The following is a 115,343-nucleotide window of genomic DNA, read 5'->3' on the forward strand; positions in this document are numbered from 1 at the left end:
AGTCCATATCAACTATAGATTCTTGTCTTATGCTAAATGTAATCAAAAAGCAAGTAGATAAAGATAATGACTAAAACATTAACTCTAGATACTTTTTTGATGAATATTACAAATAAACAGGAGGTAATGAAAAATGATTAAAACATTATTAGCAGGAGCACTTTTAAGTACAGGATTGGTAGCGGGAGGTGCAGATGATGCGAAAATGGACAATTTAAAGTCAAATGAAGATAGTTCAAATCAAGTAATTACACAGAGTGTAGATGGAACAACGTCTTTCTCACAAAACTTTGATTTACCTAAAGATGCAGTGCCAGCAACTCCTAAAGGAAACGCAAAAACTGTTGAAAGAACAGAGGGGACAGGTTCTCAAGAAGGAAAAATGGTACCAACAAAAGAAGGTACAGATTCTCAACCAGGATTTGAAATGGGATCCCCTGAGAAACCAGAATATGCAAAAACAGTTGAAAGAACAGAAGGTACAGATTCTCAAGAAGGAAAAATGGTACCAGCAAAAGAAGGAAATTAAATAATATATAGTTATAACGAGGAGCATCCAAAAAGTGGTGCTCTTTTTATATTATAGGGATTAACCAGTTTTACTGAATATAGAACTGTAGGAGGAATTGAGACTAGAACATGGGGGCCTATCTCTTCAAATCATGGTGTTTAGGGCAATAGTTTTGGTGGTAACGTTACAATACAAACATTTTATTAGAGATTTTCTAAATTTACATACACTCTAGATAGACTACATATCAACTTCAGATACCTGTTTTATGATACAAGTAATCAAACAAAAGGAGGGCAATACAAAATGATTAAAACAGTATTAACAGGGCACTCTTTTAAGTACAGGAGATTATTAGCAGGTGGAGCAAATGTTGAAGATGTACAGACAAATCAGCATATTCTATATGAACAAAATGAATTGCAGCAAATTCTAGAAAAGTACGATTCGAAGAAGTTTGAGTTATAAAAAGAAAATAGATAAATGAACAAGAGAAAAGTATTTTCATTTGGATATAGGACTTGAATCAAACTTTTATACTAAAATATATACGGCAAAAAGGAGGGAGTACATTGCACAAAATTATTTATGGAATATTAATTTTAATATATACTTTGTATTCATTTTTTGTAAGTGATGGAAGTGAAGTAAGGTTTATTATGCTGTTAACTATAGTACTTATCTTTTCTGTGGTTTTAGAAAAAGGAAATGCAAACCAAACGACTGATTAAGGGGCGTTTGGTTTGCATTTTTTATTGGCTATTACAGTCTAGATGTTTTAGGGGTAGCACCAAATTTCGTTTTGAGGACACTATTAAATTTTTAGTTGATGAAAATGCGGTGCAACTCCTACTAGAGAAAAAACCGCCTAAAATAGAAAACTTTTAACCTATTATCATTTATTCCGTAGCTTTTAAGGTATTTAACACGACTTTGGTTGCGTCTGCAATAAGTTTATCATCATATTTAGCATCTTCTTTATCATGATTAGAAAGTATAGCAAGAACAATTGGCTTTTTATTTGGTGGCCAAATAATTGCGATATCATTTCTTGTTCCGTAAGATCCCGCACCTGTTTTATCAGCTACTTCCCAACCTTTTGGTACGCCCGCACGAATCAATTTATCTCCAGTTGTATTTCTCTTCATCCAATCTACTAATAGTTCACGTTTTTCTGTTGGAAGTGCAGTCCCTAATGTAAATGATTGAAGCGTCTTAGCTATTGCTTCTGGTGTACTGGTATCATGTGTTTCTCCTGGATGCACTTCATTTAATTCAGGTTCAAATCGTTCTGAAGTAGTAACAGTATCTCCCATTTCTCTCAAGATTTTTTCAAATTCAGAGGGACCTCCTAACTGTTTAAGAATCAAATTATGTGCTGTGCTGTCACTATATCGAACTGAAGCATCTGCAAGTTCTTTTAACGTCATTCCTGTATCAACATGCTTTTCAGTAATTGGATTATAATTAGAAAGATCTTCATGAGTATACGTAATTCTTTGATCAAGAGCTTCTAATGAGTTCTTGCGTAAAAGAGCGCCCACAGCTAATGATTTAGATGTAGATGCAAACGCAAAACGATCATCTGAATGATAAGCAATCGTTTGATTCGTACCTGTGTCCAGTGCATAAATACCAAGCTTAGCATCATATTCTTTTTCAAGTTTAGCAAAAGATTGATTACCTGTATTTTCTTGTTTAATTTGATTAGCTTGATTCGTTTGTTTAGGTGGTTCAGATTGAGCATTACTATTGGAACAGCCTATAAGTGATACACATGAAAGTAATACTACAGGTACAATCTTTTTGTAATGTAAAATGTTATAGAACTTGTTTAAAACGAACATAAATTTTCAACCTCTTTCAAGAATATATGGATTTTGTCTAGGTATTCTAAATACCGATGCAATTAAAGATGGCATTGGGTAACAATACTACTGCAGCTAAAATTTCACAGGTTAAATGACATCCAAAACGTTTATCCCGCTATTTGCCGGGCAGTAAGACCCCCACTGATTAAAGTTTCACTTTATATGATTGATAAGTCACAGTTTGCGTTATTTCTTTTTTGTTTCCACTTGTAATGGTTCACCTGTGAAAGTGTTACAATACATGTTTTTTACTTTTGTGAATAATAAGTCCTTTCATTTTTTTGTAATACATAAAAATAGATGTCAAACGGGATATGTTGTATCCAATCTGGACAACTCATATTAGAAATACACTTATTAGACACTCTAAGTAATAAATTTGTTCCACTTTAAGATGAGGAAGAATTTGGGGTTTGTAAATTAACAATGGAACTACGTGTTTTTTCGTCATACAAAAACCTCTACATATAAGTAGAGGTTTTTAAATTGCATATTAACGAATTATGCTTTTTCAGATAAACGAAGATAATAGAATACATAATTTTAACTAGATTTATTGTTAACTAATTTATCCCCACCAAGCTCTGCCTCAATCTGCGAAGTCTTCGATGACTCATCCATACGCCAATACGTAATAAAGCTGATCGCGATACATCCAGCTACGTAGAAGTAGAATAGTGATTCCATTCCGATACTTTTTAGCCATAATGCGATGAACTCAGCTGTTCCGCCAAATATCGCAACTGTTAGTGCATATGGTAAACCTACGCCAAGTGCGCGAATTTCAGTTGGGAAGAGTTCTGCTTTTACAATTGCGTTAATTGATGTGTAACCAGTAACGATAATGAGACCGACCATCATGAGTAAGAATGCTACGATTGGTTCTGTCGTTTTTTCCATGAAGAAGAAAATTGGTGCTGTTAGTAATGTTCCGAGAATACCGAATGCCATTAATAGTGGGCGGCGTCCGATTTTATCGGATAGTAATCCTGCAATTGGTTGAAGTACGACGAAAATAAGTAGTGCGACAAAGTTAATCCAGCTTACAACTTCTTTCGGAAGGCCGACTGTGTTTACCATAAACTTTTGTAAATATGTTGTGTACGTATAAAATGCAACAGTGCCTCCTAATGTTAGGCCGACTACTGTTAATACTGCTTTCGGGTGTTTCATAAGTGCACGAACGGTTCCTGCGCTTTCGCGTTTTTGTGATTTTATGTTTGAGAACTGCTCCGATTCATCCATCGTGCGGCGAAGCCATAATACAGCTACTGCGCCCATCGCTCCAATAATGAATGGAATACGCCATCCCCAAGCTTTCATATCTGGTTCGCTTAGTAATTGCTGAAGAACAATTTGAACGCCTAACGCAACCATTTGCCCAGCAACGAGCGTTACATATTGGAAACTTGAATAAAAGCCACGGCGACCACTACTAGCCATTTCAGATAAATACGTTGCGGAAGTTCCATACTCTCCGCCGAGTGATAATCCTTGTAGTAAACGGGCAAGAACTAAAATAATTGGTGCCATAATCCCAATGCTTTCGTAACTAGGTGTACAGGCGATAATTAAAGAACCACCGGCCATAACTGTAATGGAAAGCGTTAATGCTGCCCGGCGTCCGTGCCGATCCGCATAGCGTCCCATTAATAAACTTCCGATAGGGCGCATTAAAAATCCAACTGCGAAAATAGCTGCTGTGTTCAGTAACTGACTCGTTGGATCGCCTTTAGGAAAGAACTCTGCTGAAAAATAAACAGCGAAAGCAGAGTAAACGTACCAGTCGTACCATTCAATTAAATTACCGACAGAACCTTTGAAAATATTGCCGGCGACTCGATTAGATTTTACTTGAGCCATACTAATTCCTCCTCTTGCTTATAAATAAAATGATAATTATGAAAGCGTGTTCATTGTAGTTGAATTGTACTGTCCTTTAAATAAAATCTCAATATTATGACAATTTTATTCTTTTTGTACTTTATGTACATGGAGAGTTTTTATAGTTGCTTCATTTTCAGTTTTGTCATAATAATAGAAAAAGGAGATTGATAGTTTTGAATATTTTATCAAAGGATATGAAGCATGAAAAAATCACGCAAAGTGTCATTACAAACGAAAATAGTAAGCTTAATTATCGCGTTAATTTTATTTGTCGTTCTCCTATTAACGGGAATATTTGTTTACATTCAGTCCGTTGATACGAAGCGCCAAGTAGAACAGTTAGCACTGCAAACGGCTAAATCTCTTTCTTTTATGCCAGCGATAAAAGAGGCTTTTCAATATAACGAGCATAAAAGTACCATTCAATCCATTGCGGAACAAGTTCGTGAGCAAGCTGGTGCAGATTACGTCATTGTAGAAGATCGCTATGGGGTTATGTATTCACATTCTAATTCGGAGTTGATTGGTACAAAGAGTAACAACCCGTATAACTATGAGGCACTTACTTTTGGTGGTTATTATACACTCGAAGGAAATGGTACAAGTGGTCCAGCTTTAATGGCGAAGGCACCTATTATTGTTCATAACGGAGACTACGATCAAGTAGTAGGCGTTGTGACAGTAGAGTTTTTAATAAAAGGTATCGAATCTAACATATTGAGCAGAACGAAAGAAATTATGCTCTTTTCATTAGCAGTATTATTAGTCGGCATTGTTGGTGGCATTCTTTTAGCGCGTAGCATCAGGAAAGATACACTCGGTTTAGAGCCGAATGAAATCGCAGCGTTATACCGGGAACGAAGTGCGATACTACTATCTATAAAAGAAGGAATTATAGCTATTGATCAAAACGGTTTTATTACGATGATGAACACGTCGGCAGAAGAAATGCTTCATGTAAATGATGATTATATACAGCAGCACATTTCAAAGGTTTTACCGGAATTTAATATGGAAAGAGTGCTAGAAAACGATCAAGAAATCGCGTTTCAAGATAAAGTGTTTATTTTAAACATGACACCGATACTCGAAAATAATAGTACGGTAGGCGTTGTATGTAGTTTTAGAGATAAAACAGAACTGCAAAACTTAGTGAATACGATATCTGAGGTAAGAAAGTATTCAGAGGACTTACGTGCTCAAACGCATGAATTTACAAATAAGCTTTTCGTTTTATCAGGAGTACTTCAGTTAGGGCACTACAGAGAAGCAATTGAATTTATCCAGCAAGAATCTAATATTCATCAAAGCCAAAATCATATTTTATTCCATCAAATTCACGATGCGAAAGTACAAGCTATTTTATTAGGAAAACTTGCAACAGCGTCTGAAAAGAAAATCGATTTTCATATTGAAGGAGATAGCGCGCTTCATCCGTTACCAGACCATATAAAAGTTTCACACCTTATTACGATCCTTGGAAACATAATCGATAATGCATTTGATGCGGTAAATGAACGAGAGGAAAAGAATGTTTCCTTCTTTGTTACGGATATTGGGCACGATATTGTGTTTGAAGTGATAGATAGCGGGATAGGGATACCGGCAGAAAAAATAACGACCATTTTTCAAAAAGGATTTTCAACAAAAGGAACTGATCGTGGTTACGGACTAGCAAACGTGAAAGAAATGGTAGATCTACTAGAGGGAACAATTGAAATTCAAAACGAGAAAAATGGGGGAGCTATTTTTACAATTTACCTTCCGAAAACATTGAAAGAAAGTACATGACAAACAGGGGGATGGACATATGTTGAAGGTTGCAATTGCAGAAGATGATTTCCGCGTCGCGCAAATTCAGGAAGAGTTTTTATTAAAAATAAAGGATGTAAAAGTAATCGGAAAAGCATTGAACGCGAAAGAAACGATGGAACTACTACAAAAGGAAGAAATCGATTTACTTCTATTAGATAATTACTTACCAGATGGAATTGGAACTGACTTATTACCACAAATTCATGCTGACTTTCCAAATGTTGACGTCATTATGGTAACAGCGGCGAATGAAAACTATATGCTAGAAAAAGCAATTCGCAACGGCGTAAGCAACTACCTTATAAAACCGGTCACGTTAGAAAAATTTGTCCGTACAATTGAAGACTATAAAAGAAAGAAGCAACTATTACATAGTAACAATGAAGTAAATCAAGCACTCATCGATAATTTCTTCGGGACTTCGCAAACACAAGACATAAAAAACTTACCGACAGGTGTTGATCCGTTAACACTGCAAAAAGTGAAAGGCATTATAAAAGGATTCGAAGAGGGCATTACAATAGAAGAAATGGGAGAACAAATGGGGGCCTCCAGAACAACCGCAAGAAGATATTTAGAATACTTAGTAGCGACAAACGAATGCACAGTAGAGTACACATACGGCATTATCGGACGACCAGAACGAAAATATCGAATAGGAAGAGGACTATGAAAAAACGATTATTACTATGTATATGGATCATGACAGGAGTAATAGCTGGTTGTTCCTTGGAAAAATCTCAAACGAATACAGTGAACATAGAAGAAGTAGAAATCGTTGCGCCAAACGTTCCAGGAGCAGGCTGGGACTTAACAGCACGAGCAATGCAAAAAACACTAACGGAAGAAAAAATCTTCACAAAACCAATCACTGTCACAAACAAAGTAGGTGGCAGCGGTGATGTCGGATGGAAATATACGAAACAAAAAGGTGGTCACGTACTGGCGATTAACTCAAGCTTACTCATAACGAACAACCTACTAGGCCACAGTAAACTAACATATAAAGACTTCACCCCGCTCGCGACACTAGCATCGGACTGGGAAGTCGTTGTCGTATCAAAAGACTCAAACATAGAAAACGCAAACGAACTAATGGAACAACTAAAACAAAATAAGAAAAACTTCAAAATCGGCGTTGCCCCCGGCCTAGGAAACGACGATCACCTATCCTTCGTACAAGTAAGTAAAGCATTCGGCATAAACCCAGCCGAACTACAATTCTTCGTCTACGAAAACAAAGAAAAAATCATAAATGCCCTAACGAACAAACAAATAAACGCCGCAACCATGACCCTATCCGAAGCCGAAAAACAATACAAATCCGGCAAAATAAAAATACTAGCCGTATCCGCACCAAAGCGCCTAGACCGACTACCAGAAATCCCAACATGGAAAGAACAAGGGATCGACGTTGTATTCCAGCACTGGAAAGGAATTATGGGACCAAAAGATATGATGGAGGAAGAGGTTGCTTATTGGGATGGTGTGATTAAGAGGATGGTTGAGAGTGATAGTTGGAAGGGGATTTTGAGGGAGCGGGGTTGGGAGAGTTTTTATAAGGGGAGTGGAGAGACGAGGGTGTTTTTGGAGGAGAGTGATTTTAGGTACGAGGAAATGGTGAAAAAAGAGGCTTAAAAGGGAAGTGTTCAATCAGGCTTTATTTTTGTAGTTACTTCTATATAATATAAAAGAGATGAGAGTGTTAGGCTAATTACAGTAAAAGGGCTAGATAGGGACAGATAAAATCTAGCTTACTGATTAAAAATATATTAGTCGTTAAAAGATATAAAAGGCATTTTTCAGTCTATAAAGTGTGGAAACATAAAGTATAGAGTTTCTGTGAGATTTAAGGAGGAAATAATGAAGAGAAATATTTATGTTGTTGGAGCGGTAATTGTCCAAGATGAGAAAATTTTATGTGCACAAAGAGGGCCATCTAAATCGCTACCTCTTATGTGGGAATTTCCAGGTGGGAAAATAGAAGAGGGGGAAACACCTCAAGAGGCGTTAAAGCGTGAAATTGATGAAGAAATGCATTGTAGCGTGCAGATTGGTGAGCAAATTGATTATACAGCCTATGAGTATGATTTTGGTATTGTTCATTTGAAAACTTTTTATTGTAAGCTTGTTGAAGGAAGTCCGGTTCTAACTGAGCACGTAGCAATTAAATGGTTATATCCGAATGAACTAGCAGCTTTAGAGTGGGCACCTGCGGATATCCCGACTATTGAGAAATTATCAAAAGAATCGATTGTAAAGTAATTTGAAAAAAACTATTCGTTTTATACGGATAGTTTTTTATATTTGTAATAAATTTGCACTTTAAATCAGTGAGTAATACAATTAATATAAAAAATTGTCATAAATGGTGATCATATGGAGAATTTTATTCAAAAATTAGAGGGGGCTTTATATAAAGGGTTTATTGATCAAAAACATAATCATCCTGGAATATATAAGCCGAAATTATTAGTAAACAATACGAAAAAAAATGAAAATGTTTTAAGCTCATTATTGGAGGAGCTAGAAAATAGTACATCTTTTATTTTCTCAGTAGCTTTTATTACAGAAAGTGGGCTAGCGACTTTAAAATCACATTTCCTTGATCTTAAACAAAAAGGGGTTAAAGGACGTATATTAACATCTACATTCTTAAACTTTAATACACCAAAAGTGTTTAGAGAGTTAATGAAACTTGAAAATGTAGAAGTAAGATTAACAAATTTATCTGGTTTTCATTCAAAGGGATACATATTTGATAACAAAACACATTGTTCATTAATTGTTGGTAGTTCAAACCTGACTGCACATGCTTTGAAGGTAAACTATGAATGGAACGTCAAGTTAACATCGCATGAAGATGGAGAGATAGTACAGCATTTTAAAAATCAATTTGAAGAAGTTTGGGAGCATTCTCAAGTATTAACCGAAGAGTTGATTGCAAATTACGAAACAATATATGAGCAAGCTGCAGAAAATAAGTTACTAGATCGAGTTATAGAATTACCTGGTCAATATCATAATTCAATTGAAGAAGCTTTGAAAATTAACCCAAATAAAATGCAACAAGCTGCGTTACAAGAAATACAAGCTATTCGAGACGCTGGAAAAGAAAAAGGCTTAGTTATCTCTGCAACAGGAACGGGGAAGACATATCTTTCAGCATTTGATGTCAGAAATTTTGCACCTAAACGGATGCTATTTATTGTTCACCGAGAGCAAATATTAAATAAAGCGAAATCAGATTTTCAAAAAGTTCTTGGTGGAATAGATGAGGACTTTGGAATTTTATCAGGGTCAAATAAACAAATAAATGCTAAATATTTATTTGCGACGATCCAAACTATTTCAAAAGAGGACACTTTACACCAATTTGATCCTGAGCTATTCGATTATATTTTAATAGATGAAGTTCATAAAGCTGGTGCTAGTTCTTATCATAGGGTTATTGATTATTTTAAACCGAATTTTTTAATGGGAATGACTGCTACACCTGAACGTACAGACAACTTTAATATTTATGAGCTATTTGATTACAATATTGCTTATGAAATTCGTTTGCAAGAAGCACTTGAAGAAGATATGCTTTGTCCTTTTCATTATTTTGGAGTTACTGATTTTGAATATAATGGTGAAAAGATAGATGACACTACAGTTTTATCTAAACTTGTTACAGAAAAACGAGTGGATCATATAGTTGAAAAAATAAAATATTACGGTTTTTCCGGTGAAAAAGTAACAGGACTAATGTTTTGCAGCCGAAAAGATGAGGCAGAACAATTATCACATGCTTTAAATGAAAAAGGTTTTCGCACATTTGCATTAACCGGCGATCATTCCCAAGAGGAAAGAGAACTGCGGGTGAATCAATTAGAAAATGGCATACTGGATTATATTTTAACAGTAGATATTTTTAATGAAGGTATTGATATTCCGAGTGTGAACCAAGTTGTTATGTTGAGACAAACTCAATCAAGCATTATCTTTATACAGCAGTTAGGGCGTGGACTTCGAAAACACGATTCGAAAGATTTTGTTACGATTATTGATTTTATTGGAAACTATAAAAATAACTATTTAATTCCGATTGCCCTTTCAGGAGATAGATCACAAAATAAAGATAATATACGTAGATATACAAATGACACGAGTTATATTAAAGGTATTTCAACAGTTAACTTTGAAGAGATAGCGAAAAAGCAGATCTTTAAAGCGATTAACAATAGTAATTTAACAGCAATGAAAGTATTGAAGGAAGCTTTTGCTGAGTTGAAAAATAGAATAGGAAGAACTCCATATCTATATGACTTTATAGTAAACCATTCTATTGATCCAGTTGTACTTGCAGAAGGATATTCGAACTATTATCAGTTCTTATTGAAAATGAAAGAAGATGTCCCTGCATTAACAGAGTACGAAAATAAAGTTTTAACGATGTTTTCATTGGAAGTATTGAATGGAAAACGTAAAAACGAAATCGTTTTGTTAGACTTATTATTAAAGCAAGAAAAAGTTGATAAGGATGAGTATATAAAACAACTTGAAGAATCTAATTGCTTAACAGATGATGAAACGATTACTTCAGTACAACGAATTTTTGAATTAGAGTTTTTCTCACAAAACAGTCAAAAGAAATATGGAGAAAAGCCAATTCTCTCTTTACAGGACGATAAGATGTATATGTTTAATGATTCTATCAGAAAAAGCTTAGAACAAAATCAATACTTTAAGCGTATGGTTATGGACATTATTAAAAGTGCAAGGAAAAAGAGCAAAAACTATGAGTGTGATAGTAACCTTACTGTATATAAAAAATACTCAAGAAAAGATGTGTGTAAACTTTTAAATTGGCATAATGACGAGAGCTCAACTATGTATGGTTATAAGACAAAGTACTATACTTGTCCAATATTTATCACATACCATAAAAATGATGAGGTAGAATCCAGTGTGGACTACGGTGATGAATTCCTTAATCAAGATGTTCTTAAATGGTATACAAGAAGTAATAGAACATTAAAATCAAAGGAAGTTCAAACAATTATTGATGCTAAAGAAAATAATATTGACGTCCATATTTTTGTGAAAAAAGATGATGACGAGGGAAGCGACTTTTACTATTTAGGAAAAGCGACACCTGATAAAGCAAGTGTAGAACAAACTGAAATGAAAGATAAAAATGGAAAAGAACTACCTGTTGTTACGATGAATATGATTATGGAGAAATCAATTGATAATAAGATCTATGATTATATAAAGGACGGTAATGTTTTGTAGGTATATTAAATTTTTAATATCTTTATGTTTCTAAAATTATTAAGCGAATATAGATGGGGCTGTATCAAAATGACATCGGAGTATGCTTTTGATATGGTCTTTTTTATTGGAATTTAATATGTTTTTTATTAGATTTGTGGATTCATTTAATTGGTTTAAGCAGAATGTGGAGATGGGTCTTTCTAATCGAAGTAACCAATAACTAGCCCCTTACAAGCCCCTACCAAGTAATAAATCACTAAGAAAAAACATAACAAAAACAAACACACCAACAAACACCGTAGTAGTAGTAGTAGTAGTCAAAAAAATTTTTAAAATAACACGCCAAAAACCCGCTCAGTCTCCCATATATATTATGAAGGGGCTTTTACTTTTGAACGGAGACGGGAGGAACTTTGATGGCGGTGTATCGTAATGTGCAGGTGAATTTTTGGCAGGATGATTTTGTTTTGGATTTGACGCCGGAGGAGCGGTATTTTTATGTTTACTTATTAACTTGTTCGAAGACGACGCAGTGTGGGATTTTTCCTTTTCCGAAGCGATTAGCTGAGATGGAGACGGGTTATAATCGGGAGACTGTTGATAAGCTTGTGCAGCGCTTTGTTGATTATGGGAAGATTCTGTATGATGTGGATACGCGAGAGTTATTCGTTTTAAATTGGCTTCGTTATAATCCTGTGACGAATATGAATGTGGAGAAGTGTGTACTTCGTGAGCTGAAGGGTGTGAAGAATAAGGAGTTTGTACATATGTTTCTTCAGAAGTGCGTTGAGGAAGAGATGAATGTTCCGATGCTTTTAGCGCATTTCGGTATGCCGAGTGATTTGGCTGTGGATGATGTTGATCCAGTTTGTGAGGAGACAGAGGCGGAAGAAGAGGTTATAGAGGAAGAAACGGGAAGTCGTGTGTTTTCTTTTTATGAGCAACATTTCGGTAGTTTGTCTCCTCATACTGTGGAGGAACTGAGTGCGTGGATGGAAGATTTGTCAGAGGAGCTTGTGCTGAAGGCTCTTCAAATTGCGTTTGAGAATAATAAGCGGACGGTTGCTTATGTGAAGGGGATTTTGAGAGGCTGGTACGGGAAAGGATTTACGAAAGTGTGTGAGGTTGAGGCGGATACAGCTAAGTTTAGGAATAAGGAGTCGTCTGTTAGTACGGGGGAGACGGAGGAGTTTTTGGCGAGGTGTGAGGAGTGGGAGCAGAATGCGCCGTCTGAGGAAGAGTTGCAGCGCTTTTTAGCTGAGCGCGGGTGGCGTCCATGAGTATTCAAAATGTGGAGGCGGAAAAGACGGTGTTAGGTTCTCTATTACTTGATGGAGAGCTTATTAAGGAGTGCCGTTTGACGGAGCAGTATTTTTCTATGCCAGTACATAAGTCTATATTTCAGTTAATGCGAAAAATGGAAGAAGAGGGGCAACCGATTGATCTTGTGACGTTCATTTCTCGGGTAGGTCCGAAGTTTTTAGAGAGGATCGGGGGAATGGAGTATTTTATAGGGTTAATGGATGGTGTGCCTACTACTGCCAACTTCTCTTATTATGAGGGGCTTGTTCGAGGTGCGTGGAAAATGTATCAGGCTGGTGTTCTCGGGCACAAGATGGGAGAGCGTCTTATTGCGGAGAAGAGTGAGAAAGTTATCGGTGAGACGATTACGGCACTTTGTGAGTTAGAGGAAAAAGACTCTGTATGTGAGTTTGATTTGAAGGATGCGTTAGTTGATTTGTATGAGGAGCTTCATCAAGATGTGAAAGAGATTACTGGTATTGAGTCTGGTTATACATCGTTAAATAAAATGACGTGTGGACTTCAGGAAGGTGATTTTGTCGTTCTTGGTGCGCGTCCTTCTATGGGGAAGACTGCGTTTGCACTAAATGTTGGACTGCATGCGGCGAAGTCTGGAGCGGCGGTTGGATTGTTTTCGTTAGAGATGAGTAGTAAGCAATTGTTCAAAAGGATAGCTTCTTGCATAGGTGAAGTGTCAGGAGGTAGGCTAAAAAATCCGAAGCATCGTTTTGCGATGGAAGATTGGGAGAAGGTAAGTAAGGCGTTTGCGGAGATTGGTGAGTTGCCATTTGAGATTTACGACAATGCAGGTGTTACGGTGCAAGATATTTGGATGCAAACCCGTAAGTTAAAGCGGAAACACGGTGATAAAAAGATTTTAATTATTGTAGATTACTTGCAGCTTATTACGGGCGATCCGAAGCATAAGGGCAATCGATTTCAGGAGATTAGTGAAATTTCGCGTAAGCTTAAGTTATTAGCGCGTGAATTAAATGTTTGTGTAGTCGCGTTGTCGCAATTGTCTCGTTCTGTAGAGTCACGACAAGATAAGCGTCCGCTATTATCTGATTTAAGAGAGACGGGACAAATTGAGCAAGATGCGGATGTCATTATGCTTATGTATCGTGAAGATTATTACGATAAGGAAACGAAGCAGAAAGAGATGACGGAGATTCATGTGGCGAAGCATCGGAATGGGCCTGTCGGGAGTTTTAAGCTGAGATTTTTGAAAGAGTTTGGGCGGTTTGTGGAGATTGGATGATAAAATAGAAGAAGGCATATAAAAAGGTAAAGGAGTGGTTACGGATGACAAAAGTAGGTCGTTTATATGAGCAAGAGAAGCAAGAAGAAATTGATAAAGCACTTTCGGCAGCTGGAATGCTCTTTAAAGGAATGAGTGTAGAAGAAATAGCTAAAAAATTAGATGTAACAATTGAAAAGGTGAAAGAGTGGGAGAAGCGTTTATCTCATTAATCGCCGAGGTAATGGCAGCGTCTGTATAAATTTATACAAAAATAGCCGAATATTTACGATATAATAGTCGGCTATTTTTGTACGGAGAAGTTGTTAGGTTTAATACGCAAATCTTTTGGTTTGCTCTTGAATATATTCCTCATTTCCCCATAAAGAAAGATCTTCTCTCTGCAGTAATCCATTGCTGCAAGTCATCTTGGCTACGTCGGACAAGTCGATTTACTAACACATCATGCCATACATAATCCTCTAATAAGTATATATGAACGGGGTCATCTGTATAAAAAGCAATATTACGCTCTTCAAGTGATGGTCCATAAATCATCTCTTTAGAATCTATCGATACAATAAACCAATGATCTGTAGACAAGGTTTCTGTATAAGGTGTTATGCGATGGGCTTCTAGATTTTTAATTGGATTTTCAACATGCAGGGTAATACCTTGTATTGTAACTTTATCAGCTACTTCAGATAGATCTTCTTTTAACGCTTCATACATCTCATCCCACATTGAAATGACAATACGTCGTTCTGCTTTTTTTATTAATGCCTGACAATAGCTAATGATTGTTTGATTGTCTTTTAAAGTAATCACTCGATTATCCGTTTTTTCCTCGGAAGTTTCTAGTGTTTTTAATGAATCACTGATTCCTTCATAAGTAGACTGCCATTCTGATTGCGCCTTCTGTAAAAAGATTTCAACAGGTAGAGGTGAATAGCGAGTGGTGTCATTTATTTCTTCCTTCATGACAATTCCTTTTTCTACAAGGTTACCTAAAATCTCATAAATTCGCGCTCTTGGGACACCCGAATCTTTACTCACTTGGTAGGCTGTGACAGGCCCTTGTTTAACAAGAGATACATAAGATTTAGCTTCATATTCATTGAAACCAATTTTTTTAAGCTGTTGCACTATGTAGTCCACTTTTTTCGTCCTCCGATGTTTGCTTTTATCCCGCTTTAACGGGCAGTAAGACTCCCACCTCAAAATTCAGCGGAAGCAAAGAAGTTAGGTGGGGGGGCGGGCTGCCCGTTAAAGCCCGATTGGTTCAACTAATAATCAGTGGCCCCACTGATTAAAGTTTCACTTTATATTTTAACGTTACAATAACTGTTTACATTTAGCAAATTATTAGTTACTATTCGAATAGTGACTAAAGGGGAGGTTAATAGTATGGATTTTTATTTAGACCCATCTGTATTAATGATTTTGATTGTTTTTGGATTTGTAGCTGCATTTATTGATTCAGTTGTAGGTGGTGGTGGACTCATTGCTTTACCAGCTTTATTATTTACAGGACTGAATCCAGCAAGTGCAGTAGCTACGAATAAACTAGCGTCGACAATGGGAAGTGCAACTAGTAATATTGTGTTTTATCGTTCTGGTAATCTTGATTTGAAATCGGCGTTTAAATTAGTTCCGCTTACTTTCATAGGTTCCATAATAGGGGCATGGACCGTTCATTTAATGAATCCAGAAGTACTGAAGCCATTGATGTTAATTATGCTTGGTGCGGTCGCTATTTATACGATATTCAAAAAGGATTGGGGTAGTATTTCCACTCATAAGAAATTGTCTGGTCGACACGTCATTATTTTTACCTTTTTTATTTTTGCTATTGGTTTTTATGATGGATTTCTAGGTCCTGGAACAGGTTCGTTTTTAATGTTTTCTCTTTTATTTATTGGGTATGATTTTTTAAAAGCAGCAGGTAATGCGAAGCTTCTTAATTTAGGAAGTAATGTTGGTGCATTGTTGATGTTTATGTATGTAGGGCAAGTAAACTATGCATATGGTTTTATAATGGGGATTGCTCAAATTGCTGGAGGGATTGTTGGCTCCAAATTTGCTATAAAAAAAGGAAGCGGGTATGTTCGTGCCCTTTTCATTACAGTAACTTGTTTATTGTTAGCGAAAAATCTGTATGACTATATTCAGTAAGTAATTAAAGAACGTAGAAAAGGTTAAATACGCAGATTACATAAAATATAAGAAGACACTAAGGAGAAAATTCCTTTTAACATTTTTTAGATGCTACCTTGTTTGAAGATAGCATCTAAAAAAAAAATCTAAGTGAAGAGAATGAAAATAATATAAACTCATATTTTTCTGGGGTATGTTTATTGATTATATTGAAATGTTTACTCTATATTCTTCTTATAATTAGGCCTCAACAAACTCTTAAAATCCAACTCAGCAATTAACACACTCAATAATATAAGCGTAGCCCCTAAGTATCCTTTTCCTGTCAGCGTTTCACCTGTGAAAACGAAAGCAAAGCCTGCGGAAAAGACAGGTTCTAATGAAAAAATAAGACCTGTATGGGTAGGTGTAGTGTATTGCTGGGCAATTACTTGCACGATGAATGCGACTGCGGTGCAAAATATGCTTAAAGCTAATATGATTAGCCATGAGTCGATCGTGCTAGGAAGTTTTGGTGTTTCTATAATGAATGAGAAAATAAGACTAAATAGGCCGACGAAACCGAGTTGCACTACTCCAAGTGCAATGGAATTCACATGTTTCGTTACGCTTCCAGTAATGATGACGTGGATCGCATAAAACAGGGCAGACAGTATGCAAAATATATCGCCGTTACCGATTTTGAATTCGCTAGTTAATGTTAATAAGCCGATTCCTATTATCGTTAAAATGATTCCTACTATAACTTTCTTTTCTGGAATGTGTTTTAAAAATATAGCTGATAATATCGGAATGAAAATGACTGTGAGACATAGTAAGAAACCAGCATTAGAAACACTTGTATACTTTGTACCGAAAGTCGCGAAAATGTAAACGATAAATAAGACAGAAGCGAGTATAAATGCATATTTTACAGTTTTAAAATCGATCTTAAATAAATGTTTGTAAAATATTAAACCTGATAAAAGAAAAGCGATAATAAATCGTAATGCGATTAAATTATATTCTTCTATGCCATCAAGTCCAAGCTTTGTAAGTAGGATGGATGCACCCCAAAAAAATGTAACTAATAGTAACATTAAATCCGCTTTTAATTGTAGTTTCATTTCTATTCCCTCGTTATGTATAAATTTTATCCCGCTATTTGTGGGCAGTAAGATTCCCACCTCAAAATTCGGCTGGAGCAAAGAAGTTAGGTGGGAGATCAACTGCCCGTAAATGCCCGATTGGTTCAACTAATAATCAGTGGGGGATGAACAAAACCCCCACTGATTAAAGTTTCATTTTATAATCCCATACCCCTATCCTCATTTTTTATTTTAATATTAATTCTGAATATTTGTAACTTAAATTTATCGACGTTTTATTTTATAAGAAAGAGGCTATTGTATAATCCGGTCTAATCGGTTCATACAATAGCCTCTTTTCATTTAAAAGTTCCTATCCAGCAACAATCCAAGCTGTTCCGCGACAACTTCCGGCGGGTCAGGAAGTCCTTTCATAAAGTATGTCTCCACGACTCCTACAATGGCGTAGCCGAAGAATGTAATAATCATGTCTTCACTAAATCCTTTGTTTATGCCTTCTTTAATATCTATGTCATCTTTTATTTGTTCGATGATGTAGTCGAAGAAGTGTTTGCGGAAAGCAGAAGCTCCTTTTCCAGCTAGCATCGTTGAGAAGAAGAAGTAGTGTTGTTCCATGTTTTCAAACCAAGCGATGCAAGCTTCTCTAAAGCTTAAATCGTGGAGAGGAGCGCACAGTGTTTTTAGCGCTTCGATACGTTCTACAACGAGTTTATCGAGTAAATCATATTTATCGAGGTAATGAAGGTAGAACGTTCTATTTCCGATGTCCGCTGTGGTGCAAATGTCCTTTACTGTAATTTTATCAAATTCTTTTTCGGCCATTAGTTCAATAAAAGCGTTTTTGATGGCTTCTTTTGATTTAATAATCCTTCGATCGACTTTTTCCATTGTGTCACCAAACTTTCTTTATAGTTAATACACAATTTTTATGGATGTGTGTATTAATGCGTGAATTCACTAAAATTGACGTTTGAAAACATCTCTTTTTCATTTTATATTATACACACGGGAGAGATAATGCATCAACGTGCATTAATTCTTCCGAGTATCATTTCTTAATGAAAGAGGGGGATGTAGTCACATTTCGTGCTCTAAGTAACTTTCTTCAAAAGAACAAATAACAAAATAATGACAATTTTATATATGAAAAACAACGAGAAAGAGGTCAATTATGAATCCGAAATATAACAACTTATTTGAAGCATTTACATTTAAATCTGGTGTTACTCTGAAAAATAAAGTCGTGATGGCGCCGATGACAACTTGGGCTGGTAATGATGATTATACGATTTCAGATGAAGAAGTAACGTATTACCAAAAGAGAGTGAACGGAGTCGGGCTTGTGATTACGGGATGTACACATGTACAGGCGAACGGTATCGGTTTTACAAATGAGTTTGCTGGTTATGATGATACGTTTATTCCAAGTTTACGTAAGTTAGCGGATGCGGCTAAGAGCGGCGGAGCACCGGCTATCCTTCAAATTTTCCATGCAGGGAACAAAGCATTACCTAATTTCACACCGGGCGGGGATGTCGTAAGTGCAAGTGCTTTAGAAACAGAAGCTTCTCCGTTTGCACCATCTGTATTACCGAGAGAACTTTCGCACGATGAAATTTTAGAAGTGATTCATGATTTTGGAGAAACGACGCGAAGAGCAATTGAAGCTGGTTTTGAAGGCGTTGAAATTCACGGTGCACACGGATTTTTACTACAAAACTTCTTCTCACCATTCTTTAATAGACGTGAAGATGAGTGGGGCGGTTCTTTAGAAAATCGCTTACGTTTCCCGCTAGCAGTCGTTCGTGAAGTTCAAGCTGTTATTAAAAAGCACGCGAAGAAGCCGTTCGCATTAGGATACAGATTTTCACCTGATGAACCGCAAGAAGGTGCTTTAAGAATGAAGGATACGTATGAGTTAATTAATCATCTTGTCGAAGCAGATGTTGATTATGTTCACGCTTCATTAGCACGTGCCCTTACTGCAAAACCCGTGGATAGTCAGGACGAGAAAACGTACCTTGAATTAATCACCGAGCATGTAAACGGCAGAATTCCGTTAATGGCAGCTGGTTCTATGGTGACGCCAGATGATGCGTCGTTAGCGCTAGAAAAAGGGATCACACTTGCGGCAATCGGCCACGGGTTAATTATGAATCCAGACTGGGTAGAGAGAGTGCAAGGCGGAAAAGAAGGTGACATAAAAACCGCTATTAAGAAATCAACAGTAAGTGAACTAGAGCTTCCAGAAAAGCTTTGGAATGTTATTCAGGCATCAGGACCATGGTTTAACATCGAAGATTAATTATGAAAATGTATTAATAAAAAACGACTATGAAATGGAGAGATTCATATGAAAAAGCAAGTAACGTTTAAAAAATATAATTTGAACATGGCTGGTAATCTGCATGTACCAAACGAAATGGATGATAGCAAGAAATACCCGGTTCTTATCGTTTTACATCCGGCTGGTGGAGTGAAAGAACAAACAGCGGGTCTTTATGCCGAGAAGTTAGCGGCTGAAGGATATGTCGCGTTAGCATTTGATGCGGCTTATCAAGGGGAAAGTGAAGGGTTACCTCGCTATCTTGATGATCCAACATCTAGAGTAGAAGATGTGCGCGCGGCGGTAGATTATGTAACGACACTTTCTTTCGTTGATCCAGAACGAATAGGTGTAGTTGGTATTTGCGCTGGTGGCGGTTATGCGATACGTACAGCACAAACGGAACGTCGTATTAAAGCTGTTGTAGGCATTAGTGCGGCAGATATGGGAAGAACGTTCCGCGAAGGCTGGAATGGAGAGGCTCCAATATCGAATACGATTCAGACGCTTGATGCAGTTGCAAAACAACGTACTGCTGAAGCGAATGGTGCGGAACCGATGTATCTTTCTTACGTGCCGCATGAAATTGATGAAAATACAGATTCGGAAACAGCGGAAGGATATGAATATTACAGAACAGCTAGAGCGCAGCATCCGAATTCAGTAAACAAATTGTTGTTTTCAAGCTTTGATAAAATTTTAGCGTTTACGGCAATCGATGAAAAAATGAGCTCTTTATTAACGCAGCCAATTCTATTAGTTGCAGGAAGTAAAGCAGGGACACTTTGGCAAAGTAAAGAAGCGTATGAATTAGCGAATGAATCGAAAGAATTGGTCATTCTGGAAGGTGGATCTCATTTTGATCTGTACGATATTCCTGAGTATGTCGATCAAGCAGTAGTGAAGGCGACGGAGTTTCTTGGAAAACATTTGTAATTTGATTCTTGCGAGGCAGTAGAAACACTTTCTACTGCCTTATAAAAAAATAGGAAAGGGAGTTTTGACTATGACGAATGTATTAATTCTTGGAGCGAACGGACAAATTGCGCGTCATGCAATTGATATATTTTTAAATGAAACGGATGTAAAGTTAACGTTATATTTACGAAATGCAGATCGAGTACAGCAATATGCTTCTAATCGTGTACGTATTGTGGAAGGTGACGTTTTAAATCGTGTAGCGTTACAAGAGGCGATGGTAAATCAAGATGTAGTGTATGCGAATTTAGCTGGTGATGATTTAGAAGAGCAGGCGAAAATGGTTGTGAATGTGATGGAAGAGACGGAAGTAAAACGTCTTATTTTCATTAGCGCACTCGGTATTTATGATGAAGTGCCAGGAGAGTTCGGGAAATGGAATAACCGTACGATTGGTCAATATTTAGGACCGTATAGAAAAGCTGTTGATGTAATCGAGGCTTCAAATCTTGCATACACAGTATTAAGACCAGCGTGGTTAACGGATTATGATGAAGTGGAGTATGAAATTACAGAAAAAGGTGAGCCATATAAAGGAACGGAAGTATCACGTAAAAGTGTTGCAGCTTTCGTCGTGAAATTAGCGCAGTCACCAGATTTACACGTTGGCGGAAACTTAGGCGTAAACAAACCGAATACAGACGGTGATAAACCAGCCTTTTTATAAGGAGGATGCAAATGAAAGTTATAATCTTTGGAGCGACAGGTATGGTCGGTCAGAGTGTATTACGAGAAAGCTTATTAAATGAGAAAGTAAAAGAAGTCGTAACGATTGGTAGAAAACGTACGAATGCGATGCATGAAAAATTAACTGAAATTGAGCTGACAAATGTGGCTGACTTATCGTCTATTGAAGAGCGAATAACCGGATTTGATGCATGCTTCTTTTGTTTAGGTGTTTCTTCTCAAGGGATGAAGGAGGAGGCGTATACAAAAGTTACGCATGACTTAACATTATCCGCCGCAAACACATTAGCGGAGTTAAATCCAAATATGACGTTCATTTACGTATCTGGTAGCGGCACAGATAGTACAGAATCAGGACGTACGATGTGGGCGAGAGTGAAGGGAAGAACGGAAAATGAGTTATTACGTTTACCTTTCAAAGCTGTGTATATGTTTAGACCAGGGTTAATCATCCCGGCAAATGATGTGAAATCAAAAACGAAATTATATCAATTGATGTACGATGTGATGAAACCTTTTAATCCACTATTGAAGCGATTCGGAAGTGTAATAACTTCAGAGCAATTAGGAAGAGCGATGGTGCGAGTTGGGAAAGATGGATATGCTCATTCGATTATTGAAAGTTCGGATTTGAAGAAGATCGGTAAGTAATAGTATGTGTATAAAAGCCCAGTTTGGAGGGGCTTTTTTTCTATGTAAAATTTCACTTGTTTTGTTTACATAATATCTTTACAATCATTTGATAAAATATATGTAACTGCATATTGTGAGGGTGGGTGGTTATCCCTTCTTTCCATTTGGAAGGAAAGGGGGTGATAATATGGAGTTTTTGTTTGACCTTGTAAAAGAATTTGTAAAAGCGACTGTACGTGAAGTTTCAGCGTATTTTTTGCGGAAGTAACTTCTGAGTAAGGACAACAAAAAAACCACTCCGCGCCGTAGGAAGCAAAAGGGTGGGTTTCGTAAAAAATAATAACGTATAATAACCACCACCCTATACGGTAGCAGTTAAGGAAGAGATGTTAGCGCATCTCTTCTTTTTATTATATGCCATTTTATTTGATGTCATACTTATATAGTATTCTACGGAAAATATATCATATTCCTATTTTGTGGTCAATTTGATCCCGCTTTAACGGGCAGTAAGACCCCCACCTCAAAATTCAGTGGAAGCAAAGAAGTTAGGTGGGGGTCGGGCTGTCCGTAAAAGTCCGATTGGTGAGGGCTGATTAAAGTTTCACTTTATTGCATGATTGAAAAGGTGTAGTCTTAATCCTCTTCAAACTGAAAAATATCCCGATTAATAAGTTGGTGGAGATACCTATCCATTTCAGCAGCAGAAACTTTTCTTTCACTTTTAAACCACCATGCGCTTAATGAGGTGATTGCCCCTGAATAAAATTCAATGATTAAATCATTGGGCATCGTATGATTTTTGTGCAGTTGATTTAATGCTTCTATTTCTTGTTTTCTCGTTTCGTGACTTAAATACTGTGTTCGGTTAATAAATTGTTCATCAGACATTTGCGTTTCTAATATTTTACCGATTTCTTCATGATGTAGAAATTGTTCCATTACTTGAAATGGTTTACTTAATCGATCTGAAACCGGTATTTCAGCAATCATCTTGCTGTATCGTTTAAATCCAAATGCTAATAAAGCATCTTTATCTTCGAAGTGTTTATAAAAGGTTGTTCGGTGTACCATTGCGCGGTCACATATTTGGTTAATCGTGATCGTACTATATTTCTGTTTTGATTGCGTCATTAATTCAAATAAGGAATCCCACAGTAATTTATGTGTACGTCTAATACGTAAATCAAGTTGTTTTTCATTATCATTCATCTACAATTCTCCTTTTTTGTAGATTAAATATACAGTGGCTGAAAATTGATTCTCCCTTTTTAATCTACATATGTATATTATATTACATGTGTTCCGGTATATTTAAAGTTTTTTAAGTAAGAAACAGGAGGAGAATCTGTAAATGAATATGACAACTAAGAGCCCAGCAAGTGGCAAAGTTGATACTTCTAATTTGAAACATACCCCCATTTTAATTGCATTACTTTTAGGTGCAATGGTTGCATTATTAAATGAAACATTACTTGGTAATGCGTTAACGGTATTAATGAAAGAATTTGACGTAACCGCTTCAACGATTCAATGGCTTTCTACGGCTTACATGTTAGTAGTTGGGGTTTTAGTTCCAATTACAGCGTTACTTCAGCAATGGCTCACAACGAGACAAATGTTTTTGATCGCTATGGTAACGTTTTTAGTCGGTACATTAATTGCGGGATTCGCACCGACATTTTCCGTTTTATTAATTGGCCGTATCGTCCAAGCTGTAGCGACGGGGTTAATTACACCGTTATTAATGAATACGATTTTAATCATTTGTCCACCTGAAAAACGTGGTGCGACAATGGGATTAATCGCACTCGTGATGATGGCAGCTCCGGCAATTGGCCCTACATTATCTGGAGTAATTGTGGATTCATTAAATTGGCGCTGGTTATTCTATATTGTTATTCCTATCGTGATCATTTCCATTATGATTGGGATGAAGTACATTCAAAATGTTTCAGAGTTAACAAGGCCAAAAGTAGATTACCCATCTATCCTTTTATCGACATTAGGATTTGGCGGGCTTGTGTATAGCTTTAGTGCATCGGGTGATTTAGGATGGTCCGATGCAAAAGTGTATGGCACTTTAATTGTTGGGCTTATCTCATTATGTATTTTTGCCGTTCGACAATTGAAAATTGAGAATCCAATTTTAGAATTACGAGCATTTAAAGTTCCGATGTTTACATTATCAGTTGGATTAATTGTCATTGTGATGATGTCGTTATTTTCAACGATGACTTTATTACCGATGTTCCTGCAAACCGTTTTACTCGTTACAGCTTTTAAATCAGGAATTATCATGCTTCCGGGAAGTGTTATTAGCGCCATAATGGGGCCAATCGCAGGTAAACTATTTGATAAATTTAGTCCGAAAGTTATTATCGTTCCCGGCATTGTCTTAGTAGGAATTGCAATGTTCTTATTTAAAGGCATTACTCCTGATACATCAATGTTACAAATTATTGTCATGCATAGCGTATTAATGGTTGGACTCATGTTTGTCATGACAGCACAAACATACGGTTTAAATCAATTAACACCAGATTTATATCCGCACGGAACAGCACTATTTAGTACGTTGCAACAAGTAGCTGGTGCAATTGGTACAGCTATCTTTATTTCGAAAATGTCTTCAGGAACAACTAGCTATATGGAGAGCTCCGTAAATCCACTGGATCCAGTAGAGAAGTTAAACGGTTTAACGTCAGGGTTCCAAGGTGCATTTGCACTTGGGTTAATCTTTATTATTGTTGCATTTATCGTATCGTTATTCTTAAAAGAAGAGAAAGAAGGAGTAAAGGCAGCGAGGGTTTTACAGAACGAACATTAAGGTTTATATAAAAAAGACATCTTTCCCTAGAAAAGATGTCTTTTTTATATTTTTTTCGTAACACTTGTTTTGGGTGTCTTCATACATAAGAATTGGTATGTACAATAATTATCCTTTTTGAGAATAACGATGCAAAGCCGTACTAATAACTAATAGTTCACCAGATGATTTAGTGACATCGTATATAGATCCTGTTATGAGAATAGGCATAGTCATGATTGTGAAGTTGTTATATTGGTATTAAATGATTTATACGTTTTTTATAGTAAAAATTAGAGACACTTCAATAAAAAGGAATTAAATATGGTACTCTTTAGTTAAGATATTTAAACGAAGACAGGGGAAATGAAGATGGACAAAAAGCTAACGTATTGGCTAGCATCTATTATAGGTGTAGTAGTACTTGCAACTGGTATGACTTATGGAATGTTACAGTTTGCTGAAGTCCCGCTTGGGAGTGAGGACCATGTTTTTGCAGAGGTTAATAAAGAAGACACACTATCGAATGAAGCAGAAGTGAAAGGCTCAAATGCACAACTTCACATTACAGTAACTTCTACTGAAGAAGAAGTGATTTCAGCTATGCATAGCATGACTCATCAAAAAGTAAAAGCGTGTGAAGGAAAGGGAGCAACCCCTATGTCCAAAAAGAATGCAGAGAAAGTAAGAAACATTCTAAACGGAAACAATTTCAAGAATAAAGAAGAGCTATTAGCAATTACTGAAAGATGGGCAAACAGAGATTTTAGTAAAATTTTAGAAGAACATAACTATTTTATTAAACTTCAAGGTGGCAAGATAGGTGAAGCTACAGTAATGGATAAGATAGACGAGAAAGTATTCTGTTTCAATACTTTCGGTGATGATGTAACGGCCGCATTAGTTAAATCAGGAGATCTTCAGCCACGTTAAAGTGTCTTTCTCAATTATAAGAAAAGCCTCAAGTATTCATATACTTGAGGCTTTTCCAATGGAAAGATAGGAATGATACGAATTCCTTACATTAAGAACAAAGTGGAATTACTCCTAAACCAATTAATAAAGCTGCAGCAACTGCTGGAATTGGTACAGGAATTTGAATACCTTCTACAAACAAGAAATACTGACCACTTACTATTTTAAAACAAACTAATTGCATGGCTATTCCTCCCTTCTTTTAGAATTAATACATTATATTAATTTATCTATTTATTGTTATAGTTAAATTATTCATTTTTAAAAATATAGTTAATATGTAAATAGTTTTCTAAAGGACCTGCTCAATCAATACGAAAAAACATAAGATGAAACGAATCCATTAAAATACATGAGTGAACCTTAGTTTTCCCCTCTTATCTAAAGGAGGAACTATTATGGGCTATGGTGGTAGTTGTGGCGGTTGTGGCTTTTCTGGAGGCTTTGCTTTATTAGTTGTGTTATTCATTTTATTAATCATCGTTGGAGCTTCTTGCTTCTGCTAAAAACTATTGGAAAAGACACTCATATGGAGTGTCTTTTCTTTTGTGCAAAATGATTCCTGATAATATCCAACTGTATATAGTATACGGTATATTTTTTCCTCATTAGACATATAAAAATGTTGGAGGGATGTTATGAAACTAGTAGGGAAGCACATTTATATTCGGCTTTATAAAACTGATGATGCCAACGAGTTAGCTAACTTACATATTAGAAATCGCGAATTTTTTCAACGAGTTTGTCCATTGCTCCCAGAAGTTTTTTATACAGAAGAACATCAAAAAATACGTCTTGAATAAGCTCTAAAAAAGACAGCTGAAGGGCAAGTATACCCTTTCGGAATCTTTTTAAGAGAAAATGATAAACTGATTGGAGACATTTCATTAACTCAAATTGTTAGGGGAGACCTCCAAAGCTGTTATACGGGATTTACTTTAGATAAGGAGCATAATGCAAAGGGCTATACAACAGAGGCTCTTCAACTTGTTGTAGATTTTGCTTTTAGGGAATTAAAGCTACATAGAATTGAAGCAGGAGCGATGCTTGATAATTTAGCATCTATTCGTGTATTAGAAAAAGTGGGATTTAAAAAAGAAGGTATAGCGAAAGAAAATATAAGGATTAATGGCAAATGGACAGATCATCAAATAGTAGCTATCATCAACAGCTTGGATGTGTAAGCTTATTTTGATTCCAATAACGATAATTATGTAAAGGGCTGTCTATATCGACAGCTTATTATATTTTTTGCTTAGCGTGATTTTTTCGGAATGCTGGCGCACCCAATCGCTATCAAGCTAAGGTTTTTAAGTACCCTCTAAACGAAAAGTTTATTTCTCTATAGTTAGTAATTTTGGGGAATCAGTTCATTTTTTATTTTTGAGGTGTTTACTTTTCTTAAGTTGATAGGCATGGGATCATCATATTAATAAAGATAAATGTACGTTAAGACATATTTTTGAAACATGTTAATTAGCTCACAGTTCACTATGCATCTTGTTTTGTTAAATATATTAAACCACCTCTCGATATTCGAGAGGTGGTTTATGTTTATTTATTCACAATTCTATTATATGAATTAATGGTTAAAACGTAGTAAACAAGGTAGATCACACCATACGTTGTCATAGCATAAATAAATGAAATGACATCTTGCTGTATATCCATGCTATATTGTAAGGATACTGACATTGTTAACATGGCTGCATTTAGTATCCCAATAATTAGCGGAAAGAGAAATATAAATAATGTTTGTTTTGCTATGGTAGTCCGTACTTCTTTTTTATTTACACCAATTTTCCGTAAAATCTCATAACGATTTTTATCTGAATGTGCTTCTGTTAGCTGTTTGAAGTATATAACACTTCCTGTTGCAACTAGTAAAACTAATGCTAAAGAGCTAACTACAAAGATTTTCATTCCCGTAAGTGCTTTTATTTTTTTATACTCTTTATAGAACGTACGCATATGAGTATCGTTCCCTGCTAGCGTCATTACTATTTCAGATGTTTCCTTTGTTGTTTTTTCATCCGCTACTTTATAAGCTTTATATGTGATTGGACTGATTTGTTTTGCTACACTGTCAAACTTTGCATTATCAATTACAATGTATAAGAGCTCAGAACCAGAGGTTAGTCGTATCGCTTTTTTTTCTAACTTGTTGAGCTTAAAAGTATAATTTCCCGCAGGTAACTGAATATTGACTTTATGATCAATAAAATCAGTGGCTGGTTGATTAATGTATTGTTGGAATGCAATAGCATGCTCACCAGAAAGATTTGGTATATCTCCTAGTTTTAGAATTTTGTTCATTTTATGAAATCCACTTTCTGAAATCAAATTAACAGATAGATCATTTTTATTTTGGAATGGTGCTGAAGTATTCCCTTTTACTTGAATAACCGGAATATCTAGTTGCGCTGTAATCGGATGATCTTTGTCTTTTGAAATAACCCGTTTGATTTGATTGTCAGATGTTTCATCTTTTGAAAGATGAATATAGCTAAAAGGAGCTGTTTCATGAGCATCTTTCTCAGTGATAGAATATTCCGAGAAACTCGCTTGAAGATATGGCAGTGCTACAGAAATTAGTAATGCGATAATTGTAAGCATAAGGGCATTTCCTTTTATACGATACAACAAGTGAGATGTTCCAATGATGTTAATCCCTTTATAGTAGTTCGGTTTATTTTTTTGTGCACGCTTTAGTAAATACACAGTTAAAGAACGAAATAATAAATATGTTCCAATAGCGACAAGAGGCATAGAAAGCATTGTTGCCCCGTTAAACATAAACCAATAACTACTTACGAGTAAAATAATCGAAACTACGGCAGAGACAATAGATGCTTTTGGTACTTTCTCCCCTTTTTTCTCTGCTTGGAATAATTCAATTAATTTAAAGCGATAAATTAAAAGATACGATTGAAGGGATGTAAAAATTGTAATGGCCGTAAATGTAATAGTGGTATTCATAATTGCTTCCATAGGAATACTAAAATTCACATCGACTGGAGCACCTACGAGTTTAAGGAGTAACATGATAAACAATCTGGATAATATTATCCCTAATACGAGCCCGCATATTAAAGTGATAGCCCCGATAATTACATTTTCAAAAAACAGCATTCTTGCGATGTTTTTTTTTCTAACGCCAAGTAGGGAGTACAGACCTACTTCTTTTTTACGTTTTTTCGTGAAGAATGCATTAGAATATCCAATGAAAACTGCTACGAATCCTATTAAAACGAAAGAGGTTTGTGACATTGTACCTTCCATATTATTAACGGCGTTTTTAATTTCTGGTGTATACAATAATGAGTTGAAAGTATAGCAAATCACGACACTAATCACCATAGAGAAAATGTAGAGAAGGTAGTTGTTTAAATTTCCTTTAATATTTTTTTTCGCTAAACTAAATAACGTCACTTGTACCACCTCCAAGAATGGACAAAACATCTAATATCTTTTTGAAAAAATCTTTGCCGGAAGAATTCCCCTTTACGAGTTCGGTAAAAAGCGTACCATCTTTAATAAATAAAACGCGTTTACAATAGCTAGCTGCAAAAGCATCATGTGTTACCATGAGGATGGTTGCGTTATCTTCTTGGCTTAAATTTTGTAAGCTCTCCAATAAGTCTGCTGCCGATTTTGAATCAAGTGCGCCAGTCGGCTCGTCAGCTAATATTAAGCTGGGTTTAGATACCATTGCACGTGAAGCAGCTGTACGCTGTTTCTGTCCCCCTGAGATTTGATACGGGTATTTGTCTAAAATAGAACGAATACCAAAGCGCTCTGAAATCTCATTAACTCTGTTTTCTATTTCTCTTACATCCATTTTTGCCAGTGCAAGTGGCAACAAAATATTATCTTTCACTGTTAACGTATCTAATAAATTATAATCTTGAAAAATGAAACCGAGTTTATCCCGCCTGAATGCAGATAATTGTTCTTCTTTCATATTTAGTATGCTCGTCCCATCAACCAAAATCTCACCGGACGTTGGTTGATCTATGGTCGCCAAAATATTTAAAAGTGTGGACTTTCCGGCACCTGAAGGCCCCATAATTCCAACAAACTCACCTTCGCGAACAGTTAAATCAATATCATGTAATGCAGTAAATGTATTTCCTTTTGTTCCATACATTTTTTTGATTTGTTTTGCGTCTACTATTGATTTCATATATATAATTCCTCCATTAAAGACGTTATTTTTTCTTACAGGTTTTATTCTATATGATGGAACCCTTCAATAACCTTACAGTTTTTTAGGTTAACCTTACAGTTTTGTCACCTTACAATAAATCTTCCTTTTTTTCTGTATTTTTTCCACTATAATGTGATATAGAAGATTATGCAATTGCAATTTAATGTAGCAGTATGGGAAGAAAATATACAACACAAATTATCTTTAATATAAGATTTTGGAGGAATAACCGTGAAAATTATGATTGTAGAAGACGAAAAAACGATTAGAGATATGTTGGGAGAGACAATAGAAAAATGGGGATTTACTACAGTAAAGGTAGAAGATTTTGACCAAGTATTATCAATATTTTTAAACAATAGTCCTCATCTTGTATTAATGGATATTAATTTACCATCATTTGATGGATTTTACTGGTGTAATAAAATGAGAGAAATCTCAAAAACGCCGATTATTTTTCTTTCATCTCGTAATACACCAATGGATATGGTAATGGCGATGAATATGGGCGGAGATGATTTCATTAATAAACCGTTCCACACAGATGTTTTAATGGCGAAGATTAATGCACTCCTGCGCAGGACATATACGTATATAGAAGACATAGAGTTAAATGTTATTGAGCATGATGGGATTGTGCTCAATCTTAAAACCTACAATTTGTCTTATGTGGATGATGCTATTACGCTAACTAAAAATGAATTTATTATTTTAAAACTTCTCATGCAAAATAAAGGAACAGTTGTAAGCCGAACAAAGATAATGCGTAGTCTTTGGGCTGATGAAAGATTCGTGGACGAAAACACCTTAACCGTTAACATTACGCGGATACGCAAGAAAATTACTGACCTCGGTAAGGAAGGCTTCATTACTACTAAGAAAGGATACGGGTATATCATTTCATGAGTTTTTTTCAATATATAAAAGATAAACGCTTCTTTTTCATACTGTACTTCATATTAATGTTGTTTGTTTCATTAATTATGGTTGTAAATGATAGTCGGAATCTCGTGATTAAAAATCTGCTCTATACTCACGTTATTTGTTTCCTTTCCGTAAGTCTGTATATTACTATTGGATATTATTATCGAAGATCTTTTTACATGGAGCTAAATAATCTAATAGAGAATCAAAAGGAAGATTTTCCTATAGAATTGATTGAACCACAAAATTATGAACAAGCTTTATATGTCAAAATGATAAAAATAGTACGGGACAATCATTCTAAGCAACTTCAAAAGTTGATTCACGAGAAAGTGGATCACCAAGATTTTATTATGTCTTGGGTTCATGAGGTAAAGCTTCCAATTGCCGCTAGTAATTTACTTATTGAGAACAGTACGGGGAAAACAGTAGATTTTCTTGTAGATAAGTTTGAAGATGAGCTGAATAAAATTGATAATTATGTGGAACAGGCTCTTTACTATTCACGAATTGACTCGTTTTCTAAAGACTATTTCATTACAGATGTACAGTTGAATCAAATCATTAAACAAAGTGTAAAAAAATATGCCAAAATCTTTATCACGAAACGAATTCACTTTCATATGGAGGAAGTGCAAAAATCCGTTCAAAGTGATAGTAAATGGCTTGCATTTATCATAGACCAAATTACTGCAAATGCTTTAAAGTATGTAAATGAAGGTGGAGAGATTTTTTTCCGTTTGGAGGAGGATCATGAAGAAAAAAGATTGTTTATTCAAGATACAGGCATTGGGATAAAGCAAGAAGATATACATCGTGTGTTTGAAAGAGGATTCACGGGTTCTAATGGAAGAACACATACAAAATCTACTGGGATGGGACTGTACCTTGTAAAACAAATGGTTTTGAAATTGGGACATGATATTTCTATTCAATCACAAGAAGGAAAATATACAAGGGTTACCATCCATTTCCCAAAAATAAGAAATTACAATCATTTCCTGTGAAGAATAGACCAGGAATGCATTTGAAAATTATTAAAGTATTTCTATGTGTATAAAGAGTTACTCAATATAGAAATACAGCCAAAATTTATCAAAGGTTCTAATTCACCTTTTCAATCTCCTACAGCAAAGCGGGCGGAAATCTCATCGATATGAGAAGAAAACAGTCTTTGATATATTAGGTGTCGTTTACAAGTGTACCATGTCTGATAATCAAGCGGCTTAATTCAAAAAATGAAACCTGTTAAGTTTTATTTCGTACGCGAATCTTTAAATTCTCTACACGTAGCCTTTAGAAAAAATAAAAAGCTTTTACTGTAATTGACGTTGTATGAGCTTAGCTTGCTCCTAAAATGAACTTCATTGCTATAAAAGACTCTAATTTTTCGTTTTGGGGCAAATATTATATAAAATAATAGCTATCTCTAAATCACTAGCTTCAAAAAAGCCTTCACGCAATGATGATTGCATGAAGGCTTTTGATGTTATCTTATTTTTTTGTCTCGTTAACCCATGTAATAATGTCCTGGATGACGTACTCGGGAACATTAGCAGGGATTTCGTATTCACTAGGAAGACTTAATTCTCCGTCACCCTCCGTGAAGAAATGATTCAATTTCGGGTATTTTTTGAACTGAACATTCCCCCGGTTTGAAAGTCCTTTCTGCCATTTTGTATATTCATCTTTTACTGTTACTTGATAATCGCGTGTTCCTTGCAAGATGAGTAAAGGCTCTTTTCGTGATTTTGCTTCTTCAACTGGACGCCACCTAGAAACATCATACATAAAATGAGGTGACCCAAAATTGTAGCCAGCTGGAGGATGATCAGGATTGAAAGTAGGACCCTGAATAAAAGCGACTTGTCTTTTTAGTTCATCGATTTCTTCCTTTGGTTTCCCAAGGTATTGATACTGATCAATGGCAATGTCAGTCAAAGGGCGTGCAGGTGGTGCGAGTAAGATACTTCCTCGGACAAGTGAGGAAGGCGCTTTGCTCAGTATACGTGGCATTGTACCGGCTCCTTGACTATGTCCAAGAATGAAAATATTACTTGGATCAATGCCTTCCTGCTGCGCTACGGATTTTGCTGCATATATGGCATCATCTGTAGTATCACGGTCTAATGTAACAGGTTCTGCACTCATCTTTAATGCATGTTCTAAGGTACGTTTTTCATAGCGCAACACTGCAATTCCGTTGGATGAAAGGCCCACCGCAATGTCTCGTAAGATTTTTGTTCCCAAATAGGTAGCATCGCGATCATGGATGCCAGCACCATGCACAAGAACAACGACGGGTACCTTTTCACCACGCTTATGTTTCGGAACTGTTAATGTCGCTGGTAACGGATAGGTAGAATTTCCAATGACGATTTCACGTTCTTGATAGGAGTCAGGTTGATCATAGCTAGGATGGGGGATGGTAAAAGATTCCTCGGGTGGCCTTTCTCCAATTTCATCTACTTTCCCGCCAGGTGTGAATTTAAGGAGTAGCGGTATGGTAGTTCCTTCGGTAGCTGCTGGAATTTCCACCGTCTGATGGACCAAGTTTCGTTCTTTTATCACGGGGGTTCCCATGCTTTTTATCCCGCTCCAGCCACTTTGTGTCCACCAGTTTTGTAATGTGTTTGCTGTAAACTTAGATTGAAAAGCAGCAGACGTCAACTGTAGTGCCTCGGCATACTTACCTTGCTGGAGATATTCAAAAAATAATGATGTACGCTCCGTTAAAGAGACTAGTTTCTTTTCAGCAGATTGTTCCTCACGTGTATCTGCGTGAATAGTTGTTGTAAGCGGGAAAGATGAAACGCCTAAAGAAAAGAGTAGGGTAAAGGTAAGTACTGATCTTTGTATTTTCTTTTTTTTATTCATGTTTTAACCTCCAATATGTGATGGTAAAAAACAGGTATGGTAATTAGAATTCTGGTACAAAAACCTCGAAATATTTACAATTAATCTCCAAAACTTGGACACATTCATATTATTACTCTAAACAAACGTAGATTTCTCCTTCTTCCACATACATATAAACTTCAGAAATAACCTTTCTTCCTTCGCTTTATATTTTGATTATAGGAAACAAAGCTCTCGTTTTTCTTACTTGATAATTACAAATTCCTTAAGTAGGGGATATTTTAAAAATGGATATGTGGCGGTACTCCTATGTTAAGAGATAGCTTAAGGACCGAGGATTATATTGTTTTTATGAAGAGTTGATGTTATGTTTGTTTTGTAACATATGGTGTTTTATGCATGTAGGAGGATTTATTGAAGAAATTATTAATATTGTTTTTATTAGCTACATTTTGTCTACAGATTACAGGATGTTCTAATAAGATGGGTACACTAAGGGAGAAGTCTAAAACTTCAACACCTGTGAAGTCTAAACGCATCAATAAAGGGTGGTACAAACATATGTAATAGTTTGTATCACCCTTTGTTGATGATAGAAGTCATAAGGAAAAGGTTGATAGTTAGATATTTTTCATAAAGAAAAGACACCCTAAGGTGCCTTTCTTCGACTTGAACCATCTTAATTTTAATAATATATTGGACTCCCATCCAAATATTATTTTACCATGTTAAGTTGTTTTATTCATTGAGAAATATGCTTTAAAACTATATTTTTAAAAATTATATAGATTTGAACAATATGTATACGAGCTACATATCAAAAAAAAGACACTCTCAAGAGTGCCTCTCCTTAGCAGCCGAATCCGCCGCCCCAACAGCTAGCGCCAACGATGATTAATAAGATGAAGAGCACAACAAGTAAGGCAAATCCGCCGCCGAAACCACAGCCTCCACCACAACTACCGCCATAGCCCATATTAACTCCTCCTTCCATAAAGACCATTTAATAATGGATTTAATTTAATTTATGTTTTTAAGGATGAATGGAGCAGGTCCTTAAAAAAATAAAAGAACTTTGGAAGTTTAAAAGAGTTGACGACCTTATTTTTGTCACCGGTATTCCGCCTTCTACATATTGTATTTTATTCTGTGTATTTGGGGGAAGGAGGATCTTTATGGCTAATTCTGAGATGATTTTACGTTTACTTACGGATTTAAAGATTGAACAACAATTGTTGAAAGAACAGTTAGAGAAAATGCAAACAGCTGTGACTATTCTTGAAGAAAAATCAGTGACGCTTAAAGAAAAACCAGCGACTCTTAAAGAAAAAACAACGACTCCTGAAGAAAAACCATCTGTTACAAAGCAAAGAGCTTTTTCTGGACGCCCAACATCTTTTCGTGATTGGAGAGCATCTAGTCAAAAAAATTAGGGAATGTTATGTGAAATGATAAATAAAAAAGTACAGTCTGCTGTAGAAAAGACTGTACTTTTTTATGTCAGTAGAGAATGTTAAGGGAGACGTATTTATTGGCCTATTCCACTTTTAATTGGAGTTCTTTATCTAACTTATCATTATTAATTTTTAAAGTTAATCCTTGCGTGTTTTTCGGTACATCAAATACAATGTTTCCTTCCGAACTTTCATTAGGATTAACAATATTAAATTTGAATGTGGAGATATTTGCAGCTTTAAGTACTGACTGATATTCATTGGAAATGTGATATTCTCTTCCAAATCCATCAATTAATTTAAAGTTGTTAATATCTAGTGTAATGGGTTCTTCTTTACGATTATAAACGGCGATGTCTAATACTTTAAAGACACCTTGTGCTTTAACTTCTCCAGTCCCTAGAACATCTAATGACTCGGCAGATCCCATTGACATGTATACATCAGAGGAATCTACATTGGTAGGAAGTTCTTTTTGCGGATCCTTGCTGCTAAGTTTGTTATTCTCTGTTTTTTTAGAAGTAGCCTGCTCGTTTTTCTCGGGCGCATCATGTGAACTGCAAGCTGATACTCCAAACAAGAATGTGCTACATAATAATGATGCTAATAACTTTTTGTTCATCGTTTGTTTCTTCCTTCCAAAATAGAAGCACTTTTAATGAGTGCTATATATATTTGTCTTTATATGTATTACATTTTATATCTTATTATATTGATTTTGGAAAGAAAAGGGAAAAGTTTGTGCGTTTCTCTGATTCGAATTATTTATCTGTCTAAAAGTTGAAATTAAAATGAGCCCCATAAATGATAAACCATTCCACTAACAAAAAACACTAATCCTAAAAATAAAACAATTAAAGCAAGCATTCCATTTTTATTATGTTCCATAAAAGTAGCTCCTTTTTCATTTACTTACATACAAAAGCCTTTAGTCGTAATTATGGCTAAAGGCTTTAATCTTCATACTTTGTAGTTTATAAAAAAGTTGCACTTCTGTATTAATCTGGAATATGATTGTTTAAAGAGAAGGTGATGAGTACATGCAGGAAACAAAACAATTCCCGCTTATATCTGGAAATCCCTCATTAGATTTAGTAAATACAGAGCTAGTTAGGCGTGGACAACGTTATGATTTATTAATAACAAATGAAGATGTATTAGAATGGCTACATGTAATAAAGGTTAATCTTCCTTTTTGGAATGAAAAAACACTTATAGGAATTCAGAAGCGAATGGATCAAGTTACATCTAGCATATTAGAGGTAAGAGAAGTATTGAGAAAACAGTTTGAGGCAATTGCTGATCAACAAGAAATTTCTAATGATTTTATTACGTATTTAGAAAAACAAATTGAGAAGGCACCATTTACATATAAAATCATTGAACAGCAGCTAGTATCTATCCCAGTTGGAGAAATCGAGGATGTACTCGCATCGTTAATTGCATTTGACGCTTTAACGTTAATAGCAGAAAATAAGCTTATTTCCCTTAAAAGGTGTTCAAATCCTGACTGTGTTTTATTATTTATAGATAAGAGTGGAAAACGAAAATGGTGTTCTATGAAAATATGTGGGAACCGGAAAAAGGTAGCAAAATTTCAGGATCGAAAATTTGAGGAAGTTTAGAGAATCAACTTATAACAGTTGATTCTTTTTTTGTATTTTAAAACTAACCCCTTAAATTAATATTTACAGGTTAGTTATGTCGAGTTATAATTGTTGGTAAATAAAGGAGGAGAACGATGGATAATATAACAGCAACTAAGCAGAAAGATCCTCAACCAGTAAGTGTACGATATTTTACAAAAATGAAAGGGAAAGGAAGAAGTCCATTACAAGTAAATATAAAGGACTCTTTAACAGGACTACTAGGGGGATTTTTAACAATTCTTACCTTAACATATTTAACGAGCATAACCTCTACAGAATTATTAATGGCTCCATTTGGGGCGAGTTGTGTATTAGCGTTTGGAGTTTGGAATGCGCCATTATCTCAACCGCGTAATATTATTGGAGGACATTTGATTTCAACTTTCATTGGTCTATCAATATATCATTTGTTTTGGAATGAATATTGGACAATTGCTTTAGCGGTGGGGATGGCAATAGCCGTTATGATGTTAACGAGAACGACGCACCCTCCGGCAGGCGCCGATCCGATTATCGTTATTTTAGGAGCAAACAGTTGGAGTTATTTAGTAACACCAGTTTTAATTGGCTCCGTTGTTATTGTAGTTATTGCTTTATTCATTAATAATATGAGTAGTAAAAGAAGCTATCCAACTTTTTGGGTGTAGTTTGTGAAGTGAGAAACAATTTAAGTGAGTATTCTATTTTTACTATGTTTTATATAGTAAAAGCCTTAGTCGTAATTGCGGCTAATGGTTTGGGTTCTCATACTTTGTAGTTTATAAAGAAAAGGCACTTTAAAGTGCCTTCTACAGATTTGAATTATTTAATTCATGTAATTAATATTCGTTAGCATAAAACTCTTTTATTAATTTTATTTCATTTGTATCTGGATTAAACTTAAATATTTTAATTTGATTCGATTCATCTTTGTATGCAAATGTATTCTCACCAACTTGGGTCATATTGCTGGTGTTTAAAATAGGATCGCTACCGTGATCAGTAATTTCCACAGTTTTCTCCCGGTCCCAGAATGCAATGACAATAATCAAAATAATAAGACATACCCGTATAAAACGTAATTCTCTTGCAACAGGATGTTCCATCTGTTTGTCTCCTTTACTGTTTGATAGAGTGTGTTTATAAAAGAGATAATTCCTAGGAATATAAATAAAAAAGACACCGTAAAGTGTCTTTTTTATTTTAGTTATGCGCATTACTTAATAAGACGCTAGTTCCTCAGTCTGGCTATGAGTAACTATGTAGGGTGATTTTATTATAACATTTTAACCAGTAATGGGTCTATATGGAATTTAATTGTTTTTATTTTTGATTATTCAGAACGATTAATTGGGTATTTGGATGAAGGAAGCAGTGACTTAACTTGTTTTAGAAGATTGTTTAGATGAGCTTGATATAGATGAAGATTTAGATGCTATGTCTTATACATTGGTCTTACAGCAATATAACTGGAGAAAGGGGAGGGGGCTAATCTTGAGCTTTGGAAAGAAGCTGATGTAGAAGATTATGAAGAGAGAAAGAAAGTTTTACATACATTAAAAGCACAGCTGATAAAGTGTAGAGTTATATTTCACTTTACACGAACATAACGGTATACTATAGTTAAGTTAAGTGAACTTAACTATTAAACGAAATAAAAGCATGGAGGAATAACGCTATGACTAGAACTTATAAAGAAGTAATTAATGAAATGAACCGAGCTTATAATGAATTTTACATTTTACTATTTCAGGAGTTAAAAGATGAGTTCGGTCTTACTGGACAGCAAGAGAGCATGCTATTTCATATTAATTTAAATGAAAACACGACAGCAAATCATATTGCGACTACTTTTAATATATCAAAAAGTGCCGTTAGCCAAGTTTTATCGAAATTGGAGAAACAGAAGATGATTTCAAAACAAGTAAACCCTAATAATAAACGGGAGTATTTTCTTACACTTGGTCCGAAAGGTAGTAAGTATATAGAGCGGTTGTCTGAGTTAGATGATGTATTAATTGAGAAATATTTTTCTAAAATCGATATAAATGCCCTAGAGCAAATGACCGAGACGTTAACGAAAATAAATAAAGTGATATTGGAAGAAAAGCAGAAGGATCTTAATTGTAATGAGTAAGAACGTAGATGAAGCAATTAGTAGAAAGGAGGAGAAGCGTGTTATGAGTTTCATACCAAATATGATTACGATAGCAAATTTTATATGTGGGCTTTTAGCTATTTATGCTGTTTTCGTTCACGATATTTATTTGGGAGCAGTTTTTATTATTACGGGTATGTTGTTTGATTTTTTTGATGGCATGGTTGCTCGGAAACTTGATTCTGTTTCAGAAATTGGTGGAGAGTTGGACTCATTTGCGGATTTAGTTACTTTTGGTGTGGCACCGTCTATTCTTGCATATAGTGTCGCGTTAAAAGATTTGCAGTCTATCGGGATGATATGTGCGCTTGCTTACAGTATTTGCGGAATGCTTCGGCTTGCGAGATTTAACACGCAGCAAAGCAAACTCCCGACCTTTATCGGTATGCCGATTCCATTTGCGGCAATGTGTCTCCTCATTTTATGTTTTTTAAAGAATCCAGTTTTCGTGGCGTTTGGTACATGCGTACTCGCTTATTTAATGGTGAGCAAAATCAAATTCCCTCATTTTAAAAAAGATATAGCTGAAAGCTTGAAGCCTGGAAGATTGGATTGATGATACGGAATTACAACGAGAAAGATAAAGGAGAATAACATGATTCGTATGGCATTAAGATCGTTCAATATACAAATGTATTGTTTGCTAGGCGTAATGTTATTGGGATGGTTGCTGACACCTTTTTCAGCCCAGTTTGTCGGGATAAGTATTGGCCTTTTGGTGAGTATGTACTGCGCCTGGATTTTAGGAAGGCGTATTGAAAAGTTCGGAGATAGCATTGTAAAAAAAGAAAAAGCACCGATGCTCGGAATGATAAATCGGTTTGCAGCCGCAATACTATGTGCGATTATTATGTATGAAATTGAACACCATGAATTCATGTGGACATTCGCTGCCGGAATTATGGGCGGGTATTTCTTGGTTATTATTAATTTGGGGTATTACAGTATGAGGGATGCGGAGGAATAAAGTTTCACTTTATTATAAAGAAAAGACACCCATATAAGAGTGTCTTTTCTGATAGTTTTTTAGCAGAAGCAAGAAGCTCCAACGATGATTAATAAAATAAACAGTACAACTAATAAAGCAAATCCTCCAGCAAAACCGCAGCCTTCGCCGCAACTACCACCAAAACCCATAATAGTTCCTCCTTTTAATAAGAGGGGAAAACAAGGGTACACTCATGTATTTTAACGGATTCAAATTACTTTATGTTTTTTACGCAATAATTGAGCAGGTCCTTTGGAAAATAAAAAAGACACCCTAAGGCGCCTTCTTCCGATTGGAATCATCTTAATTGTATTGCGTCGATATCATATAAGAAAAAAAGACATCAATTAAGATGTCTTTTTTCTTTGTAAAATTGGTGTTAAGAAGGTATAACCTATGAATAATATAACAATCATCGAGTAAGTTTATTATAGCAGCGATAAATAGGGTTTTTATTTGTATATTTTAATTGTCTGTTCCTTGTTTTAATTCGTTTATTTATATTTTTTTTTGAGTGCTCCAGCAATGGAGCCTTTTTTAGTATTCTATTTTGATGATGTTCTATAAGATTAGCACCTTTTAAATTTGTTTTTGTATAAAAAGCCTTTAACTTGTATTTATAGCTAAAGGCTCTGAGTGTCATACTTTATAGTTTATAAAATCTTATAAGAAGAATAACCAGTATTTTATATAGAATTTATCCCGCTATTTGCCGGGCTGCCCATAAACGCCCGATTGGTGAGAGCTGATTAAAGTTTCACTTTATAATGTTTTTTATCCAATTTGGAACTGAAAATGTACTAGCTTGATAATGAAGCTAGGTTATTAGAAGTGAAAAATTTTAGTTTTATTATAATTAATAGAAATGAAAGTAGTGTAAATATAAATCCACTCCAAATAAGTTGGTGAATACCTAAGTTTGAAATGAACCAGCCTCCAATAGTTGTTCCTAGAGTAATTCCGAGATTTGAGAATGAAACGAATAGGCTATTACCAAATTCGGGTGCTTCTCTTGCTTCACTTATTAACCATGTTTGACCAACAATTAATCCACCAGCATGCACGATTCCCCAAATGAATACCATGAAAATCATTGGAACAAGATAAGAACCTAAATAATAAACCAATATGTAAACAATAGAATATAAAATAGGGAACGATATTACTGTATTTACTATGCTTCTTTGCAAGAGACTACCAAATAAATGATTGCCTAAAATCATAACTATACCAAATATGAATAGCATGATACTGATGAGCGATCCATTCATGGAAGTTACTTTTGCAAGGTATTCGGCGAAGTAGCTGTATACAGAAAACATGGCTGCAAAAAGGAATGTGACAGTTAAAATATTTAACCATAATCCTGGTTTACCGAGTATACGAATTTGTTTGCCGAAAGACATTTTTTCTTTAACGGGCATAGAAGGAAGTGAAATTAGTATTCCAATGAATGCAAGGGCGTTAACAAGAGCTCCGAATAAGAAAGCAATTTCTAGTGAAAATTGATCTGCAAGGTAAGAGGTTAATGGTACACCTAGTGCAAAGCCAACCGTAATTCCCATGAAAACTTTTGTAACCGCTTGACCACTCTTTTCAGGAGGGACAAGTTTAGCAGCAGTTACAAGAGCGATTGAAAAGAAGAGTGGGTGAAGTGCTGCAGGTAAAATACGAAAAATAAGCATGATTTCAAATTGTGTTGTATAAGCGTAGATTATATTTGAAATAACAAAAACAAAGATTGCTATTAATAAAATTATTTTACGATTAATACTAGAGACGAGCAGAATTAAAAACGGACCAGAAATAGCAACGACTAGTGCGAATATACTTACTAAAAATCCTGCCTGTGCAGTTGAAATGTCAAATTTCTGAGTGATTTGTGGTAATACACCGACAATACCCATCTCGGTAGTAATAATTCCAAACACCCCTATTGCTAGTGTAAGAATAAGTAAAGGACTTACTTTTTTCATTTGTAAAACTCTCCATTCTTATTATTATTTTGAAAGTAAAATCGATTCATTAACAAAGAAATGAGCATGATTGGATGTCAATAGTATTAGAATTATGTAATATTAAATACAAAAACAGATATCTAAATAATTAGATATGATATGTTAAAAAAATGCTCCTTTCTATGTTTCTTGCTTTTATAGGTAGCGAAGTTTTAAAAAGAATGTATTAGGCGGCTATATAAAAGCAGAATGTGTGAAAGCAAATAATCAATTGGTAGGTTGATTATTTGCTTTTACTTTATAATTCATTTTGAACGTATTCAGAAAACGCTTGTATTGTTTTTTCATTTCGACGATAATATGTCCATTTTCCAATTCGGTCAGAGTCTAGTAATCCTGCCTTTTTCATAGTTAATAAATAACTAGAAATAACCGATTGGGCTAAGCCAGTTTTAAGCTGAATATCTCCTACACACACTCCAATCTGAAAATTAATCCCTTGTTCTAAATAAGGTTTTTCGTCGAAATGATTTTCTGGATTTTTTAACCATGATAAAATTTGACATCTTGTGTCATTTGACAATGCTTTATAAATTAATGAAGGTTCCATAAGGATATTATATCTACTTTTATAGATTTGTAAATGGGTTTGTGTGATTTTAAGGGAAGAAGGTATAGTTGATCCCCTCGAATAGGAATAAGGTGCTCCTGATCTGTACCCTTTGTAAAGGACATTTTAAAAAAAGTTAGGCAACCTAAAAAAGATGATTTCTGTATGCAAACAGAAGTCATCTTTTTTAAATTTTATTGATAGCAAGAGTGATTATAGTACGTCATATATTTCTTAATTTCATGTTTTAACTGAACAAACGAGTCACATGATTTTATATATGCTTTATCGGTTAAAGTACTACGAGGATTACGTGCAAAAATGATAGTATTGTTAGGTTTAAGCATGTTGTTGCCTAGCTATCAATGGCGGATTCTTAAGAAGAGTAATAATAAAATCCAACTGAAGATTTAAGAAAAATTTTATGTTTACCCCACTCTTTATTTTAAAAGTTTTTCCTATCCTATAAATGAGTTACATCATGAAGGAGACTAAAAAAGACAAAGTCATAGATGAAAATGTAAAGTTAGGGGATTCTACATGGATACAGGAGTTTTGATTAGTTATTTGTATACTTATTTCTTTACTATTATGTTTTGTATTGTGTTTCAAATTGGAGTTTATTTTAAAGCGAAAAGAACTATATCTATTCGGCATTTTTTGTGGGTGTATGTTTTTCTGTTCTATCTTTCGTTAGTGTATAAGGTGACGCAAATCGCGACTGTATGGGATATAAGTAGATATGAAACGTGGATTCGTGTAAGTCAAATCAATTTGACTCTATTTGATACTGCAGGTAGTACTACGTATCTTTTGAACATCGTACTGTTTATGCCGTTAGGTTTTTTATTACCGATGATTTGGCCGCACTTTAGAAAAATGAAAAACACCGTATGTGCAGGATTTCTTTTTTCATTGGCAATTGAGTTAAATCAATTACTAAATAATAGAATTACAGATATTGATGATTTATTTACGAATACCCTCGGGGCGATTATTGGGTATTTATTATATAGAGCTTTTAAAATGATATTAAGAAGAGAGGGGAAAAAGCTTGATACCAACTCTTCTCTAGTTATAAAATACGAGGCTGTTTTTTGTTTAGTGTGTTCATTTGTAGGGGCGATGTTAATTTATCATCCAGCTTTATTTGGAAGACCTGTCATCATTCAGTGAGGTGATTACGAATTTCTTTTGAACGCTCGTGCGATATTTCAATTTGATAAAAGCCTTTAACTTGTTATAGTTAAAGGCTTTTATCATCATGATTTTTACTTACCAATTACCCACTCTAACATCCGCCTTCAACCACTTCACCCAATCCAAATCCTCTACCTTAAGCAAACTGAGCGAAACACCCTTCATATCTAGAGAAGTCAACAGCGTACCAACCTTTACGAATGTCACTTGCAATCCTTCCAGCTCACACAAACGGCGAATGTCGTTTGTGAAAATGTATTGTTCCATTAATGGAGTTGCGCCGAGTCCATTAATGAGGATTGCGAAGTTGTCACCTTTTCTCCAGCGGTAAATACTTTTTAGTTTGTTCATCAGTTCGATCGCTAATATTTCAGAAGAGGATAGTGCTTCTTTACGGTAACCTTTTTCGCCGTGAATGCCGACGCCATAAAACACTTCATCGTCGTTTAATGTGAATGAAGCTTTTCCTTTCACTGGATCGTTGGCAGGAGAAAGGGCAACTCCTAATGTGTGTAAGTTTTTGATGACAGCTTGCCCGATTGTTGTTAGTTCTTCTAAAGAATGTCCACTCTCAGCGGCCGCACCTAATATTTTTTGGACGAAAACAGTGCCAGCTACGCCGCGTCTTCTTTTATTAAAAGAAGCATCATCTTCAATTGAAACGTCGTCATTTACGATGATGTGGTCAATTTTTCTTCCTTCTTCTTTAGCAATTTGCTTTGCCGTTAGAAAGTTCTCAACGTCATCTTTAAAGTTTTTAATGATGAATAGTATACTTTTATCTTTTGGTATGAGGCGAGTTGCCGCCACAATTTGTTCCACTGTAGGCGGAGTGAAAATACTGCCGTTTACTGCCGCTGTAAGCATACCTTTTCCTACATAACCAATATCAGCAGGTTCATGTCCGCTACCACCGCCGCTTATAATAGCGACGTCTTGCTTTAGTTTTTCGATATCTTTTACATAAATGATGTTATTTGTTTCATCGTAATTTACTTTGTCGTTATGTTCAAAATAAAAGCCATGCAGCATATCTTGAACGATATTTTGTACATCATTCATAATCTTTTTCATTGCTTTTGCCACCCTTTAATTACTTTGCTGATTGCTCAAGTAATAGTAGTAATTGATTGTTTATCATATTTTTCATAAGAGAAGACATAATGGAAGGATCTACTTCGCACTTACTTTCAATCCAATCTTTTATCGTTCCAACGAAGCCGTGACTATAAAAGGAGGCAATCGTATTTTTGGTCTCATCAGAAAGGCTGAATCCACAGCTCACAGATAATTCATCAATAATCTTCATATATAAGTTTTTCGTATGCTCAAATAAATAGTGATTAAACGAGTTTTGCTCAATAACTTTAAAAGCGTTTCGGTAAAATTTTTGATTTTCATAAAAGTAATCAAATAATAAATCGAAAATGTTTTCCCATGTTTCATAGTCAAGAAAATCGATAATGTTTTCCTTCGTTTCTTCTCTATAAATCCAGCTTAATAGTTCAAATTTATCTTTAAAATGATAATAAAAAGTTTGCCTACGCATTTGACAGTGTAACATAATATCGCTCACTGATATTTTATGAAACGACTCTGTTTCCATTAAATACTTCAATGAGTTCGCGATTATCTTTTTAGAAATTATAGAAGAGGTCATCTGAATCATCCCTAGAATGTTATTAATATAAAAATCCTATCTATAAATGAGAGCGGTGTCTTTAGACAGATTGTCCATTTTGTCCGTTTACTATAAAACGCTTTCATTTTAACATGAGTAGTAAGAAGAAGATTTCAAATATATCACAATATATTAAAGGAATTGAGGGAGAACTACAATGAAAAAGATTATAAACAAACCAGAAACATTAGTAATGGAAATGTGCAACGGAATGGTTATGGCTCATCCAGAGCTGGAGCTTTTGAAAAAATATAAAGTAATTAAGAAGAAAGAAATGAACGAAAATAAAGTAACGTTAATTAGCGGCGGCGGTAGTGGTCATGAGCCGGCACATGCAGGATTAGTCGGAAAAGGAATGTTAGATGCGGCAGTGTGCGGAGATGTGTTTGCGTCACCTTCACAAATTCAGGTTTATCAAGCAATTAAAGAAACAGCTAGTAAAAAAGGTACGTTATTAATTATTAAAAATTATAGCGGCGATATTATGAATTTCAAAAACGGTGCGCATTTAGCGACGGAAGATGGAATTGAAGTCGACTACGTAAAAGTGGACGATGATATTGCGGTAGAAGATAGCCTATATACAGTAGGACGCCGCGGCGTTGCGGGAGTTATTTTAGTTCATAAAATTGCCGGCGCAGCAGCGGAAGCAGGTATGGATTTAGGAGCGGTGAAAGCTGTAGCAGAAAAAGCAGCGGCTAACGTGCGCACAATCGGTTTAGCGTTAACGTCTTGCACAGTTCCAGCGAGCGGATCACCTACTTTCACACTTGCGGAAGATGAAATGGAATACGGTGTAGGTATTCACGGCGAACCAGGAATTAAGCGTGAAAAAATGCTGTCAGCAGATGAACTAGCTAACCGTATGACAAGTGATCTTATAAAAGATTTAGGAGTAAAAGATGGCGAGGAAATCGCACTTCTAGTTAACGGTTTTGGCGGAACACCACTGCAAGAACTTTACTTATTTAACAACGCAGTTACGAGAGAACTAGCAGCTAGAAACATTAAAATTAATAGAGTATTCGTTGGTAATTATATGACAAGTATTGATATGGCTGGTATGTCTTTAACGGTAATGAAGTTAGATGATGAGCTAAAAACATTACTATCTAAAGAATGTAATACACCAGCGTTTAAAGTAGATGGACCAGTTGAAAGTGTAGAGTATGTGAATGTACTTGAAGAGACAGAAGAGAAGGAAGTTTCATTTGAAATAGAAACAGCGGAAGAGCACGCTGTTATTAAAAATAATGTCATTACATTAAACAACATGATTTATCTCGTTGATAAAATGAGCGATATTATTATTAAAAATGAAGTACCGTTCTGTGAGTTAGATACGCATGCAGGTGACGGTGACTTCGGAATGAGTGTTGCAAAAGGATTTAAGCAATTAAAACGTGAGTGGCATTCTATTGTAGAACAAGAGAATGTAACGATTGGATCATTCCTTGACGGTTGTTCGATGATTATTATGGAACATTGCGGCGGCGCTTCTGGTCCAATTTGGGGCGGAGCATTCCGCTCAGCTAGTAAAGCAGCAGGCGAAAAACGTGAGCTAACAGTGAAAGAGTTCGCTGAAATGTTGCAAGCAGCACTTCACGGCATACAATCTATCGGTGAAAGATCATTCGGCAGAGGAGCGGTAGTTGGTGACAAAACATTAGTTGACGCACTTGCTCCATGTGTAGATTCTTGGTTAGCTAGCGCTTCAAACGAAGAAGACATGAAAACTGCCTTTGAAAAAGGTGCAGAAGCAGCAGTTAAAGGAGCAGAGTACACGAAAGAAATCGTAGCTCGCATGGGCCGCGCTGGTACAGTTGGCGAAAGAAGCTTAGGATATCCTGATGCAGGTGCGCATGCGCTTGGAGTTATCTTTACGGAGATTGCGGGTAGTTTGAAGTAGGAATTAGAAAGTCCCCTCTGCCTTATGGTGGAGGGGATTCTCTAATTATAACCATCATTCTTCTAGTGAATAAATTTATTTGTTAGCCAATCTAGAAGCTGCTTCTTCCACTTCTTTATATGCATTTCGTAATACTTCATGTGGATCTAGTACTGCTGTTCCTTGTGCACGAACGATTTGATAATCTTCAATACCAAGGAAATTAAACATCGCTTTTAGATATTTATGAGAGTATTCCACTTCTGTATACCAATCATCATTTGTATAGATTCCTCCACTTGCTTGTATAACAAGCATTCTTCTTCCATCTTTAAGTAATCCCACTGATCCAGTTTCAGTATATTTAAATGTTTCACGTGCAATCATGATATTGTCCATGTAATCTTTTAACTTTGATGGAATATTAAAATTATGCAAAGGTAATACGATAACATACGTATTTGCACTTTTAAATTGTTGTAAAATCTCGGACATACGTTCCGTTACTTTTTGTTCTTCACCAGTTAACTTTTGTCCATTTCCTTGCTTTTCCCATGTAGTTAAAACAATTTTATCTATCATTGGTACTACATCATCGTATAAATTAATCTGTTCAATCGTTTCATTATTAGAAATTAATTCTGTATAAGATTCTAAAAAATGGTTAAGAACCTTAATGCTGACTGATGATGTATCATCCACTTTCGGATGTGCGTTTATGATGAGTGTTTTGTTCATTTGTATTTCCCCTTTTAAAAAGTTTTTACGCTTTAATTGTCGACCAAGTTAATCGACGATTAACTTGGTCTTTAATATAAACTCTGAAATTATTTTTGTCAAATAAAATACATACTGTTCTAAAAGAGCTTTTTTTATTTGACTAAAATTCTAAATGGTCCTAAGATACAATTTGATAACCCTTAAAATAAAAAGCAGGTGATTTGTATATGCAATATAGTGTTGGGGTTGAATATGCCTTACATTGCCTAGTTTATTTAATTAATACTCCTTCCAAGGAAAGTGTTGGAATAAAAGATTTGGCAGAGTTTCAAGGACTTTCTGAAACATTTCTTTCAAAAGTTTTCGGTAAATTATCTAAAGCTGATATTGTGAATTCTGTCCCAGGTGTAAAGGGAGGATATAGGTTAGCTAAGTCTCCAGAAGATATTTCTTTTTGGGATGTAATAGAAGCTGTCGAAGGCCCAAAACCTATTTTTCAATGTAAAAATATTGTACAGAATGGTGTACTATATCGAGATGAGGTTTGTAATTCTTGTGAACCTAGCAATTCTTCTTGTACAATTAATTTAGTAATGCTTGAAGCGGAAGAACACATGCGTGAGTTTCTTCGCAAAAAGACTCTTGCATGGTTAGATAAAGAACTTGACATTGTTTTACCTGAAAAGATAAGGGTAGATACTCGTGAATACTTCAAACAAAAAAACTCTAACTAAATCGCCATGACGATTTAGTTAGAGTTTTTTTGTTTTTTAACAATATCAATCAACTTTTATTTGTCTAGTCTAAAACCTATTTCCATGACCAATTTGATTTCTTCACATATGTACCACATATCAGTAATTTGTCCATTATCATTAAATTCAAAAATACCAACTTCATCCCACTCTAAAAAAACCTTTTCGCCAGTAGCTGCATAAAGAGCCGCGCTGGTACAGTTGGCGAAAGAAGCTTAGGATATCCTGATGCAGGTGCGCATGCGCTTGGAGTTATCTTTACGGAGATTGCGGGTAGTTTGAAGTAGGAATTAGAAAGTCCCCTCTGCCTTAAGGTGGAGGGATTTTTATATAGTTGATATGTAGAAGACTTCTTTCGGTTCTTTCTCAGTAAAATATGAGTTTGTTACTGTTTTTGATAAAATCTTATTTCAAAAATACAACTAATATTTCTCAACATTAATATATTGAAAATAGTTAGAATATTTAAGATAATCATTTGTGAAGAAGTAAGTTATAAAAAAAGGGGGAATTTATTTTGTTACGTCGTTTATCTATTTGTACAGTACTAACAGCTTTTATATTTACTTTATTTACATTTAACGGCTCTGCTTTCGCAGCTACGAATGCTACTGAAAATGAAAATGTAGTAGCAGCTTGTGCAAAGGGAGGTACGGTAGGTGTATATGGTGCAAAGATGCGCAGTGGTTATACTGTCGATTCACCTGTCTTACATACATTTAATGATGGTACGAAAATTACTGGAACATGGGTAACTGGTGAATATGTTCAAGGTCATTACAGTAATTCTAAACAGTGGTTAAAAGTTACATATAAAGGGATGACAGGTTATGTATCCCATACAACATTATATAACGTTTGCTCATAAAACTATGTACCATAATAGCTTTGGATATATTGAGCTAATCTCTTCTAGAGATTAGTTCTTTTTTATCTCTTAGTTTTTAATGGGGCATTTATTGAAAAAGACCAACGATTCATTAAATCGATGGTCTTACGTTTATATAGTATTCATTTGTATCTATATCAAATTTTTCATTGCTTTTTGCTTATTTTAGACTTAGTTTGTTTGTGATTGCAGCTTATCAATTTTCCAGTATGTTTGTAGAGGGTCTAAAGAGCTTTCAATATAAAACATATATTCATCTGCGGTACGTGGTACTTCAAAAGCTATTTTCAATTCTACCGTTTCATTTGGTTTAACTTGTATATCAGAAGGGTTTTGATCAAGTACCTTTCCTTTATAGATCTTTCCGTCTTTTTCATCTTTTAAGTTATATTTTAATTCTGATAGTCCAATCGTTTGCCCTCGTACATTTTTTACAGAGACATTAACAATGGCGGAATCGTTGCTAGCCTTTAAATATGCACTTTGAACAGCGGCCAAGTAATAGCCTCCCTTAACACTCTCGCCAACTAATAAAATACCTTGTTCCAAGCGGCTCATCTCTTCTTTTTCTTCAAAATTTATTAATTCTTCATTTTCATTTTTTGCGGTTGGTTCTTCTATTGGACCATTTTCAACGGCACTATCTGTTTTATCTTGTGTGCAAGCAGTCGTAACACTGACTAATACTAGAATGAAAGTAAGTAATATAGATAATTTTCTCATAAAATTTATCTGTCTCCTTAAGTTTCTCAATTTTGTACAACTATACATATAAGATTAACATAATGTCTCATTATTGGCTCAAAATAGGGGGTCTTTTAGACGTCTTATTCTTTTTACTTTTAATATACATTCGATTGGTTCTCGCGATATTTGTTAATCTTTTAAAACATTGGCTTAGTAATACCGAGGGTTATTATAGATATATTAATCATGTAATTTGTCCATATCAAAATGAACGTTTTTTGCATCTAATATATTGTAAATATATTTTATTTTGAAAGGATGTGATTATATGGCCCATAAATCTACTGGAGTGTTTCGAGTTCCAGTCTCTGAAAATGGGATTATTCCAACTGCTCTCAACATTATGCTAAACAATGATTCGCGTTGCCATACTAGTAATGTGACGGTAACTGTTAAGAGAAGTCGAAACACTTTTTTCCCAACTCAAAATGAATTAGTTGAAATCTCTCGTACTTTTGTTTCTTTAGAACCAAACAGAACAACTAAGATTGTGTTATTTACTCCAGAATTCCAAATAGAAGATTTTCTTGATGTCATCATTAGTGGAAATAAAGAGGATGTTAAGGATGTTCTTGTATATTCTTTCTTAGCAGATTCAGTAGGTCATAATCTGCCATCTACTGTTTTCAGAAATGCAGAATACACTTTTGCTTGCTGACACCGTGATGATGTATTCTTTACTGTCGTATATCTGAATTGAAATGTTGCAAGTAGCACTTCAAGGCATATAATCTATCGTTGAAAGATCATTCGGCAGAGGAGCGGTAGTTGGTGAAAGAAGTTTAGGATATCCAGATGCAGGTGCACATACGCTTGGGGTTATCTTTACGGAAATTTTAGGTAGTTTGAAATAGAAATTAAAAGATCCCTTCTACCTTAAGGTGGAGGGGGGTTCTTAATATTGTTTTTTGATATATATTGCTAAATATGTTCCAATAATTCATTCTATTGTATTGAGAATAATGTCATCTACATCAAAAAACGGCTTATAAAAGGAACTAGTATTTGAAGGAGTTCCACCTCAAACATACTCCTATGCATATAGGTATGTTTGAGGTGGATTTATTAACGAATTTTATATATAGCATGAATGAAAATGGGATAAATAAAACAATGTTTCCTATTATGTTTTTAAGAATTAATTGAGCAGGTCCTTGTAAAAATAAAGAAAAGACACCAAAAGGTGCCTTCTGCCAACTTAAATTATTTTAATATTATCGTTTTAAGTTTAAAAGCTATAGGGATTTTTTCTGTGGGATTTGTAAGTAGTTTTTACGAAATTATGAGTGTTTTTTATTTTGTAATTCAATAAGTTCATCTGGTAGCATTTTTGTATAATATTCTTTTTCTGTTAGTTCAAATATAAATAATGCTTTTTTCCAGTTATAAATAACATCTTCTACATTATGTTGTTTAATTTTTAATAATAACTGACCTTTTAAATAGAATAGTTCACCTAATAGGTATAACGTATTTAGATTAATTGCTAATTTGATGCCCTTATCAATGTATTTTATTGCCTCTTCATGTTGATATGTGAAGTCCAAAGATTTTGCTAAATTTAACATGATTTTCAACTTAATTTCTTTATCTCTAGGAAAATCTAACTTATTAAAATTACTTAAACATCTTTTTAATATATTAATACTTTTTTCATATTCTTTATTTTCCCCATAAAATATAGCCATTGTTTGCATAATATCTATTTCTCTTTCTGATAAAAAATCAGAATTAGTTAAAGTCAGTTTTAATGCATTATTTAGAAAATCTAAAGCAGTTTTTAATGATTTATCCACCATAAATATAGCAATTGCTTCATGCCATATTAGAAATTGTTTCTCTTCTTTTGTTTGAAAATTATTTAAGTTTTTCTCTTTTTTCACTATTTCATAAAGTTCTTTATATTGTTTTTGCTTTAAGCAATCTTTTATTACGTATTTTACATTTTCTACATATTTTAATCTTTTATTTTGAGTTAGTGCAAATATGTTATTCGGATCAATACCAAGTCTTTCTGATAATTGATATAACAATATACTAGATGGATAAATCATACCTTTTTCAATCTTGCTAATTTGACTTTGTGAACATATTCCATGACATAATTCGGATTGTGATATATTTTTTTTAATTCTAAGTTCTTTAATGGTAATACCCAAATCGTTAAATTCCATTTTTCCACCTACTATTTAGCACTTTATTAATATAAGAACATTCTCTAACCTTAATGTAATGTAAAATTAATATAGTTGCAATTATTGTTTTAAAGAGCTTATCGTTTCTATAAGATGGTGAGATTTTTTTATGTACAAAAAAGACACCAAAAGGTGCCTTTCGCCGACTTGGACCACGTTCATTTAATATAAACCTATCTGTATTTTCACATGCTTCTCTAATCCCTCTATTTTACATTTGATAAAATAAAATCCTAATATTACCAATAATTAAATAAATATTTCTACATGTTCAAGATATTTACATAAATTACAAAAATGATACATTTAAGTTGTAAGCTATAAAAACTATTAAAGGGGGATTTATTATGTTCAAGAAATTAGTAGTAGGGCTATTGGCAACAGGTATTGCATTAACAGGAGGAATTGGGGCAGCTTCAGCTGATACGCAAAAAGCTGTGAGCTCTCCGAAGCAAGCAACATGCTCAATTCCTTATGAGTATTCTAATGGTAAATTCAAAAGAACTCTTTATTACTCAAATGGAGTATATGCTAATAGTTTTAATGAAAATGTTTGTGGCGGGACGATTACGTGGTATTTAAAACATGTTCAAAATGGAGTTGCTTTTTACGAAGGTAATTTAAAATAGTAGATTTTTTGAACCTCATTTATTGAGGTTCTTTTATTTTTAGTTTTTAAACTGATTCTCTATAAAAAAGACACCCTAAGGTGCCTTTTTGCGATTTGATCCATTGTAATATGGTATTGAATGCCAGTCCGATTATTATTTTACCATGTTAAGTAGTTTCGGTTATTGAGAAAAAATACAACTCATTGTTTGAATGCAAAAAAGCCCTAGGGGGACTAGGACTTTTTGCTAGAATGAATAAGATTTAAAAAAGGACTTATATAACGTAACATATGAATGTTTCGTAAATGTATCAAAAAAGTGAACAAAAGCGTTAATTTTAATAAAAAAGCTCCGCGATAAAAGCTGCGGAGCTTCATAAGGTCGAGTTATGTCGTACTCACAAGGGATTTTAACATGAATGTTGTGGTGAAAATACTGGTAAATTTATCCCGTAAAACCCCCATTGATTAGTGTTTCACTTCATTTGAAGGAATTCATGTTTTATAAATTAGATTATGATAGTTGATATTCTCCATATTGACCAGAAAAGAACTAAAAATTCTAGTGAAATTCCAAATGTTCGTTTCCTAGTTTTTTGAAATTCTTTTATTAAATAGCCAACAGCACTAATTGCTATAAGAATGAAAAGAATAAGTTCGAGTGTAACTGGCATTTTATCTACTCCTAATACATTAATTTGTTATATAGAGATTATAAGATATTTTTGCGGCTAGTAGTGAAAAATTTAATAAAACTATCTCTAATGGAGTTTTGTTTGAACTTCTAAAAGTATTTGTGAAAACCATTGTACGTAAAATTTCTGCGTATGTTTTTAGGAAACAAATTTTAGAAAAAGATAACAAAAAACCCGCTCCCCGTCGCCGTTGTAAGCAAAAGGGTGGGTTTTGTAAAAAATAAATGAGCCCTAATGGATATAATGTACAAAAGAAAAGAGGCTTTCTTATGAAAGGATAGACTTTCATGTGTCATCACTATTAATAATGATGTGTTATTTTTACATAGAAACGAATAAGGAACAGAACAAGTTATAGTTTAAAGGGGTAAAATGGTGGGATTGTATTGAGAAATTTTTTTGAAACAATAATATTCAGAAAATTAAAAGTTTTACTGGGAGATTTTTGTTATTATGTTAGTAATCTATAGACAAAGGAGAAGGGGCTATAGGAGTGTACATGTAATAAAAAAGGAAGAAATCAATTTACTTTTACATGAGTGGTATAGAGAAATTCGTTCACAGAATTTCTCTAAGGCAAAGGAATTAAAACAAAGTATTGATACAAAAGTTAATAGTATGGAAGAAGATCGAAAGAATACAGAGTTTTATTCACTTGTAGATTTTAGATTTAAAATGTTAAGTGCAGAGTTTTATCCCCATCAATCTGACATATCTAAGAATGATCTAAGAAAAATGAAGTTAGATGAAGCTCCATCAGATGAATCTTTATTATATTATTACCATTTCTTTAAGGCTTCTCATGCTACAGTAAACGGTGATTTTAAAGTGGCTGAAAAGCATTATGGAATAGCAGAATCTTTGTTGGGAAATATTCAGGATCCAATCGAAAAAGCAGAATTTAACTTTAAGCTATCAAGCTATTATTATCACGTTTGCCAGCCTATTTTAGTAATTCAATATGCAACTAGAGCAAGGAATACATTTGAAGGGCTGTACGGGTATAGCAGGAAGGTGGCAGCATGTGACAATGTTCTGGGTTTAGCATGTGTAAAGCTAAATGAATTTGAACAAGCAGAAGTTTATTTCATGTCGTCTCTGGATATTTTGAAAAAGCAGAATGAAGAGGAGCTAATGTTACGAGTTCGACATAGTTTAGGGGTTATGTATGCAGAGCAAAACCTATCTGATTTAGCACTTCGTTACTTATCAGAAGTATCACAAAAAATTCCGAATCACTTTAGAGCGATTTTTTTGGAAGCTAGAGAGAATTTAAAGTTAGGAAAGACAAAGCTTGCAGCGTCCTTAATTGAAAAAGGATTAATAATTTGTAATGAACTGGAACAAAAAGAATATGAACATCATTTTACAATTCTAAAAGAAATGAATGAGAATGTTTCTGCTGAAGAATTAGAGTTAGCCATTTCTAAAGGAATTTCTTTCTTTAATGAAGTAGGTTTATGGCAATATGTCCAGGAATATGCTGAAAAATTAGCGGTTAAATATCATGAAGAAGGAAATTCAATAAAATCTAGTGAATACTTCTATTTAGGATATAAAGAAAAAGAAAAAGGTTTTCAGAAAGGGGCTTTAAAATGAAAAGGATCATCAGCAGTTCAATTGGATTAATAATTACGGTCATACTATTAAATGGAGTAAATGTTTCAACGGACCAATCAGAGGTCAATACAACAAGTGTTATACAATATACGCATGGAGAGCCGTGGGGCTGATGAAATATTGAAGTATAAAGAGTTGTTATATCAAAGGATTATTACCGAAGAAGAGTTCTAAGTGAAGAAAAAGTAATTATTAGGTATATAGATGAAACGCTCAAATGAGCGTTTTTTTATTTATATATTCGCAAGTAAAACAACATAATATTACTATGAATCCTTATAACAATATGAATTTTTGCATATTTTAAAATTCAATATATCCATCAAAAACTTTTAATTGTATAATATATTTTGTCATATTTTTAGATTTTTCGACATAAACCAACAAAAATAGAGAATGTATTGGGAGAAGACATTATGTATACAAAACTATTAAAATCAATTACATCATTATCACTTATTGGTGGTGCGTTGTTATATACAAATGGCAGCGATGTGAAAGCTGCTGAAGTGGGTGTTTTTTCTGATGTACCGACATCACATTGGTCATATCCTGCGATTAAAGATTTAGCGAGTAAGAATATTATTTCCGGTTATGGAAATGGGATATTTGGTTTTGGAGATGTTGCGACAAGGGAGCAAGTTGCGGCTTTAATTTATCGAGTGTTAGTACCGAATAAACAAGGCGGTTCGTTTAGTAATAATGGAACTCGTTACGTATTAAAGGATGGATCTACGTTTAAAAATCCTTACGGTGATATTAATCAAAGTTCTACAATGTTCCCAGAAGAGGTATTAACTTTAACGAATTTAGGAGTTTTTAAAGGTGATGAAAACGGCCAGTTTAGACCGAAAGCTTCTGTGAGTCGTGCGGAAATGGCACAAATTCTTACAAATGCTTTCCATCTTGCGGCTAAACAAAAACATACCTTTAAGGATGTTCCAAATCCATTTTGGGCAGAAAATGCAATTAGTGCGGTGCAGTCAAATGGAATCGCAGATGGCACAGGGAACGGGAATTTTGAACCGTATGGTACAGTAACACGTGAACAGTATGCGCAGTTTTTATATAAAACTTTGAAGTATAAAAATGCTGATGTGAAAGACACAGGAGATGCGGCATTATTAACAGCTTTTAAAGAGGAAGTACAAAAGCGTATTAATACGTATGAAACGACTATTACACTTCCATATAAAACGAAAAATAATAATACAGACGAAGTGATGAATACACTTTTTAACGCATATAAAGAAGTTGCAAGTAAAAATGAGTATACAAATTATAATAGATCGAATGTTTCATATGGACTTTCTGGATCACCTGGAAATTATACATTTACGCTTAAGATTACATATCGTGAAACGAAAGAACAGACGGAATATGTCATGAAACAAGCGAAAGCAATCGTTTCTTCTATTACTCAAATTGGAATGGATGATCACGAAAAAGTGAAGGCGATTCATGATTACGTAGTAAAACATGTTTCTTATGATACGTCTTATAAAGCTTACACAGCATATGAAGCACTTGTAAATCGTTCTGCGGTTTGCCAAGGTTACGCACTATTAACTTATCAATTATTAAAGGAAGCAGGAATTGAAAATCATTTCGTGACAGGAACTGGGGACGGACAACCTCATGCTTGGAATTTAGTGAAAATCGAAAACAAATGGTATCACCTTGATACAACATTCGATGATCCGGTTCCAGATGAGCAGGGCCGCGTAACGTATTCGTATTTCAATTTATCAGATGAACAAATCGCAAGAAATCATGAGTGGAATCGCGGAGACTATCCGCAAGCTACAACAAATTATTATAGTACACTGACAAACAAAATTGCGGCAGGTAGTACGAAAACGCCTGCATATCAGCAAATATTAAAAGATACAAAGTTAAACTATTTAGGAAATGAATATATCGTAAACAACTATACTGAATTAAAAAATAAAATGCAGCAGCGTTATAGTGCGAAACCAGAGAAAATTGAAGTGCTGTACAAGCAATCAATGAATGGTGCACTGCAAGATGTGAAAAAGGCAATTGGCGAAATCGATTATCCGCAAGGGGCAAATCGAGTTTCTTATAAAGCGGAGCCTTACAATTCGAAAGAAGGGTATTCTTTAGTGACAATTACGTTTACGTATTAAGAATGAGAAAAAGCATCTGTTTCAGATGCTTTTTTTTATTATATTGATTCGACAAAATATGACAGGTGAAAGCGGATTGGTCTGTTATGATAATTTTTGAAATTTTACATTTTGGAGGATTAATCATGAATAAAAAGAAGATTTTCGCTGCGTTAATAGGAATTGTAGCCTTATTTATAATTATTAATGTAGTTGTTACGAAAGAGAAAACGACATCAACCAGTGAAAAAATGTACTCTGAGAAAGAATATAATAAATTAGTAGATGAACATTTTGAAGAGACGCAAAAGTTGAAAAGTGATATGAGTGTGTTAGAAACTGAAAAAAAATCTCTTGATGAGCAAGTGAAGAAGTTAAAAGATGAGTTAGCGAAAAAAGAGCAACAAGTAGCGCAGCAGCCGGTTCAACAAGAACAACCAAAGCAAGAACCACAACAACCAGCACCAGCGCAACAGCCGGAAAAGAAAGAAGAGCCAAAACCGGAACAACCTACTGGAGCATTCGAAAACCCTATGAAAAGCATAAACAAAACAGATGCAATGAACAAAGTGAAAGAAAAAGCGAAGCAAGACTTCCAAGATGACTATATGACACAAAACTTTGTTGCGGAGGAACAATCAAAAGCATTTGATTTCTTAAACGGAGTAGAGATTAAATCACAAGAAGAATTGAACGTGATGAAGAAGGCATTGGGAGATTTTCCTAACGACTTTATGACCGCGAAGTTTGTTTATGAAGAGCAAATGAAGGCGAAGAATAAGCAAGGGTAAAACAAAAACGCTATCTTTTAAAAAGGTAGCGTTTTTGTTTTGGGTTATAAAGTTATTCCTACATTTGACATGTACAGTCTGACTGTATAAAATGAAACTATTCAGTTGAACTATATAGTTTAGCTATATACTTATCGTTACATTGGAGGTCTTTATGAATAGAGATAAAAATTTACCATTAACGGAAACAACGTATTACGTTCTTTTAGCTTTATTAGAACCAGCCCATGGTTATTTAATTATGCAAAAGGTAGAGGAACTGAGTAATCATCAAGTGAAAATCGCAGCGGGTACACTGTATGGCGCGGTTGAAAATTTATTAAAACAAGGATTAATAGAATCAGTAAAAAGTGAAGATAAACGAAGAAAAGTGTATGTCATTACGGAACGAGGGAAAGAAGTATTACACTTAGACTTTATGAGAATGCAGCATATTATTGCGGTTACAAAAAGTTTATTACACGTATAGTTAGGGGGAAATGATGATGTGGAGATTGAAATTCTTTTTAGATTTTGAGAAAGAGGAAAAATGGTTAGAAGAGATGGCTTGGAAAGGTTATCAACTAGAAAGTAATACATTTGGTTATACATTTAGATATACAGAACCGGAAGATGCGACGATTAAAATAGACCATAGAGTATTTAGTAGAAAAAGTGATTTTATTAATTACTGCACATTATTTGAAGATAGTGGCTGGGAGCATATAGCTGGTAATCGGTGGTCAGGTACGCAATATTTTAAAAAGGTAGATGAAGAAAGTGAAGATGACATTTTTTCAGATCCAATGTCACGGGCAGGGAAGTATAAGCGTCTATCTAAAACATTTTTAGAATTAGCAATCTGTTATTTGCCGATATTATTTTTATTTATGTATAGTAATACAATGAATTTAGGAGCCTTTGTAAATCCGAAAGAACTATACTTGACGCCAGGATTATGGGATAAGCAAGGTGTATCATTTCTATGGTCATTCTTATTTGAAACGCCATTTGCATTAATGAGAGGACTTTTTTTGACATTTATCCCCGTTGCGACATGTATGTTTTTCGTTTGCTCGTATAAAGCGAATCGATTGTATGAAGAGAGAAGATGATAGGAGAAATCCCCTTAAAGTAGATGCTTTGAGGGTTTTTTAATGTATAAATAGGGAATTTGGTAATCATTAGCATTAATTCCTTTTTGTTTATGTTTAAATATGATATCATTTTGATAATATTCCTTAGGAGGATGATTATCATTAATATACTTTTAGGTATTATTGGAGCAATTGTTTTACTTGCCTTTGTTATCCATCCAGGAGTCCCAGACAAACGTGTCCCTCTACAAAATAAACTTGCAGTAATCCTTCCATTGATTGTTATAGCCGGTTTAATTTCTTTATATATATAATTAAAACAAGAATAACATTAAGATAGGTAGAGAAGTATATATCTGCTTTTCTACCTATGCGTAGTTTAATAAAAATGCTCATCAACATTTTCACTACTATTGTTCTTTTGTTAATTGCTGCATGGACTACAAAATGAACTAATACAGAGGGCCAGCATAAATAAATTATTGTATTTCTCAATAAATAAAACAACTTAACGTGGTAAAATAATAGTTGGACGGGAGTCCAATACATATTATTAAAATTAAGATGGTTCAAGTCGGAGGAAGGCACCTTAGGGTGTCTATTCTTTTTTATAAAAAGAAAATTGTACGTTTAGACGCATTTTAAATACAAAATAACCGATTCCTTATATGTTAAGAAACCGGTTATGTATTTCCCTACTTTTTTTAGGGGCTTTTTCTTGTAATGGTCTTAAATGATTGATTTAAGGTTATAAACTTAAATCATGAATAAAAGATAGAGTAAAAACTATATAAGAAATAAATGTCACGAAAACAAGAAAACATATAAACTGAGAATTAGATACATATTGTTCTATTCTTTTTTTCATGTTAATTTGTATTCTTTTGCAAATGTGAAGTATCAATTGGGATCTGAGCTTTCCAAGATCCAATTACTTTTCCAATTCTAGTTATATTTACGTCTAAAGTGAGGGGCTGTTTAAAAACGTCTTTTTCTTCAGTCGTTATAACAAATGTAGAAACACCTTCAGGTCTATCATTATCACGAATGCCTATTTCATCTAATTTTTTACCTGCTGCTATAAGTTCAAAAGGAAGACGATCATCTGAATCCTGGATAAATGATAGTCTCCCATCATCTTTAATCTCAGGGTTTTCCTCTTGTTGCCCATTAATTTTACCATCACTTTGGAGATCTAATCCTGATGTATCAAATTCAAATGGTACTAAACTTCCGTCAGCTTTTTCCATTCTATAATGAACTGATATACGTGAATCTGCGATAAATAATTCTTTGAGATGTACAGTAATACCTTGATCTGTAATTTTTTCATCAATAGGAATATATTTCCCGTTCTTCATCATATCTTGTACGACACCATTTTCATCTCTTATTCCTTCATTTACAACTTTATCATTTGTAATTGCATCAGAAAAATATGAAGCAACATTTGTAGCCGCTACTTGTACTTGTGGAATCATTGCTGTTGTGAAAAGTGCTGCTGCAGCTACTGCTGTATACATGAAACGTTTTGATTTTTTACTCATGTTTGTAAACATCCCCTTCTTTTGTTGCTTTTTGTGATTTATATTAGAAACATTGTCTAACTTGGAACGACTTTCAAATGTTTTCCATGCTTGTTCTATATCAATTTTGATTTCTTGTGGTGAATTTGCAGATTCTTCATCTAGCATTACGTTTTCCCATTGATTTAATTTACTAATTTCTATTAATAAATCTTGGCATGCTTCACATGTATCTAGGTGCTTTGTGAATTCCTTTCTTATATCATGAGAAAGTTCTCCATCAATATATGTTTGAATAAACCCGATATCATAACATTTCATTTGTTATGCCTCCTCCATTTGTTTATAAATCTTGCGAAATTTCATTTTGGCTCGGACTAATAATGTTCCAATAGAAGATATTTCAATTTGAAGTACTTCTGCAATTTCTTTATATTGAAAACCAGAGAATTTCATTAGTAAAAGGGTTCGTTCTCGATCATTCATTTTATTTAGTATCGTTTGGACCTTTGTAATTTCTTCTTTTCTTATCCAATCATCGTCTAATGATGAAACATTTTGTACTTCATGGTATTGGATTTCTTTATCAATCTTCGCTTGTTGCCTTTTTTCAGATCGAAATTGGTTATAGGCTACATAAGTAGAAGATTTAATCAACCATCCAGGTATGTTTTCAATTCCTTTCCAATCGCTACGATATAATTGTAAAAATACTTCTTGGGCTAACTCTTCAGCGATAGATTGATCTTTAACAATCCAGATGATTTGTTTCACAGCGTAAGCATAGTACTGCTTAAATAAATCTTCAAAGGTCATATCAGAAGCATGACTTTCTTCATTTTCTACGGTTAACATGTTCGTTTAAACCTCACTTTCAATTTGATACCTGTATTATAGAGAAACCAGAAAAACAGATTTTGTGACAGTTTTTCTGGATATTTTTTTATATTTTTTATTATGTACTAAAAAAGCATTCATCTGATTAAAAGATAAATGAAAACATAAAAACTATAACTCTTGCAGTAGTTGTCTATTAATGTACAAGAAAACAGTTAGTTTGTTGCCAAATTGCATTTAAACGTACGATTTTCTTTTTTCTAAATAAGAGTCTTGTCTTAAAGAAGATAAAAATTCAATGGATGATTACCATGAATATATAGATAAAGTTCATCCATATATTTGTAGAAAGGAGGAATTCAAATGAAGAGAGATGATAATAAGATTGGTCACTTTACATCTGAAAAAGGAAAGGAAGACTTTCAAATTGCTTACGATGAATCAATGGCACTTCTTCCAAAACCTAACGATATGAAAGATATAAAAACGAAATATGGCACAATTCGTGCTTATTATTTTACTAAAGAGGAAAACAAACATAAGGAACCAATACTCTTACTCCCTGGACGTGGTGCATCTACTCCAATGTGGGTACCAAATTTAGGAGGTCTAAGAGAAAAAAGGCCTGTTTACACGATAGATTTACTAGGTGAACCTGGGATGAGTGTGCAAACGAAGGTGATTGAAAACCAAAAACAACAAGCAGAATGGTTAAATGAAGTAATTGAAGGATTAGGTTTAGAAAGAGTGCATATCGTGGGTGTCTCCATTGGAGGTTGGACAACAATGAACTTGGCCAGATATAATCCTGATCATATTGCTACGGCTAGTTTATTAGATCCAGTCTTTGTATTTGCGCAAATATCCATAAAAATGATTCTGGCATCTATTCCAGCTTCCGTTCCTATTGTACCTAAGTTTTTAAGAGAAAAGATGTTAAGCTATGTTTCTGGAGGAGCGGAAACAAATGACGATGAGCCTATCGCTAAGTTAATCGAGTCGGGTATGCGTAACTATAAACTGAAAACGCCAGCGCCTGATCTATTTAGTAAAGAGGACTTAAAAAGTATTGATATTCCAGTGCTTGCACTTATGGCTGAAAAAAGTACAATGCACAATTCGGTAAAAGCAGTTGAAATTGGAAAAAAATACGTTAAAGATATTGATATAGTTAATTGGAAAAATGCATCTCATGCAATCAATGGTGAGTTCTCTAACGAAGTTAATGCTAGAATCCTTGATTTTGTAGAAAAACATTCTAATGATAACTAAGTTGAAAGTGGAAAATATGTTGTCATAACAACTTATAGCTATTTAGAAGATTTAGCTCATTTTTTATTTTGGTATATTTTAATTCTGCTATTTTCATGAATATGTATAATTACATAAAATTTCAGTGAAAAAGAGAGTATACTTTCGTATTGTGTAATAAAGATAAAGCCCGCCTACGGAAATAGGCGGGCTTTTTTTACTTATAAAGAAAAGACAATCTGTAAGATGTCTTCCTTCGATTTAAAACATTTTACTAGGTTAAGTTTTTGTGATAATAAATTCTTTTAACTGGAATGAACAGGAGTAGTACATCACTTTATTCTTAAGCATCATTCTCAACAAAAGTGAAGATTTTCATTATCTTTTTAACTACAAAGGGTAATAATTTAGAAGCTAAAAATGCAAGTACGAAAGCAATTCCCCATGTTTTCATCCATAATTTGAGAAATAAAGCTGTATATCCAACATTCATTGAAACCATGACGAAAGAGATAATACTAGATATACCTAAAATCATAAAGATATTAAAAATTATTGGTTCGAATTTTTTATTGATTTTCAAAATTAACACCTATTTTCTATATATGCTTTGCTGCCCGATTTCACCAACATCTAATCTTACAGTTTGAAATCTAGGTTGTCCAGTTTGTTTTACTTTACTGCAATAGCAATATTATCTGGAATAGGGTTTCACCATATTGCTATTAAACTAAAATTTTAAGATTGCACCTAAACGAAATTTATAGTATCGAAGTTCATTTTGGAGGGGGGAATGTAATACTACATCTTTAAAGTATTAGTTACACTTGAACTGCACATTGCGTATTTTTTATGAAGAAAAGACACTCATATAAAAGTGTCTTTTCCGATAGTTTTTTAGCAGAAGCAAGCAGCTCCAACGATGATTAATAAAATGAACAATACAATTAATAAAGCAAATCCTCCAGCGAAGCCACAGCCCCCACAACTACCACCAAAGCCCATAACAGTTCCTCCTTTTAATAGGAAGGGAAAACCAAGGGGTCACTCATGTGTTTTAACGGATTCCATTTACTTTATGCTTTTATGAATGAATGGAGCAGGTCCTTTTCAAAATAGATTTATGCCGCTATTTGCCGGGGAGTAAGACCTCGATTGGTGAGGGCTGATTTAAAGTTTCACTTTATTCTTTAAGAGCGAATAAATAAAAAACAAAATATCTAAAAATATAGATGGAAATCCGCTTTTATACCTTTCAATAAAAGAATACTAGCATTATATATTATAAGGAATACTTGTCCTTAATTGTAAATGAAAGGGGGGAATTGGTATGAGTTATGGCTATGGTCACCCTCCAAAAAAATGCTGTGAACATCATAATGAAACTTTATCAACGGGTATATTACGTAGACATTCCGCTACGTTATTTCTTACTGTGGATGCTATGAATGTTGATCCTGACGATACTCGTAGAGTAACTGTTGAAATGTTTGATTGGTCATCTGGTTCTCCGGTATTGTTACCATTAATAGACCCTTCAACGCAAACATTGCCACCTAATCGATATGTTACTTTCCGTTCAGCAGCTCTTCCTCCAAGACTTTTTGCTTATGAAGTAAGAATCATTCGTCCGAAAGATAGAGATGTTGTTACGAATGTTTTTGGTCTTAGTGCAATCGTATTTAACCCACAAGAAGGAAATAATGTTTTACAACATGATTTAGCAAAATTAGACCTTAAATAGCTTTTATAAAAGTCTATTTATTGGGCATGAGTAAAAAAAGAGTAGGATGTAATCCTACTCTTTTTTTACGTTAACTAGAATTTTAAAAGAAATCCTTCATCATTTTAGCATCTTTAATATTCACGATCATACTTTCTACCTTATCTTTCTTCTCATCTTTAGCAATTGTAATTTGTTCCTTATTATCAATCCAAACAAAAAATTCTTCTTTTGAGTCATCTTTATATGTAACGGTCATAGTAGAATGCGCAGATTGTTTCTTTTTTTGATCTAAAGTGATAGTTTTAGGTGTTCCATTTTGAACTGCCGAAACGATAGATTTTATCATTTCTTCATTGTCTGTTTGAGATTTGGAAGTAGTATTATTTGTTGTTTTGAGTATTTCAATGTCTGTAATATTAGCGGAATTTAATTGAAATGTATTTTGTGTATGTTCTTGCTTAGCCTGCGAAGTTTTATCTGTAGCCGAGGTGTTTGTACAGCCTATTAAAGTAAAAGATAGAGCGGCTAGAGCGCATATAGATATGATTTTTTTCATAGTATCCCTCCTCAAGTTTAATTATAACAATATTCTGTTAATTCAGGTAGTTATTGTAAGGAGAAGATGTTTTAAAGTGGTAAATGATGTTGTTCATTTTCTATTAAAATCAAAATTCACATAACTTTTTTCATATTTTATGTTTAACATTTTGAAAATGGGTGTACTACATATAATATAACAAATAATTCATTTTAAAGGAGGAAGTTAAAGATGGAAACGAAGTATAGTAAACCTTTTGTATATGAATTTATTACGGAGAAAGAGGTCATGAATGCGGCAAATGATCTAGTGAAGAAAGGAATAGAACAAAAAGATATTTATGTGTTAACACATGAGAAAGAGAGGACAGATAGAATTGCAGATAATGCAGACGTGAATACAATTGGGATAAAAGAGGAAGGACTTGGGACAAGCATTATTAACGTCTTTCAAAAAACAGGAGATCAGTTAAGAAATAAAATGCAAGAGTTAGGGCTTAATGAGGAAGAAGCGAACTTTTATGAAGAAAAGCTGGATGAAGGAAAAATCTTGTTATTCGTTAAGGATTTAGAAAGAGCTGGTGAATGGTTACAAGAAAGAAGATGCACGTATTCTATTTAATTTGTATCCTTTAAATCTATAAATCTATTATGAAAAGGAGATGGGAAATATGAGTGAGAGCGGGCTAAAAGAACAAATTACAGGTAAAGTTGAAAAGAAAAAAGGACAAGTAAAAGAAGGGATTGGTGAAATTACTGAAGATAGAGAGTTGAAAAATGAAGGAAAGTGGGAGAAGACGAAGGGAACTATAAAAGAAAAAGTCGGAAAAGTGAAACAAAAGATAAGTGATGGGTTGGATAATAAAGAATAATACATGTTTATCAAGCTTTGGTTACATACCAAAGCTTGATAAATCAAATATAAAAACAATATAGGAGGTTTAATTGTGGGACTTATTATTACGTGTATTGTAGGTGGACTTATTGGTGCGTTAGCCGGAATGATTACGGGAAAAGACTTTCCTTTAGGTATAGTTGGTAATGTGATTGCTGGTTTAATTGGATCTTGGGTAGGTAGTGCATTATTTGGTCATTGGGGTCCTGAATGGGGAGGCATTTTTGTTCTTCCAGCGTTATTAGGTGCAATCGTCTTTATTTTAATCGTTACATTCTTCTCTAGAATGCTGCGGAAAGCGTAAGTATGATAATGAATAGTAATCTTAAGTTTATTATATATAACTATAAAGTGAATGAACTGATAAATATACATAAAAAAGCATCCAATTAAATTAATTTGGATGCTGTTTTTATGTAATCTGCATAGGAATGAGCGGGGGATGAAGGCCCCCCGCTCATTGAAATTACACTTTCTATTATGTATTAAACCATCGTTACTTTTTCACAATTATTTATTCTTACGACCTGCCTCGGTTCTATATGAGATAAGTCCTCGCTATTACCTATATCAACTACAATTGTATTTGTTAGTATGTTAATAATGGAACCAACTAACGTTGTAGCATGATCGTGTCGATAAGAAAATTGAACAAAATCTCCCTTTTTAAAGTTGTGCTCTTCCATAGATAGATCCCCCTAAAAATAATGTTTATACATTATACATACACAAATTTATAAGGTTTAAACATTCGGTAGTATTTTTTAAGTGTTAAGCCGAGAAAGGTGTAGAAAATTTATTTATAATGAAAATAAAAAAATATGTTTAAAACTAATTTTTATGGATAATTAAATAGTAAAAGTTCGAGATAAGGGGGCGGAAATGATGAATTTGGAAATAAATATTTTGCAAAATGATGTAGGTTATACGGTACAACTTAATGGTGAAATTGATGCGTATACGGCATCAGATTTAAAAAATAAGATTATGCCTATTGCAAGCGAGAAAGAGGTTTATATCGTAGTAGATTTTAACAAGGTAGATTATATGGATAGTACTGGTTTAGGTGTTTTTATAGCGCTATTAAAAGCAGTTAAGAAAAATGATGGCAAGCTAGAGTTTATCGGTGTATCTAAAAGATTAAAAAGATTATTTGATATTACAGGGTTAACAGAAATATTAAACTTGAATTCCGATTTTGAAAAAGTAGAAAGAAGGTGACTAGGGATGATGGAGAAATTTGAAAAGATAGAAATGAAAATTCCTGCAAAGGCAGAATATGTGGCTATTATTCGTTTAACAATGGCTGGTGTTGCGAATCGAATGGGCTTTGCTTATGACGATATAGAAGATATGAAAATTGCTATTAGTGAAGCATGTACAAACATTGTACAACATGCATACAAAGAAGACGTCGGAGAAATTACAATTGTCTTTGGCTTATATGAAGATCGATTAGAAATTATGGTTGCGGATAATGGGGTTAGCTTTGATTTTAGCAGCTTAAAAAGGAAAGTTGGTCCGTATGATATTAGTAAACCAGTAGAACATTTGCCGGAAAATGGTTTAGGTTTATATTTAATCAATACGTTAATGGATGATATACAGATTATGCATGATGAGGGCATGACAGTTTTAATGACAAAATATATACAAAGAGAGCAGGTGGAGAATGATGGAAATCCAATCTCAACCTACAACTCTTACTAAAGAAGACGTTATTAAGCTAATTGCAGAATTCCAACAAAACCAATGTAATGAAGCGCAGGAAAGGTTAGTTGATCATTATAAAAATCTTGTATATTCCATTGCATATCGCTATTCAAAAGGCGGGCCGATGCATGAGGATATTATACAAGTAGGGATGTTAGGGCTCTTAGGCGCAATAAGAAGGTATGATTATTCGATAGGGAATGCTTTTGAGCCGTTTGCAATACCTACAATAGTAGGTGAAATAAAGAAGTATTTACGTGATAAAACTTGGGGCATTCACGTTCCAAGGCGAATTAAAGATTTAGGCGGGAAAATTAAACTTGCGATAGAGGAGTTAACAGATCACCTGCAACGTTCACCGAAGATAATAGAAATTGCAAATCATTTAGGACTATCGGAAGAGGAAGTTCTAGAGATTATGGATGCTAAAAATAATTATCGAGTATCTTCCTTAGATGATGTAGTTGAAAATTCATCTGATGGAAGTTCGGTAGCGAGAATTGAATCTGTAGGTGAAGTAGAGCAAGGATATGAACAGACAGAAAGACGTCTCGTTTTAGAGGATATTTTTAACGTATTAAATGATACGGAAAAGAGCGTTATTCATTATATATTTGGAGAAAATTTAAATCAAAAAGATACAGGGGAACGGTTAGGTATTTCACAAATGCACGTTTCTCGTATTAAAAGACAAGCGATAAGTAAATTGAAGCAAGCAGCATTTTTAGATACATAAAAATTTAAAATAATGATGTTTAAAACATGAGAAAAGGGGTACTTATTAAGTATAGGAGGAGATATGAAAATGTCACACGATGTGAAAGAACTAATCAAAGGATTGAATGAAGATTTAGCAGGAGAATACTCAGCAATTATTATGTATAACCATAATGCAGCTACAGTTTCTGGTATATATAGACAAGTGTTAAAACCTTTCTTTGAATCTGAAATTAGTGATGAACAAGGACATGCCCTATATTTAGCGGAGAAAATTAAGACGTTAGGTGGTACACCTACTACAATCCCTTTACCAGTGAAACAAGTAGAAGATGTTAGAGAAATGTTAGAATCCGCTAGACAATCAGAATATGAGACAATTAAGCGTTATGAAACGAGAAAAGAACAGGCAGCGAAATTAAATATGACAGAGTTAGTTGTAAAGTTAGAAGATATGATTGCAGATGAAACAAATCATATGGAAGAATTAGATCGTCTTTTAACTGATAAAGCAATGGTTTTAAATTAAAAGTAGAAATTTATAGAGTGAAAGAACAAATTCCTATTTCTAGGGGTTTGTTCTTTTGTTGTATAAATATGTTTGAGTAAGAAATTTTCATTTTGTAACTGAGTATGTAATACTAGAAAAATAGAAAATGATAATAGATTTACATTTTAAATAAGAAAAGGGGAAATAACTTGTGTCCATTTTAATTGTCGATGATAATCCGGTTAACATATTTGTAATTGAGAAGATTTTAAAACAAGCCGGATATCATGATCTTGTATCGCTCAATTCTGCACAAGAGCTCTTTGAATACATACAGTTTGGAAAAGATTCTTCCAGGCATAATGAAATTGATTTAATACTATTAGATATTATGATGCCTGAAATTGATGGACTTGAAGTTTGTAGGCGATTACAAAAAGAGGAGAAGTTTAAAGATATCCCTATTATTTTTGTTACAGCTTTAGAGGATGCAAATAAATTGGCCGAAGCTCTTGATATGGGGGCAATGGATTATATTACGAAACCTATAAATAAAGTTGAATTATTAGCACGTATGCGTGTAGCGTTACGCTTGAAATCAGAATTAAATTGGCATAAAGAACAAGAAGAAAATCTCCGGAATGAACTAGATTTAGCTACGCAAGTACAAAGAAACTTATTAAGTAGCCCATTAAGAGAAGATCATATAAAAATTGAAGCAAGTTACTTGCCTTCATTTAAACTAGCTGGAGATATGTATTATTGGTATAAAATCGATGAAAATCGCTACGGTATTATATTATTAGATGTGATGGGACATGGTGTATCTGCTTCATTAGTTTGTATGTTTATTTCGTCTGTATTACGTGAAACAATTAAATGTTTAATTGATCCAGAACTCGTTATTAAAGAATTAAATAAATATATGACCCTTTTACATAATGAAAATGATAATATTCCTTATTATTTTACGGCGATATACTTAGTTGTTAATACAGAAGATAGAACAGTTGAATATGTAAATGCAGGGCATCCTTCTGGATATGTTTTAGTTGATGAAACAAATGTAGTTGAACTAGATCGCGGGAGTTGTGCCGTAGGATTTTTTGATGAAATAAAAGTTAAAAAGACAGTTATACCTTTTGAGAAGAACGCTCAAATATTATTGTTTACAGATGGTGTTCTTGAAGCAATTGCAAATGATGAATTTGAGTCTGAAGAGAAATTACGTACTTTTACAGAAAGAAAATGGGGAGATTTAGAAGGCGAGATAGAAGGGTTTTACAAGGAAGAACAAAAGAAAGCGCAATCAGATGATATGTGTCTAATTATGATACAAACGAATGCGAAATAAAAAGCGTATGAAATCCAAACAGAGGATTTCATACGCTTTTTATCCCGCATTAACGGGCAGTAAGACTCCCACCAAAAAATTTAGTCTGAAGCAAAGAAGGTAGGTGGGAGATCAACTGCCCGTAAACGCCCGATTGGTGAGGGCTGATAATCAGTGGGGGATACCCCCCACTGATTAAAGTTTCACTTTATTGTATTTTTTGATAAATTTGTTCACTAGGATTAAATTGGGTATAATGCGGCATTATATTTGAAAAACGAAGAGTTTCTTTATTTCCTAAACATAGAAATCCATTGTGACTTAAGCTTTCATAAAATAGTTGCTGCACTTGATTTTGAAGTTTACTTGTAAAGTAAATTAAAACGTTACGACAAAGTATAATATGAAACTCGTTAAAAGATTGATCGGTTACTAAATTATGCTGTGCAAAAATAATGTTTTGTAACAGTGATGGATTAAAATAAGCGAAACGATTATCTGTTGAATAATAGTTAGAAAATGCTTGTGTACCGCCAGCTTGTAAATAGTTTTTCGTATAAGTTTGCATTTTATTTAACGGGAGGATAGCTTGTTTTGCTTTTTCTAACACATTTGTATTCATATCTGTTGCGTAAATAACCGACTTTTCACTTAATCCTTCTTCGTGAAGTAAGATGGACATCGATAATACTTCTTCACCAGTTGCGCATCCAGCATGCCAAATTCTAATTTCAGGTTGCTTTTTCAATTCAGGAATAACATGCTCTCTTAGCGCTTTAAAAAAGGCAGGGTTACGGAACATCTCAGTTACATTAATCGAGAAATCATTTAATAACTGTTCTAAAACCCCTTCCTCGTGAATTACTTTTTCAATTAATTTTGAAATGGTTGGGATATTAGAGAACTGCATTCGATTACAAATCCTTCTATAAATAGATGTGCGAGCATATTGGCGAAAATCAAATCCTGATAGTTTAAATACCGCTTCCAATAGTAATTCAATTTCTAAGTTCGTGCGCTCATCCGTATCTACTGATGGATCAAAATTATAATACTTATTTTCCACTCCAACTAAACCTCACTTATTTTATTAACCATACACTCATTACCGAATAGAGTTGATGTAGGTTTAATGGTTTACTTATATAATCTGAAGCGCCAGCAGATAAACATTTTTCCTTATCATTTGGCATTGCTTTAGCAGTTAATGCGATAATAGGTATTTCATGTAACCCTAAGTTCATTCGGATATTTTCCATCGTTTCATAACCGTCCATATTAGGCATCATAATATCCATTAAAATAAGGTCAATATTTGTATTGCTTTTTAGTATTTCTAAACACTCTATGCCGTTTTGGGCAGTAATAATGTTGGCGTTTTGTTTTTTTAATGCATTTTGTAACGCAAATATATTTCGATGATCATCATCGACAATTAAAATTGTTTTCTCTTGGAAGACGTTATTTGTTTCGGTAGTAACGATAGTTTCTTCAACAACTTCAGCAGGAATAACATCTTCTATCGTTGCTGCGACTTCTAAATTGGAGAACTGTATATCATGTAATCCATTTGGAAGGTTAGGAATATATACCGTGAAAGTACTACCTTCTCCTACATTACTCTCTAACGTAATCCAACCACCTAACAATCTAGCAAACTCTTTACAAATAGATAAACCTAATCCTGTACCACCATACTTTCGAATCGTTGCTCCATCTGCCTGTTGAAAGGCTTCGAAAATAAGTTGATGCTGTTCTTTAGCGATACCAATACCAGTATCTTTTACTGAAATTGTAATCCAATCTTTACTTATAGACTGCATATCATGACTTAAATTGGTTGTTTCTATTGAATCGAAATGTAAAGAAACGGATCCTTTTTCCGTGAATTTAAATGCATTGGATAATAAGTTTTTAATAATTTGCTCAATCCTTTTTGCATCTGTATAAAACAGATCAGGAATCATATCACTGTCTTCAATAGTAAATTCGACATTTTTTTGTGCAGCTATATGTAAAAAATTTTGATGCATATTGGCTGCCATGTCACTTATGTTCGTTGCTTCAAAAATGATGTCTAGTTTGCCTGCTTCTACTTTAGATAAATCTAGTATGTCATTAATTAAAGTAAGTAAGTCTTTCCCTGATGAATGAATGACAGTTGCTAGTTGAATTTCATCATCCGATAAATGATTATCATGATTTTCTCTTAACATTTCAGATAATAGTAAAATACTATTTAACGGTGTGCGTAATTCATGTGACATATTTGCTAGGAACTCAGATTTGTATTTTGAGCTGCGTAACAACTCGCTTGCTTTTTCTTCTAATTCTGATTTGGTAATTTGTAAGTCAGCTGTCTTTTGTTCAGCTTCTTCAGTTCTAGACTCTAATTGTTCATTCGTTGTTCGTAATTCTTCAGCTTGCATTTGTAGTTCTTCAGCTTGCGTTTGTAATTCTTCTGATTGAACTTGTAACTCTTCTGTCATTGCTTGTGATTCATGTAAAAGAGTTTGAATTCGCATACGTCCTATAATGCTATGGATTGTTAAACCTAGATTATCAATAGTTTGTTGAATTAAATCTTGATGTAAGTCTGAAATCTCAGTTACACTTACTAACTCTATTACTGCGATCACTTCATCCTCAAATAAGATAGGGATGACTAGTAGATTTTTAGGACGTATTTCTAATACTCCGCTAGTGACATAACGAAACTCTTCGGGTATGTCTCTGAGAATAAAACTTTTCTTTTCTAAGGCAGACTGTCCAATGAAACCTTCACCCATTTTAATGGATTGTTTTCCAATATCAGCACCTTGATCGGCGAAAGAAGCTTTTTTCACATAGTAGACAGTTTCTTCATATTCTTCACGTAGATAAAATGCACCGCAAGAAGTTTGCGTTTTTTGTATAATTCCACTAAGAATTTTTTTACCTAACATCTCAATAGAAGATACACCTTGATACATTAAAATTAATTCTGCGAGCTCAGTTTGTAACCACTCTCTTTTCGATATTTCGTCTAGTAGGTGGTTCGTTGTATGAGCAAGATCTTTTATTTCATCATGTGTATTTACATGAATTCTTTCCGTAATTTTTTCTTTAGAAGAAATGGATTTAATAGCTTGAATTACATTTTTAATCGTTTTTGTAATGGAATTCGAAATATAGAGTGAAACGATAATGGAAATAAAAGAAAGTAAGAACAATAAACTGTATAACCAAATCTCTAATTTATTATTTTCAATATCTAATTGTGCAGCTCTTTTTTTCGTTAGTTGCTCCTCAGTGCTCCGGAAGTTAGTTAGCTGCGACTGTAATGACTGAATTTGAGTCGTGTCAATTGTTTGTACATTATTACTATTATTATTTGTAATGAGTGGGTGAATTTCTTTATTAATCCAACTATTAATGTTTTCGTTAATCTGTTTTAATTTTTCTTGCTGAGAGGGGTTATCTTCTAATAAAGAAAAAAGATCTTGATAATGTTTTTCGTAATCCTTTTCCGCAGAGTTAAGGGATTGCACGTAATTAGGGTTATTAGAAATGATAAACCCTTTCGCTTTATTTTCAATTGTTAGTAACTCTTTCTCCACTTGATTCGTTAAATTGAGAACTTTAAAATCGTGATCAATAATAAAATTACGAGATTTTTGTAAGTTGGAAATCTCATTGTTTAACATAATGAAAGAAACAAGTAAGAACAAAATGATAACTAAATAACCAGCCATAATTTTGTAACGAATACTAAATTTTGCTTTCGAGTTCATTAAAAATTCCTACCTTCAAGGTTATTAAAACTTTTCTATTTTAAAGAATGAAAAACGTAATATATATTATATCAGTTTTCATAAGGCCAAACTAGAAATCCCCCTATTATATTAGGGGGTTCTTTTTTAATAGAGGAAATCATTTTGAAATATAAAAACATATATGAAAGGTAGTAAACGAGGGAATAGAGGGTAACAAACATTCTAAGAAGGGAAGAGTGTTCTTAAAGCTCTTTTTGCATCTATTCCTTCAAAAATAAATAATATAAGATCTTTCTTTTTTACAGTAAGGAAAAAGGATACTAGAGTGCTTAAATTTTTGATTGATGTCATTGTTCCATGTTTACTTATAAACAAATTAGCTTGAAATGTTGTCATTAAAGCATAAAAATGATGAATCTGAGTTATTGTAGGTGTTTCATTATAAGAAATAGTAGTAGAGTGAATGGCGTTCATCGTAATATTCCTTTCCATATAGTAAGCATAACAATATAAACATACCCGTTTTAAAAAATGTTAAACATATAAATAAGAAAAAATATAAGTATAGTTTTTTACGTTTAGAAAAGGTTAGGAAGGGTATACATATACTACAAAGAGATTGATTGAAGATGAATTGTAAGATGTCTATGTTTAGTAGATTAGTCTATCAAAATATACTTTCACTTTAAATAAAAAGGAGCCTGGTATACATGAATGAAATGATGATTGATATTACATTTGATTTAATTTACTTGTTAAGTAGTTCACTTGTAGTGCTTTTACTATTCGCTTTCTTCGTAAATGGTTATGTTAATAAGAAGATTAGTGTATACAGAAATGAAGAAAAATAAAGATATATTACATAAAACTTTAGGAGGTTAATAGTTATGAATTTAGATAGAAAAATAGTAGGTGTTTTTAGAACAATTGATGATGCGGCACTCGTTATTAATGAATTAAATGATAAAGGATACTCAGCAGATAACATTTCAGCTATTGCGAAAGATCAAAAGGAAATTGAACACCTTGAAGAAAAATCGGGTGAAAAAGTAAATCATGAAACTGCACATAAAGCGGATATCTTTTCAACGACAGGGCTTGTAGCAGGAGGTGTAGCAGGCGGACTCGGTGGTTTATTAACAGGTCTTGGTATACTTGCCGTTTCTGGAATGGGTCCAATCGTAGCAGCAGGACCAATCGCAGCAGCTATTGGAGGAGCCGGTATTGGCGGAGGAGCTGGAAGTTTAATAGGAGCATTTATAGGGTTAGGAATTCCAGAAGAACATGCTAAAAAGTATGAAGAATATATTTACGATGGCAATATATTAATTTTAGTAGATGCAAAATTAGATGATAAGTTAGAAATCTATAAAATATTTGATAAGCATCATGCTTATAACTCTGATTTCTTTAAATAAAATGATGAAAAGTGTAAACAAAGTGAATATCGTTTTTTGATCTTACAACTTTGGCGCGGCCGAGGAGTCGTATGACTATAAGAGAGGAAGGGCTTATAGTAAAAGATCAAGTTCTATCATGTTATTTAAAAGGGAAGAGGTGCCTTTTCGTGATTGTAAAAATATTAAAGGATAGCAGTAATAGTTTCCTTTGTACAGTTCAAAATAAAAATGGAGACCAGTATGTGAAAAAATGGTTTAGTAAATATGAAAATAACAAAGAATTAGGGCGACCAACTTTTAAAGAAGTAGAAAAGGATTGGAAAGAAAATAGAGAATCGTTTATGTATCCCGATATTAAAGCGCTTTATTAAAATTAAACATAATGCGCGCTTTATTATTACAAAACTGTCACATTCCTGTAAGGTAATTCAATGGATTAGATACTTTTTCCATGTCATAATAAAGTCATAAGAAAGCTTATCAAAAATACAACTTATTAGGAGAGTGTCAGTCATGATTGTAACAACAACTTCTGGAATTCAAGGTAAAGAGATTATTGAGTATATCGATATTGTAAATGGTGAAGCTATTATGGGTGCAAACATTGTCCGTGATTTATTCGCTTCAGTTCGTGATGTTGTCGGTGGCCGTGCTGGTGCTTATGAAAGTAAGCTAAAAGACGCTCGTGATATTGCGATGGACGAAATGAAAGAACTTGCAAAACAAAAAGGTGCGAACGCTATCGTTGGTATTGACGTAGATTACGAGGTTGTACGTGATGGAATGTTAATGGTTGCTGTAAGTGGTACAGCTGTACGTATATAAGTAAATAAAAAACAGGCTCACCCCTTGAAGTTCATGCTTTGAGGGGGTTTTTTGTTTTTAAGTTGTAGAAGTAAACTCCAGTTGCAAGGGCGAAATGAAAAGAAACAGTGATGCTACATATATGTAATGTGAGTGCAAACTTTATGATAAATAATAAAGTTGTTATTTGAGATAATGGAAGAATTAGTGGTATAAATAACTTTATAGATAATAATCAAAATAGAGAAGACAGAATGTTCATGGATGGAATGGTTAAGGGGATTTTTCAATCTGTAATAAAAAACGGAGGTACCGAGAACGTTTTACAGATGTCTGTTACATAAAATTTATAATGGATTGGGGGCAATTTATGTTTTGGTTAGGGGGCTTTTTAGGATACATTGTAGGTTCTATTACTACATGTGCGCTGCTTTACTTTGGGTATAGAGCCGAGAAGAACAAAAAAGCGGATATGCGAAAGAAAGAGGAGAGAAAAATCAATAAAAAAGGTGTATAGAATGTGGAAATGGTGAAAGGTAAGGTGATAACGTTAATAAAAAAATAAATAGATGAAAGGACATTACATATTTTATATGATTCATATGCAATGTCCTCGCTTATTCTACAATCGTGTCTGTTTCTCGATTATGAATAATTGTTTCCTACCTTGCTATAAATTTCATAAGCAAAAAATCCAAATAAATAGCCTATTCCGGATCCTAAACTAACTGAAAGTAGTAAAGAATCAGGAGAAAATATGCCGACAATAATACCGATCAAACACCCTAAAAGCATTCCCATGGGCATTAAACTGTCTAATAAAATTTGAGCGTTTTTTGATTTTTTCTTACTTAAGTTACCGTTGTTATATTTATGTTTTAGCCTTCCAATCACATATATTACAATTCCCCAGGCTATTAAAACAGGGCAATTGCTGTAATGAACCACATGTTAGAAGCTCCTTTCATTTTTTAATTAAATTATACCATATATTAACATTTTTCGATTTAAGCGGAGATAAGATCTTTTGCTTCTACTTTCTTTTTGTTTATGACTAAAGTTAATAGGAGTAAAATTAAGCTTAAAAGTGCCATTATAATAAAAACTTGCGTATAACTATCAAAATAGTCACGAGCGATCCCAGCTAGGACAGGAATGAATCCGCTCATAATATATCCTCCTGATTGCATCATAGCAGTCCATGCACTCGCATCTTCTGAAGTTTTTGTTTCATATAGTGGCAGCATGAGAGCGAGTGGAAATACGCCGCCGAGCCCGATCCCTAGTAAAATAGAAGGGATCCATGGTGTAGTTAGTGGGTAAATCATAAGCGATAAACCTACGAATACAAAGCACATACTCCCTAATAACCAAAGTGCTCTGTTTTTATAAATATCCGCTAATGTTGGAATTAAAAAGCTACATATCATTTGGATCACAGTAAAAACAGTTATAAGAGTACCCGCTTGCTCACTACTCACACCCATACTTTGATTTGCTGGTGCAAGCCAAGTTGTAATAGAGTAAAATATTCCTGATTGTAGCCCGAAAAAGATTGTAAATAACCATGCTTTTCTATTTCTTAAAGGCAAGCTATTATTCTTTTTATCTTGTTTAATCGTATTTTTCTTTCGTTTCATAACGGGATACCAAAATATAATAGCGATAATAGTAAGTACACCCCAAAAAGCGAGTGCCATATTCCAAGATCCTTTTAATACATGTTGTAAAGGGATCGTTAACCCTGCACTTAAAGAAGCGCCAGTTCCCATACCTACTGAATATATGCCGATCATTAAGCCAATTTTCGTAGGGAATTTTTCTTTAATAAATCCTGATAGTAATGGACCTGCAAGTGCAATTCCAATACCGATAAATAAAGAGCTCGCGAATAATGTGGAAATGGAAAAGGTAAAAGCTCTCATACATGTTGCCAAGCCGATTAAAATAAGACAAGTCATAATTGATTTTTCTGCCCCGTATGTTTTAATTACCTTCCCAGTCAGTAAGGCGAATGTCCCCATACAAAAAACAGGAATAGCTGTTAAAAAACTAACGGAAAAATTGCTTATATTTAAGTCTTTTCGAATTATTTCTAATAAAGGTGAAAAAGATGTAATTCCAATACGTAAATTAATGGAAACAAAAAATATTGCTAGTATACACAAATAAGTTCGTTCTTGATGTTTCAATTTAATTATCTCCTCTCATAAACATCAGATGTTATTGAGTATATCATCTGATGTTTATGTGTAATAGATAAGGAGCTTATTTCAGCTCCAAATTTTGAACAGCGTATGTTCGTGCCTCTTCGGCATTTTGCTTTAAAATAGCTTGGAATAACTTTTCATGAATGCCAGAGTTATCTTCATAGTTCGCTGTATGTAATATTAATTGGCTTAAAATATGGCGAAGGGCGGGTACGAAAGATTGATACAAATCAAGTAGAACTTCGTTTTTGCTCGCCTTTGCAATTGCTAGATGAAACTGAATGTCTGCATCTATGTATGCTACATAATTTCCTTCTTGAAGGGCATTTTTTCTTTTATTCAAATGTCCTTTTAAATATAAAAGATCCTCTTCGCTTCGGCGCTGTGCCGCTAACATCGCCACTTCTTTATCTAACATATTTCGTGCTTCATACACATGATTTATATTAGCTGCTTGCAGTCTTTTTTCAAATGAATCTTGCGTTGTATTTAGTGAGACAATGCGAGTACCTTGTCCTTGTCGAACTTCTAATACACCAGCATGTACTAATATCTTTATACTTTCTCGCAGCGTTGAACGTCCTACCCCTAACTCTTCCATTAACTGCGGCTCTGTAGGGAGGCGATCACCAACTTCATACTCGCCAGAAAAGATTTTCTCTTGTAGACGTTCCAATACTTCATCGACTAATTTCCGCCGAGAAACTTTTGAAAAAGATTTCTTTTCGTTCATATTCATCTGCTCATCTCCTGTTATATTCGCTTTTATGATAACTAATCTAAGTTCTGTTGACAATGTTATTTTTAGGTAGTTGAAGCCGGGATACTAAAATTAGGTTTATAAGACAGAAGAAAATCTATTTTGAAAAAATCAATCAAAATAGATCCTTCAATTGCATTTAATAACTCGTCAAAAACACTTTCCCTTTCGTTTTCTCAGCAGACTGCACAACATCAACCGCCGCTTTCACATCTGCTAAGTCATATGTAGAATGTACGGTCATAAAACGTAATTGCTTATTTTCTACTAAGCGAATTAAGTGACGAAACGTCTCCTGCCATTTATATGCGGACACATCTTTATTCCAATGTCGTAAATGAAATATGTTCGCGTGCACTTTTGCTTTCGTGACAATCTCTGCCCAGTTTACTTGTACGCCCGATAGAAGACCAATCGTCAAAAAGTGTCCGTTTGGCCTTAAGGAGAAAGCTAATTCATTTCCATCCGGTCCCCCGATAGAATCAATCGCAGCGTCTGCACCTCTGCCGTTTGTTAATGTCATAACTGTTTCATAAAGCGGGGCAGTGGAAGTATCTATTACATGATGAGCGCCAAGCTGAAGTAATTCCTCTGTATGTTTATTATTTCTTGTCACCGCAATTAATCGGAAGTTTAAAATTTGTGATAACTGTGCAAATAGATGGCCAATAGCGGATCCGCAAGCATTCACTAATAAAACACCATTACGTTGTAAGTTTAACGATTCTGTACATGTAACCCACGCTGTAAGGGGATTAATATACATTTGTGCCGCTGTGAAATCATCAATGGAATCAGGAATAGGGACTACAAAATCAGCTAATGTCTTCACATATTCTTGCCAAGTACCTTCCCCGCGTAAAGGTAACACACGTTTACCGATAAGGTCTCTAGAAACAAAAGCGCCTACATCTTCTACAATACCAACACCTTCATAACCAGGTATGTTAGGCAAAGGGATTCTATGTGCGTATGCTCCAGTGATGGGAATTAAGTCAGATGGATTAATAGGTCTAACTAGCATACGAATGAAAACTTCATTATCTTTAAGTGGTTCTATATTTTTATATTCAACTTGTAATACGTCTTTTGGATTGCCAAACTTATGAAATTGAATGCATGTTCCAAGCAAAGTAATTTGCCCCCTTAGTTTGATTGGGTTTATTATAGCATTTTTGGTTTTGGGGGTTATTTTGTTAGTGATAAATAGAGTTTTTAATTTACGTATTTGTCAGAATTTTATAAAATGTGTATAGAACTATAGAATGGGGGGATTTCTTCATGTGTACTAGTTTGACATTGCAAACCAAAAATTTTCAGCACCTTTTTGCGAGAACAATGGATTTCACATTAGATATGAATCAAGAAGTAATAATCATTCCTCGGCGTTATCAGTGGAACAATATAACTGGTGAAACGATCCGAGCGAAAAAGGCTGTTGTCGGAATGGGAATTAATTTTGGAGGAAGGGTCATGATGGCGGACGGAGTAAATGAAGCTGGTATGACATGTGCAACTCTCTATTTCCCAGGATTTGCTACTTATAGTAATCATATAGATAGCAATAAAACGAATGTAGCACCATTTGATTTTGTGACTTGGAGCCTCACGCAGTTCAATTCTGTTGAAGAATTAAGAAAATCTATTGATAGCATTGCCTTTATAGATGTGCCATTACCAGTTTTAGGGATTACTCCGCCGCTACATTGGATTTTAGCAGACAAATCGGGAGCGTGTATTGTACTTGAGCCGACAGCTGATGGAATAAAAGTGTATGATAATCCACTAGGAGTAATGACTAATAGTCCGGAGTTTAATTGGCATTTACAAAATTTAAGACAATATATTGGACTTAAATCGCAGCCATTTGCGCCAACTGAGTGGGGAGATGTACCATTAAGTGCTTTTGGCCAAGGTTCAGGAACGATGGGACTTCCTGGAGATTTCACCCCGCCATCAAGATTTGTACGGGCAGCATATGGCAAACAAAACATTCAAAGTATAGAGAACGAAGAAGAGGGGATATCGGCTATTTTTCATATCTTATCAAATTGTGAGGTTCCTAAGGGGGCAGTAATAACAGAAGACGGTATATTAGATAATACGATCTATACAAGTGCAATGTGTATGGAGTCTGGAACATATTATTACCATACTTACGATTGTAGACAAATTATAGCCATTCATTTATTCAATGAAGATTTAGATACAGCTGAGATTAAAACGTATCCGTTCCAGCGGAAGCAAAAAATCTTTTATGAAAACTGATAAAAACACCTCCATTGAATTTGCATACTTAGTATGCGAATTCGGGAGGTGTTTTTCTATTAAGCCGAAGCTTTCTTCATTCTCTCAAGTAAACTAGATAACACATGCGTACGATACGATTCTAGTTTTTTACCTTCATAAGTACGGATACCTAATTTTTTAAGTTCTTTTACATACCAACCTTTGCTTCCGAAATACATGTGATCGCTCCCCTTCAACTTTGTTTTTATTTGTTCTGATTATACTTGGAGGTACAGGAATTATAATGAAGGAAATGAATTTCGCGCGAAAATGGTTAACTTTGTTGCAAAAGACATATATACTAAAGATAGTATACAACGAGGTGGACAAGACGTGATTATAGAGAAGCATGAAATTCAAATTGACCAAATTACGAGTGGTAAAGTGAATATCTTTACTTTCTATAGAAATAGAAAGCAAATTGATGATCATTTTTTACGATTGCAAGAACCATCGCTTACAGCAAACTACTTCTTCCATTTTCATTTTGATGTAGAGAGCTTGCATCTACTGCAGGAAGAGTTTCCAGGCGTATATCCGTACGACGGTAGTGAAACGATTCACGACTGGACGGAAAAGATGAAAGCTGAATTGCAGCATCAGATCCAAACAGGTAAATGGAATAAACGCGTACGTATCGGTAATCGCATTCTAGATGTGGTGTTTACGTGGTGTGACGAAGATATAGTAGAGTGAAAAAGAAGCGGATGACGCTTCTTTTTTTTAGCGCTGGAATAAAACGAGCTTACCTGCAGAAGATGTACAGCGATGTGTTTTTTCGTGCAATCCTTTTTCTTGTAAAATAGATTCACCTTTTGCTTTCGCTTCTTTTTCAGTTGCCGCCTCGAATGATTCGTCTAATGCTTTTGAACCATCTTTTTCAAAGACTGTTAGAACGTATACTCCCATGAAAATTCCCTCCAATAATTAAAAACAGAATCTTATAATTATTTTGACATAAAACGCTACAATATGCAAAGAAATATATGACATTGCGTGGTAAAATAGAATGAAACTTTAATCATCGAGAATATTTTCATTCTCGATGATTATTAGTTTTCAGCGATGTTAATTTTAATAAAATGAAACTTTTGAAAGATAGAAAGGATCGTTATTTGTGAAACAAGTAAAGTTTATACATGCGGCTGATTTGCATTTGGATAGTCCGTTTAAAGGGATGGAGATGAATGTATCGCAGTCTGTTTGGGAGAGAATGAAGCAAAGTACGTTCGAATCATTTGAACGTATTGTTGATAAAGCGATTCAAGAGCGCGTTGATTTCGTATTACTAGCTGGGGATTTGTATGATGCGGAGACGAGAAGTTTGAGGGCGCAAGTGTTTGTGCGTGAGCAAATGAAGAGACTTTCGCAGTACGATATCCCTGTTTTTATTATTCACGGTAACCATGATCATTTAGGAGGAAGCTGGGCGGCGATTGAGTTTCCGGAAAATGTTCATGTGTTTACGGAGCCTTATGTAGAAGAGAAATCATTTTATAAAAATGGTGAGTTGTTAGCTTCTATTTATGGGTTTAGTTATTTGCAGCAAGCGGTAACGGATAATATGACAGCGCAGTATACGAAAATGAGTGATGCGCCTTTTCATATTGGCATGCTTCACGGAAGTGTGGAAGGAGATGCAGAGCATAATCGCTATGCACCGTTTCAAATTCGTGAGTTGAAAGAAAAACAGTTTGATTATTGGGCTCTTGGCCATATACATAAACGTGAAATTTTATCAGAAGAGCCATACATTATTTATCCAGGGAACATACAAGGTCGTCATCGTAAGGAAACAGGGGAGAAGGGTGCGTACCTTATTGAACTTACGAAACAAGGAACGCGGTGTTTATTTTTCCATACGGCAGATGTTGTATGGGATGAGATCGAAGTTTGTATTGATGGACTTGAAACTGTTGATGAACTTATGACGAGCATGTCAACTACGATGAATGATTGCCGAAGAGAAGAGGAAGGGACGCTTTTAACTGTCGTATTCACAGGGCAGGGCCCACTTTCTCCTTATTTGCGTGACGAAAAGCGTGTGGAAGAGATTTTTCACATTTTAGCATCTGGCGAAGAGCGAAAAGATTTCGTATATGCGATGAAGTGGAAAAATGAGACGGTTTCTTTTGCGGAAATCGAACGTTTGAAAGCGGAAAATCATTTCGTCGGTAGTGTGCTAAAGGAGCTAGAAGCATTCACAAATATGGACGGCGTGTTGCGCACCATTTGGACATCTCCTGTAGCGCGTAATAGTATTGAATCTTTTACAGAAGACGAGAAGAAAGAGATTCAAAAGGAAGCAGAAAATATTATTTTAGAGCAATTATTCCAGCAAGAGAGGGATAAAAAATGAGAATTGAAAAACTCCATATTTATGGGTACGGAAAATTAGAAAATGTGGAAATGGATCTTTCATTGCTGACGGTACTATACGGTGAAAACGAAGCGGGGAAATCGACAATTCGCTCGTTTATGAAAAGCATTCTGTTCGGTTTTCCGACGAGAGGACAGCGCCGTTATGAGCCGAAAGAAGGCGGGAAGTATGGCGGTGCGCTGACTGTGCAAACAGAGCAGTACGGCCGTTTGAAAATTGAACGATTGCCAAAGACGGCAGCTGGCGAGGTGACCGTTTATTTTGAAGACGGGAAAACGGGCGGCGAGGAGATTTTAAACGATATATTAAGTGGGGTGAATGAAAGTTTATTTGAATCGGTCTTTTCATTTGATATGCATGGTCTTCAAAATATTCATCAGCTCGGCGAAGCGGATATTGGCAATTATTTATTTTCAGCAAGTGCAGTCGGAAGCGATGCGCTATTACAGTTAGATAAAAAGCTAGAAAAAGAAATGGATCAACGCTTTAAACCGAGTGGGCGTAAACCGGAAATTAACGTGTCACTGCAAGAGATGAAGAAACTTGAAGAGAAGATGAAAGAGTGGCAAGGGAAAATCGGAACGTATGAAAAACAGGTGCAGCAGTTAAAAGAATGCGAAGAGAAGCTCGCTTCTGTTCGCGGGGAGAAAGAGAGTGCGGAAAAACGAAAGCAAGATTATGAAATATTAGCAGCGCTTGAGCCACTCGTTATTGAAAAGCGTGCGCATGAGAAAGTGTTAGAAAATGAAAAAGGGCAGTTTCCTGTAAACGGAACGGCGCGCTATGAAGCAATTAAGGCGAAGATGGAGCCGCTTAGGTTACAAGTTGATTCGCTCCACAAAAAAATAGAGACGGTGCAATCGGAAATTGACTCGATTCAAATAGATGAAGAGTTTTTACAAAAAGAAAGTTATGTAGAAGAACTTCGTATGCAGCATTTGTCGTATGAAAATGCACGCCAAGAAATGCGTGATATGAGCGGGAATGTTGCGAATATAAAAGAAGAAATCGCAGAGCTAGAGCAACAAATCGGTGCTACTTTTGAAAAAGAAACAGTCCTTTCGTTTGATATGAGTTTGGCAACGAAAGAATTAATTACGCAAACCGTACAAAAAGCGCGTGAATTAGAAACGAAAAAAGCACAGCTTGATGATCGTTTTAAAGTAGCGCAAGAGCAATTAGAAGAACAAGAAGAAAATATAAGACAGATTCAGAAACAAATGTTAGTGGATGAAGAGCGAAATACGTTAGTTGAGAAAGAGAAATCGTTCCAAGATGCGGCGTTTATCGGTATGGGCGCAGAGAGAATGAAGCGCAAGTATGAGGAAAAAGCAGGAGCAGCTATGCAAAAGAAAAAGCAGTGGCAAAGAGTTTGTCTTCTGTTACTTCTTATTAACACGCTTGTTTTATTCACGAGTTTATTTATTGATAACCGCCCGCTCTTATTTATTAGTGTTATTGTTTTTGTAGGGATTGTTCTTGCCCTTGTTTTATATAAAGATCCGTCAAGTGGATTACAAGAAGAGCTTCTTACTCTTCAGCAAAGTGCTGGCGGAAGACAAAGTGAAGAAGCGCTGTCTGTGCGCTATCAGTTAGAAAAAGATGAAGAGATTCGGAAGCTATTTGAGCGTGAGTCTTATAAATTGCAGCAAATGGAGGGAGCTTATGATAAAGTCGTTTCATCGTATGAGGAATGGGAGAGAGAAACGTTCCAGGCGGGAGAACAAGTAGATGCATATAAAACGCGCTATATGTTTCCTGAATTTTATACGTATACACACATATTGCCAGCGTTTGAGCGTATTGAAAAAATGCAGCAATTATATCGTGAATTAGATAAGCAAGGTACGCGAAAATCTTCATTATATGAAATGATTTCGCATTTTGAACAGAAACTAGAAGCTGTTATCGGTAGTGCGGAGTATAGTAAGCTACACGGGGCACAAAGTCGTATGCAAAATGAGAAAGAGAAGCGCCAAACTTGTAAGCAGTTAAAAGAAAAACTGGCGGAATGGCAAGAAGAATATGGGTTTATGCAAGAACAATTAAAGCAATTGCTAGTAGAACGAGACAGTTTATGGCATATTGCAGAGGCTACAGATGAAGAGATGTTTTTAGAAGAAGGTAAACTGGCTGAAAAACGTGAAGATGCTGAGAAACAAGTAGTGCGTTTATTACCGCAAATTGATCTGTTGGAACAGCGTTTAACGAGCTTGTCACTAGCTGAACATTATGAAGCTGACGGTTATGAAGAGAAATTAAAGAGAGAAATGACAGTCGTGCAAAACTGCCTGGCGCAAGAGAAAGAACTGACAGAGCGTATTGCGAAACATCGTATGGAAATTGCGAATTTAGAAGAAGGTAGTACGTATGGCGATTTAATGCATGAATGGGAAATGAAAAAAGCGCAAGTGCGTGAACAAGTGAAGAAGTGGGCTGCTTATGCGGCCGCAAAAACGGTGTTAACGAAAACGAAGCAATATTATCATGAAGTGCATCTGCCACGTATTTTACAAAAATCAGAAGAGTACTTTGTGTATTTAACGGGCGGACGCTATAGTAAAATCTTTTCACCGTCAGAGTCAGAGCCGTTCATAGTTGAGCGTAACGACGGTATGCGTTTTTACAGTCATGAACTAAGCCAAGCGACAGCGGAGCAGTTATATTTATCGTTGAGATTTGCACTTGCGAAAACATTTGAACACGATTATCCATTTATTATTGATGATAGTTTCGTGCACTTTGATGCGGTAAGGACGAATCGAACGATTGAACTAATAAAGGAAATTGCAAAGGATAGACAAGTCATATTCTTTACATGTCATACGCATTTACTTGCGTATTTTACAGAAAAACAGATTATAAAATTAACACATATGCGTAAAGAAAATGAGTTGTAGTGTGCTATACTAAAAGTAACTGATTTGGTGGAGGAATTCGAATGAAAAAGAAAATTGCAGAGTATGAAGTTGGTGAACAAGTCGATGTTTTCTTGTTAATTAAAACAGCGACAAAAGGTCTAGCAAGTAATGGAAAGCCATTTTTAACAGTAATCTTACAAGATCCAAGTGGAGATATTGAAGCGAAGCTATGGGACGTATCACCAGAAGTTGAGAAACAATATGTAGCAGAAACAATCGTTAAAGTAGCTGGTGATATTTTAAATTACAAAGGCCGTATTCAATTACGCGTGAAACAAATCCGTGTTGCGAATGAAAATGAAGTAACAGACATCTCGGATTTCGTTGAAAAAGCACCAGTGAAAAAAGAAGATATGGTTGAGAAAATTACGCAATACATATTTGAAATGAGAAACCCGAACATTCAGCGTCTAACAAGACATTTATTAAATAAGCATCAAAATGAATTTTTAGAATATCCAGCAGCGACAAAGAATCATCATGAGTTCGTATCTGGACTAGCTTATCACGTCGTATCGATGCTAGATTTAGCGAAAGCTATTTCAAATCTATACCCATCATTAGATAAAGACTTACTATATGCAGGCGTTATTTTACATGACCTTGGTAAAGTAATTGAACTATCTGGCCCAATTTCTACAACGTATACGTTAGAAGGAAACTTACTAGGCCACATTTCTATCATGGTGAACGAAATCGGTAAAGCAGCAGACGAATTGCAAATCGATGCAGAAGAAGTATTAATTCTTCAACACATCGTCCTTTCGCACCACGGAAAAGCAGAATGGGGTAGCCCAAAACCACCATTAGTAAAAGAAGCAGAAATTCTGCACTACATCGATAACTTAGATGCAAAAATGAACATGATGGACCGCGCATTAGGACGTACAAAACCAGGCGAATACACAGAGCGTGTCTTCGCGCTTGATAATCGTTCGTTCTATAAACCGACGTTCCATAATTAAAAGTGTGAATAAAGTGGCCTCATTAAGTTTTAAAAGCTTAGTGAGGCTGTTTTCTTTATTAAAAATTAAATGAAATAGTTAAGAAGTACGCATGGGGTTAACGAAGAACGATTAAAACATATCTCACCACTAGAATGGGAGCATATCAACTTTAATATGGCAGATACTTAGAATCGCTTCAGCCTGTATAACAGGCCTAAAAATAAGAGTTGAAACTTGTTTAGCATCTATTTTTGTTAAAAGGTGGGAGAATTGTGCTATGATGTGGGCAAATATAAAACTATCTAAAGGAGGGATTTACATGCCGCATATTGTGTTTCGTGGAATTACTACTGAACAATTAAAACACATAAGCAAGCCATTAGTAGAAGAGCTCGCAGAGATTTGTGAGTGTGGTACGGATAATTTTACGTTGGAACTACCAAGTTCTACGTTTGTATTCAATGGAGAAGAAATAGAAGCGTTTCCTCTTATTGAAGTGAAATGGTTCGAGCGTGGACAGGAAATTCGTGATCGATTTGCCAAGGCCATTACTACATATGTAATGGATTTTGGACTTCCAGAAGTAGAGGTCGTATTTACGGTTTTCACAGAATCAGCGTATTATATTAACGGGAAGCATTGTGCAAGTTAGAGCTATTATAAATGTTTTTGTAACATTTATCCCGCATTAACGGGCAGTAAGACCCCGACCTCAAAATTCAGCGGAAGCAAAGAAGTTAGGTGGGGGATCAACTGTCCGTAAAAGCCCGATTGGTTCAACTAATAATCAGTGGGGGATGAACAAAAACCCCACTGATTAAAGTTTCACTTTATAAGGGATAGAACCACATCGCTATCAAGCTAACTAGACAAAATACCCTTTATATCAATTTTAATATAATCGATTCACTTCTTTATAAAAAGTTTGGTTATTTTATTGAAGCTTATTCCACAAACACACCCGTTTGTTCACTTTTTTACTGTTTGAAAGCCATACTTTTTATATTGATTCATTTATTGGAAAAACCGAAAGTTTTAAACTCTCTCTATTACATATTTATTTTTGGAAAAATAGCCTAACTCCAAATACTAATAATACTGTGCCAGTAATACCCTCTATTGTACGGTTCACCTTTTCTTTTCTTAAAAAAGTTCTTAATTGACGTATTAGAGAGATATAAAGTAAATACCATATTGCTGTCAAAGTCGTAAATGTGAATCCCAACAAAAGAAATTGGAAGAAATGACTTTGATTACTCACAATAAATTGGGGTAGAAAACTAAGGAAAAATACAGCCGTTTTTGGGTTTAAGATTGCCGTGGTAAATCCTTGTCTAAAACTTTTAACCGTTCTAATATCCTTAGAGTTTATTTCCACTGAACCTGACATATCTTCTTTTTTAGAAAAGGCACTTTTAATTGACTTTACAGCTAAATAAATTAAATAAAATGCCCCAGCATATTTTATTAATGTAAATAGCATAGCAAATTTCATTAAGATAGCAGAGAGTCCTAGTGTAGCCATTATTGTATGAATCATCATTCCAGATACCGTTCCTAAGACGGTCTTTATACCACCATTTCTACCATGAGAGATAGTGTTTTTTGTAACTAAAGCAAAACCGGGACCAGGCATCATTATAATAAGGAGTGCTGTAAGGATAAATAGCATATAATTTTCCATGTTATGGTATTTCCTTTCTGATTTTTAGTTTCGCTTATAGTATAGCTTTTTTCCTTAAAACATTAAATATAAAAAGTGTGATCAGGATAGTATCATAAACTTTCAAGGAGTTGTAATTGAATTATAGAGGGCTTCACTTGAATAATGTTCTTCTGTAAATGAGCGTTTTAATAGAATGTCAATTACGTAAATAATCAGATTTTACACCCTAAATGTTATTTAACAAAAAATCTTGAATTCGAGATTTTTTACTTGCTTTTCAATCACTTGAGGTGTAAAGTGATAGTAACGAAAGCGATTGAGTCATATGAAAAACATACACTCAGTTGTTTTCGATTAAAAAACAAAGTAACTTATACAGTAAAAACTAAGATGAATTTACAAAAACATAATTAAGAATAAATTGAAAAGCTAAAAACCATATTAGTTGTGGGAAATGTTATTTTTTTAGTTATCACTTGACTAGTAAAACGAAACGGAGGAATAACCAATGTATAAAATTAAAGGGCATCATCACATTTCAATGGTTACGAAAAATGCAAATGAAAATAATCACTTTTATAAAAACGTGCTTGGCTTACGTCGTGTGAAAATGACAGTAAACCAAGATGATCCGTCAATGTACCACTTATTTTATGGAGATAAAACAGGAAGTCCAGGTACGGAATTATCATTTTTTGAAATTCCATTAGTAGGAAGAACATATCGCGGTACGAATGCGATTACTCGAATTGGATTACTTGTTCCTTCAGAGGAAAGTTTGCATTACTGGAAAGCGCGATTTGAGAAATTTGATGTGAAACATAGTGAAATAACAACATATGCAAATCGTCCTGCTTTGCAATTTGAGGATACTGAAGGTCTTCGCTTAGTACTACTCGTTTCAAACGGAGAAAAAGTGGAGCACTGGGAAACTTGGGAGAAATCAGAAGTTCCTGCAGAGCATCAAATTCAAGGAATGGGTTCTGTGGAAATGACAGTTCGTAGACTTGATAAAATGTCGAGTACACTTACAGAGATGTTTGGTTATACAGAGGTTAGCCGCAGCGAAGAGGAAGCAATTTTCCAGTCCATTAAAGGAGAGGCTTTTGGAGAAATCGTTGTGAAATATTTAGATGGTCCTTCTGAAAAGCCGGGCCGAGGTAGCATTCACCATTTAGCAATTCGCGTGAAAAATGATGCAGAGCTTGCCTATTGGGAAGAACAGGTGAAACAAAGAGGCTTCCAGTCTTCAGGAATCATCGACCGTTTCTACTTTAAAAGCTTATATTTCCGTGAATCAAACGGAATCCTTTTTGAAATTGCGACAGATGGACCAGGATTTACAGTTGATGGAGATGTGGAACATTTAGGAGAAAAACTTGATTTACCACCGTTCTTAGAAGATCAGCGTGCAGAGATTGAAGCGAATTTAGCACCTATTGAAGAGAAGTAATAGGAGAGAAAATATAAATTAAAAACTATCGGAGGAATATAAAATGAACCAATTAAAAGGAATTCACCACGTTACAGCGATTACAAGTAGTGCAGAAAAGAACTATGAGTTTTTCACTCACGTTTTAGGAATGCGTTTAGTTAAGAAAACAGTAAACCAAGATGACATTCAAACGTATCATTTATTCTTTGCAGATGATAAAGGTAGTGCAGGAACAGATATGACATTCTTTGATTTCCCAGGTGTTCCGAAAGGAGTACACGGTACAAATGAAATTTCAAAAACTTCATTCCGTGTTCCGACTGATGCAGCATTAGAGTATTGGGTGAAACGCTTTGACCGTCTTGAAGTAGAACATACAGGAATTAAAGAGCAATTTGGTAAGAAAACTCTTTCTTTCGTTGACTTTGATGACCAACAATATCAATTAATCTCAGATGAACTTGATAAAGGAATCGAATCAGGTACACCGTGGCAAAACGGGCCAGTACCATTAGAATATGCAATCACTGGTTTAGGACCTGTATTTATCCGTATTGCAAACTTTAGCTTCTTCAAAGAAGTGTTAGAAAAAGTTCTATTATTTAAAGAGGTTGCGCAAGAAGGGGAATTCTATTTATTTGAAGTGAACGAAGGTGGAAACGGTGCCTCTGTCATCGTAGAACATAATACAGTTCTTCCTGAAGCACAACAAGGTTTTGGTACAGTGCACCATGCGGCATTCCGCGTAGAAGATCGCGCTGTATTAGAAGAATGGATTGAGAGAATCAGTAGCGTAGGACTTCCTTCATCTGGATATGTAAACCGTCACTTCTTCGAATCATTATATGCAAGAGTTGCACCACAAATTTTATTTGAATTCGCAACAGATGGCCCAGGATTTATGGGAGATGAGCCATACGAAACGCTTGGCGAAAAATTATCTTTACCTCCATTCCTAGAGCCAAAACGTGAAGAAATTGAAAAATTAGTTCGTCCAATTGATACAGTGAGAAGTACGAAGGAATTTATTAAAGAGTAAAATAGAGATAGTAAGTAGGAGAGCAAGTAGTTTTAGCGAAGTGCTGGAACTGCTTGCTTTTTTATGTGGATAATCATTAAAATGTTTAATCTTTATGAATTAATAAAAGAATTGTCAGTCAATTGTGGAGGAATATTTATTTTTAGGATGATTGGAATTAGTATTTGAATTTTCTGTTATTATTTATGGAAGAGTACATAACAGATGATTAGGAGGGGTTTCATGATTACATCTACTACAAACGAAAAATTGACGCAGCTATTGAATGAATGGTATCTAGAAATTAGATCAAGACGTATAAGTAATGCAGAACGTCTAAAACAAGAAATTGATTTTAAACTTACTAAACTAAAAAAAGAGACTGAAGAAGGTTTGCAGGACCAAAATCTATTACTTTATTATTATTTGCTAGAATTTCGATATAACTATTTAATAGATAATCTAGGCTTATCTCAAGAGAGTTTTAACAAGATAGATTCTTTTAATCAACCAACAGATCATTTTTTAACTTATTATTATCACTTTTTTAAAGCAATACATTCTAGTGAGTTAGGAAATTTTCATCTCGCTAAGGAACATTACGAAAAAGCTGAAAGCTTTCTAAAGTATGTTCCTGATCAATTAGAAAAAGCTGAATTTTATTATAAGTTAGCTACATTTCATTATGATATACAACAAGCTTTGGTATCTATTAAACATGCAACGAAAGCAAAGGATATGTATTCAAATCATGATGGATATGAATTAAATGTAGCTTTTTGTGATAATGTTTTAGGCTTATCCTGTATGAACTTAAAGGAATGGGAATTAGCTGAAGAGCATTTCACAGCTGCTATGGATCAATTTCAAAAGATTGGTGAAGAAAAATTTATTATTATGGTTCGTCATAATTTAGGATGGATGTATTCTACGCAAAATTTATCTGCATTGGCAATTCGTTATCTTACTGAAGTAGTAGAAAAATCTCCCCAACATTATAAATCTCTTTATGTAAAAGCAAAAGAGCATTACAAGTTAAAAGAGCATGAGATTGCAAATAAGCTTATAGAAAAAGGATTGAAGATCTGTAGAGATTCGAAAATTGAAGGATATCAACACCATTATGAAATTTTAAATGCATTAAATCAAGGTGTAAAAGCAGAAGAATTAGAAGTCATTATTCTTAGAGGAATTACGTATTTTGAAAGAGAAGAGTTATATGATTATACTCAGGAGTATAAGGAAAAATTAGCAATAAAATTTTATGAAGAAAACCTTTGGGAAGAGGCAAGTAAGTATTTTTATCTTAGTAAAAAAGCAAGAGAAAAACTTTTTGATAAGGGGGCTTTAAAATGAAAAAAATGGTGATTAAATTATTAGGGATTGTAACAGTATTTACACTAACTTTAGGAGTATATAGTTCAACAAATCATCAAGAAAGTCCAACAATAATGAAAGCTGAACATGGGGATTATGGTGGCTAAAATAGAAAAAGGGATCTCACAATGAGGTCTCTTTTTTCTTTTTAGTTGTAAAAGAATTGACTTACTTTAAATATGTAACTATAATAGTTACAGAATAACCATTAGTAATAGAAATGAGTTATATTTTTTTAGTATAATTGTAACTGTTCCAGTTACAATTAAAAAGAGAACATAAAATAACCAAAAAATGTAAAAACTTTAAATAGCAACAAGAGAAAGGAGACGGGAACTTTGAAACGGTTTAAGTTTTATATGATTAGCGGTATTGTGCTCGTTTTGTTAATTGTTTGTAATTTCGTCGATAAGCCGATTGCGAAGGTTGGAGAAGTGAAAGATACTGTTATGATGAAGCTGAATACGAAAGAGAGTATGGCGCAAATTGATGGGCAGACGATTTATTTTAAACAAATTGGTGAGGGGAAACCTCCGTTACTTATGCTGCATGGGTTTGGTGGTTCTTCTGATGGGTTTAGTGATATTTATCCGGAACTAGCGCGAGACCATACGATTATTGCGGTTGATATTTTAGGGTTTGGGCGTTCTTCTAAGCCAGTTGATTTTCAGTATTCGTTTCCTGCGCAAGTGAATTTATATTATAAGTTAATGAAGAAGCTCGGATACGATCAGTTTGCAGTGCTCGGCCATTCAATGGGCGGAGAGATGTCTCTTAATTTAGCGTATTTATATCCGGATGCAGTGACGCATCTCATCTTGGCGGATTCCACAGGGATAGAGTCTTTCCAGCAAAAAGAAAGTTATGAAGTACCACCGCTATCGACGGACTTACAAACTGTAACTGAGATTACGAAGTATAATAAAAATGAAGTGAAAAATAGTCGGGATGATAAAGAGCATTATGATCAGCTTACGAAAATGAGAGAGCGCCGCATTGCGATGGAAGCAGATAAAATTAAGGTACCGACTTTAATTATATGGGGACGACATGATAAGAGTGTTTCTTGGAAAAATGGTGAACTGTATCATGGGCTATTTGCGAATAGTACGTTTCATATTATTGAAAAAGGATACCACGCACCGTTTCGTCAGGAACCAATTGAGTTTATGGAATATGTACAAGCATTTTTCGCGAAGCATCCACAATAAAAATTTTAAGCATAAATCCACTTCCTTCCTCATAAAGTGAAACTAATAAGGCTTGTCTAAGGAAAGGAATGAAGTGATTTGGAAACTTTACCATGGTGGGTGTATCTTGTAATTGTCGGGATTGTACTAAGTGGCTACATGGTTTTATATACTTCGAAAAAAGAGCAAGATATGGATAATGAGTTTATCGAAAAAGAAGGCGAAGTGTATATGAAGCGCTTAGAAGAAGAGCGCGAGAAACGTAATCAGGATAGTGATAAAGATTCGGTATTGCTTTAATAAAAATTTTGAAAGACTACCACCTAGTAGAATTTTACAACTAGGTGGTAGCTTTTTTTCTTCTGGGGGAGCAGTATATGTTCATCAAGCTAAGGTTATATTAGTTTAATTTTACATGTATAAGAGAGTCATCATAAACTTTTATTGCTGGTATTTATATATATTTTTACTCATAAGAATGGAACTAGCGGGGATTTTACTGGGGGGGATTAACAATGCATAGGGATGAAACTTCATTACATCCTGATACAGGTGTTACATCTGTAATGTTTGTTGAGCGTTCATTAAATGAAATTCGTTTTTGGTCTAGAATCATGAAAGAGCATTCTTTTTTTCTTCGATTGGGATTTAGATGCGAGGATACTCAACTAATTGAAGAGGCTAATCAATTTTATCGATTGTTTGAACATATTGAACAAATAGCGCATTCCTATACAAATGAAACAGATCCTGAGCAAATAAAAAGATTTAATGCAGAAGTACAACAAGCCGCAACTAATATTTGGGGATTTAAACGAAAAATTTTAGGATTAATTCTCACATGTAAATTGCCAGGACAAAATAACTTTCCACTTTTAGTTGACCATACAAGTAGGGAAGCTGATTATTTTAGAAAACGTTTAATACAATTAAATGAAGGTAAATTAGATGCTCTTCCTGATGCTATTATTAAAGAAAATGTTTTCTTTTTACGGATTATGGCAGACCATGCTAAATTTATTGGCCATCTTCTTGATCCATCGGAAAGAAAGCTTGTAGATACAGCACGGAATTTTAGCAATGATTTTGATGAATTGATGTATCAAGCAATTGACTTAGAATCTATGAAACCACAATCCCAAACAGCGCCTCTTTTAGATCAATTTTTAGATCAAAATCGCGTGTCGGTTGCATCTCTTCGGGATTTTAAGAAAACAGCACGTGATTTAATTGAGCAATGCAAAATAAAGAGCATCATTCATCCATTATTGGCAGACCATGTCTTCCGTGAAGCTGATAGATTTCTTGAAATCATTGATATGTATGATGTTCATCTTACAAATATTCAATCACAACCTAGATATTAGAAGATAAGGAAAGATAGTATTTTACTTTCGGTTGAGAAGTTAACAATTTATTGTTAGCTTCTTTTCTTTGTGATTAAAATTTTCTTTTCGTTTAGTAAATTTCCTTTTAAGGGCTAAATAAATCCCTTTGAGTAAATATGTAATTATTTGTAAAACAGTACATGCGGAAATATTATAAATATGCAAGAAGTATACGGATGTTAGATTCTAATAAATTATTCGAGGGAAATTTACTAATTAAGTATATTAACTTGTTTGCACTAAATTTTACAGGTTTTTTTAATAGTTTTAATTTCTTCATTATCTTTCCAGACGCTGTTCATATTATTATAAGTTGAGAAATGAACAAAACGATAATGATAGGCAGATGATGTAACTGTAACCATCCAAAGCCCAACTCATACACTATGATGGAGGCTTTTTACTTCATAACCGGATGAAAAAGGAGTGTAATCATGAAGAAACGTACTGTTAATGAAGCGGGAGGGAATGTGCCACAACCAATCCGTAGCGACGGAGCAGGTGCGATTGATTCTGGACCTCGTAATGTTATGCGGGATATTCAAAATCCGAATATGCTTGTTCCGCCTATAACGGATGCAGGATTAGTTCCTAACTTGAAGTTTTCATTCTCGGACACTTCTATGATTTTGAAACACGGCGGATGGTCTCGGGAGATTACTGCTCGGGAACTACCAGTTTCGACGACGATTGCGGGAGTAAATATGAGTTTAACGGCCGGTGGAGTACGAGAACTACATTGGCATAAAGAAGCAGAATGGGCGTATATGCTTTTAGGACGGGCACGCATAACGGCTGTTGATCAAAATGGACGAAATTTTATTGCTGATGTTGGACCAGGTGATCTTTGGTATTTTCCGCCTGGTATTCCGCATTCCATTCAAGGATTGGAACATTGTGAATTTCTACTCGTTTTCGATAATGGACATTTTTCTGATTTATCTACTTTATCTATTTCTGATTGGTTTGCACATACGCCAAAAGAAGTGTTGTCGGCTAATTTTGGCGTACCTGAGAGTGCTTTTCATTCTATCCCTTCAGGTCAAGTTTATATTTATCAAGGAGAGGTGCCAGGTTCGCTTGAAAGTCAGGAAGTTCAAGCGCCGGAAGGGGAAGTTCCTTTAACATTTAAACATGAACTGTTAAAACAAAAGCCAATTAAGACTCCTGGTGGTAGCGTTCGAATTGTAGATTCTACAAACTTCCCTATTTCAAAAACGATCGCAGCAGCGCTCGTTGAGGTTGAGCCTGGTGGAATGAGAGAACTTCATTGGCACCCGAATAATGATGAATGGCAATATTATTTGACAGGGGAAGCGAGAATGACTGTGTTTCTTGGAAATGGTACCGCTCGTACATTTGATTATAGAGCTGGCGATGTCGGATATGTACCGTTTGCGACGGGGCATTATATTCAAAATACAGGTACCGAAACATTATGGTTTTTAGAGATGTTCAGAAGCAATCGTTTTGAAGATGTATCGTTAAATCAATGGATGGCACTGACTCCTAAAGAAATAGTGGAGAGTAATATACATGTTGGCCCGCAAGTAATGAATTCTCTGCGTAAGGAGAAGTGGCCTGTTGTGAAATACCCGGGGTTTTCATATAGTCCGAAAAATGATGAGTAAAAATGAAAATTTGCGTTATTCTTTCTGGAGACTGATAAGAAGGGATGGCGTATTTTTTATGCCTAATCTAGTCTTTATCCCGCTATTTGCCGGGCAGTAAGACCCACCTCAAAATTCAGCGGAATCAAAGAAGTTAGGTGGGGCGCGGGCTGTCCGTAAAAGCCCGATTAGTGAGGGCTGATTAAAGTTTCACTTTATTAGTATCCGTCCCTTGTATTATTGTTCGGGAAATTATTATTGGAGCATAGTATAGGGAAGATACATATAAAATAGCGCCATTATAAGCTGTAACGCATAAGTTGCGCAGGAAATGAAACGATAACTAGCTTTACTCTTCATCATTTATTTGAACATAATGGGCATAGAGAGGTGATAAACACAGTATGATTTTTAGTGAGCGTTTAAAAGAAGAAAGGGAAAAAAGAAATTGGTCGCAAAATGATTTGGCTGAAAAACTTCATGTGAGCAGGCAATCTGTTTCGAAATGGGAGACGGGAAAGAACTATCCGAGCATTGAAATTATTATTCATTTAAGTGATCTGTTCGGTATTACAATTGATGAACTGCTAAGGAGTGATGAAGAATTGACGCAGAAAATAATTGAAGATAGTAAGCAATTGGCGTATCCAAAATGGAAGGTGTTTTTTGATAGTCTATTTATGATAGGAGTATTTTTGTTTATTGCAAAAATCGTTGTATGGATGCTAAATAAGTTTGCTGGAGCAAGTATTACAATTGTAGCAGATGCGCCATATGTAATGAATCTTTTGCCCCTTGTATTCATGATTATAGGTGGTATAGGTTCCGATAAGTTGAAGAAAATATATAAATAGAGGAAAGATTTGAAAGAAATCCCCAACACTGGCTGTTCTTTTCACTTAAATTGTGTACTATAAAGGATAGGATGACATAAAGAAGGGGAAATTTAGAATGGAATTTCATGAACAGAAAATTTTGCCGGCAGTGAGGCAAATTAAAGATTTGGAAAAGCTATTACATAGTTCGTATGAATATATCGTTATTTTAGATATTCATGTCGGCCAATTGAAGAGTGTTATATCACTTGCGAAGCAATATTGTAAAAAGGTGTTTTTACATGTGGATTTAATTCATGGCTTGCAGAGTGATGGGCATGCGACGGAATATTTATGTCAGGAGTTTAGACCGTACGGGTTACTTTCGACAAAGGCCGGCGTAATTATGAAGGCGAAGCAAAAAGGTGTTGTGGCAATACAACGCATCTTTTTAATCGATTCGAGTGCGATGGAGAAGAGCTGCAATCTTTTAGATAAGACGAAACCGGATTATATTGAGGTGCTTCCAGGAGCAATGACGGATATTATCGCTGAAGTGAAAGAGCGTACTGGTGTACCGATTTTAGCAGGTGGTTTTATTCGTACTGTAGAAGATGTGGAAAGAGCTTTAAACGCTGGTGCGACAGCGATTACGACGTCAAAACGCGAACTATGGAAACATTACCAAAAAAAGTGACGAAAATGTGAAAAAATTCTGTTGACACCGCTTTCATAAGAGGTTAACATTATAGACAAGTTAATAAACGTGACGGAGAAAAGAAGAGATCCACATTTCATTGTTTCTATATAAATTTATATAGAAGCGTGCAAAGCTGTGGGTCTTTTTCTTTTGACAAAAACGAATGGCCATTCATTTTACCTCTATCACATTTGGAAGCGTTTAAATTGATTGTGGAGGGATACTATGTCAGCATTTTTAGGAGAGTTAATAGGGACTGCGTTGTTAATCGTACTTGGTGGCGGCGTTTGTGCTGGTGTAAGTTTAAAGAAATCGTTTGCGAAAGATTCAGGTTGGATTGTTATTACAATGGGCTGGGGCTTAGCAGTAGCGGTTGCAGCGTATGCGGTTGGATCAATTAGTGGGGCACATTTGAATCCAGCTTTAACGATAGGACTAGCATTTAAGGGAGCGTTCCCATGGAGTGACGTACCAGGTTATATCGTAGCACAAATGATTGGGGCAATTATTGGGGCAGTTATCGTATATTTACATTACTTACCACACTGGAAAGAAACAGAAGATCCAGGAACAAAGTTAGGCGTATTTGCAACAGGTCCAGCAATTCCGAACACATTTGCAAACCTTTTAAGTGAAATGATTGGAACATTCGTTTTAGTATTTGGTATATTAGCAATTGGTGCAAATAAATTTGCAGATGGATTAAATCCATTTATCGTAGGTTTCTTAATTGTAAGTATTGGTTTATCATTAGGTGGGACAACAGGATACGCAATTAACCCGGCTCGTGATTTAGGTCCGCGTATCGCACACTTCTTCCTTCCGATTGCAGGAAAAGGCGGTTCAAACTGGAAGTATGCATGGATTCCAGTAGTTGGTCCAATTCTAGGTGGATCACTTGCAGGATTATTCCATCAAGTTGTATTTGAAGGAAAACAAAATGCAGCACTTATTTATGTGATTATCGCAACTGTGATTGTACTAGCAATCTCTTATATGACAAGTAAAAAAAGCGGAAGCAATACAAATAGTAGAAAAGTAGCATAAGGGGGAAACCGATATGAAAAAATATATTCTTTCATTAGACCAAGGAACAACAAGCTCACGTGCAATTTTATTCAATAAAAAAGGTGAAATTGTTCATTCAGCTCAAAAAGAGTTTACACAACATTTTCCAAAGCCAGGCTGGGTAGAGCATAATGCACAAGAAATTTGGGGATCTATTTTAGCAGTTATCGCAACTTGCTTAAGCGAAGCAGATGTAAAACCAGAACAAATCGCTGGTATCGGTATTACGAACCAACGTGAAACAACGGTTGTATGGGATAAAACAACTAGTAAACCAATTTATAACGCAATCGTATGGCAATCTCGCCAAACAGCTGAAATTTGTGATGAGTTAAAAGAAAAAGGTTATAGCGAAATGGTTCGCGAAAAAACAGGTCTTTTAATTGATGCATACTTCTCTGGTACGAAAGTAAAGTGGATTTTAGATAACGTTGAAGGTGCAAGAGAGAAAGCTGAAAACGGCGATCTATTATTCGGAACAATTGATTCGTGGCTTGTATGGAAACTATCTGGTGGTAAAGCACACGTAACAGATTATTCAAACGCATCACGTACGTTAATGTTTAACATTCACGACTTACAGTGGGATGATGAGCTTCTAGACATGTTAACAATACCAAAGAGTATGCTTCCAGAAGTACGTCCATCATCTGAAATATATGGAGAAACAATTGATTACCACTTCTTCGGTCAAAATGTACCGATTGCAGGTGTAGCTGGTGACCAGCAAGCAGCATTATTTGGACAAGCTTGTTTCGGTGAAGGTATGGCGAAGAACACTTACGGAACTGGTTGCTTTATGTTAATGAACACAGGTGAAAAAGCAGTAGCTTCTGAGCACGGTCTATTAACAACAATTGCATGGGGAATAGATGGTAAGGTAAACTACGCATTAGAAGGAAGTATTTTCGTAGCAGGTTCTGCAATTCAGTGGTTACGCGACGGAATGCGCATGTTTAAAGATGCAAGTGAGAGTGAAGTATATGCTTCTCGCGTTGAATCAACTGACGGTGTATACATTGTACCAGCGTTCGTTGGACTAGGAACACCTTACTGGGATAGTGAAGTACGCGGCGCTATGTTTGGTGTAACACGCGGTACGACGAAAGAGCATTTCATTCGTGCAACGCTAGAATCTTTAGCTTACCAAACGAAAGATGTATTATGTGCAATGGAAGCAGATTCAGGTATTGAACTGAACACATTACGTGTTGATGGCGGAGCAGTTAAAAATAACTTCTTAATGAAGTTCCAAAGTGATATTCTAGATGTTCCTGTAGAGCGTCCAGTGATCAACGAAACAACGGCTCTAGGTGCAGCATACTTAGCTGGTCTTGCGGTTGGATATTGGAAAAACCAAGATGAAATTAAATCACAGTGGCATATGGACAAACGCTTTGAACCAACGATGGAAGCGGAAACAAGCGAAGAGCTATATGCTGGATGGAAAAAAGCAATTGAAGCAACAAAAGCTTTCAAATAATCATAAACAGTGTTATAATGGTGACAAGTTAATAATTCGGTAGGAGATTTGGAGAGACCACAACGCGCTATAGAGGCGAAATCTATAGCGGAGTTTGTGGTCTCTTTTTTCGTTATCAAAGGGAGGAATTACCATGAAATTTTCAAGTAAACAACGTAAAGACGTATTAAACGGAGTAAATAAACAAGAGTTAGATGTGATCGTAATTGGTGGAGGTATTACTGGTTCTGGTATTGCATTAGATGGAGCAACACGCGGGTTATCAACAATTGTGTTTGAAATGCAGGACTTTGCAGCAGGTACATCAAGTCGTTCAACGAAGCTTGTACACGGTGGTCTACGTTATTTAAAACAACTTGAAGTGAAAATGGTAGCAGAGGTGGGTAAAGAGCGTGCGATCGTATATGAGAACGGTCCCCATGTAACAACACCAGAGTGGATGTTACTTCCGTTCCATACAGGCGGTACGTTCGGATCATTTAGTACATCAATTGGTCTTCGTGTATACGACTTCTTAGCAGGTGTAAAACGAAGCGAGCGCAGAAAGATGTTTAACCGTGAAGAAACATTAAATAAAGAGCCTCTTGTGAAAAAAGAAGGATTAAAAGGCGGCGGTTACTACGTAGAATATCGTACAGATGATGCGCGTCTTACAATTGAAGTAATGAAAGAAGCGATTGAGCATGGTGCGAAAGCTGTTAACTACGCAAAAGTAGACAGTTTCTTATATAAAGATGGAAAAGTATGCGGTGTACGTGTAATCGATTTACTAGACGGTGAAGTATATGAAGTTTACGGTAAGAAAATTGTAAACGCAGCTGGTCCTTGGGTAGATACACTTCGTGAAAAAGATAACTCGAAAAAAGGAAAAGTACTTCAGTTATCAAAAGGTGTTCACTTAGTAATTGATCAAAAACGTTTCCCACTCGGGCAAGCAATTTACTTCGATACACCAGATAAACGTATGGTGTTCGCGATTCCTCGCGGCGGAAAAACATACGTAGGTACAACGGATACGTTCTATGATAAAGACGCAGCTGTACCACAAATGACAACAGAAGATCGCACATATATCATTAATGCGATTAACTACATGTTCCCAAGCGTGAAAATTACAGAGAAAGACATTGAATCAAGCTGGGCTGGTGTACGTCCGTTAATTTATGAAGAAGGTAAGAATGCATCTGAAATTTCTCGTAAAGATGAAATTTGGACTTCTGAATCTGGTTTAATTACAATCGCAGGTGGTAAATTAACAGGATACCGTAAAATGGCTGAAATGGTAGTAGATTACGTAACGAACTTACTACAAAAAGAAGGTCATAGCGCATATCCGAAGAGCGACACGAAACATATGCCGATCTCTGGTGGGCATGTAGATGGTTCACACGGATTCCCAGCATTCGTTGCGAAAAAAGCAGACGAAGGTACGAAATCTGGTTTAACGAAAGTACAAGCAGAAGAGTTCGCGAAATTCTACGGCTCTAACGTTGATGTACTGTTCGACTTAGCGAAAAAACATAAAGAAGAAGCGAAAGAATACAACATGCCGCTTGACGTTCTAATCCCGCTTGTATACGCAATGGATTACGAAATGACAGCAAAACCAGTTGACTTCTTCGTACGCCGCAGAGGCGCTGTATTCTTCAACATCCACTGGGTATACGAGTGGAAAGAAGCAGTAATCAACTATATGGCTGCGAAACTAGGCTGGAGCAAAGAAGAACAAATGAAATATACAGCTGAACTAGAAAAAGCATTAACAGACGCTGTAATTCCTGTAGATCAACAAGAACAGGCAGCTGCGTTAGCATAAAATAGAGAACCACCTGAAGGGAAGCCTTTAGGTGGTTTTTTCTTTTTTTATGGAATATTCTTCTAACTATATTGCGTAACGACATATGTTGTTATACGATGTATATAAGGTGGTGGTATTGTTGGATAAAGAAATCTTGAAGGGAAGTATAGATATTTTATTGCTTTCTATCATTGCAAAACGTGATACATACGGATACGAAATAGCTCAAAGTTTAAAGGATGCAAGTGAAGATTTGTATAGTATGGGACAGGGAACTTTGTATCCTGCTTTAAAGAGATTAGAGAAAAAGGAGTTTCTTGAATCTTATTGGAATGAATCTGAGAATGGGATGAAAAGGAAATTCTATACTATTACAGATAAAGGGAAAAAAGAATTGCAGAAGAAAGTGAACTCTTGGGAAAGTGTAACAGCATTAATTCAAGCTTGTCAGAAAGGAGTTATTTATGAGTGAATTTGATGAGTATATTAAGTCTATTTTAGCCTATTCAGAACTTAGTGATATTGAACAGGATGAGTTATTTCTAGAAATGTATGATCACTTGAACAGCTTGAAAGAAGAATATATGGAACAAGGTATGAATGAAAAAGAAGCGATTTATAAAGCGATTCAAAGTTTTGGAGAATCAAAAGTTATTGGCGTAGAGATTAATAAATCGGTATACGAAGTTCCTAGGCCATTAAAGGTGTTATCAAAAGTTTTATGTATTCCTTATATAATCATTTGTTTTATTGTCTTTTTAGGAACGTTTATTTCAACTTCTACATTTGACTCTGTTCGCAGTTTGACAGGTGGTGGGACTGTCTATCATCCCATTGAATTTTGGCAGCAATTTTTACATATATCTGATTTAGAAACGTTATTACAACTTTTTGGAATAACACTTTGGCAAGTTAAAGATTTTATTGCACATCCAGGTCCTTGGGGAAACTCAACTTATTGGTTAAGCGTTTTACAACATATAATATTAGTAGTTCCATTCGGATTTTTCGTTCCAGTGCTGATTAATAAAGTGACTAACTATAAGAAAGCTCGTAAGTGGTATGTTATGACCTTTCTTGTTTGGGAGATATTACATTTACTAACTTTGTCTGATGTTTTTGATGTGTGGCGGATTGCTATAAATATGCTCGGTGCGTCGGTAGGATATCTTTTATTTATAATCATAATGCAAATGGATAATAAATTTAGGGTTATGCGAAAGAAGATATTTGAAAATTAGCTCGCTATTCTGTAGTTTAAATTATACAAACTTAATTTGATGGTAATAGAGTATCGCTGAAAACATAGGTACTATATAGTGAGAGGATTTTTTATATTCGTAATAGGTGTTGTTCCTTGTTTAATCCTACTGTTATGAAGCGGGTACATAATCCGTCTTTATTGGTGCTATAAATGATGAGAGCGGCACAGCTGAACTAGAAAAAGTCTAGATCAACAAGAGCAAGCAGCTGCGTTAGCATAAAATAGAGAACCACCTGAAGGAGAGCCTTTAGGTGGTTTTTCTCTTGACTAAAAATAAATAAAATGTGTTACAATGATGATAGAGTATATAGTATGAATTTTGCATAAAATAAAAAAGACAGAAGCCTGAGAAACTTCTGCCTTGTGTAACCTAACTTGCTATTGTGGTGGTAGTAGGTGCGGTTATAAGACAATTACATTAACGTTTTAGCCGAGAACCGCCCTTACCTTTTCCACGAAGTAGGGTGGTTCTCGCTTTTTTGTATACAGAAATTAGCCACGGACCGACGTATCTTCTACCGATGATAACGCCAGTTCCGGTTAGGATACCGTACACTAATTTAATTACAAACATCGCGATCATTTTATCACCTCCCCCCTTTTTTCAAAATGGAAGAGATGATTACCACACCTACTAGTTATAGCTTATTAAGTTACATTTCCATTGTATTATGTTTTAAAATAGGGAACAAGACATATGGATAAAAATTCCTATCTTTAAGCAGAGCATAAGTATCAAGGGACAAGAAGCAAATAAATATACATAAAAAAACGGTATGGACATTACCATCCATATTTTTTTATGTATTTATAAAACTTTTCCATACAGTGCGTCGTCTAATATATGGGAAGGAGGAAATGATGTGGTGGATGAATTAACGATAGAAGCGTTTGAAATAGAAGATAAGGAGGACCTTATCGACGAAATAATGAACAAGTATGGACAAGAAGTCTTACAGCTTGTGTATTCGTATGTGAATAATAAAGAAATTGCGGAGGATTTAACGCAAGATATATTTGTGAAATGCTATAAATCTCTTCATACATATAAAGGGAATTCAAACTTAAAAACATGGCTATGGAGAATTGCGATTAATCATTGTAAGGACTATATAAAAAGTTGGTATAACAAAAAGGTAATCGTTACAGAGGATGAATCTGTGTATATTGGGGTTCAAAATGATAGTGTCGAACAAACTGTCATTCAAAATGCGGAGGATAGTAGGTTGGCTTTGGCAGTAATGAGTTTACCGATAAAATATCGAGAAGTCATTTATCTATTTTATTATGAAGAGTTATCAATTAAAGAGATTGCTACGGTAATAGACGTGAAAGAAAACACGATAAAAACGAGATTGAAAAAAGCGAAGGAGCTTTTGAAGGAAGGATTGGAGGAATAATCAAATGGAAGATCGATTAAAAGGCTTGCGAAAATCAATGGAGAACACAACGTTTAAACATTTGAGTTTTTCTGATCAACATCGAAAGCGGGTGCGCGAAAAAATCAAGCAATCATCCGAAAAGGAAGAAGATATCCTTTTAGCGGTGTTACAACTTCTTATGAATGAAAAAACAGGTTATGAATTGATGCAGTTGCTAAGAGGTAGAGGGATTCAAAAATTCGAAGGTGATGAAGGGTCTCTATACACTTTATTACATCGTTTAGAACAGAACCGCTTTATCCAATCTAGCTGGGATCACGCAGGAGCTAAATATTATCAATTAAATGATAAAGGAAACAAGATGTTGCGAAAGGTAGAGAAAAATGCTATGAAGGCGCGATTTATATTAAAAGGATTAGTACAGGAGTGAGAAAAAATTGAATAAAAAAGGGGAGCATTTTTTAAAAGAAGTTACGAACCATATAAAATCAAAAGAAGCGAAGGACTTGGTGGCAACAGAACTAGACTTTCACTTGAAACAGGCCAAGAATATGTGGGTAGAAAAAGGGTTAAGTGAGGAAGTTGCGGAAGATAAGGCCGTTGAACAAATGGGAAGTCCAATCAAGCTTGGCCAGGAACTTAATAAACTACATAAGCCAAAGGTTGATTGGTTCTTAATTGGTTTATTAGTGGCTGCGATGGGGCTAGGATTTTTGCCAGTTTTAGCTCTTGGACATGCTGACTTATTAATGAATAAGGTGATATTTGTAATTCTTGGTGTTACAACAGCGATTGGGATGATGCTATTTGATTATCGGAAGTTAGAGAGACTCGGGTGGCTGTTTTATACAATTGGTGTACTTATCTTGTTAGCTATAAAATGTTTTCCGACTATTTCTGTGAATGGGGAAGCGTTAATAAAAATTGGTCCCATCAAAATTGACTGTTTAATGACAATACCATTCTTTTTTCTAGCCTGGGCTTCATTTTTTAATAACAGTAGATTAAAGTTTATACATCTTTTCATGCTGTACGTATTTTCTTTATATCTATTTTTAACTACATCAATTATGGTGCCGATTTATATTTATATTACGATGGTATTCGTTATGCTTTGGTGGAGTAAGCTAGGAAAGAAAACAGCATGGCTCATTACTATTTTACCAATTTTTCTCTTCATTATTAGGGATTTATTTTCCTGGTCTGCTGTAAAAGAATACCGGATAGCTAGAGTTTTAGGGTTTTTAAACCCAGAGCATGATCTATGGTATTTACGTTTAAAAGAGGCGATGTCGTCGGCAGGTTGGTTTGGTACATATGGAAATATAAAGTCTATCCCTGCTGCGCATACTGATTTTGTATTTGCAAGTTTGACTTACTATTATGGATATGTGCTTGCGCTAGTTCTTGTCATTATTCTTTCTCTTTTTGCAGTAAGAATAATGAACATAGCTTATAAAATAAATGACGGTTATGGTAAATTGCTGCTCGTTGGCGGAGTGACTCTTTTTGTAATCCATTTTATTTGTAACGTTGGCATGATTTTAGGATTATTACCGCGTGCTTCTATATCATTACCTTTTATTAGTTATGGATTAACACCGACTGTATTCCATGCGCTTTTAATGGGGATTGTGTTAAGTGTATATCGACGTAAAGATATGCCATTTAGAATGAAAAGAACACCTTGATGATTTGAAGTGAACCCTGAAAACGGGACACCTATCAAAACACCTAAACCACTTGTTCCCTAAATTCTTTAGGGGATAGGTGGTTTAATTTTTCTTGAATTCGCACACAATTGTAGTAATGAATGTATTCTAGCACAATCTTTCGCACAGTTGTGTTGGATACTTTTGTTATCTCTTGTGAATAGAAGGCTTCACTTTTCAAATGACCAAAGAAGCTTTCCATGACGGCATTATCATGGCAATTTCCTCTCCGGGACATGCTGGTGATAATGCCATTTTCTTTGGCATATGCTTGAAATTCCTTCGCTGTATAAATACTTCCTTGATCTGAGTGAAGAAGGACATCTTTTACTTTTCGCCCTCTCATTGCTTGTTTTAATGTCTTCATTGCTAATGGCAGTGCTTGGGACTCGCTGATGACATAACTAATAATTTCACGATTAAAGGCATCCATAATCGTTGATAAATACAAGGTACGCTCTCCAAATAATAGATACGTCACATCCGTAAACCACTTTTCATTTGGTGCGGATGCATCGAATTGGCGTTCCAATCGATGAGGGGCTATTACTGGCTCCGCACCACTGATATATTTCTTTTTCTTTCGACGAACTTTTGAGAGAATCTGATTTTGTCTCATGATTCGTAATACTTTTTTATGATTCACACACAGTCCCATTTTCCGAAGAGTTGCGGTCACTCTTCGATATCCATATCGTAATTTATGCCGAAGACAAACATCCTTTATTTTCTCTTCTATCTCATCTCTTAGGTCCACTGTTCGTTGTAACCAACGATAAAATGTAGACCGGGGTAATTCTAATACATTACACAATTCTTTTACCGTTAGTTTTGTTTTGAAATCGGTCCATAAAGTAACTACAGTTTCCAGGTTCAACTCCTTTCGATTTCCGGATACTTTCCCCATATCAGTAATTTTGTTTTTAACTGTTTATTTTCTAACCGTAGCTGTTCCAATTCATTTAACTCTTTTGGCCCTTTTCCATAAGAATATTGCTTTCCTACAGGTTGTTGAAAACGGTACGTTTGACCGGTACGATACCACTTCATCCATGTCTTAATTTGGGAAACATTTTTAATTCCAAACTTCTCCATAATGGTCCGATTGGAATATCCATCCTTTTTCATTTCAATCACTTTCCACTTTATTTCTTCTGGGTAATGAACTCTTGTCTTCAAACCAAAAACACCTCCATTGAATTTGCATACTTAGTATGCGAATTCAGGAGGTGTTTTTTTCATGTACCACTATTCGGGTTCACTTCAGATTATCAAGGTGTTTTAGTTATTAGTTCAAAACTATCCGAATCAGCCCCAAGCACAAAAGGACTAACTTCGCCAACACTATAAAGTTGCAACTCATGCATCGCGCGCGTACAAGCGGTGTAGAACAATCTACGTACGCTCTCATCACTGTATACATCTTCAGAAGTATCATAAATAATAACAGCGTCAAATTCAATACCCTTTGCTAAATAAGCAGGTATCACGACGATGCCTTGCTCATACTCGGCTGAGTTACTCTTCACGAGTTTAATATTCTCGATATGATGGAGTGCTTCGTATGCAGCGGCGCTTTCAGTTGCGGATTTACATATAATTGCGATCGTGTTGTGATTTTGTTTTTGTAGTTCAGCAACTTTAGCAGTAATATGCTCATGAAGTTCGCTGTAATCAGCTACTTTCGTCACTATAGGTTTCTCGCCGTCACGTTCAAAGGCGTGAATGTCTTTTCCTTCTGGTACGAGATTTCGTGTAAATTCAATAATCGGTTTTGTTGAGCGATAGCTACGAGTTAAGTTAATACCGTTCGTTTCATCTGGTCCGTATAAGTTAGTAAGTGTATTGAAATTAACTGTTTCACTCGCATGGGCAAATATTGCTTGGTTAAAGTCCCCGAGTACCGTCATTTTTGCGGCAGGGAAGAGACGTTTTAAAAACTCGAACTGGAACGGAGAGTAATCTTGTGCTTCATCTACGAGTACATGTTTAATCGATCTATTCGTTTGGAAGCCTTCAATTAATTCTTTTAAAAGTAAAAATGGAGTCGCATCCTCGTAATATAGATTTCCTTCATCGAGCATGTTCACTGTTAATGAGCAAATGTCATCCCATTCTTTCGGTTTTTCTCCAGTAACCCATGATGCATCTATGAAAAGTTGTTTATATATGCCTGTAAAATTGATAAAGCGCAATGTTTGAACGCCTTTACGAAGAGGCTTCAATTTTTTACGGACAATCATACGTCCGAGTACTTTCGTTTCTTTCTCATAATCATTAAAGGAGTTGTCGTCAAACTCGCCTTTTTTCTGCAAGTATTTATAAGCCTTTTGATATTCATCTTTACTAAGTAATTCAATTTCTTCTTCTACCCAAGGCTTTTTCAGTTCTGCTTTTTCAAGTGCATCTATTTGCTTATTTAGCCAATCCGTTAACTTCTCAATTCGACTATGGAAGCGGAGGGAGGAGTCGGTATTGTAAAATTGCTCTGTAATTTCTTTAGCAGAGGCAATCAGTTTTCCTCTAAATTTCATTCCTCTAAATAGCATGCCTGAAGTTTCAAGAGATTGTCTGTACGCTCTAATCATTTCGAAAAATTGAGTGGATGCTTTAAATCGGATGCTCGTATTTCTAATTTTGTAATTTGCGCTATTTGTTTCAGTTAGCATATATTCTAATTGTTCGTAAGGATCTTCCACATCAAATGACTTACTTAGTCTATGATTTAAATATTCTTGGAATGTTACTTGTTGCATATTTTCTTCACCGAGTTCAGGTAGTACGTTAGATACGTAGCTATTGAACATAGAGTTAGGGGAGAAGAGAATAATTTGATCCGCTTTTAGCCATTCGCGATATTTATATAGTAAGTAGGCGATTCGCTGCAGGGCAGCTGATGTTTTACCACTACCAGCAGCTCCTTGAACGATAAGGAGTCGGCCTTCATCGTGACGGATAATTTCATTTTGCTCACGCTGAATCGTAGCGACGATGCTCTGCATATGTTTGTTTGTACCTTTTCCGAGCGCTTGTTGCAGGATTTCATCACCGATTGTGAGGCTCGTATCGAACATGGAATCAATCTCGCCATTTTGAATAATGTATTGTAATTTTTTCTCCACATTACCGCGAATTACGCCGCCTGGTGTGTTGTATTCAGCCGGTCCTGGTGGATAGTCGTAATAAACACTTGAAATTGGGGCGCGCCAGTCATAAATAAGAAAGTTTTCTCCGCTTGCATCAGTAAGGGTAGAAACACCGATATAGATTTGTTCTGCGGCAGGTTCGCCTTCTTCAGTAAAATCGATGCGTCCGAAGTAAGGTGCTTTTTGCATACGTCGCAGCGCGGCAAGTCGATTAAAGGTGTGTTTATGGGTGATTTGTGTAACAGCTAGTGATTGAGCTTGTTGTCTTAAGTTGATAACTGTTTCAAGGTAATCATCAAAAGTATCTGTATTCACTTTAACGTCATCCCAGAAGTGTTTACGGATGTTGATTACTTCTGCCCGGCGTCTGCCAGTTTCGTTTTCCAGCTTATCAATTTGCTGCGTAATCGTTTCGATTACGGTATCCAATCGTTTTTGCTCTAGATCAAGTTTTTTGTTCATACGTAAGCACTCCTTTAAAAGTGAAAAATAGAGGTTGACTGAAGAAAGGTTTTGTTGTACAATTAAGATACGGATAAATACGTTCTGTGTATTTTAGAAAACGTGTTTCTGTACTAATTTAACATAGTTTCTTAATTTAATCAATAATGATGAGATAAACCCTTGGTTCCACGCGTTGTGAATCAAGGTTTTTTTGTTTTTCTGTAAGAAAGAATTGTGATTTTACCGAGGATGATCTAAGTAAAGCGTAGAAAAAATCAGGAATAGGGGATGCTGATGGAAAAATATTTTGAGGAAGCACATCGTTTTTGTTCTCGTAATAGAAAGCACTTAGAAAAGGATGTTATATGTGGTTGTTTTTATTGTTTAGAAATTTTCCATCCAGAAAAAATTACAGAGTGGTGGGATGATGATAACACAGCAGTTTGTCCGCATTGTGGGATTGACTCTATTATAGGGGAAAGTTCAGGATTTAGAATCACAGAAATGTTTTTAAGTGAAATGCATAAAAGATGGTTTTAGTTAAACGAATGACAAAATAAACTTTCGGTAACGAAGATAGTGTAAAACTAACTAAGATTTTACACTATCCATAAAATGAAAAAGACGTTATCCTTTCTATAGAATCGAAGAGTCAATCATGTAATTTCATTTACCCAATCTGTACACAATTTCCCCCTGGAAGAGGGGACATAAAAAAGCTCGGGCTTAGCCCGAGCTTTTCATTATTTCTTTTCGTCTTTTTTAGCGTCAGCTTTTGGCTCTTCGAAAAGATCTTTTAAATCTTTATCGTCAACTTTTACGTCAGCTTTTTTGATTTCTTTCATCATAAGATCGTTCATGAATTGTGCATCTTGTACTTTTTCTTGAGCTAGTGATTTTTTAATATCAGCTTTTGCTTTATCGAAAGTTGCATCTGCGTGATTATCAGTTACTTTGATGATATGGTAACCGAATTGTGTTTTTACAGGTTCGCTTACTTCACCTTTTTTCAACTTTTGAGCTGCTTCTTCAAATTCTTTTACCATTTTCCCTGGTCCGAAGAATCCTAAGTCGCCACCTTTTTCTTTTGAACCTGTATCTTCAGAGTATTGTTTTGCTAATTCTTCGAAAGATTTACCTTGAGCAAGTTCATCTTTCACTTTTTTAGCAGTTTCTTCATCTTTTACAAGGATATGACTTGCTTTCACTTCTTTTTTATAATCCTCGAATTTTGCTTTTACATCTTTATCAGTAATCGATTGTTCAATCGCTTTTTCTTGAGCTAATTGAGCACGTACACTATTTTTTATAGTTTCTTCTTTAATACCTTGTTGTTTCATTAGTGTATCGAATTGATCACCGTATTGTTTTTTCATTTCATCGAACTTTTTATCTACATCTTTGTCTTCAACTTTGTAGTTTTTAATAAGTACTTTTTCCATAACCATGTTGTTTAGTACTTGTTTACCATGTTGTTGTTTCATTTGCGTGTAGAAATCTTCTTTCGTAATATCACCAGCTTTAGAAGTAACAACTTTTTCTGATGATGATGTTCCACATGCTGATAATGCAATTACACTTGTTGCGGCTAAGGCAAGCATCGCTTTCTTCATTCAATAAACACTCCTACTATTATGTATTTTTAATTTATCCTACACCGATGAACTTTAGTTCATAAGAGCCCGATTAAGTCTCACTGATACTTTTGCTTTTTATATTTGTAAAGCGCGCTTAACAGGGCTTACCGTGGCTGAGGATAAAGTTTTGATGAATGTTATTTGTTCTATAGTATAAGCAATATGTACAAAATTTAATATATCATATTTCGACTCGTTTTCATATTGATAAAGAAAAATTAACCAGTACGTGTCAGATTTTGAAAGTGTACCATATTGGGCGTATGCCGCATATACAGAATAGAGGAGGGGATGGGGATGAATTCTCAACTTATTTTATTACTTGTACTGTTTATTTTATTGGTTATTGTAGGTATAATTTGCTTATAGAGGAAAAAAGTGAGGAAGGGGCTTTCCTTCCTCACTTTCCATGAAATATAATTTCTATATAACTAGAAATTAATAAAATTGTTATACATACATTAATAACCCGAAAGACACCGGGCTGGCGGCTCGCAGCTATTTGTTTTCGTTCACACAGTGTATGTGTCATGAAATTCGTGTAAAATATAACAAGAAGTGCGAATGCGACAAAAACAACTGTTATAAGTGTCATGAGGCGAGACCTCCTTTTGGCTAAAATACATATACATATATTGTATCACACGATATTTTGTTCGTGTTACAAAATTCAGAAATAGAAGACTTTGTGTTAGAAAGTGAGGGAGAAAATGGACGTTGTTAGAAGATTAGAACAAGCTGAATACTACGTAGACCTACTATTTAAAATGATTGATGAAGAGAAGTGTCCATTTTATTCTTTGATCATAAAGAAAAAAGCTCGTAAAAAAGATATTGAACGTATACTAAATCTTTGTGAAAAACTGAACGAGCAATATGTAGTGGAGAAAGCAGAAGGGCTTCTTTTGTTCGATGCGCTGTTAAATCAATTTGAAAAAGCGCTTCCACATCAGCTCGAAGTACACGAAACTGCGGAAGCGCTAGCAAAACAAGGTTTATTTAAGCCGCTTATGAATGAATTCTTAAGCATGATTGCGAAAAAATAAATAGATTATTTCTTAACTAACTTTTGATCGGATTCTGTAAAGTTCTCTTCAATATCTTCTAATGATTTCTCAAAAATATCGATAAAGTCTTGTCCGTAAATATTACGCAGGATTGCAATCAGTTCGATATTTTCTGGGAACTTCCCATAAAAATTACGAAGTGCAAGAGCCCCATTAAATACCGAATTATTTTCAGGATCATACTCTTCCATTAAGCGAAGTAGTAATTCTTCCCCTTTGTCTGTAATTTCAATGTACGTATTTCGTTTATCATCTTCCTTTTTTGAGAATACAAGATAGCCGCGTTCTTCAAGCTTTTTAGAGAAGTTAAACGCTGTTGATACGTGCATAACTCCAAACTTAGCAATCTCAGAAATAGAAGCCCCTTTTAAATGATAAGCGATTGTTAAAATATGATGTTCATTAATATTTAAATCGTAAGGTTTAATCCACTGCTGCCAATCTTTCTCTACACATTTCCATAACGCTTTCGATAATTGAGCAATGCGTTGGCTGAAAATCATCGCTTCTTTTACCGAGTAATCTTTTTCTCCACTTTTCATTTACTCACCCACTTTAACATTCTTTTTCATTACTATCTATTATGCCAGTAAAATAAAAATTAATAAAGTCTTTTTGTAAGAATTGTGAAAATTTTTTAACAAAATGACATTCTATACAAATCATGCATAACTATGGAAGCGTTTTATGAGTCGTGAATACATGCGTTGTCCTTACATGTTAATTGATAACATATATTGTAAATGCATAAAAACACGGCATATCTATACGATATGCCGTGTCAAGGTCAATTTATATAAAAAATATTTGTTATATGCAAAAAACTAAGCAGGAATTTGTTTACGCTTTTTCTGGAACAGCTTCTTGCAGTTTCTCAATTGACTTTTGGATGTCCAAAATTTCTTTCTCAATATGGCGCTTGTTTTGAGAAATATCTTGTTTCCAGTTAGAAAGCGTGTCTTGCATGTCATCTTTTAGTTCTTGAAACACTTCTTTACCTTCTGAAGCAGTTTCAACAATTTGACGCTTTAATAATTTCGTATCAGCTGTAATATCAGCTAAAGTCTTTTTAATATCATTTCCTTTTTCTTTTAACTTGCCGCGCATGTCTTTACCAGAAGAAGGAGTTGAGAAAAGAACGGCTAGTCCAGCAACTGCTCCCCCGCAAATAACACCTGTAATAAAGGATTTAGCTTTTGACATAAAAGGAGACCTCCTTATTTTTTGTTCGTATTCATGATGTGAAAAAATATGCATATCTTTCTTATATGTGCTAGGCACAAACAATCATCCCTGAGCATTTTAGGTGAAGAAACAAGACATGCG

The 115,343-nt window shown here is 34.8% G+C and carries 125 protein-coding genes and 6 pseudogenes; 86 read left to right on the forward strand and 45 right to left on the reverse strand.

The annotated features are described in order from the left end of the window. The first annotated feature begins 133 nt into the window (after window positions 1-133). The 3 genes from AC241_RS04725 (at window position 134) to AC241_RS34615 (ending at window position 1,242) form a co-directional block, all read left to right on the forward strand. On the forward strand, window positions 134-529 hold the full coding sequence (locus AC241_RS04725; RefSeq protein ID WP_016082677.1) for a hypothetical protein: 396 nt from the start codon (window positions 134-136) through the stop codon (window positions 527-529). A gap of 288 nt (window positions 530-817) precedes the next feature. Beyond that, complete coding sequence (locus AC241_RS34610; RefSeq protein WP_000598350.1) at window positions 818-979, forward strand: hypothetical protein; 162 nt, start codon at window positions 818-820, stop codon at window positions 977-979. A gap of 104 nt (window positions 980-1,083) precedes the next feature. Further along, a complete protein-coding gene (locus AC241_RS34615) occupies window positions 1,084-1,242 on the forward strand; it encodes a hypothetical protein (RefSeq protein WP_002093894.1) in 159 nt (52 codons plus the stop codon). 168 nt (window positions 1,243-1,410) lie between these two features. Here AC241_RS34615 and blaIII read toward each other — a convergent pair whose 3' ends face one another. Both blaIII and AC241_RS04735 read right to left on the reverse strand, forming a co-directional pair. Continuing rightward, the gene (gene blaIII / locus AC241_RS04730; RefSeq protein ID WP_050842691.1) at window positions 1,411-2,358 is read right to left on the reverse strand and encodes a class A beta-lactamase BlaIII; all 948 of its coding nucleotides are present in this window, start codon (window positions 2,356-2,358) and stop codon (window positions 1,411-1,413) included. A 567-nt stretch (window positions 2,359-2,925) separates the two neighbouring features. Then, on the reverse strand, window positions 2,926-4,245 hold the full coding sequence (locus tag AC241_RS04735) for an MFS transporter (RefSeq protein WP_016513670.1): 1,320 nt from the start codon (window positions 4,243-4,245) through the stop codon (window positions 2,926-2,928). A gap of 225 nt (window positions 4,246-4,470) precedes the next feature. Here AC241_RS04735 and AC241_RS04740 point away from each other — a divergent pair, with 225 nt between their 5' ends. The 8 genes from AC241_RS04740 (at window position 4,471) to AC241_RS34620 (ending at window position 14,121) form a co-directional block, all read left to right on the forward strand. Beyond that, the gene (locus AC241_RS04740; RefSeq protein WP_050842692.1) at window positions 4,471-6,060 is read left to right on the forward strand and encodes an ATP-binding protein; all 1,590 of its coding nucleotides are present in this window, start codon (window positions 4,471-4,473) and stop codon (window positions 6,058-6,060) included. Window positions 6,061-6,079: 19 nt separating this feature from the next. Beyond that, entirely contained in the window at window positions 6,080-6,757 is a 678-nt protein-coding gene (locus AC241_RS04745) for a response regulator (protein ID WP_048567907.1), read from the forward strand. Further along, complete coding sequence (locus tag AC241_RS04750; protein ID WP_050842694.1) at window positions 6,754-7,722, forward strand: tripartite tricarboxylate transporter substrate binding protein; 969 nt, start codon at window positions 6,754-6,756, stop codon at window positions 7,720-7,722. The genes AC241_RS04745 and AC241_RS04750 overlap by 4 nt, the downstream gene beginning before the upstream one ends. Window positions 7,723-7,947: 225 nt before the next feature. Next, the gene (locus AC241_RS04755) at window positions 7,948-8,349 is read left to right on the forward strand and encodes a (deoxy)nucleoside triphosphate pyrophosphohydrolase (RefSeq protein ID WP_050842696.1); all 402 of its coding nucleotides are present in this window, start codon (window positions 7,948-7,950) and stop codon (window positions 8,347-8,349) included. A gap of 114 nt (window positions 8,350-8,463) precedes the next feature. Next, a complete protein-coding gene (locus AC241_RS04760; protein ID WP_050842699.1) occupies window positions 8,464-11,364 on the forward strand; it encodes a DEAD/DEAH box helicase in 2,901 nt (966 codons plus the stop codon). Window positions 11,365-11,762: 398 nt separating this feature from the next. Continuing rightward, window positions 11,763-12,626 carry a DnaD domain-containing protein gene (locus tag AC241_RS04765; protein ID WP_050842701.1) on the forward strand — a complete coding sequence of 288 codons (864 nt, stop codon included), beginning with the start codon at window positions 11,763-11,765 and terminating at the stop codon, window positions 12,624-12,626. Beyond that, window positions 12,623-13,909, forward strand: coding sequence for a replicative DNA helicase (gene dnaB, locus AC241_RS04770; protein ID WP_050842703.1), 1,287 nt, complete (start codon window positions 12,623-12,625; stop codon window positions 13,907-13,909). Before AC241_RS04765 ends, dnaB begins: the two co-directional genes overlap by 4 nt. A gap of 44 nt (window positions 13,910-13,953) precedes the next feature. Further along, the gene (locus AC241_RS34620; RefSeq protein ID WP_000169783.1) at window positions 13,954-14,121 is read left to right on the forward strand and encodes a hypothetical protein; all 168 of its coding nucleotides are present in this window, start codon (window positions 13,954-13,956) and stop codon (window positions 14,119-14,121) included. 139 nt (window positions 14,122-14,260) lie between these two features. Here AC241_RS34620 and AC241_RS04780 read toward each other — a convergent pair whose 3' ends face one another. After that, a complete protein-coding gene (locus AC241_RS04780) occupies window positions 14,261-15,046 on the reverse strand; it encodes a TrmB family transcriptional regulator (RefSeq protein WP_050842705.1) in 786 nt (261 codons plus the stop codon). A gap of 249 nt (window positions 15,047-15,295) precedes the next feature. On the opposite strand from AC241_RS04780, the gene AC241_RS04785 reads away from it, so the two are divergent. Then, entirely contained in the window at window positions 15,296-16,063 is a 768-nt protein-coding gene (locus tag AC241_RS04785) for a TSUP family transporter (protein WP_000348456.1), read from the forward strand. A gap of 200 nt (window positions 16,064-16,263) precedes the next feature. Here the strand turns inward: AC241_RS04785 and AC241_RS04790 are convergent, their stop codons facing one another. Both AC241_RS04790 and AC241_RS04795 read right to left on the reverse strand, forming a co-directional pair. Further along, complete coding sequence (locus tag AC241_RS04790; RefSeq protein WP_000776058.1) at window positions 16,264-17,151, reverse strand: DMT family transporter; 888 nt, start codon at window positions 17,149-17,151, stop codon at window positions 16,264-16,266. A gap of 324 nt (window positions 17,152-17,475) precedes the next feature. Then, complete coding sequence (locus AC241_RS04795) at window positions 17,476-18,021, reverse strand: TetR/AcrR family transcriptional regulator (protein WP_050842707.1); 546 nt, start codon at window positions 18,019-18,021, stop codon at window positions 17,476-17,478. 283 nt (window positions 18,022-18,304) lie between these two features. On the opposite strand from AC241_RS04795, the gene AC241_RS04800 reads away from it, so the two are divergent. The 4 genes from AC241_RS04800 (at window position 18,305) to AC241_RS04815 (ending at window position 21,775) form a co-directional block, all read left to right on the forward strand. Continuing rightward, a complete protein-coding gene (locus AC241_RS04800) occupies window positions 18,305-19,438 on the forward strand; it encodes an NADH-dependent flavin oxidoreductase (protein WP_050842709.1) in 1,134 nt (377 codons plus the stop codon). A gap of 48 nt (window positions 19,439-19,486) precedes the next feature. After that, the gene (locus AC241_RS04805) at window positions 19,487-20,395 is read left to right on the forward strand and encodes an alpha/beta hydrolase (RefSeq protein ID WP_050842711.1); all 909 of its coding nucleotides are present in this window, start codon (window positions 19,487-19,489) and stop codon (window positions 20,393-20,395) included. A gap of 70 nt (window positions 20,396-20,465) precedes the next feature. Further along, the gene (locus AC241_RS04810) at window positions 20,466-21,104 is read left to right on the forward strand and encodes an SDR family oxidoreductase (protein ID WP_050842713.1); all 639 of its coding nucleotides are present in this window, start codon (window positions 20,466-20,468) and stop codon (window positions 21,102-21,104) included. An 11-nt stretch (window positions 21,105-21,115) separates the two neighbouring features. Continuing rightward, the gene (locus AC241_RS04815; protein ID WP_050842715.1) at window positions 21,116-21,775 is read left to right on the forward strand and encodes an NAD-dependent epimerase/dehydratase family protein; all 660 of its coding nucleotides are present in this window, start codon (window positions 21,116-21,118) and stop codon (window positions 21,773-21,775) included. A 618-nt stretch (window positions 21,776-22,393) separates the two neighbouring features. On the opposite strand, the gene AC241_RS04825 is transcribed toward AC241_RS04815, so the two are convergent. After that, on the reverse strand, window positions 22,394-22,969 hold the full coding sequence (locus tag AC241_RS04825) for a TetR/AcrR family transcriptional regulator (protein ID WP_050842717.1): 576 nt from the start codon (window positions 22,967-22,969) through the stop codon (window positions 22,394-22,396). A gap of 142 nt (window positions 22,970-23,111) precedes the next feature. Between AC241_RS04825 and AC241_RS04830 the strand changes: the two genes are divergently transcribed. Next, window positions 23,112-24,587 carry an MDR family MFS transporter gene (locus tag AC241_RS04830; protein ID WP_048565176.1) on the forward strand — a complete coding sequence of 492 codons (1,476 nt, stop codon included), beginning with the start codon at window positions 23,112-23,114 and terminating at the stop codon, window positions 24,585-24,587. Window positions 24,588-24,938: 351 nt separating this feature from the next. Beyond that, window positions 24,939-25,499, forward strand: a complete 561-nt coding sequence (locus AC241_RS04835; RefSeq protein ID WP_048565177.1) for a PRK06770 family protein — start codon at window positions 24,939-24,941, stop codon at window positions 25,497-25,499. 91 nt (window positions 25,500-25,590) lie between these two features. On the opposite strand, the gene AC241_RS35660 is transcribed toward AC241_RS04835, so the two are convergent. Continuing rightward, the gene (locus tag AC241_RS35660) at window positions 25,591-25,725 is read right to left on the reverse strand and encodes a hypothetical protein (RefSeq protein ID WP_001177693.1); all 135 of its coding nucleotides are present in this window, start codon (window positions 25,723-25,725) and stop codon (window positions 25,591-25,593) included. A 214-nt stretch (window positions 25,726-25,939) separates the two neighbouring features. On the opposite strand from AC241_RS35660, the gene AC241_RS32545 reads away from it, so the two are divergent. Next, window positions 25,940-26,047 (forward strand): YjcZ family sporulation protein, encoded by a 108-nt coding sequence (locus tag AC241_RS32545; RefSeq protein WP_000540375.1) that lies wholly within the window; start codon window positions 25,940-25,942, stop codon window positions 26,045-26,047. 132 nt (window positions 26,048-26,179) lie between these two features. Then, window positions 26,180-26,725 (forward strand): annotated as a pseudogene (locus AC241_RS32550) (GNAT family N-acetyltransferase). A 370-nt stretch (window positions 26,726-27,095) separates the two neighbouring features. Here the strand turns inward: AC241_RS32550 and AC241_RS04840 are convergent. After that, entirely contained in the window at window positions 27,096-28,973 is a 1,878-nt protein-coding gene (locus AC241_RS04840) for an ABC transporter permease (protein ID WP_050842719.1), read from the reverse strand. Further along, window positions 28,960-29,727, reverse strand: a complete 768-nt coding sequence (locus tag AC241_RS04845; RefSeq protein WP_050842721.1) for an ABC transporter ATP-binding protein — start codon at window positions 29,725-29,727, stop codon at window positions 28,960-28,962. The genes AC241_RS04840 and AC241_RS04845 overlap by 14 nt, the downstream gene beginning before the upstream one ends. Window positions 29,728-29,982: 255 nt before the next feature. Here AC241_RS04845 and AC241_RS04850 point away from each other — a divergent pair, with 255 nt between their 5' ends. From AC241_RS04850 to AC241_RS32555, 3 genes and pseudogenes are all read left to right on the forward strand, one after another. After that, window positions 29,983-30,657 (forward strand): response regulator transcription factor, encoded by a 675-nt coding sequence (locus AC241_RS04850; protein WP_050842723.1) that lies wholly within the window; start codon window positions 29,983-29,985, stop codon window positions 30,655-30,657. Then, window positions 30,654-31,682: a sensor histidine kinase gene (locus AC241_RS04855; RefSeq protein ID WP_050842725.1), complete on the forward strand. Its 1,029-nt coding sequence runs from the start codon at window positions 30,654-30,656 to the stop codon at window positions 31,680-31,682. Before AC241_RS04850 ends, AC241_RS04855 begins: the two co-directional genes overlap by 4 nt. A 70-nt stretch (window positions 31,683-31,752) precedes the next feature. Next, a pseudogene (locus AC241_RS32555) lies at window positions 31,753-31,905 on the forward strand (IS4 family transposase); the annotation flags it as partial. 264 nt (window positions 31,906-32,169) lie between these two features. On the opposite strand, the gene AC241_RS04860 reads toward AC241_RS32555, so the two are convergent. Both AC241_RS04860 and AC241_RS04865 read right to left on the reverse strand, forming a co-directional pair. Further along, a complete protein-coding gene (locus AC241_RS04860) occupies window positions 32,170-33,552 on the reverse strand; it encodes an alpha/beta hydrolase (RefSeq protein ID WP_050842727.1) in 1,383 nt (460 codons plus the stop codon). Window positions 33,553-34,384: 832 nt separating this feature from the next. Continuing rightward, a complete protein-coding gene (locus AC241_RS04865; RefSeq protein ID WP_000540377.1) occupies window positions 34,385-34,510 on the reverse strand; it encodes a YjcZ family sporulation protein in 126 nt (41 codons plus the stop codon). A gap of 199 nt (window positions 34,511-34,709) precedes the next feature. Between AC241_RS04865 and AC241_RS04870 the strand changes: the two genes are divergently transcribed. Continuing rightward, window positions 34,710-34,967, forward strand: a complete 258-nt coding sequence (locus AC241_RS04870; protein WP_029441764.1) for a hypothetical protein — start codon at window positions 34,710-34,712, stop codon at window positions 34,965-34,967. Window positions 34,968-35,070: 103 nt separating this feature from the next. On the opposite strand, the gene AC241_RS04875 is transcribed toward AC241_RS04870, so the two are convergent. Next, window positions 35,071-35,610: a DUF4352 domain-containing protein gene (locus tag AC241_RS04875; protein WP_001035582.1), complete on the reverse strand. Its 540-nt coding sequence runs from the start codon at window positions 35,608-35,610 to the stop codon at window positions 35,071-35,073. A 418-nt stretch (window positions 35,611-36,028) separates the two neighbouring features. On the opposite strand from AC241_RS04875, the gene AC241_RS04885 reads away from it, so the two are divergent. Beyond that, the gene (locus tag AC241_RS04885) at window positions 36,029-36,613 is read left to right on the forward strand and encodes a CGNR zinc finger domain-containing protein (RefSeq protein WP_016082644.1); all 585 of its coding nucleotides are present in this window, start codon (window positions 36,029-36,031) and stop codon (window positions 36,611-36,613) included. Between the two features lie 116 nt (window positions 36,614-36,729). After that, window positions 36,730-37,284, forward strand: coding sequence for an HPP family protein (locus AC241_RS04890; RefSeq protein ID WP_050842728.1), 555 nt, complete (start codon window positions 36,730-36,732; stop codon window positions 37,282-37,284). A 171-nt stretch (window positions 37,285-37,455) separates the two neighbouring features. Here AC241_RS04890 and AC241_RS04895 read toward each other — a convergent pair whose 3' ends face one another. Next, a complete protein-coding gene (locus AC241_RS04895) occupies window positions 37,456-37,722 on the reverse strand; it encodes a YmzC family protein (protein ID WP_000400965.1) in 267 nt (88 codons plus the stop codon). 219 nt (window positions 37,723-37,941) lie between these two features. Between AC241_RS04895 and AC241_RS35105 the strand changes: the two are divergent. The 4 genes and pseudogenes from AC241_RS35105 (at window position 37,942) to AC241_RS04915 (ending at window position 39,741) form a co-directional block, all read left to right on the forward strand. Beyond that, a pseudogene (locus AC241_RS35105) lies at window positions 37,942-38,226 on the forward strand (MarR family transcriptional regulator). Between the two features lie 68 nt (window positions 38,227-38,294). After that, entirely contained in the window at window positions 38,295-38,753 is a 459-nt protein-coding gene (locus tag AC241_RS04905) for a MarR family winged helix-turn-helix transcriptional regulator (RefSeq protein WP_016082642.1), read from the forward strand. Next, entirely contained in the window at window positions 38,746-39,330 is a 585-nt protein-coding gene (gene pssA / locus AC241_RS04910; protein WP_103574504.1) for a CDP-diacylglycerol--serine O-phosphatidyltransferase, read from the forward strand. The genes AC241_RS04905 and pssA overlap by 8 nt, the downstream gene beginning before the upstream one ends. A gap of 39 nt (window positions 39,331-39,369) precedes the next feature. After that, a complete protein-coding gene (locus AC241_RS04915) occupies window positions 39,370-39,741 on the forward strand; it encodes an ATP synthase subunit I (protein ID WP_050842730.1) in 372 nt (123 codons plus the stop codon). 59 nt (window positions 39,742-39,800) lie between these two features. Here AC241_RS04915 and AC241_RS32565 read toward each other — a convergent pair whose 3' ends face one another. The 4 genes and pseudogenes from AC241_RS32565 to AC241_RS35110 form a co-directional block, all read right to left on the reverse strand. Continuing rightward, complete coding sequence (locus AC241_RS32565; protein WP_000505669.1) at window positions 39,801-39,911, reverse strand: YjcZ family sporulation protein; 111 nt, start codon at window positions 39,909-39,911, stop codon at window positions 39,801-39,803. A 651-nt stretch (window positions 39,912-40,562) separates the two neighbouring features. Next, the gene (locus AC241_RS04920) at window positions 40,563-41,738 is read right to left on the reverse strand and encodes an MFS transporter (RefSeq protein WP_050842732.1); all 1,176 of its coding nucleotides are present in this window, start codon (window positions 41,736-41,738) and stop codon (window positions 40,563-40,565) included. A 280-nt stretch (window positions 41,739-42,018) separates the two neighbouring features. Beyond that, window positions 42,019-42,330, reverse strand: a complete 312-nt coding sequence (locus AC241_RS04925) for an ArsR/SmtB family transcription factor (RefSeq protein ID WP_000433731.1) — start codon at window positions 42,328-42,330, stop codon at window positions 42,019-42,021. Window positions 42,331-42,524: 194 nt separating this feature from the next. Beyond that, a pseudogene (locus AC241_RS35110) lies at window positions 42,525-42,626 on the reverse strand (TetR family transcriptional regulator); the annotation flags it as partial. Between the two features lie 244 nt (window positions 42,627-42,870). Between AC241_RS35110 and AC241_RS04930 the strand changes: the two are divergent. Then, window positions 42,871-43,506 carry a VanZ family protein gene (locus tag AC241_RS04930; protein ID WP_050842734.1) on the forward strand — a complete coding sequence of 212 codons (636 nt, stop codon included), beginning with the start codon at window positions 42,871-42,873 and terminating at the stop codon, window positions 43,504-43,506. A 99-nt stretch (window positions 43,507-43,605) separates the two neighbouring features. On the opposite strand, the gene dhaQ is transcribed toward AC241_RS04930, so the two are convergent. Both dhaQ and dhaS read right to left on the reverse strand, forming a co-directional pair. Continuing rightward, complete coding sequence (gene dhaQ, locus AC241_RS04935; protein ID WP_050842736.1) at window positions 43,606-44,604, reverse strand: DhaKLM operon coactivator DhaQ; 999 nt, start codon at window positions 44,602-44,604, stop codon at window positions 43,606-43,608. Between the two features lie 19 nt (window positions 44,605-44,623). Continuing rightward, window positions 44,624-45,190: a dihydroxyacetone kinase transcriptional activator DhaS gene (dhaS, locus tag AC241_RS04940; RefSeq protein ID WP_000204220.1), complete on the reverse strand. Its 567-nt coding sequence runs from the start codon at window positions 45,188-45,190 to the stop codon at window positions 44,624-44,626. A 178-nt stretch (window positions 45,191-45,368) separates the two neighbouring features. On the opposite strand from dhaS, the gene dhaK reads away from it, so the two are divergent. Then, window positions 45,369-47,120: a dihydroxyacetone kinase subunit DhaK gene (gene dhaK, locus AC241_RS32575; RefSeq protein WP_080990738.1), complete on the forward strand. Its 1,752-nt coding sequence runs from the start codon at window positions 45,369-45,371 to the stop codon at window positions 47,118-47,120. A gap of 75 nt (window positions 47,121-47,195) precedes the next feature. Here the strand turns inward: dhaK and AC241_RS04950 are convergent, their stop codons facing one another. Further along, window positions 47,196-47,837 (reverse strand): FMN-dependent NADH-azoreductase, encoded by a 642-nt coding sequence (locus AC241_RS04950; RefSeq protein ID WP_050842738.1) that lies wholly within the window; start codon window positions 47,835-47,837, stop codon window positions 47,196-47,198. A gap of 209 nt (window positions 47,838-48,046) precedes the next feature. Here AC241_RS04950 and AC241_RS04955 point away from each other — a divergent pair, with 209 nt between their 5' ends. The 3 genes and pseudogenes from AC241_RS04955 to AC241_RS04960 all read left to right on the forward strand — a co-directional run bounded on the left by AC241_RS04955 (window position 48,047) and on the right by AC241_RS04960 (window position 49,442). Further along, complete coding sequence (locus tag AC241_RS04955) at window positions 48,047-48,553, forward strand: RrF2 family transcriptional regulator (protein WP_050842741.1); 507 nt, start codon at window positions 48,047-48,049, stop codon at window positions 48,551-48,553. 209 nt (window positions 48,554-48,762) lie between these two features. After that, window positions 48,763-48,861, forward strand: a pseudogene (locus tag AC241_RS32580) (DAK2 domain-containing protein); the annotation flags it as partial. A gap of 230 nt (window positions 48,862-49,091) precedes the next feature. Continuing rightward, entirely contained in the window at window positions 49,092-49,442 is a 351-nt protein-coding gene (locus AC241_RS04960; RefSeq protein ID WP_000946191.1) for an SH3 domain-containing protein, read from the forward strand. 192 nt (window positions 49,443-49,634) lie between these two features. On the opposite strand, the gene AC241_RS04965 is transcribed toward AC241_RS04960, so the two are convergent. Further along, window positions 49,635-50,186 carry a DUF4352 domain-containing protein gene (locus AC241_RS04965; protein ID WP_050842743.1) on the reverse strand — a complete coding sequence of 184 codons (552 nt, stop codon included), beginning with the start codon at window positions 50,184-50,186 and terminating at the stop codon, window positions 49,635-49,637. A 292-nt stretch (window positions 50,187-50,478) separates the two neighbouring features. Between AC241_RS04965 and AC241_RS04970 the strand changes: the two genes are divergently transcribed. Continuing rightward, entirely contained in the window at window positions 50,479-50,868 is a 390-nt protein-coding gene (locus AC241_RS04970; protein ID WP_000940659.1) for a hypothetical protein, read from the forward strand. Between the two features lie 76 nt (window positions 50,869-50,944). Next, window positions 50,945-51,064: a DAK2 domain-containing protein gene (locus AC241_RS32585; protein WP_071713771.1), complete on the forward strand. Its 120-nt coding sequence runs from the start codon at window positions 50,945-50,947 to the stop codon at window positions 51,062-51,064. Window positions 51,065-51,490: 426 nt separating this feature from the next. Here AC241_RS32585 and AC241_RS04975 read toward each other — a convergent pair whose 3' ends face one another. Continuing rightward, complete coding sequence (locus AC241_RS04975; RefSeq protein WP_050842745.1) at window positions 51,491-52,384, reverse strand: helix-turn-helix domain-containing protein; 894 nt, start codon at window positions 52,382-52,384, stop codon at window positions 51,491-51,493. 368 nt (window positions 52,385-52,752) lie between these two features. Between AC241_RS04975 and AC241_RS04980 the strand changes: the two genes are divergently transcribed. The 8 genes from AC241_RS04980 to AC241_RS34625 all read left to right on the forward strand — a co-directional run bounded on the left by AC241_RS04980 (window position 52,753) and on the right by AC241_RS34625 (window position 59,640). Further along, window positions 52,753-53,034: an LCI fold-containing protein gene (locus AC241_RS04980; RefSeq protein ID WP_000473837.1), complete on the forward strand. Its 282-nt coding sequence runs from the start codon at window positions 52,753-52,755 to the stop codon at window positions 53,032-53,034. Between the two features lie 1,129 nt (window positions 53,035-54,163). Next, entirely contained in the window at window positions 54,164-55,309 is a 1,146-nt protein-coding gene (locus AC241_RS04990; RefSeq protein ID WP_043938265.1) for a response regulator aspartate phosphatase, read from the forward strand. Beyond that, window positions 55,306-55,443: a Phr family secreted Rap phosphatase inhibitor gene (locus tag AC241_RS32595; RefSeq protein WP_000821342.1), complete on the forward strand. Its 138-nt coding sequence runs from the start codon at window positions 55,306-55,308 to the stop codon at window positions 55,441-55,443. Before AC241_RS04990 ends, AC241_RS32595 begins: the two co-directional genes overlap by 4 nt. Window positions 55,444-55,746: 303 nt before the next feature. Beyond that, window positions 55,747-57,480, forward strand: coding sequence for an S-layer homology domain-containing protein (locus AC241_RS04995; RefSeq protein WP_050842747.1), 1,734 nt, complete (start codon window positions 55,747-55,749; stop codon window positions 57,478-57,480). Between the two features lie 125 nt (window positions 57,481-57,605). After that, complete coding sequence (locus AC241_RS05000) at window positions 57,606-58,250, forward strand: hypothetical protein (protein WP_050842749.1); 645 nt, start codon at window positions 57,606-57,608, stop codon at window positions 58,248-58,250. A 154-nt stretch (window positions 58,251-58,404) separates the two neighbouring features. Further along, on the forward strand, window positions 58,405-58,719 hold the full coding sequence (locus tag AC241_RS05005) for a PadR family transcriptional regulator (RefSeq protein ID WP_001078063.1): 315 nt from the start codon (window positions 58,405-58,407) through the stop codon (window positions 58,717-58,719). A 13-nt stretch (window positions 58,720-58,732) separates the two neighbouring features. Beyond that, complete coding sequence (locus tag AC241_RS05010) at window positions 58,733-59,344, forward strand: DUF2812 domain-containing protein (RefSeq protein ID WP_002100804.1); 612 nt, start codon at window positions 58,733-58,735, stop codon at window positions 59,342-59,344. A gap of 134 nt (window positions 59,345-59,478) precedes the next feature. Then, window positions 59,479-59,640, forward strand: a complete 162-nt coding sequence (locus AC241_RS34625; protein WP_000583951.1) for a hypothetical protein — start codon at window positions 59,479-59,481, stop codon at window positions 59,638-59,640. Window positions 59,641-60,195: 555 nt separating this feature from the next. Here the strand turns inward: AC241_RS34625 and AC241_RS05015 are convergent. Beyond that, window positions 60,196-61,173, reverse strand: coding sequence for a DUF4179 domain-containing protein (locus AC241_RS05015; protein ID WP_050842751.1), 978 nt, complete (start codon window positions 61,171-61,173; stop codon window positions 60,196-60,198). A gap of 3 nt (window positions 61,174-61,176) precedes the next feature. Continuing rightward, on the reverse strand, window positions 61,177-61,707 hold the full coding sequence (locus AC241_RS05020) for an RNA polymerase sigma factor SigX (protein WP_050842753.1): 531 nt from the start codon (window positions 61,705-61,707) through the stop codon (window positions 61,177-61,179). Window positions 61,708-62,052: 345 nt separating this feature from the next. On the opposite strand from AC241_RS05020, the gene AC241_RS05025 reads away from it, so the two are divergent. Continuing rightward, window positions 62,053-62,961: an alpha/beta fold hydrolase gene (locus AC241_RS05025; protein ID WP_016082629.1), complete on the forward strand. Its 909-nt coding sequence runs from the start codon at window positions 62,053-62,055 to the stop codon at window positions 62,959-62,961. Between the two features lie 322 nt (window positions 62,962-63,283). Here the strand turns inward: AC241_RS05025 and AC241_RS05030 are convergent, their stop codons facing one another. Continuing rightward, on the reverse strand, window positions 63,284-63,523 hold the full coding sequence (locus AC241_RS05030; RefSeq protein ID WP_029443021.1) for a DUF2798 domain-containing protein: 240 nt from the start codon (window positions 63,521-63,523) through the stop codon (window positions 63,284-63,286). Between the two features lie 314 nt (window positions 63,524-63,837). Further along, window positions 63,838-63,945 (reverse strand): YjcZ family sporulation protein, encoded by a 108-nt coding sequence (locus tag AC241_RS32605; RefSeq protein WP_080990740.1) that lies wholly within the window; start codon window positions 63,943-63,945, stop codon window positions 63,838-63,840. 325 nt (window positions 63,946-64,270) lie between these two features. Here AC241_RS32605 and AC241_RS05035 point away from each other — a divergent pair, with 325 nt between their 5' ends. After that, window positions 64,271-64,684 (forward strand): hypothetical protein, encoded by a 414-nt coding sequence (locus AC241_RS05035; RefSeq protein ID WP_016082627.1) that lies wholly within the window; start codon window positions 64,271-64,273, stop codon window positions 64,682-64,684. An 82-nt stretch (window positions 64,685-64,766) separates the two neighbouring features. Here AC241_RS05035 and AC241_RS05040 read toward each other — a convergent pair whose 3' ends face one another. Then, complete coding sequence (locus AC241_RS05040) at window positions 64,767-65,222, reverse strand: hypothetical protein (RefSeq protein WP_050842755.1); 456 nt, start codon at window positions 65,220-65,222, stop codon at window positions 64,767-64,769. Window positions 65,223-65,435: 213 nt separating this feature from the next. On the opposite strand from AC241_RS05040, the gene AC241_RS05045 reads away from it, so the two are divergent. From AC241_RS05045 to AC241_RS05055, 3 genes are all read left to right on the forward strand, one after another. Beyond that, window positions 65,436-65,825 (forward strand): YflT domain-containing protein, encoded by a 390-nt coding sequence (locus tag AC241_RS05045; protein WP_048565188.1) that lies wholly within the window; start codon window positions 65,436-65,438, stop codon window positions 65,823-65,825. A 49-nt stretch (window positions 65,826-65,874) separates the two neighbouring features. Then, entirely contained in the window at window positions 65,875-66,075 is a 201-nt protein-coding gene (locus AC241_RS05050) for a CsbD family protein (RefSeq protein ID WP_029442042.1), read from the forward strand. 75 nt (window positions 66,076-66,150) lie between these two features. Then, entirely contained in the window at window positions 66,151-66,402 is a 252-nt protein-coding gene (locus AC241_RS05055; protein WP_000522903.1) for a GlsB/YeaQ/YmgE family stress response membrane protein, read from the forward strand. A 181-nt stretch (window positions 66,403-66,583) separates the two neighbouring features. On the opposite strand, the gene AC241_RS05060 is transcribed toward AC241_RS05055, so the two are convergent. After that, a complete protein-coding gene (locus tag AC241_RS05060) occupies window positions 66,584-66,784 on the reverse strand; it encodes a hypothetical protein (protein ID WP_029442044.1) in 201 nt (66 codons plus the stop codon). Between the two features lie 196 nt (window positions 66,785-66,980). Between AC241_RS05060 and rsbV the strand changes: the two genes are divergently transcribed. The 5 genes from rsbV (at window position 66,981) to AC241_RS05085 (ending at window position 70,372) form a co-directional block, all read left to right on the forward strand. Then, window positions 66,981-67,319, forward strand: coding sequence for an anti sigma b factor antagonist RsbV (gene rsbV, locus AC241_RS05065; RefSeq protein WP_029442045.1), 339 nt, complete (start codon window positions 66,981-66,983; stop codon window positions 67,317-67,319). A 6-nt stretch (window positions 67,320-67,325) separates the two neighbouring features. Further along, window positions 67,326-67,808, forward strand: coding sequence for an anti-sigma B factor RsbW (gene rsbW / locus AC241_RS05070; RefSeq protein ID WP_029442046.1), 483 nt, complete (start codon window positions 67,326-67,328; stop codon window positions 67,806-67,808). Then, a complete protein-coding gene (gene sigB / locus AC241_RS05075; RefSeq protein ID WP_002083014.1) occupies window positions 67,771-68,547 on the forward strand; it encodes an RNA polymerase sigma factor SigB in 777 nt (258 codons plus the stop codon). Before rsbW ends, sigB begins: the two co-directional genes overlap by 38 nt. Window positions 68,548-68,616: 69 nt before the next feature. Next, the gene (locus tag AC241_RS05080) at window positions 68,617-69,057 is read left to right on the forward strand and encodes a ferritin-like domain-containing protein (RefSeq protein WP_050842757.1); all 441 of its coding nucleotides are present in this window, start codon (window positions 68,617-68,619) and stop codon (window positions 69,055-69,057) included. A 172-nt stretch (window positions 69,058-69,229) separates the two neighbouring features. Next, window positions 69,230-70,372, forward strand: coding sequence for a fused response regulator/phosphatase (locus AC241_RS05085; protein ID WP_029442048.1), 1,143 nt, complete (start codon window positions 69,230-69,232; stop codon window positions 70,370-70,372). A gap of 187 nt (window positions 70,373-70,559) precedes the next feature. Here the strand turns inward: AC241_RS05085 and AC241_RS05090 are convergent, their stop codons facing one another. The 3 genes from AC241_RS05090 to AC241_RS05100 form a co-directional block, all read right to left on the reverse strand. Further along, the gene (locus AC241_RS05090) at window positions 70,560-71,417 is read right to left on the reverse strand and encodes a CheR family methyltransferase (protein ID WP_050842759.1); all 858 of its coding nucleotides are present in this window, start codon (window positions 71,415-71,417) and stop codon (window positions 70,560-70,562) included. 16 nt (window positions 71,418-71,433) lie between these two features. Further along, entirely contained in the window at window positions 71,434-74,124 is a 2,691-nt protein-coding gene (locus AC241_RS05095) for an ATP-binding protein (protein WP_050842760.1), read from the reverse strand. Window positions 74,125-74,328: 204 nt separating this feature from the next. After that, window positions 74,329-74,580, reverse strand: coding sequence for a hypothetical protein (locus AC241_RS05100; protein WP_000991350.1), 252 nt, complete (start codon window positions 74,578-74,580; stop codon window positions 74,329-74,331). A 236-nt stretch (window positions 74,581-74,816) separates the two neighbouring features. Here AC241_RS05100 and AC241_RS34630 point away from each other — a divergent pair, with 236 nt between their 5' ends. From AC241_RS34630 to AC241_RS34635, 5 genes are all read left to right on the forward strand, one after another. Further along, window positions 74,817-74,957 (forward strand): hypothetical protein, encoded by a 141-nt coding sequence (locus AC241_RS34630; protein ID WP_001004567.1) that lies wholly within the window; start codon window positions 74,817-74,819, stop codon window positions 74,955-74,957. A gap of 36 nt (window positions 74,958-74,993) precedes the next feature. Beyond that, window positions 74,994-75,524 carry a general stress protein gene (locus tag AC241_RS05110; RefSeq protein ID WP_050842762.1) on the forward strand — a complete coding sequence of 177 codons (531 nt, stop codon included), beginning with the start codon at window positions 74,994-74,996 and terminating at the stop codon, window positions 75,522-75,524. A gap of 149 nt (window positions 75,525-75,673) precedes the next feature. After that, the gene (locus AC241_RS05115; protein WP_050844809.1) at window positions 75,674-75,877 is read left to right on the forward strand and encodes a DUF4028 family protein; all 204 of its coding nucleotides are present in this window, start codon (window positions 75,674-75,676) and stop codon (window positions 75,875-75,877) included. Between the two features lie 142 nt (window positions 75,878-76,019). Further along, complete coding sequence (locus AC241_RS05120; protein WP_000637505.1) at window positions 76,020-76,331, forward strand: heavy metal-binding domain-containing protein; 312 nt, start codon at window positions 76,020-76,022, stop codon at window positions 76,329-76,331. A 349-nt stretch (window positions 76,332-76,680) separates the two neighbouring features. Continuing rightward, window positions 76,681-76,827, forward strand: a complete 147-nt coding sequence (locus AC241_RS34635) for a hypothetical protein (protein ID WP_016082623.1) — start codon at window positions 76,681-76,683, stop codon at window positions 76,825-76,827. Window positions 76,828-76,955: 128 nt separating this feature from the next. Here the strand turns inward: AC241_RS34635 and AC241_RS05125 are convergent. From AC241_RS05125 to AC241_RS05140, 4 genes and pseudogenes are all read right to left on the reverse strand, one after another. Beyond that, a pseudogene (locus tag AC241_RS05125) lies at window positions 76,956-77,260 on the reverse strand (hypothetical protein). A gap of 57 nt (window positions 77,261-77,317) precedes the next feature. Then, window positions 77,318-78,502 (reverse strand): MFS transporter, encoded by a 1,185-nt coding sequence (locus tag AC241_RS05130; protein WP_016082621.1) that lies wholly within the window; start codon window positions 78,500-78,502, stop codon window positions 77,318-77,320. A 76-nt stretch (window positions 78,503-78,578) separates the two neighbouring features. Beyond that, window positions 78,579-79,259 (reverse strand): FadR/GntR family transcriptional regulator, encoded by a 681-nt coding sequence (locus AC241_RS05135; protein ID WP_050842764.1) that lies wholly within the window; start codon window positions 79,257-79,259, stop codon window positions 78,579-78,581. A 160-nt stretch (window positions 79,260-79,419) separates the two neighbouring features. Next, a complete protein-coding gene (locus tag AC241_RS05140; protein ID WP_050842766.1) occupies window positions 79,420-80,412 on the reverse strand; it encodes a zinc-dependent alcohol dehydrogenase family protein in 993 nt (330 codons plus the stop codon). Between the two features lie 149 nt (window positions 80,413-80,561). Here AC241_RS05140 and bsh point away from each other — a divergent pair, with 149 nt between their 5' ends. Further along, a complete protein-coding gene (bsh, locus tag AC241_RS05145) occupies window positions 80,562-81,548 on the forward strand; it encodes a choloylglycine hydrolase (protein WP_050842768.1) in 987 nt (328 codons plus the stop codon). Window positions 81,549-81,607: 59 nt separating this feature from the next. Here bsh and AC241_RS05150 read toward each other — a convergent pair whose 3' ends face one another. Further along, a complete protein-coding gene (locus AC241_RS05150) occupies window positions 81,608-81,748 on the reverse strand; it encodes a YflJ family protein (protein WP_000273536.1) in 141 nt (46 codons plus the stop codon). A 154-nt stretch (window positions 81,749-81,902) separates the two neighbouring features. Between AC241_RS05150 and AC241_RS05155 the strand changes: the two genes are divergently transcribed. Further along, window positions 81,903-82,265 carry a hypothetical protein gene (locus AC241_RS05155; RefSeq protein WP_050842770.1) on the forward strand — a complete coding sequence of 121 codons (363 nt, stop codon included), beginning with the start codon at window positions 81,903-81,905 and terminating at the stop codon, window positions 82,263-82,265. 27 nt (window positions 82,266-82,292) lie between these two features. On the opposite strand, the gene AC241_RS05160 is transcribed toward AC241_RS05155, so the two are convergent. Then, window positions 82,293-82,478 (reverse strand): YhzD family protein, encoded by a 186-nt coding sequence (locus AC241_RS05160; RefSeq protein WP_000539550.1) that lies wholly within the window; start codon window positions 82,476-82,478, stop codon window positions 82,293-82,295. Between the two features lie 208 nt (window positions 82,479-82,686). Between AC241_RS05160 and AC241_RS05165 the strand changes: the two genes are divergently transcribed. From AC241_RS05165 to AC241_RS05180, 4 genes are all read left to right on the forward strand, one after another. Then, entirely contained in the window at window positions 82,687-83,928 is a 1,242-nt protein-coding gene (locus AC241_RS05165; RefSeq protein ID WP_050842771.1) for a metallophosphoesterase family protein, read from the forward strand. After that, window positions 83,925-86,849, forward strand: coding sequence for an ATP-binding protein (locus tag AC241_RS05170; protein WP_050842773.1), 2,925 nt, complete (start codon window positions 83,925-83,927; stop codon window positions 86,847-86,849). The genes AC241_RS05165 and AC241_RS05170 overlap by 4 nt, the downstream gene beginning before the upstream one ends. A 41-nt stretch (window positions 86,850-86,890) precedes the next feature. Then, window positions 86,891-87,835, forward strand: a complete 945-nt coding sequence (gene yhaM, locus AC241_RS05175) for a 3'-5' exoribonuclease YhaM (protein WP_000726652.1) — start codon at window positions 86,891-86,893, stop codon at window positions 87,833-87,835. A gap of 301 nt (window positions 87,836-88,136) precedes the next feature. Further along, a complete protein-coding gene (locus AC241_RS05180; protein ID WP_029442057.1) occupies window positions 88,137-88,469 on the forward strand; it encodes a DUF1904 family protein in 333 nt (110 codons plus the stop codon). Window positions 88,470-88,874: 405 nt separating this feature from the next. Here AC241_RS05180 and AC241_RS05185 read toward each other — a convergent pair whose 3' ends face one another. Continuing rightward, entirely contained in the window at window positions 88,875-89,501 is a 627-nt protein-coding gene (locus tag AC241_RS05185; protein ID WP_050842775.1) for a LysE family translocator, read from the reverse strand. A gap of 490 nt (window positions 89,502-89,991) precedes the next feature. Between AC241_RS05185 and AC241_RS05190 the strand changes: the two genes are divergently transcribed. The 15 genes from AC241_RS05190 (at window position 89,992) to AC241_RS05255 (ending at window position 104,606) form a co-directional block, all read left to right on the forward strand. Next, entirely contained in the window at window positions 89,992-90,936 is a 945-nt protein-coding gene (locus tag AC241_RS05190; protein ID WP_050842777.1) for a ring-cleaving dioxygenase, read from the forward strand. Window positions 90,937-90,979: 43 nt separating this feature from the next. After that, a complete protein-coding gene (locus AC241_RS05195; protein WP_043935333.1) occupies window positions 90,980-91,957 on the forward strand; it encodes a ring-cleaving dioxygenase in 978 nt (325 codons plus the stop codon). A gap of 222 nt (window positions 91,958-92,179) precedes the next feature. After that, window positions 92,180-93,292: a response regulator aspartate phosphatase gene (locus AC241_RS05200; protein ID WP_050842779.1), complete on the forward strand. Its 1,113-nt coding sequence runs from the start codon at window positions 92,180-92,182 to the stop codon at window positions 93,290-93,292. Next, on the forward strand, window positions 93,289-93,420 hold the full coding sequence (locus tag AC241_RS35665; protein ID WP_016082610.1) for a hypothetical protein: 132 nt from the start codon (window positions 93,289-93,291) through the stop codon (window positions 93,418-93,420). Before AC241_RS05200 ends, AC241_RS35665 begins: the two co-directional genes overlap by 4 nt. Window positions 93,421-93,651: 231 nt before the next feature. Continuing rightward, window positions 93,652-94,524 (forward strand): alpha/beta fold hydrolase, encoded by an 873-nt coding sequence (locus AC241_RS05205; protein WP_050842780.1) that lies wholly within the window; start codon window positions 93,652-93,654, stop codon window positions 94,522-94,524. Between the two features lie 78 nt (window positions 94,525-94,602). Beyond that, the gene (locus AC241_RS05210) at window positions 94,603-94,803 is read left to right on the forward strand and encodes a sporulation YhaL family protein (protein WP_000449223.1); all 201 of its coding nucleotides are present in this window, start codon (window positions 94,603-94,605) and stop codon (window positions 94,801-94,803) included. Between the two features lie 215 nt (window positions 94,804-95,018). Continuing rightward, window positions 95,019-95,870, forward strand: coding sequence for a DUF2935 domain-containing protein (locus tag AC241_RS05215; RefSeq protein ID WP_000554479.1), 852 nt, complete (start codon window positions 95,019-95,021; stop codon window positions 95,868-95,870). 455 nt (window positions 95,871-96,325) lie between these two features. Further along, on the forward strand, window positions 96,326-97,522 hold the full coding sequence (locus AC241_RS05220; protein WP_050842782.1) for an oxalate decarboxylase family bicupin: 1,197 nt from the start codon (window positions 96,326-96,328) through the stop codon (window positions 97,520-97,522). 383 nt (window positions 97,523-97,905) lie between these two features. Then, entirely contained in the window at window positions 97,906-98,355 is a 450-nt protein-coding gene (locus tag AC241_RS05225; RefSeq protein ID WP_000577652.1) for a helix-turn-helix domain-containing protein, read from the forward strand. A gap of 97 nt (window positions 98,356-98,452) precedes the next feature. Next, on the forward strand, window positions 98,453-99,013 hold the full coding sequence (gene glpP / locus AC241_RS05230) for a glycerol uptake operon antiterminator GlpP (protein WP_016082605.1): 561 nt from the start codon (window positions 98,453-98,455) through the stop codon (window positions 99,011-99,013). Window positions 99,014-99,241: 228 nt separating this feature from the next. Then, a complete protein-coding gene (glpF, locus tag AC241_RS05235; protein ID WP_001272199.1) occupies window positions 99,242-100,063 on the forward strand; it encodes a glycerol uptake facilitator protein GlpF in 822 nt (273 codons plus the stop codon). A gap of 13 nt (window positions 100,064-100,076) precedes the next feature. Continuing rightward, complete coding sequence (gene glpK / locus AC241_RS05240; RefSeq protein WP_016082604.1) at window positions 100,077-101,567, forward strand: glycerol kinase GlpK; 1,491 nt, start codon at window positions 100,077-100,079, stop codon at window positions 101,565-101,567. Window positions 101,568-101,700: 133 nt separating this feature from the next. After that, window positions 101,701-103,383, forward strand: a complete 1,683-nt coding sequence (glpD, locus tag AC241_RS05245; protein ID WP_029442064.1) for an aerobic glycerol-3-phosphate dehydrogenase — start codon at window positions 101,701-101,703, stop codon at window positions 103,381-103,383. A 121-nt stretch (window positions 103,384-103,504) separates the two neighbouring features. Then, a complete protein-coding gene (locus AC241_RS05250; protein WP_000356630.1) occupies window positions 103,505-103,837 on the forward strand; it encodes a PadR family transcriptional regulator in 333 nt (110 codons plus the stop codon). Next, the gene (locus AC241_RS05255) at window positions 103,830-104,606 is read left to right on the forward strand and encodes a VanZ family protein (protein ID WP_016082602.1); all 777 of its coding nucleotides are present in this window, start codon (window positions 103,830-103,832) and stop codon (window positions 104,604-104,606) included. The genes AC241_RS05250 and AC241_RS05255 overlap by 8 nt, the downstream gene beginning before the upstream one ends. A gap of 441 nt (window positions 104,607-105,047) precedes the next feature. On the opposite strand, the gene AC241_RS34640 is transcribed toward AC241_RS05255, so the two are convergent. Beyond that, on the reverse strand, window positions 105,048-105,212 hold the full coding sequence (locus tag AC241_RS34640; RefSeq protein WP_048565201.1) for a hypothetical protein: 165 nt from the start codon (window positions 105,210-105,212) through the stop codon (window positions 105,048-105,050). 283 nt (window positions 105,213-105,495) lie between these two features. On the opposite strand from AC241_RS34640, the gene AC241_RS05265 reads away from it, so the two are divergent. From AC241_RS05265 to AC241_RS05275, 3 genes are read left to right on the forward strand one after another with little or no spacing between them, the layout of a single operon-like run. After that, window positions 105,496-106,029 (forward strand): sigma-70 family RNA polymerase sigma factor, encoded by a 534-nt coding sequence (locus AC241_RS05265; RefSeq protein ID WP_029442066.1) that lies wholly within the window; start codon window positions 105,496-105,498, stop codon window positions 106,027-106,029. Window positions 106,030-106,033: 4 nt separating this feature from the next. Beyond that, window positions 106,034-106,441 carry a PadR family transcriptional regulator gene (locus tag AC241_RS05270; protein ID WP_029442067.1) on the forward strand — a complete coding sequence of 136 codons (408 nt, stop codon included), beginning with the start codon at window positions 106,034-106,036 and terminating at the stop codon, window positions 106,439-106,441. Between the two features lie 7 nt (window positions 106,442-106,448). Then, a complete protein-coding gene (locus AC241_RS05275) occupies window positions 106,449-107,702 on the forward strand; it encodes an FtsW/RodA/SpoVE family cell cycle protein (protein ID WP_050842785.1) in 1,254 nt (417 codons plus the stop codon). Between the two features lie 43 nt (window positions 107,703-107,745). Here the strand turns inward: AC241_RS05275 and AC241_RS05280 are convergent. Both AC241_RS05280 and helD read right to left on the reverse strand, forming a co-directional pair. After that, a protein-coding gene (locus tag AC241_RS05280) for an IS3 family transposase (RefSeq protein ID WP_155417042.1) occupies window positions 107,746-108,902 on the reverse strand; the annotation gives its coding sequence in 2 pieces (ribosomal slippage) (window positions 107,746-108,653 and window positions 108,653-108,902; 1,158 coding nt in all). A 92-nt stretch (window positions 108,903-108,994) separates the two neighbouring features. Continuing rightward, window positions 108,995-111,331 carry an RNA polymerase recycling motor HelD gene (gene helD, locus AC241_RS05290; protein WP_029442069.1) on the reverse strand — a complete coding sequence of 779 codons (2,337 nt, stop codon included), beginning with the start codon at window positions 111,329-111,331 and terminating at the stop codon, window positions 108,995-108,997. A 276-nt stretch (window positions 111,332-111,607) separates the two neighbouring features. Between helD and AC241_RS05295 the strand changes: the two genes are divergently transcribed. After that, window positions 111,608-111,853 (forward strand): hypothetical protein, encoded by a 246-nt coding sequence (locus tag AC241_RS05295; protein ID WP_000417115.1) that lies wholly within the window; start codon window positions 111,608-111,610, stop codon window positions 111,851-111,853. Window positions 111,854-112,056: 203 nt separating this feature from the next. Here AC241_RS05295 and prsA read toward each other — a convergent pair whose 3' ends face one another. Both prsA and AC241_RS05310 read right to left on the reverse strand, forming a co-directional pair. After that, complete coding sequence (prsA, locus tag AC241_RS05300) at window positions 112,057-112,926, reverse strand: peptidylprolyl isomerase PrsA (protein WP_029442070.1); 870 nt, start codon at window positions 112,924-112,926, stop codon at window positions 112,057-112,059. A 424-nt stretch (window positions 112,927-113,350) separates the two neighbouring features. Further along, complete coding sequence (locus AC241_RS05310) at window positions 113,351-113,545, reverse strand: hypothetical protein (RefSeq protein WP_000172690.1); 195 nt, start codon at window positions 113,543-113,545, stop codon at window positions 113,351-113,353. 115 nt (window positions 113,546-113,660) lie between these two features. On the opposite strand from AC241_RS05310, the gene AC241_RS05315 reads away from it, so the two are divergent. Next, the gene (locus AC241_RS05315) at window positions 113,661-113,996 is read left to right on the forward strand and encodes a DUF1878 family protein (RefSeq protein WP_000383657.1); all 336 of its coding nucleotides are present in this window, start codon (window positions 113,661-113,663) and stop codon (window positions 113,994-113,996) included. 5 nt (window positions 113,997-114,001) lie between these two features. Here the strand turns inward: AC241_RS05315 and AC241_RS05320 are convergent, their stop codons facing one another. After that, window positions 114,002-114,559: an HTH-type transcriptional regulator Hpr gene (locus AC241_RS05320; RefSeq protein ID WP_000834924.1), complete on the reverse strand. Its 558-nt coding sequence runs from the start codon at window positions 114,557-114,559 to the stop codon at window positions 114,002-114,004. A 298-nt stretch (window positions 114,560-114,857) separates the two neighbouring features. Beyond that, a complete protein-coding gene (locus tag AC241_RS05325; protein WP_000030302.1) occupies window positions 114,858-115,220 on the reverse strand; it encodes a YtxH domain-containing protein in 363 nt (120 codons plus the stop codon). Between the last annotated feature and the right edge of the window lie 123 nt (window positions 115,221-115,343).

Origin of the sequence: Bacillus thuringiensis (genome assembly GCF_001182785.1) — a bacterium.
Lineage (GTDB): Bacteria > Bacillota > Bacilli > Bacillales > Bacillaceae_G > Bacillus_A > Bacillus_A thuringiensis_S.

Bases quoted from the DNA above. Each gene is read 5' to 3' on its own strand.
- AC241_RS05060 (WP_029442044.1), bottom strand. From the start codon at position 66,784: ATGGAAGAGCACAACTTTAAAAAGGGAGATTTTGTTCAATTTTCTTAT.
- helD (WP_029442069.1), bottom strand. From the start codon at position 111,331: ATGAACAAAAAACTTGATCTAGAGCAAAAACGATTGGATACCGTAATC.
- AC241_RS04915 (WP_050842730.1), top strand. From the start codon at position 39,370: ATGATTCGTATGGCATTAAGATCGTTCAATATACAAATGTATTGTTTG.
- AC241_RS04860 (WP_050842727.1), bottom strand. From the start codon at position 33,552: ATGAATAAAAAAAAGAAAATACAAAGATCAGTACTTACCTTTACCCTA.
- AC241_RS34640 (WP_048565201.1), bottom strand. From the start codon at position 105,212: ATGATCGCGATGTTTGTAATTAAATTAGTGTACGGTATCCTAACCGGA.
- AC241_RS05310 (WP_000172690.1), bottom strand. From the start codon at position 113,545: ATGACACTTATAACAGTTGTTTTTGTCGCATTCGCACTTCTTGTTATA.
- AC241_RS04875 (WP_001035582.1), bottom strand. From the start codon at position 35,610: ATGAACAAAAAGTTATTAGCATCATTATTATGTAGCACATTCTTGTTT.
- AC241_RS05135 (WP_050842764.1), bottom strand. From the start codon at position 79,259: ATGAATATGAACGAAAAGAAATCTTTTTCAAAAGTTTCTCGGCGGAAA.
- AC241_RS04760 (WP_050842699.1), top strand. From the start codon at position 8,464: ATGGAGAATTTTATTCAAAAATTAGAGGGGGCTTTATATAAAGGGTTT.
- AC241_RS32595 (WP_000821342.1), top strand. From the start codon at position 55,306: ATGAAAAGGATCATCAGCAGTTCAATTGGATTAATAATTACGGTCATA.
- dhaQ (WP_050842736.1), bottom strand. From the start codon at position 44,604: ATGAAAAAGATTATGAATGATGTACAAAATATCGTTCAAGATATGCTG.
- AC241_RS04865 (WP_000540377.1), bottom strand. From the start codon at position 34,510: ATGGGCTATGGCGGTAGTTGTGGTGGAGGCTGTGGTTTCGGCGGCGGA.
- AC241_RS34625 (WP_000583951.1), top strand. From the start codon at position 59,479: ATGATTATCATTAATATACTTTTAGGTATTATTGGAGCAATTGTTTTA.
- AC241_RS05025 (WP_016082629.1), top strand. From the start codon at position 62,053: ATGAAGAGAGATGATAATAAGATTGGTCACTTTACATCTGAAAAAGGA.
- AC241_RS05295 (WP_000417115.1), top strand. From the start codon at position 111,608: ATGGAAAAATATTTTGAGGAAGCACATCGTTTTTGTTCTCGTAATAGA.
- AC241_RS32565 (WP_000505669.1), bottom strand. From the start codon at position 39,911: ATGGGTTTTGGTGGTAGTTGCGGCGAAGGCTGCGGTTTTGCTGGAGGA.
- AC241_RS04755 (WP_050842696.1), top strand. From the start codon at position 7,948: ATGAAGAGAAATATTTATGTTGTTGGAGCGGTAATTGTCCAAGATGAG.
- AC241_RS05040 (WP_050842755.1), bottom strand. From the start codon at position 65,222: ATGAAAAAAATCATATCTATATGCGCTCTAGCCGCTCTATCTTTTACT.
- AC241_RS04955 (WP_050842741.1), top strand. From the start codon at position 48,047: ATGCAATATAGTGTTGGGGTTGAATATGCCTTACATTGCCTAGTTTAT.
- glpD (WP_029442064.1), top strand. From the start codon at position 101,701: ATGAAATTTTCAAGTAAACAACGTAAAGACGTATTAAACGGAGTAAAT.
- AC241_RS05045 (WP_048565188.1), top strand. From the start codon at position 65,436: ATGGAAACGAAGTATAGTAAACCTTTTGTATATGAATTTATTACGGAG.
- AC241_RS05185 (WP_050842775.1), bottom strand. From the start codon at position 89,501: ATGGAAAATTATATGCTATTTATCCTTACAGCACTCCTTATTATAATG.
- AC241_RS05160 (WP_000539550.1), bottom strand. From the start codon at position 82,478: ATGGGAGTATACGTTCTAACAGTCTTTGAAAAAGATGGTTCAAAAGCA.
- AC241_RS05270 (WP_029442067.1), top strand. From the start codon at position 106,034: ATGGAAGATCGATTAAAAGGCTTGCGAAAATCAATGGAGAACACAACG.
- AC241_RS05010 (WP_002100804.1), top strand. From the start codon at position 58,733: ATGATGTGGAGATTGAAATTCTTTTTAGATTTTGAGAAAGAGGAAAAA.
- AC241_RS04835 (WP_048565177.1), top strand. From the start codon at position 24,939: ATGGACAAAAAGCTAACGTATTGGCTAGCATCTATTATAGGTGTAGTA.
- AC241_RS05015 (WP_050842751.1), bottom strand. From the start codon at position 61,173: ATGAAATGTTATGATATCGGGTTTATTCAAACATATATTGATGGAGAA.
- AC241_RS04725 (WP_016082677.1), top strand. From the start codon at position 134: ATGATTAAAACATTATTAGCAGGAGCACTTTTAAGTACAGGATTGGTA.
- AC241_RS04855 (WP_050842725.1), top strand. From the start codon at position 30,654: ATGAGTTTTTTTCAATATATAAAAGATAAACGCTTCTTTTTCATACTG.
- glpP (WP_016082605.1), top strand. From the start codon at position 98,453: ATGGAATTTCATGAACAGAAAATTTTGCCGGCAGTGAGGCAAATTAAA.
- AC241_RS05000 (WP_050842749.1), top strand. From the start codon at position 57,606: ATGAATAAAAAGAAGATTTTCGCTGCGTTAATAGGAATTGTAGCCTTA.
- AC241_RS05255 (WP_016082602.1), top strand. From the start codon at position 103,830: ATGAGTGAATTTGATGAGTATATTAAGTCTATTTTAGCCTATTCAGAA.
- AC241_RS05315 (WP_000383657.1), top strand. From the start codon at position 113,661: ATGGACGTTGTTAGAAGATTAGAACAAGCTGAATACTACGTAGACCTA.
- AC241_RS04785 (WP_000348456.1), top strand. From the start codon at position 15,296: ATGGATTTTTATTTAGACCCATCTGTATTAATGATTTTGATTGTTTTT.
- AC241_RS05320 (WP_000834924.1), bottom strand. From the start codon at position 114,559: ATGAAAAGTGGAGAAAAAGATTACTCGGTAAAAGAAGCGATGATTTTC.
- AC241_RS05325 (WP_000030302.1), bottom strand. From the start codon at position 115,220: ATGTCAAAAGCTAAATCCTTTATTACAGGTGTTATTTGCGGGGGAGCA.
- AC241_RS04735 (WP_016513670.1), bottom strand. From the start codon at position 4,245: ATGGCTCAAGTAAAATCTAATCGAGTCGCCGGCAATATTTTCAAAGGT.
- AC241_RS05220 (WP_050842782.1), top strand. From the start codon at position 96,326: ATGAAGAAACGTACTGTTAATGAAGCGGGAGGGAATGTGCCACAACCA.
- blaIII (WP_050842691.1), bottom strand. From the start codon at position 2,358: ATGTTCGTTTTAAACAAGTTCTATAACATTTTACATTACAAAAAGATT.
- AC241_RS04975 (WP_050842745.1), bottom strand. From the start codon at position 52,384: ATGGAATTTAACGATTTGGGTATTACCATTAAAGAACTTAGAATTAAA.
- pssA (WP_103574504.1), top strand. From the start codon at position 38,746: ATGAGTAAGAACGTAGATGAAGCAATTAGTAGAAAGGAGGAGAAGCGT.
- AC241_RS04890 (WP_050842728.1), top strand. From the start codon at position 36,730: ATGGATAATATAACAGCAACTAAGCAGAAAGATCCTCAACCAGTAAGT.
- AC241_RS05200 (WP_050842779.1), top strand. From the start codon at position 92,180: ATGATTACATCTACTACAAACGAAAAATTGACGCAGCTATTGAATGAA.
- AC241_RS05095 (WP_050842760.1), bottom strand. From the start codon at position 74,124: ATGAACTCGAAAGCAAAATTTAGTATTCGTTACAAAATTATGGCTGGT.
- AC241_RS04830 (WP_048565176.1), top strand. From the start codon at position 23,112: ATGAATATGACAACTAAGAGCCCAGCAAGTGGCAAAGTTGATACTTCT.
- AC241_RS04980 (WP_000473837.1), top strand. From the start codon at position 52,753: ATGTTCAAGAAATTAGTAGTAGGGCTATTGGCAACAGGTATTGCATTA.
- AC241_RS05170 (WP_050842773.1), top strand. From the start codon at position 83,925: ATGAGAATTGAAAAACTCCATATTTATGGGTACGGAAAATTAGAAAAT.
- AC241_RS35660 (WP_001177693.1), bottom strand. From the start codon at position 25,725: ATGCAATTAGTTTGTTTTAAAATAGTAAGTGGTCAGTATTTCTTGTTT.
- rsbW (WP_029442046.1), top strand. From the start codon at position 67,326: ATGATGGAGAAATTTGAAAAGATAGAAATGAAAATTCCTGCAAAGGCA.
- AC241_RS05195 (WP_043935333.1), top strand. From the start codon at position 90,980: ATGAACCAATTAAAAGGAATTCACCACGTTACAGCGATTACAAGTAGT.
- AC241_RS04925 (WP_000433731.1), bottom strand. From the start codon at position 42,330: ATGGAACCTTCATTAATTTATAAAGCATTGTCAAATGACACAAGATGT.
- AC241_RS34635 (WP_016082623.1), top strand. From the start codon at position 76,681: ATGTTTTGGTTAGGGGGCTTTTTAGGATACATTGTAGGTTCTATTACT.
- AC241_RS04845 (WP_050842721.1), bottom strand. From the start codon at position 29,727: ATGAAATCAATAGTAGACGCAAAACAAATCAAAAAAATGTATGGAACA.
- AC241_RS05020 (WP_050842753.1), bottom strand. From the start codon at position 61,707: ATGTTAACCGTAGAAAATGAAGAAAGTCATGCTTCTGATATGACCTTT.
- glpK (WP_016082604.1), top strand. From the start codon at position 100,077: ATGAAAAAATATATTCTTTCATTAGACCAAGGAACAACAAGCTCACGT.
- AC241_RS05035 (WP_016082627.1), top strand. From the start codon at position 64,271: ATGAGTTATGGCTATGGTCACCCTCCAAAAAAATGCTGTGAACATCAT.
- AC241_RS04895 (WP_000400965.1), bottom strand. From the start codon at position 37,722: ATGGAACATCCTGTTGCAAGAGAATTACGTTTTATACGGGTATGTCTT.
- dhaS (WP_000204220.1), bottom strand. From the start codon at position 45,190: ATGACCTCTTCTATAATTTCTAAAAAGATAATCGCGAACTCATTGAAG.
- yhaM (WP_000726652.1), top strand. From the start codon at position 86,891: ATGAAAAAGAAAATTGCAGAGTATGAAGTTGGTGAACAAGTCGATGTT.
- AC241_RS05005 (WP_001078063.1), top strand. From the start codon at position 58,405: ATGAATAGAGATAAAAATTTACCATTAACGGAAACAACGTATTACGTT.
- AC241_RS05050 (WP_029442042.1), top strand. From the start codon at position 65,875: ATGAGTGAGAGCGGGCTAAAAGAACAAATTACAGGTAAAGTTGAAAAG.
- sigB (WP_002083014.1), top strand. From the start codon at position 67,771: ATGATGGAAATCCAATCTCAACCTACAACTCTTACTAAAGAAGACGTT.
- AC241_RS04765 (WP_050842701.1), top strand. From the start codon at position 11,763: ATGGCGGTGTATCGTAATGTGCAGGTGAATTTTTGGCAGGATGATTTT.
- AC241_RS34630 (WP_001004567.1), top strand. From the start codon at position 74,817: ATGAATGAAATGATGATTGATATTACATTTGATTTAATTTACTTGTTA.
- AC241_RS05215 (WP_000554479.1), top strand. From the start codon at position 95,019: ATGCATAGGGATGAAACTTCATTACATCCTGATACAGGTGTTACATCT.
- AC241_RS34620 (WP_000169783.1), top strand. From the start codon at position 13,954: ATGACAAAAGTAGGTCGTTTATATGAGCAAGAGAAGCAAGAAGAAATT.
- AC241_RS04810 (WP_050842713.1), top strand. From the start codon at position 20,466: ATGACGAATGTATTAATTCTTGGAGCGAACGGACAAATTGCGCGTCAT.
- AC241_RS05225 (WP_000577652.1), top strand. From the start codon at position 97,906: ATGATTTTTAGTGAGCGTTTAAAAGAAGAAAGGGAAAAAAGAAATTGG.
- dhaK (WP_080990738.1), top strand. From the start codon at position 45,369: ATGAAAAAGATTATAAACAAACCAGAAACATTAGTAATGGAAATGTGC.
- AC241_RS04825 (WP_050842717.1), bottom strand. From the start codon at position 22,969: ATGAATGATAATGAAAAACAACTTGATTTACGTATTAGACGTACACAT.
- AC241_RS04970 (WP_000940659.1), top strand. From the start codon at position 50,479: ATGGCCCATAAATCTACTGGAGTGTTTCGAGTTCCAGTCTCTGAAAAT.
- AC241_RS04800 (WP_050842709.1), top strand. From the start codon at position 18,305: ATGAATCCGAAATATAACAACTTATTTGAAGCATTTACATTTAAATCT.
- AC241_RS04950 (WP_050842738.1), bottom strand. From the start codon at position 47,837: ATGAACAAAACACTCATCATAAACGCACATCCGAAAGTGGATGATACA.
- AC241_RS04905 (WP_016082642.1), top strand. From the start codon at position 38,295: ATGACTAGAACTTATAAAGAAGTAATTAATGAAATGAACCGAGCTTAT.
- AC241_RS04750 (WP_050842694.1), top strand. From the start codon at position 6,754: ATGAAAAAACGATTATTACTATGTATATGGATCATGACAGGAGTAATA.
- AC241_RS04740 (WP_050842692.1), top strand. From the start codon at position 4,471: ATGAAAAAATCACGCAAAGTGTCATTACAAACGAAAATAGTAAGCTTA.
- prsA (WP_029442070.1), bottom strand. From the start codon at position 112,926: ATGAAGAAAGCGATGCTTGCCTTAGCCGCAACAAGTGTAATTGCATTA.
- AC241_RS04795 (WP_050842707.1), bottom strand. From the start codon at position 18,021: ATGGAAAAAGTCGATCGAAGGATTATTAAATCAAAAGAAGCCATCAAA.
- AC241_RS04920 (WP_050842732.1), bottom strand. From the start codon at position 41,738: ATGAAAAAAGTAAGTCCTTTACTTATTCTTACACTAGCAATAGGGGTG.
- AC241_RS05120 (WP_000637505.1), top strand. From the start codon at position 76,020: ATGATTGTAACAACAACTTCTGGAATTCAAGGTAAAGAGATTATTGAG.
- AC241_RS32545 (WP_000540375.1), top strand. From the start codon at position 25,940: ATGGGCTATGGTGGTAGTTGTGGCGGTTGTGGCTTTTCTGGAGGCTTT.
- AC241_RS04745 (WP_048567907.1), top strand. From the start codon at position 6,080: ATGTTGAAGGTTGCAATTGCAGAAGATGATTTCCGCGTCGCGCAAATT.
- dnaB (WP_050842703.1), top strand. From the start codon at position 12,623: ATGAGTATTCAAAATGTGGAGGCGGAAAAGACGGTGTTAGGTTCTCTA.
- rsbV (WP_029442045.1), top strand. From the start codon at position 66,981: ATGATGAATTTGGAAATAAATATTTTGCAAAATGATGTAGGTTATACG.
- AC241_RS05190 (WP_050842777.1), top strand. From the start codon at position 89,992: ATGTATAAAATTAAAGGGCATCATCACATTTCAATGGTTACGAAAAAT.
- AC241_RS35665 (WP_016082610.1), top strand. From the start codon at position 93,289: ATGAAAAAAATGGTGATTAAATTATTAGGGATTGTAACAGTATTTACA.
- AC241_RS04815 (WP_050842715.1), top strand. From the start codon at position 21,116: ATGAAAGTTATAATCTTTGGAGCGACAGGTATGGTCGGTCAGAGTGTA.
- AC241_RS04805 (WP_050842711.1), top strand. From the start codon at position 19,487: ATGAAAAAGCAAGTAACGTTTAAAAAATATAATTTGAACATGGCTGGT.
- bsh (WP_050842768.1), top strand. From the start codon at position 80,562: ATGTGTACTAGTTTGACATTGCAAACCAAAAATTTTCAGCACCTTTTT.
- glpF (WP_001272199.1), top strand. From the start codon at position 99,242: ATGTCAGCATTTTTAGGAGAGTTAATAGGGACTGCGTTGTTAATCGTA.
- AC241_RS05180 (WP_029442057.1), top strand. From the start codon at position 88,137: ATGCCGCATATTGTGTTTCGTGGAATTACTACTGAACAATTAAAACAC.
- AC241_RS05080 (WP_050842757.1), top strand. From the start codon at position 68,617: ATGTCACACGATGTGAAAGAACTAATCAAAGGATTGAATGAAGATTTA.
- AC241_RS04870 (WP_029441764.1), top strand. From the start codon at position 34,710: ATGGCTAATTCTGAGATGATTTTACGTTTACTTACGGATTTAAAGATT.
- AC241_RS05110 (WP_050842762.1), top strand. From the start codon at position 74,994: ATGAATTTAGATAGAAAAATAGTAGGTGTTTTTAGAACAATTGATGAT.
- AC241_RS04930 (WP_050842734.1), top strand. From the start codon at position 42,871: ATGGATACAGGAGTTTTGATTAGTTATTTGTATACTTATTTCTTTACT.
- AC241_RS04885 (WP_016082644.1), top strand. From the start codon at position 36,029: ATGCAGGAAACAAAACAATTCCCGCTTATATCTGGAAATCCCTCATTA.
- AC241_RS04790 (WP_000776058.1), bottom strand. From the start codon at position 17,151: ATGAAACTACAATTAAAAGCGGATTTAATGTTACTATTAGTTACATTT.
- AC241_RS34610 (WP_000598350.1), top strand. From the start codon at position 818: ATGATTAAAACAGTATTAACAGGGCACTCTTTTAAGTACAGGAGATTA.
- AC241_RS04965 (WP_050842743.1), bottom strand. From the start codon at position 50,186: ATGAGAAAATTATCTATATTACTTACTTTCATTCTAGTATTAGTCAGT.
- AC241_RS05100 (WP_000991350.1), bottom strand. From the start codon at position 74,580: ATGAACGCCATTCACTCTACTACTATTTCTTATAATGAAACACCTACA.
- AC241_RS04995 (WP_050842747.1), top strand. From the start codon at position 55,747: ATGTATACAAAACTATTAAAATCAATTACATCATTATCACTTATTGGT.
- AC241_RS04990 (WP_043938265.1), top strand. From the start codon at position 54,164: ATGTTAGTAATCTATAGACAAAGGAGAAGGGGCTATAGGAGTGTACAT.
- AC241_RS32605 (WP_080990740.1), bottom strand. From the start codon at position 63,945: ATGGGCTTTGGTGGTAGTTGTGGGGGCTGTGGCTTCGCTGGAGGATTT.
- AC241_RS05150 (WP_000273536.1), bottom strand. From the start codon at position 81,748: ATGTATTTCGGAAGCAAAGGTTGGTATGTAAAAGAACTTAAAAAATTA.